The organism is Kribbella orskensis (assembly GCF_004342085.1).
GTDB lineage: Bacteria > Actinomycetota > Actinomycetes > Propionibacteriales > Kribbellaceae > Kribbella > Kribbella orskensis.
In genome coordinates, this window is the sequence record NZ_SLWM01000017.1 from 1 (window position 1) to 114625 (window position 114625).

Here is a 114625-nt window from a genome sequence, read left to right on the forward strand (position 1 = left end):
CCCAGGGTGCAGGCCCCGGCCCCAGGGCCCCAACACCCACAGCCCCACCAACACCCCTGACCTCCGCCAGCCAAAACCATTCCCCAACAGGCTCTTACAAGCTGCCAGTCGTCGGACAGACCGCCAGGGGCGCCTGCCGAACTGGCGAAACACCGCCCGGGAGCTGTCGGTCATACCGGCGCTCGCGGCTGGCGTGCCCAGGTGCGGCTTGCACAGCCGTTCAGGGGTTGACGCCGGAGCAGCAGGGTTGCCCGCCCAGAATCTCGGTGGGCTACCCCGGCTCTCGGGGGTTGACCCCCGAGAGGGCGGCGGATTCGGGCGCGGGGGTTGACCGGAACGCGGAGACCAGTACGCCGATACGCCGAGCGCAGGGGACACGGCGTACCGGCGTACTGGTTGCTCTGCGGGGTCAGCCGCGGGCTACGCCGTCCTGGCGGGCGGCATCGGCGACGGCGGCGGCGACGGCCGGGGCGACCCGGGGGTCGAACGGCGAGGGGATCACGTAGTCCGGGCGGAGGTCGTCGTCGGAGATGAGCGCGGCGAGGGCTTCGGCGGCGGCGAGCTTCATGCCTTCGGTGATGCGGGAGGCGTTCACGTCGAAGGCGCCGCGGAAGATCCCCGGGAACGCGAGCACGTTGTTGATCTGGTTCGGGAAGTCGGAGCGACCGGTGGCGACCACCGCGGCGTGCCGGTGGGCGATGTCCGGGTGGACCTCCGGGTTCGGGTTCGCCAGCGCGAAGATCATCGCCCCGGGCGCCATCCGCGCGACGGCCTCCTCGGGCACTGTGCCGCCGGAGACGCCGAGGAACACGTCGGCGCCATCGAGCGCGTCCACCAGCCGGCCGGACAGACCGCCGGTGTTGGTGTCCTTGGCCAGCGACAACTTCACCGGGTTCAGATCGGCCCGATCCTCCGACAGAACACCCTTGCTGTCGACAACGGCCAGGTCGCCGACGCCTGCCTGCAGGAGGATCCGCGCACACGCCACCCCGGCGGCACCCGCGCCCGAGATGACCACCCGGATGTCCTCGATGGACTTGTCGGTGAGCCGGAGGGCGTTGCGCAGAGCCGCCAGTACGACGACCGCCGTACCGTGCTGGTCGTCGTGGAAGACCGGGATGTCGAGGCGTTCCTTCAGCTTGCGCTCGATCTCGAAGCAGCGCGGCGCCGAGATGTCCTCCAGGTTGATGCCGCCGAAGGTCGGGGCCAGCCGGACGACGGTCTCGACGAACTCGTCCACATCGGTGCAGTCCAGCGCGATCGGCACCGAGTCGACGCCGCCGAACTCCTTGAAGAGAAGGGCTTTGCCCTCCATCACCGGCAACGACGCGGCCGGCCCGATGTCGCCGAGTCCGAGTACCGCGGTGCCGTCGGTGACGACGGCGACCACGTTGGACTTCCAGGTGTACTTGCGGACCAGCGACGGGTTCTCGGCGATCGCGGTACAGACCCGGGCGACGCCGGGGGTGTAGGCCATCGACAACTCGTCGGCGTTGGTGACGTGCACGGCCGAGGTGACCTCGATCTTGCCACCGACGTGCAGGTCGAACACCGGATCACCGGCGTACGGGTCGGAGGCGGAGTCGGACGGGAAGGCTTCGGCAACCATGGTGACCCTTCGATGAACAGCGGAGCGGAGACAAAGGCAGAGCGGCCCACCACGAAGGGTGGGCAAGCGGTTACAGGGAAGTGGGGGCTGGGGCGGTTCGATCGGGTGCGTCGAGCACCGCCATTGCCACTCGGGGGTCACCCGTGGCTACGAGTAAACCACAGGCGGCACTGGTCTGCTCTGTGAGCACCCCCACAAGGTCTTCACAGGGCCCGCGGATGCGGCGGGACGGTGACGATCGAGTCTCGGCGACCGTTACCAGCCGACAGGCACCTGCCTGCTGTGTCAGGATGCGGTCATTCCGGGCCGGTAACGTCTGGACCGGAGTTCCAGTACAAGTGTCGAGGAGTCCTAGCGATGAACATCGTCCCCACCCTCCGCAAGAGTAAGGTCATGGCCGCCGCCGCGTCGGTCGCCGTGTTCGCTCTCGTCCTTTCCGCGTGCGGCAGCGACGAACCGAGCAGTGGCGGAGGAGGCGAGGACAAGGCCGCGGCGGCCGGCATCACGCTGGTCAAGTCCGGCAAGCTCACCGTCTGCACGCACCTGCCGTACAAGCCGTTCCAGTACAAGGACGGCAACAAGGTCGTCGGCTTCGACGTGGACCTGCTCGACCTGCTCGCCAAGGACCTCGGCCTGGAGCAGGAGGTCGTCAACATCGAGTGGGCCCAGGTCACCTCGGGCGCCGCCTTCCAGGCGAAGAAGTGCGACATGGGCATGGGCGCGATGACGATCACGCCGGCCAGGCAGGCCGCGATCAGCATCACCGCGCCGTACATGGACGCCACCCAGGTGCTGCTGGTGAAGAAGGACGCCCCCTACAAGTCGCTGGAGGACCTGAAGGGCAAGAAGGTCGGGGTCCAGGCCGACACCACCGGTAAGGACTTCGCCGACGAGCAGGCCAAGAAGATCGGCTTCACGGTCGTCGTCTTCAACGACCTCGCACTGCAGGAGAACAACGTCAAGTCGGGTCGCGTCGACGCCGGCATCAACGACAACGGCGTGCTCTACGACTTCGTCAAGGAGAACCCGGACACCGCCGTCGCGGCCGAGTTCAACACCGGCGAGCAGTACGGCTTCGGCGCGCTCAAGGACGGCAGCGGCCCGAAGCTGGTGGAGAAGTTCAACACGCTGCTCACCTCGGCCCAGTCCGACGGCAAGTACAACGAGATCTACAAGAAGTGGTTCGGGGTTGAGCCTAAGAAGTGAGCGCACCGATCGACACCGTTGAGCGGAAGGGGCTGAGCCCGCGGCAGCGGGCTCAGCGCTCCCGCTGGATCCAGTACGCGATCCTGATCGCACTAGTCCTGGTGGCGGCCTTCACGGCCGACTGGTCCCAGATCGTCAGCGTCTTCTTCAAGCCGCAGTACATCAAGGCGGCATTCGAGGACGGTCTGCTCCAAGCCCTGGTCAAGACGCTGGAGTACACCGCCGGCGCCTTCGTAATCGGCCTGCTCGGCGGCACCCTGCTGGCGCTGATGCGGCTGTCCAGCGTCGGCCCGTACCGCTGGATCGCGACCGCCTACATCGAGTTCTTCCGGGGCCTGCCGGCCATCGTGGTGTTCATCGCGTTCAGCCTGCTGCCGCTCGCGTTCGAGGGTCTGACGATCCCGCTCGACCCGTACGGCGTGGTCTGGCTCGCGCTGGGCATCGTCGCCGCGGCGTACATGGCCGAGGTGATCCGGGCCGGCATCCAGGCGGTCCCGAAGGGGCAGATCGAGGCGGCCCGCTCGCTCGGCATGCCGTTCGGCCTGGCGACCCGGAAGATCGTGCTGCCACAGGCGTTCCGGATCGTGCTGCCGCCGTTGACGAACGACCTGATCCTGCTGGTGAAGGACTCGTCGCTGGTGTTCATCATCGGCACCAGCGCCGAGGCGTACGAGCTGACCGGGTTCGGCCGGGACCTGGCGAACACCTACGCCAACCTGACCCCGCTGGTCACCGCCGGCTTCTGCTACCTGATCATCACCCTGCCGCTGGGCATCCTGGTCCGCCGGCTCGAGGCGAAGGCTGCGAGGGCGCGCTGATGGCACTGGTGGAGATCAAGAACCTGCACAAGTCGTTCGGTACCAACCACGTCCTGCGCGGTATCGACTTCACCGTCGAGCAGCGCGAGGTGGTCTGCGTGATCGGGCCGTCCGGCTCGGGTAAGTCCACGCTGCTGCGCTGCGTCAATCTGCTGGAGGTCCCGGAGGAGGGCCAGGTGATCGTCCGCGGCGAGGACATCACCGACCGGGACTGTCACCTGGACGCCGCCCGCTCCCAGATCGGCATGGTGTTCCAGCAGTTCAACCTGTTCCCGCACCTCAACGTGCTGGCCAACTGCACGGTCGCCCAGACGACGGTGCTGAAGCGCAGCTCGGCCGAGGCCGAGAAGATCGCCCGGGCCAATCTGGACCGGGTCGGCCTGAACGACAAGGTGCTCGCCTACCCGATGCAGTTGTCCGGCGGACAGCAGCAGCGGGTCGCGATCGCCCGGGCGCTGTCGATGGACCCGCAGCTGATGCTGTTCGACGAGCCGACCTCGGCGCTCGACCCCGAACTCGTCGGCGATGTCCTGACGGTGATGCGCAAGCTCGCCCTGGACGGGATGACGATGCTCGTGGTCACCCACGAGATGGCCTTCGCCCGCGAGGTCGCGGACCGGGTCGTCTTCATGGACGCCGGCGTCATCGTCGAGCAGGGCCCGCCGGCCGAGGTGATCGGCAACCCGCAGCACAACCGCACCCGCAACTTCCTCGCCCGGGTGCTCAACCCGACCCACGTCGAACCGACGTAGGACGGGCGATTCCTCGAATCCGGGGCCGGTTCCGCTGGGCGGGACCGGCCCCAGCCGTTGTGACTGTGCAGAGAACGGCCGCACGGTGGAAGATGTAGGCGGTGGGCCGACCACAGCCCAGGAGATCAGCCCGCCAGGGAGGCACAGCACTGTGAGCAGCACCGGACGACCCGCCGAGGTTCACCTCAGCATTCCCGCGGACAGCGCCTACATCGCGGTCCCGCGGTCGGTGGTCGGCAATCTCGCGGCCCGCAACGACTTCACCGTGGACGCGATCGACGATCTGCGGATCGCGGTGGACGAGGCTTGCGCGCTGCTGCTCCCGCAGGCCGCCGACGGCGTGCTCGAACTGGTCTTCGCGATCGACCCGCCGCAGCTGACCGTCCGTACGTCGGCCGTCGTGCCGAACGGGTGGAAGCCGGACACCACGTCCTTCGGCTGGACCGTACTGACCGCACTGGTGGAGTCCGTCGTGGCCGAGACCGTCGACGGGCGGCTCACGATCACCGTGTCGGCGTCCGCCACCGCCTCGGAGAAGGCGTGACCGACGAACGACCCCTGGCCGAGCCCCAGGAACCTGACCTACGCACCCGCACTGCCAGCCTCTTCCAAGCCATGGCGTCCGCGACCCCTGGCGACCCCGCGCACATCCTGGCCCGCGACGGCCTGGTCTCGCTGCACATGCCGCTGGTGGAACACCTGGCCCGCCGCTTCCGCAACCGCGGCGAGCCGTACGACGATCTCGTCCAGGTCGCCACGATCGGCCTGATCAAGGCGGTCGACCGGTTCGACTCCGACCGCGGGGTGGAGTTCTCCACCTACGCGACCCCGACGATCCTCGGTGAGATCAAGCGGTACTTCCGGGACAAGGGCTGGGCGATCCGGGTCCCCCGCCGGCTGCAGGAGCTCCGGCTCTCGCTGACCGCGGCGACCGCGGAGCTGACCCAGGAGCGCGGCCGGGCCCCCACCGTCGCCGAGCTGTCCGACCGGCTGGGGCTGTCCCCCGACCTGGTGATCGAGGGCCTGGAGTCCGCGAACGCCTACAACACGCTGTCCCTGGACGCCCCGGACCAGAACGAGGCGGACGCCACGACCGTGCTGGACGGGCTCGGCGGCGAGGACGAGGCACTGGAGAGCGTGGAGTACCGCGAGTCGCTCAAACCGCTGCTGGCCCAGCTGGACACCCGGGAGAAGCGCATCCTGACGCTGCGGTTCTTCCGCGGCATGACGCAGTCCCAGATCGCAGAGGAGATCGGCATCTCCCAGATGCACGTCTCCCGCCTGCTCGCCCGCACCCTCACCGAACTCCGCACCGGCCTCCTCAAGGAGTGACACCGGCTGGAGCGGCCCTCAGGGCCCGGAGCTAGAGGACTGGACGGTCCTTGGTCGGATTGTCGGCCAAGGCCTCCATCGACACCTTCTGGAAGATCCCGACCAGTACCGCGACTGCCGCGATGGCCAGAATCACGGAAACGGGCTTGGTCGATCCACCCCAGAAGCTGACCGCCATCAGCAGTTGGATGAGCTGGGCGAACACGGCCGGCCCACGGCTCCAGGTGGACGTCCGGAACAGCCCACGAGCCACCAGCAGCAGCGCCCCGCCGTACAGCAGCAGGAAGGCGGCGGTGGTCAGCCCGAGAGTGAGCCTGTCGTCGCTGATCGTTATAGCTTCGACAATTCCGAGAACGGCGACCACGAGCCCTTCCCCAGCGACCACAGCCGAGGCTAGCTTGAGCGGGCGCGGAGCGGTGGACGGCGTGGATTCGGTCGGCACAACCGCAAGCCTAGTAGTAACCCGTCCAGGTCTGGTCGGCTCCTTCTTCCCCTGTGGTGAGGGCCATCGGCAGTGGACGGTGGGCGCGTGGGGACGACGACCTCTGCCCCCGGCACCCATCAGGGTCGGAGAACTTCAGCCCCACAGGGATTCGAGGTTTTGCGTAACCTCAGGGCCGTTCGATCGGTTACTTGCAGTGAACGGGTGATTGCTGGAAGCTCAGCTCGTCCGTATTGCGGACGCGGTGAACCGCTGTGCACCGGTTCGTAGTGTTAAGGAAGTGTTGTGATCGGATCGACAAGTCCAGAACCCTTGTTTCGTCAACCCGAGATTGGGAACATGGAGGCGTTCGTGAAAACGTTCACAACGCTTCGCACCACCCCCGTGCGAGTACAGGCGCGCTGATTGGGCACAGACCACCATCAGCGCAGACAAACTACTGAGAGAGATGGGATCCGCCATGGATTGGCGCCACCGGGCCGTTTGCCTCGATGAGGACCCGGAACTGTTCTTCCCCATCGGTAACACCGGGCCAGCGATCATGCAGATCGAGGAGGCCAAGCAGGTGTGCCGTCGCTGCGACGTGCGTGAGCAGTGCCTTGCCTGGGCGCTGGAAGCCGGCCAGGACCACGGTGTCTGGGGTGGCCTGAGCGAGGACGAGCGACGCGCTCTCAAGCGCCGCAACGCCCGCGCTCGCATCCGTACCGCCTGAGCAGACCACGACGCAGGCCCCGCGGGATCCGCGGGGCCTTTCGATTGCCAGTTCGACCCGGGCAGCGCGTTGTATCTGAAGAACTGTGGACAAGGACCCACGGCTGTTCAGGGATAACGACCCGGCTCACTCCTTCACCGGAACGTCGAGCACCACCGTCGTTCCGGGCCCGTCGTGGCGTGGGTGGAACTCCAGCACCCCGTCGAGCTCACCGATCACCAGGGTGCGCACGATCGACAGGCCGAGGTTGCCGGACGTCTCGGAGTCGAAGGTCTCCGGAAGCCCCTTGCCGTCATCGGTGACCACCACCCGCAACCGCCCGACCGAGCGTTGGGCGGCCAGTTCGATCCTGCCCGACGCGTCTCCACCCGCCCGGGTGCTGAACGCGTGCTCGACGGAGTTCTGCATCAGCTCGGTCAGCACCATCGCGAGCGGGGTCGCCACCTCGGAGTCCAGTACGCCGAAGCTGCCGGTCCGGCGGATCTCCACCTGGGTGGACACCGTCGACACGTCGGCCACCATCGCCGCCACCCGGTCCGCCACGTCGTCGAAGTCCACATGCTCGTCGAAGGACTCGGACAGGGTCTCATGCACGATGGCGATCGACCCGACCCGGCGGACGGCCTCGGCCAGCGCGGCCTGGGCTTCCGGCACGGTGATCCGTCGGCCCTGCATCCGGAGTAACGCGGCGACGGTCTGCAAGTTGTTCTTGACGCGATGATGAATCTCCCGGATGGTCGCCTCCTTGGTGACCAGTTCCCGCTCCCGGCTCCGCAGCTCCGTCACGTCGCGGAGCAGGATCAGCGCGCCGACGTGTTCGCCGTCGGCCCGCAGCGGGATCGCCCGCAGGAACAAGGTGGCCTCGGGATTCTCGATCTCGAGCTCCTTGGCCGCCCGGCCGGTGAGCACCGAGGCGAGCACGTCGTCCACCTTGCGGCCGCTGTGGATCAGCTCGGCGGTGATCTCCTTCAGCCGGCTGCCGACCAGGTCGGTGACGAGTCCCATCCGGCGGTACGCGGACAATGCGTTCGGGCTGGCGAACGTCACCATGCCGTGCCGATCGACCCGGATGCAGCCGTCCCCCACCCGGGGAGTCGTCGACAGCAGGCGTTCCCCGCCGTACGGGAAGATGCCGTCGGTGATCATCCGGGCCAGGTCGGTGGCGCTCTGCAGGTAGGCGATCTCCAGTCGGGACGGGGTCCGGACCCCCAGCAGGTTGGTGTTCCTCGCGATCACGGCGATCACCCGGGTGCCCCGGCGTACCGGGATCGTCTCGACCCGGACCGGGACGTCGTCGCGCCACTCGGGGTCGCCCTCGCGGCAGATCCGGCCGCCGTCGTACGCCTGGTCCAGCAGCGGCCTGCGGTCGCGCGGGATGAAGCTGCCGACGATGTCGTCCAGGTACGCCGTGGGTCCCGTGGTCGGGCGCATCTGCGCTCCGGCCCAGAAGCCGAGCCCCTCGATGTCGGGCAACCAGAGCACCAGGTCGGCGAAGGACAGGTCGGCCAGCATCTGCCAGTCGGAGACCAGCAGTTGCAGCCGGTCCAGGTCCGCCTGGTCCAGCGTCGTGTGGTTCCGCGCCACATCGGTCAAGGACGGCACGAGGTCGAGCCTAGGGCACGCGACGAGCCCGGGCCGGGCAGCAGGCTCGACAGATCTCGCGGATGGGTGTTGATTGAGCAGGTCCAAGTGAAAGGATGCATCGGTGGAGTCGACGTACTGGCAGGACGTGATGGCCGCGGACTACGCGGTACCGCGCGACCGTGCGCTGACCGACCTCACCGAGGAGCTTGTCCGTGGCCTGGCCAGTACGAACCCGCAGGTGCGGGACGCGCTGGCCTATCCGACGCTCGCCACCTGGCTCGAGCGCGGGATCTACGACGACCTGCTGCCCGGTTTCGGTGACGGTCTCTGCGCCGGACTCGCCTACGGGCTCGGGGAGGACGGCACCGATACGGTGTTCCGCCGCTCCTTCACCGCGCTCACGCTCGCGGAGGTGATCCACCGCGACAACGCCGAGTTCCTGGTGCACGACGAGGTGGTGATGCGCTGGGGCGACCGGCTGGCCACCTGGCTGCTGCGCGAACGCGACCTGCGGGGCTACGTCGCGGACTGCGGCTGGGCCCATGCCGTGGCGCACGGGGCGGACGCGATCGGCGCGCTGGCCCGCTCCCGTCACTGTGATGCCGGCGTACTGCGGGCGCTGCTGGACGTCCTCGCCGACCGGATCGTGAAGGACACGCAGTACCGCTGGGTGCACGAGGAGCACGACCGGGTCGCGCACGCGGTGATGACGGTCCTGCACCGCAACATGCTGACCAGCGACGAGCTCGAGCGCTGGCTGAAGCCGGTCGCGGCGACCGCGGCGCAGCAGCCGCTGATGCACGAGACGCTGCCCGAGTGGCCGACCCCGTCGGTCTTCAACGCCCGCGGTGTCCTGCACGTGCTGCTGAGCCAGCTCGCGATCGGGGTGAAGGGCTTCCCGATCCCCGGCGACGACGAGCTGTTCGGCCGGCCGATCGAGGCTCGCGCCGACATGCTGCTGATGCTCACCGAGGCCGTCCGGTCCTCCCAGCCGTACATCTACCGCCCGGCGGCCAACCAGACCTAGAGCTAGCTGTGGGTCACTCGCTCCTGGGCACGGCAACACTGGCGACCGCGGCCCGGTGGTCGCTGCCCTCGATCTCGTACGTCTTGAAGTTGCCCGGGGTGATCCCGTCCGTGACGAGCACATGGTCGATCTGGGTCCGGAACAACGCCGGGCGATCCGCTGGCCAGGTCCCCTGCAGACCGGCTCCCGCCGACGGCGCCACGCTCTTGCAGTCGGCCCTGAGCGCGCTCCGGAAGTCTGCATGGTCGATGGTCGCGTTGAAGTCGCCGGCCACGATCGTCGGCTGACCCGCTGCACACCAACGCTTCACCACCTGCAGGTCCTGCTTCCAGGTGGTCACCTCGGACGGCAGCGGCGGGTAGCCGTGGTACGCGATCAGCCGCAGGTTGCCGAGACTGCCGCCGGTGACGATCACGTGGCCGAACTGGGTGGTCGTCTGCGCGGTGTCCGTCGTACCGGGCTGCTGCGCGCTGACCCTGCTGGGGTCGAGCGTCTCGGACCGGAACTCGACCTCGCCGAGCGAGTCCGACACCAGCACGCTGGTCGCGCTCTCCACCGCCGAGTTCGCCTGCTGGGTGTAGCCGCGGTAGTGCAGGCCCTGCAGGTGTGACTCGATCTCCTGCCGTACGTCGGCCTGTGCCTCGGGCAACGACACCAGGTCGGGCTGCCGGAGCCGGATGATCTTGGCGACCTCACCGGCATCCGCTCCCCCGCCGAGCACGTTCGCCACCATGATCGTCAGCTCCCGGGTCCCCGGCGGTGGCGGCTCCGGGTCGGAGAGGTACCTCGGCGCTGTCAGCGCGCCACCGGTGACGGCGAGCAGGATGGTCAGCACAGCGGCGATCCGCCAGTTCCAGCGGAACAGCATGCCCATCCCCACCAGCAGAACGAGCACCAGCGCCTGCGGCCGGAACGCGACCAGCTGGGTGAAGGGGGTCACCTCGTCCAGCCCGTAGAGCTCGGGATAGAGCGGCAGGGCAACCACCAGCAGGAACAGAACGGACAGGACGACTCGCCGTACTTGCCATGCTCCTGCTGCGTCCATGGCCCACCCTGAATCTAGTTCGACGGAGGTCTAGTCGCTGTGCGTGGCTGAACGGTAGCGTTCGCCGTTGCGCCTGTGTCCCGAGGAGGTTGCTGTGTCCAAGCTGTCCGCGGTCAAGCCCGCGTACTGGATAGCCGGCGTTCTGCTGGCGTTGTCGATTGTCGTACCACTTCTAGTCTCCACCTACGCCAAGGACGAACCCCGATTGTGGGGGTTTCCCTTCTTCTACTGGTACCAGCTGCTCTGGGTGTTCATCTCCGCTGCGACGGTGAGCATCTGCTACCGGCTGGTGATGGGCGTGGAACGGAAACGCCGGGCGGCCCAGGGGCTCGACGGCGCGGCAGGCAAGGAGGGTGACCTGTGAACGACGTCGACTGGGTTCAGCTGATCATCGTCATCGTCATCTTCGCCGCGGTCACGGTGATGGGCTTCATGGCTGCCCGCTGGCGCCGCACCGGTGAGCTCGACAGCCTCGACGAGTGGGGTCTGGGCGGCCGGGGCTTCGGCACCTTCATCACCTGGTTCCTGCTGGGTGGCGACCTCTACACGGCGTACACGTTCGTCGCGGTGCCGGCGGCGATGTACGCGACCGGCGCGATCAGCGGCTTCTTCGCGGTGCCGTACACGATCGTGGTCTACCCGATCATCTTCATCTTCATGTCCCGGCTCTGGTCGGTCTCGCACCGCAACGGCTACGTGACCCCGGCGGACTTCGTCGGCGGCCGCTACGGCAGCCGCGGCCTCTCGCTGGCGGTCGCGGTGACCGGCATCCTGGCGACGATGCCGTACATCGCGCTGCAGCTGGTCGGCATGCAGGCCGTCTTCGAGACGATGGGCCTCGGTGGCGACAACACCCTGGCCAAGGACCTGCCGCTGCTGATCGCGTTCGCCGTACTGGCGGCGTACACGTACTCGTCCGGTCTGCGCGCGCCGGCCATGATCGCCTTCGTCAAGGACGGGCTGATCTACCTCGTCATCGCGGCCGCGATCCTCTACCTGCCGGGCCAGCTCGGCGGCTGGGACAGCATCTTCGACGCCGCGAAGACGAAGATGGAGACGACCAACCCGGCCACCGGGAAGCCCACCGGGTCGTTCATCCCGGGCGAGGCGGGCTACTCGGCGTACTGGACGCTGGCGCTCGGTTCCGCGCTGGCGCTGTTCATGTACCCGCACTCCGTCACCGCCGTGCTCTCGACGAAGAACCGCAACGTCGTACGGCGGAACGCCGCGATCCTGCCGGCGTACTCGTTGCTGCTCGGGTTGCTCGCGCTGCTCGGCTTCATGGCGATCAAGGCGAACGTCAACGTGAAGGGCCTGGACGGACTGGCGAACCCGCAGCTGGCGATCCCCCGGCTGTTCGACCAGGAGTTCCCGGCCTGGTTCGCCGGCATCGCCTTCGCCGCGATCGCGGTGGGCGCGCTGGTCCCGGCCGCGATCATGTCGATCGCCGCGGCGAACCTGTTCACCCGCAACATCTACCGCGACTTCCTGAAGAAGGACGCCACCCCGGCACAGGAGGCCAAGGTCTCGAAGCTCGCGTCGCTGCTGGTGAAGTTCGGCGCGCTCATCTTCGTGCTCGGGATGGACAAGACGATCTCGCTCAACCTGCAACTGCTGGGCGGCATCTGGATCCTGCAGACGTTCCCGGCGATCGTGGTCGGTCTGTTCACCCGGTGGTTCCACCGCTGGGCGCTGCTGGCCGGCTGGGCGGTGGCGATGGTGTTCGGCACGATCTCGGCGTACAACGTGATCAACCCGGCGACCAAGAAGCACTTCGGTGGGTCGCTGGCGAACATCCCGTTCACCGAGACCCAGGTCTACATCGGCCTGACCGCGTTCGGGATCAACCTGATCGTGACGATCGTGCTGACGCTGATCCTGCGAGCGCTCAACGTGCCCTCTGGTGAGGACGCGACGCACTCGACGGACTACCTGGCCGACGCGGGCGATCCGGGCGTCAAGGACCTCCCCGAGCTCCTCGACGAGGATGGTGCGGCTCCGGCCAGGTCCTGACCGCACGGCTTCTCGCGGCCCCTCTCTCCGGTACGCCGGGGAGAGGGGCCGCGGTGCTTTGTCGACCCACCGTTACGGATTGCGGTTATGTCGACACGCTGGGAGGTTTCGGGATTCGGGGGATGCGGCGATCGGCGCGGCAGAATCGCCAAGATGTTGCTGGTCTTCCTCATCATGCTGCTCGCCGCGGTCGCGGCGCTGCTGACTGGTGGCCGCTTCACCCGCCTGGCCGACAACACCCTCACCGGAGTCCACTGGCTCGCCGCGGCCGCCACAGGGCAGCTCCTCGGCTCTGTGACGGGCGGAATCGCCTACCCCGTCGGGCTGATCGGGTCAGCCGTCTGCATCGGCGTCTTCCTCCGGCTCAATGTGTTCCGTCCCGGTGTCGCGCTGCTGGCCGTGGGCTTCGGAGCCAACGCTCTGGTCGCCGCCCTGAACGGCGCGATGCCCGTCTCCGTGGCAGCCCTGGAACGGGCCGGCCTCGACCGCTTCGTGGAAGACCCGCGCCACGAGCTGTCCGGAGTACAGACCCTGCTTCCCTGGCTGGGAGACGTAGTACCGGTCGCGCTGCCGGGAAACGGTCAGGCGGTCAGCCCGGGCGATGTACTGATCGCCGCCGGCGCCGGCCTCCTCCTCTACGCGGGCATGGGCGGCACCGGCCGGGCCCCGGTGGAAGAACCACCCACCTGGTCCGCCCTAGAAGCGAAAACCGCGCCCGACAACGCGCCGCAGTGACTCGACCACCACAGGGTCGTACTCCGCCCCGATCCCCAGCCCGATGCTCTCCATCGCCTTCGCCGCGCTCTGCCCACTACCTTCACCAGCGAGCTGCTCATACGCCAGCGCAATATTGACGATCCCGCTCTCGACCGGGATGTCGGAGTTGTTGGCCCGCCCCTGCCGGTACGGATCGTTCGAGTGCCGCACGATCTCCGCGACGTGGTCCAGCACTCCGGACCGCTCGATGATCGAGGCCCCTATCTCGGCCGCCTGCTGCCGCTCCTCCCGGTTCCGCAACAAGGAAGCCCCACCAGGACTGGGGTCCGCCAACGCCAACTGTCCGACCCCGGACAGCAAGGCTGCATACTCCAACGCCTCCATCCGCGCCGGCGTCAGTCCCAGATCGTTGCCGATGGCAATGGCCAGCTGAGCCGTCCGCGCGTTCTGACCCGGACTGCTGAACCCGGCGATCTCCGTACTGCGGGCCATCGACCGCACGGTGGCCCGGTAGGTCCGCTGCGCCGACGCGAACCGGCGGAACGCGAACTGCGTCAGCAACAACGGCACAATGATCAGCGGCGGCGCCCACAGGCCAACCAGAGAGGTGCAAGAGGCCAGCAGCACCCCGCTGATACCCATGCCCAGCCCGATCCGTGCCAGCACCACCAGCTCATCGCGCAGTGCGGCCGGAAATGGCCTGTTGAAAGCCTCGGTCGCCTGCCCCGCGCCGACCAGCGCGTCGCTGATCCCGGCGGTGAGCACAGCCAGGAACATCGCGGCGGTGAGCGGTAGCGCGTGGGACCAGGTGCCGTCCCACTGCATGTCGTTTGGAATCACCGCGGAGAAGGCGGCTGTGGCGGCGGCCACCGACAGAACGCGGCGGGCCGAGATCACCACCTCCCAGCGAAGTCCCGCCACCACGCGAGGAACGAGGCCGGCGATGGTGGCAATGGTGACAACGGCAACCACCTGCGCGACATCGGGCGGTACGCCGACCTCGGGTCCCCGCAGCATCGCGTAGCCGAGCGCGGCGCTGGTGGCGATCGGAGCACGGTTGCGACTCCGGTCCACCCTGAACTGAACCATCTCGCCGACGGAGATCAGGACGCCGAATGTGATCGCGAAAGACCAGCCGGTGAGGCCGCGCTCGATCGTCAGGATCAGTGCGGCCAGGCCGAGGGTGGCCGCGGCGAGAACGATGGCAACACCGCTACCCGAGACCCTGACCTGGTAGCTTTGGCTGGTTGCGTTCATCAAGCGATCGGACCCGCCGCTGAACCAGAGGCGCCGCCACCACTGCCGAGGCTCAGGTCGTCGTGATCGACGTTGGCCTGCACGTTGCCGTCCGGTGCCGGCTGATCGACGGCGGCCTTCCAGCCCTTGGCCCGGATCACCTGCACGAACGCGTCGACCAGCTCGGGATCGAAGTGGGTGTGGCGGTCCTGGACCAGGATCGCCAGGGTCTCCTCCACCTCCCGTGCGGGCCGGTACGAACGGGTCGAGGTCAGACAGTCGAAGGCGTCGACAATGCCGATGATGCGGGCGAAGTACGGGATGTTCTTGCCGGCCAGACCGGCCGGATAGCCACTGCCGTCGTACTTCTCGTGGTGGTGCAGCACCGCCGACTTCACTTCCTCGAGGAAGGGGATGTTGCCGATCAGCTCGACGCCTCGTGCGGGGTGCAGCCGGATCGCGTCCATCTCGGCGTCGTCCAGGCGCCCCGGCTTGCGGATGATGCTGGTCGGCACCCCCACCTTGCCGACGTCGTGCAGCAGGCCGGCATGCTCGAGCGCGCTCTGCCGCTCATCGCTGAGCTGGAGCTGGCGCCCCAGTATTCCGACTCCTTCACTGACCCGCTCGGAATGACCGCGGGTGTAAAGGTCCTTGGTCTCGATCACCTGGATGAAAGCTCGCATGGTCGCGGCCTGCGCAGTCTTCTCCGCCTCATACTGCGACAGTGCCCACCGGGCGAGGACCAGCGGGCCGAGGATCAGCACACCCGCGAAGATGTTCAGGCCGCCGAGCCACACCACAGCCATCGACAGGCCCAGCAGACCGTAGCCCAGGACCGGGATCGCGGTGGTGCGCACCACGTGCCGGAAGAACTCCCCGACACCGCCCGGCCCGCGTTCGAGGATGAGGACCATCGATACGAGCAGTGCGTTGACCATCTGCAGCACGATGCTGGCCGCGGTGGTCGCGATGAGCGCGTCGGGTACCCGGTCGAAGACCTCTTTCCCCACCGGGCCGTCCAGGGCCGCATAGGCGACCGCAGCACCGGCAGCGGACAGGACGCGCTGGGCGCTGTTGAAGATGAGTTTGATCTTGGGCGCCGGCGCCTGAATCAGGGAGGCGACTGCCGCGACGATGACGGCCGCCGCGGGGCCCGCGATCACGTACACGGCGACAAGGACCACCGAGACGAGTTCGATCTGTCGCTGGGTGTGGACCGAGCGCAACGAACTCGCGATGAGAGCAACCAGACACAGCCCCGCCACCACGAGACCGTTCTGGACCTCAAACAGGGCGAACACCAACGTGGCGATGGCAAGGGCTGCTGTCAACGCGACAACAAGCCATAGTGCCCTGGCACGTGGGCGCCACGTCATGTCATGCCCCTCCATGCCAGAAGGATCACCAGTCCCAGACGTCACCGAACATAGTACGTCACCTCCGATCAGCGGTCGCGGTCTTGTGTCCGCCATGGTGCGGGCACAGGGGGGCAGACAGCACATCGCTGACTAGAACTAATTTTGCTCATCAGGACTGCGCCGAAACACTGTAAGCCAGACCGTGACTCGCCGCACGATGCTCATGCCCGCGTTCTGGTATGAGAGACTGTGACTCTTTGCAGTTGTTACAAGGAGGCTTTCAAATGGGCAAGACCGGCCGCAAGCGTCGCGCACGCAAGAAGAAGGGCGCGAACCACGGCAAGCGCCCCAACGCCTGAGTCAGGCGGCTACGTACAGCGAGGACCCCGGGTAAAAAACCGGGGTCCTTGCAATTTGGTCACATGTCACAACAAGGCCAATAATCCCACTGGTTCGTATACCCAGTGCAGCAGACTGAGTACTCACCGCTAATCTGTCGAAACGCAATTCGTCAGCGACCAAACACGGATCGACATGAATTGTTCCGCCGGTCTCATCCCCCGCGGTCCGGCCTTCCAGAGATCCCGCCTGTGGACGACCGCCGCCCGGACCGGGCCTTCGTCCGTACAGTTAGCCGGTGGGATGGGGTCCCTGGCTACTGGATCCATCGTCGAGCAGGCAGGACCGGAGGTGAGTCGATGTCGGTGTCGTTCGGTGAGTTGCTGCGCAGCCACCGACGCTCGGCCGGTCTGACCCAAGCCGGGCTGGCTGAACTGGCGAACCTCAGCGAGCAGGCCATCAGCCTCCTCGAGCGCGGCACCCGACGCCGGCCACGGACCGAAACGATTGAGGCACTGGCCGACGCGCTCGGCCTCGATGATCAGGCGGTCAGCCTGTTCACCCGTGCCGCGCAGGCCGGCCGCAAGACTCTGGAGCGAGCATCGGGCGCATCGATCCCGGCGCCCGGCTCCGGCGTCATACGCCAACTTCCGCCCGCGTTGTCCGACTTCACCGGTCGTAGCCGGGAAGTCGACCTTCTCGTCCGGACGCTGACCGTCGTCGACGAGCGGCCGGGGACGGTTCAGATGGTCGCGGTGACAGGGATGGGCGGGGTCGGCAAGACGTCGCTGGCGGTGTACGCCGCCCACCTCGCCGCCGACAACTTCCCGGACGGCCAGATCTACCTGGATCTCCGGGGCTACGGCCCGGGTGCTCCACTCAGCCCCGGTGAGGCGCTCATCCAGTTGCTGCGATCGCTGGGCGTCGACGACAGGACTGTTCCTGAAGGCACCAACGAGGCCGCGGCCGTCTACCGGTCACACCTGGCCGGCCGGCGGCTCCTGATCCTGCTCGACAACGCCAACAGGGCGGGGCAGGTCATCCCGCTGCTTCCAGGCGCGCCGGGCTCGGCGGTCATCGCCACCAGTCGTCGTGCGCTGACGACGCTGCCCGGCTTCCGGCAGGTCAGTCTCTCGCCACTTTCCGACGCGGATTCTGTTGAACTGCTGTCGAAGATCGCCGGGGATGCGCGGGTCGCAGCCGAAGGTGCCGCGGCCCGTACCATCGCCGAACTGACCGGCCGGCTGCCACTCGCCGTCCGCCTCATCGGTGCGCGGCTCGCGGCCCGTCCGACCTGGCCGATCGAGCACATGGTGGGCCAGCTGCAGGACGAACACCGGCGACTCGACGAGTTCGGCACCGGAGAATCCGGAGTCCGCGCGAACATCGCCGGCTCGGTCGAGTTTCTGGCCGGCAGCGATGAGGACCTGGACATCCGGGCCGCGGCGGCACTGGTGCTGCTCGGCCTGCCGAACGGATCCGACCTGACCACGATCACAGCCGCCCAGCTGCTCGACAGCTCCGAAGCCGCCGCCGAGCCAGTGCTGGAGAGGCTCGTCGACCTCAACCTGCTCGAGTCCGTTGCTCCAGGCCGTTACCGGCTCCACGACCTGATCCGAGCCTATGCGCGCGAACGCGCGAGTCAACACCTCTCCGAGGGCGCGAGGGAGGACGCGTTGGCGCGGGTGCTGAAGCTCTACACCGGCGTGGCCTGGCGATGTCAGGAGCTGACCCACCCCGACAGCCGAAGGCTCGCGATGGCAGGCAGGCCGAGCCGCTCCCTGCCGGCGCTACCCGAGGCCTCGATTGCTCTGACCTGGCTGGACAACGAGCGATCCAACCTTCTCGGTGCGTTCCACCAGGCGCGCCAGTCAGCAGGGCTGCGCGGATATGTTCCGGAGCTCGCCCTGGCCCTCTTCGGCTACTTCATCGTCAACCTGCGCTGGTCCGAGATGCGCGCGATCGACCAAGTGGGCCGAGAGGTGGCGGCCGAGCTCGGCTATCAACGGCTCGCCGCATGGCTCGAGCATGATCTGGCGATTCCCGACGTCGAGCGGGGCGACCTCGGGCCGTCGCAGGCTCACTTGCTGCGAAGCCTGGAACTCTTCCAGGCCATCTCGGATCTGGCCGGCCAGGCACGCTGCTGCTCCTCCCTGAGCCACATCACGGAGCTGATGGGGCGACTCGACGAGGCTGTCGAATGGGGCGAGCGAGCTCTCGTCCTCAGTCTGCGGATCGGCGATCAGAGCGTCGAGGGAATCAGCTACATGGCGCTGGGGACTCTGCACGTGCGCCGGGGCGAGCATGAAATGGCCCAGCAGAGGTTCGATCTGAGCATCGCGCTGGCCGAGAAGGCAGGGAACCTCCGCTCGCTGTCGAGGCGATACCAGTACGTCGGCCAGGCCTACCTGGGCGGTGGCCTGAACGCCCTCGCGGAGCAGGCCCTTCTCAAGAGCCTCGAGGTCTTGGTCGAACTCGACGACCAGAACGCGGCAGCGGAGACGTTGCAACACCTCGCAACCAACCACCTGGCCGTCGGGGACCACACGGCCGCAACCGAACGCGCCGAAGCCGGCCTGCAGTTGGCACGCGCCAATGGCAACAAACTGCGCGAGGGCCGCCTGCTGATCGTGCTAGGCAAGATCAGTGCCGCCAAGGACGACCTGCCAGCGGCTCGTTCGCTCTGGCGGCAGGCCGCGGATGTACTTCGTCCTCTGTCCCCCAATGACGAAGCCGCCGCCCTCCAACTCCTTGCCGACCACGAGGACGGACGGCGGTACGACCCCTCGGCCTCCGCGGAGAACTGAGGTCAGTCGGTGGTAGTGATTTCGGCTCGGACCTGGTGGCCACCGGCCACTACGCAGAGCAAGCCGGTGATCTGGCCCGTGCCTATGGCAACTACCAGCGCGCGGGCATCATCCCCGAGTGAACCAGGCAAGGCCAAAACCGATGCCCCATGACGCACAGGGAACGGCGCGCCCTGAGACGAAGTCCGCCCCAGAACGCACCAGACCACCGGGTCGATCTGTCGGTTAGCGACGGCGAGGTTCGCCGTCCCACGTGCCCCGATTTTCTCGGAACCAGCACCAGCTCCGATCGCATTCCCAGCCCTCGGGCTTCGCCCGGTAGCCGGGCGGCTCGGTGGGCGACAGCGTGACGCGTTCCTTCATGGCGGACTCCCCTTGCTACGGATAGCACCGGATGTGGAGTTAGTGCAGGTCACCTTGCTCCGGATTGCTTTGGTCCCAACGAGCGGCCGCCACAACCAGTCTGGGGTGATACCTGCCGACCACTATGTGAGTCCGGCAAGGTCAGCACCAGCGACAACTAGTACAACTACCCATACAACGGTCTGTTGAGGGAGAGTCCACATCCCTCGTGGAGCAGACCAGCGCGGAAGCCACCCCGCTCGGCGGAGTTGGGCTGGATCAAGATCACGCACGTCCACCAGGCCCCTCAGAATCGCGCGGAACGCAGTACAGCGTCCTTTGGCGCACGGAGGTCTAGCCTCGGGTTCTTCCTGACATCAGTCCGGCGGCAACGGTCCGGCGCCCGCTCGGAGGCTGGGTGGGTCCTAGTCGGTGGTGGTTATTTCGGCTCGGACCTGGGTGATGCGGAGGAGGATCTTCTGGCGGAGGGCCTCGGGGGCGTGTTCGTCGCCGCAGGAGCGGTGGACGAGCTTCTTCACGCAGCGCTCCAGGTCGTACTGGTCGAGGCAGGGGGCGCACTCTTCCAGGTGCTGACGGATCTCGTCATTGCTGGCGTCTTCGAGCTCGTTGTCGATGAAGACGTAAACACGCTGCAGGATCTCACTGCAGTCCACGTCGTGGTGCTCGCCGCAGCTCACGACTCCTCCTCCTCAGCGGTCGCCGCGGACTCGGTCGCGGCTGTCTTGTCCTCGTCCGAGGCGGGGATCAGGCCCCGCTCGCGGGCGTAGTCGGCCAGCAGCTCGCGCAGCTGACGCCGGCCACGGTGCAATCGGGACATCACGGTACCCACCGGCGTCCCCATGATCTCCGCGATCTCCTTGTAGGCAAATCCCTCGACGTCGGCCAGGTAGACGGCCAGCCGGAAGTCGTCCGGGATCGACTGCAGAGCCGACTTCACGTCGGAGTCCGGCAGGTGCTCGAGAGCCACTGCCTCCGCCGACTTCAGTCCACCGGGAGTGTGCGACTCGGCGGCGGTGAGCTGCCAGTCCTCGATCTCCTCGGTGGGCGACTGCGTGGGCTGACGCTGCCGCTTGCGGTACCCATTGATGAAGGTGTTCGTCAGGATCCGGTACAGCCACGCCTTCAGGTTGGTGCCGGGCGTGAACTGGTGGAAGGAGCTGTACGCCTTAGCGAACGTGTCCTGGACGAGGTCCTCGGCGTCGGACGGGTTGCGCGTCATCCGCATGGCCGCGGCGTACATCTGGTCAAGGAAAGGCAGGGCCTCGCGCTCGAAGCGCTCGGTCCGCTGCTCGGGTGTCTCGGTGGTCGTCGGAGTCGGCATCGTGATCGAGAATACCGGTGTCTTCCCAGTAGTCCGCGCGGGAGCCACACTCGTTGCCGTCATGTTCATCACAACAAGCTGCCGAGCGGGGTCATTCCCCGTCCCGCGAGCTCATCCGGTCTAGCTCGGTTGGACCGGTTCAGCCGGACACTTCCCGGGTCACCCACTCGAAAACTGCCTCGACCAGCAGCTCGAAGCTCTCGTCCTGGGTGAGCTCCGCCCGCTTCGGCACCTTGAACGAGTGGTCGGCATCCGGGACGACTGCCATCTCCGTGAGCGGCGGGAACTCCTCGGGCAATCCGAACGGGTCTTTCTCCCCCTGCACGACCAGCGTCGGCAGCCGCGCCGCCTGGAGTTCGTCGACCCGCGTCTTTTCCGGCTTGCCCGGCGGATGCAGCGGGAACGACAGAGCCAGTACGCCGGACGCTCCCAGGCCGGCGGCGGTCCGGCAGGCCACCCGGGCTCCGGCGCTCCGTCCTCCCAGCACCAAGGGGGTCCTGATCCGGAGCTGGCCGATGATCGCGATCCAGGCCTCGTCGAGAATCTTCGGCGCCGGCGCGAGCTTCTTCCCGGCGCGGCGCCAGGGCTGCTCGATCAGGAACACGTTGACGTCCTGCTTCGGCAGCCGCGCGGCCAGCGCGGCCAGGTCGCCGGCCTCGATCCCACCCCCGGCCCCGTGACCGAGCGCGAGCGTCGCCACCGGTCGCCGGGCCCGGTATGCCACGATCCGGGCCTCACCGTGCGGCGTCGCCACTATCCGTTCATCGGTCACGGGCCCCATCCTGTCATTCCGGGGCTACCGATCACGTCGCCACGACCACGTGTCCGGCCCTCAGAAGAGGGTGATCTCCTCCGGCTCGTCCGGCTTGTCGATCGGATCGACACCGTCGGGCGGCAACGGGTCCACCAAGTGGGGGCCGTTGTTCTTCACCGAGTTCACTGCTTTGGAGACGGCGTAGGCCTCCAGCCGGCCTGGCGCGGCGGGCACCAGCAGGTCGAGCAGTTCGTCCGGATCCGAGCTGAGGGGATCCAGCCACGCGTTGTAGCGCTCCGGCTCCACTAGTAGTGGCATCCGGTCGTGGATCCGGCCCAGGTCGTCGGTCGCGGTGGTGGTCAGCACGGTGCAGGTCCACAGCCAGGCCTCGTCCAGCTCCGGGTCGGCTACTGCCTTGTTGCGCCAGATCTCGTACAGCCCGGCCATGGCCAGCACTCCGCCGTCGGCCGGACGGATGAAGTACGGCTGCTTCACGGGCTTGCCGTTGACCTTCTGCTCCGACGCGTACCACTCGTAGTACCCGTCGGCCGGCAGGATGCAGCGCCGTACGGCGAAGGCCTTCTTGAAGGCCGGCTTCTCGGCGACGGTCTCCATCCGCGCGTTGATCAGGCGGCTGCCGATCGAGACGTCCTTCGCCCAGGACGGCACCAGGCCCCACTTCACCGTGGTGAGCTTGCGCACCACCTCGTCCGGCTGGTCCCGGTTCTTCCGCTCGACGACGGCGATCACCTCGTCGGTGGGCGCGACGTTGTAGTTGTCCGGCAGCTCCTGCACGGACTCCTTCACGTTGCCCGCCTCGATCTCGAATTCGACCACCAGATCGGCCGGATCCCGGCTGGACGCATATCTGCCACACATAGCTCGCAGCCTAGTCATCGCCGCCGGCAAACTCCCGTACTGCGAGCCCGCCCGGTGGGTCCGCGAGCAAGAGCCAAGGAGAAGGACAGCGACGGCGGATCGCCTACCCCGTGATAGGCGATCCGCCGCCGGTTCGGTGCGCCCGGTCGTCCCCCTGTCGGCGACCGGACGCAGGTCCTCAGGCGGGTCGTGCCAGTTCGTCCAGCACGCGGCCGGCCCACTGCTCGGAGGCCGGCAGGCCCTCGATCCAGATCCGGGCCAGCTGTGGTTCATCGGTGTCCAGGCGCCACTGGGTGATCAGGGCTCGGACCGTCTCGACCTGCTCCGGCAGATTCGGCTCGCGATCGACGAGCGCCGCCGCGCGGTGCGAGCCGACGCGCCCCAGTACGTCACCGCCGCAGAAGACGATGCGCAGGCACTCCGCGACGTCGATGAGCCGGAGCTCACGGTCCACGGCCGACGTACCCGCCGGATTGAGCGGTTCGACCACCACCAGTGCGTGGGTCGCCGGCACGGAAGTTCCACTGAGTTCTGCCTCCCGGTAGATCTCGCCGAGCCGGGACCGCAGGTGTGCCAGGCTGGACAGCCCGGTCAGCGGGTCCTCGCAGGACAGCGAGTGCAGATAGATGAGTGACGCCTCGGCCCAGCTGGAACTGAGTGCGCGTACCGCCGCGAAAGCCGGCTCGCCCCCGGCGATCGAGCGGTACAACGCACCCAGCCCATCAAGTGCCTCGAGCAACGAGACTCCGTCGTCCGCCAAACGGCGGCCGACCTCGTCACTCGCAGGCACGACATCGGCACCGTCACGCAGGGCCTCGGCGATCGCGAGATAGGCACTGCGGCCGGTACCAGCTGTGCCGTGCGGCTCCCTCCTTCCGCGCGGTTGTTCAGGTGACGACGCTTCCGGCCGGTCCCGGGCGAGCGACCCCGCCAGGTTCAGGGACCGGATGGGGCGCGGGTCGAGCCGTCGGCGGATGTCCGCGAACAGCGACATGTGCCCTCCCCAGGTGGTCCCTTCGTCTCCCGACCGGGTGGCCGGAAGCGTCGTTCTGGGAGAGAGACAGCGCCGTGATGCGTTCATGACGCGGATTTCAGGAACTTTTTTCGCGTAACCTCGGCACCGTCGCCGTCGTCATGAAAGGTGCGCGGAAGCGTCCCTCATGGAAACCTTGATCCCGGCAACCAAGTGACAGACGGTGACGAAGTGGTGACAGACGCAGGGGGCAGCGCGATGGAGACGCCGGAAGGACCGAGCGACGCCGAGCTGATCGCGCGCGTCCGCAACGGCGACCTCGAGGCGTACGGCGAACTCTTCGGCCGTCACCACCACGCCGCCGAGCGGATGGCGCGCCAGCTCGTCCCGCCGAACGACGCCGACGACCTGGCCGGCGATGCCTTCGCCAAGGTGCTCGACGCCCTGCGCAACGGCGGCGGCCCGGACATCTCCTTCCGGGCGTATCTGCTCACAACCGTCCGCCGGGTCCACGTCGACCGGATCCGCGCGGGCAAGAAGGTCCAGACGACGGACGACATCGCGGCGTACGAGCGGGAGCCGGAGACCTTCGACGACCCGACGGTGACGGGATTCGAGAGCGGTGCCGCGGCCAAGGCGTTCGCCTCGCTGCCGGAGCGCTGGCAGGCCGTTCTCTGGCACACCGAGGTGGAAGGCGAGAAGCCCGCGGCCATCGCGCCGCTGCTCGGCCTGACCGCCAACGGCGTCTCTGCGCTTGCCTACCGCGCCCGTGAGGGTCTGCGACAGGCCTACCTGCAGCAGCACCTGGCCGATGTCGCCGGGGACCGCTGCCGCTGGACCACCGAGCGTCTGGGTGCCTACGTCCGCGGCGGCCTCACCAAGCGCGAGAACCGCAACGTCCGGGAGCACCTGGACGACTGCGCCAAGTGCACCGCGGTCTACCTGGAGCTCGTCGAGATCAACAGCGCGCTGCCGGCGCTGCTCGCCCCAGCCCTGCTCGGTACTGCGGGCCTGGGCTACCTGGCCGCCGCCTCCGGCGCCAAGGTCGGCTTCGTCGGCTTCGTGGCCACCGGCTGGAGGAAGGCCACCGAGAACAGCACCCGTACTGCGGTCGGCGCCGGCACCGTCGTCGTGACGGTGGCCGCCGTGCTCGCAGCCATCGCGCTGACCGGCAACGAGACTCCCCCGGCGGCGATCGACAAGCCACCGGCCCAACAGCCGACCCAGCCTCCGGCGAACCCGCCCACGGCCAAACCACCGACAGCCAAGCCGCCAACCGTGAAGCCACCGGTGGTTCCGCCGACGCAGCCGCAGCCTGAGACGACCGAGCTGGCTGAGCCGACGACCGCTCTTTCGACCACCGCACCCACGAGCGAGCCGCCGACGCCTACTCCGACACCGGTTGAGCCGACGACGCCGATCTTCGACGAGGGGCTGCTGACGATCAGCGCGCCGCAGGGAGGTGGAGCACCCGGGGGTGCAGCGCCCTTCGGTGCCCGGGTCGCGACAGCGGAGGCCTCGGAGTCCGCGGCGGCTGCGCAGTGGCTGCTCACCATCAAGGTCCCGGCGAACAACACGAAGCCGGTGACCATGGGGATCAGGTACGGCAATGCCCTGGGTTGGCCGGTCAGCGGCGACCCGGCGGGATGGACCTGCGTCCGCGCGGCCGACGGCAAGAGTGGCAGGTGCACGGCGGAGAACCCGAGCACGCCGGCCACGATGCCGCTCAGCTTCACGGACCCGACCGGCGGATCGGTGGCGGACCGCACGTTCACCGTCTCGGCCAAGGCGGGCCGGCTCTACGACGACGACTCAGAGACCCAGACGGCACCGCCGCGCACGGACGAGAACCTGCTGAAGATCGGCGTCCGCAAGACCGACCAGGACGTGTACTACCGCACCCTCACGGTTGCCCCCGGCACCGATCGGACCGCGGTCACGCTGAAGATCCAGTACGGCGCGGCGCTGGCCTGGCCGGTCAAGGGCACCCCGGCCGGGTGGAAGTGCACCCCGTCGGCGAAGACCTGTGCTGCGCTCAACCCGGCGCGACCGGCTCCCCTGTACGCCGAGTTCGCCGTACCGGATGGGTCTTCCGCGGCGCGCACGTACTCGGTGAGCGCGACGGCCGGGCTGGTCAGCGACACGGACTCCGAGACCTTGGCGGGGATCCGGGCGGACGAGTCCCTGCTGCAGATCCTCACGCCGGACCCGAAGCACGACCCGAACCTGTTCGTCTACAACCGCTTCCTGAAGATCAGCGGAACCACCGGCCCGGTCACCCTGGAGATCTCCTGGGGCCGCAACCTGAGCCTGCTCTCGTCCCTCCATCGAGGCTGGACCTGCTCCCGCTCAACCGACAGCCGCCGAGCCACCTGCACCACCGACCACTACACAAGGCCCCTGAACACCGAATGGGCCTCCTGGCCAGGCAGCGGCCCGTCCAACACAATCACCGTAAAAGCCACCACCCCCTCCCGCCACGACACCGACACCGCCCCCATCCCACCCACCCCCTCCCGCCGCTGACCAACCGGCTCCGCCTCGGCGCCGTACAAGGAAAGGGTTTTGCCTGAGCTGCGGTGGACCCCTACGCTGGGACCTGTTCGCGGTGATGGAACCGAGTAGCGCCGTTCACCCGTGCAAGAGAGAGTCGCCGGCAGCTGGGAAGGCGACGCACGGATCGGTCGTGAAGACACTCCTGAGCGAATGAGACGCAAGAGGCCGGACCACTAAGGTCCGGTGAAGGTGTGGTGGCACCGCGAGATTCCCCTTCGCCCACACCTCCGGGGTTCGAGATGACCAACGGAGGTGAAACAGCGATGCGCATTCTCAACCACGAGATCCCCTCAGCAGTAGGCCAGACCGTCACGGTGGCCGGCTGGATCCATCGAAGACGACGGCTGGCAGCCGTCAGCTTCCTGGTACTGCGGGACCGCTCCGGCCTGAGCCAGATCGTCGTCAAGACGCCGGAAACCCAGGCCCAGCTGGACGAACTCGGCGAGGAGACCGTCGTCCAGGTGACCGGTACGGTCGCCGCCAACCCACAGGCACCGGGTGGAGCCGAGATCGTCGACCCGGTGATCGAGCCGCTCACCGAGCCGGCCGAGACGCCGCCGATCGAGCTGTGGCGCCCGACCGTCGGAGCCGGCCTGCCGGTCGTGCTCGACAACGCCCCGGTCGCCCTGCGCCACCCGGCGATCCGGGCCGGCTGGGAGGTCGGCGCGGCCGCCCTGCACGGTTACCGCAGGACGCTCGACAGCCTCGGGTTCACGGAGATCCAGACGCCGAAGATCGTCGGTACCGCGACCGAGTCCGGCGCGAACGTGTTCGCCCTGGACTACTTCGGCGGACCGGCGTACCTGGCGCAGTCGCCGCAGTTCTACAAGCAGACGATGGTCGGCGTGTTCGAACGCGTCTACGAGGTCGGCCCGGTCTTCCGGGCGGAGCCGCACGACACGGTGCGGCACCTGGCCGAGTACGTCTCGCTCGACGCGGAGTTCGGCTTCATCCAGGACCACCGCGACGTGCTCGCAGTACTGCGGGACGTCATCGCCGGCATGCTCGCGGCGGTCGGCGAGCGGGCTCCGACGGCGCTGGAGCGACTGGGTGTGGAGCTGCCCGAGATCCCCAGCGAGGTGCCGATCCTGCACTTCAGCGAGGCGCTCAAGCTGGCAGGGGCGGACCCGGACGAGCCGGACCTGTCCCCCGCCGACGAGCGGGCGATCGGCGAGTGGGCGCTGCGCGAGCACGGCAGCGCGTTCGTGGCGGTCGAGGGATACCCGATGGTGAAGCGGCCGTTCTACACGCATCCGCAGCCGTCGGACCCGCGCTGGTCCAACTCGTTCGACCTGCTGTTCCGCGGCGTCGAACTGGTCACGGGCGGGCAGCGGCTGCACCGGTACAGCGAGTACGTGGCGGCGCTCGAGGCTCGCGGTGAGTCCGCAGAAGCCCCGGCGTACAGCTCGTACCTGCAGGCGTTCAAGCACGGGATGCCGCCGCACGGCGGCTTCGCGATCGGCCTCGAACGCTTCGTGGCCCGGCTCACCGGAGCCGAGAACGTCCGCGAGGTCACGCTGTTCCCGCGCGACCTCCACCGCCTCACGCCGTAGTACTGGCCGCGGTTCTTGTTCCTCCTCGGCGTCAACGCCGAGGAGGAACAAGTCGACAGCCGTCCGGCAACTCGCCGGTCCAGCATGGATGATGTGGGGATGCTGAGTGAGGTGGAGCGGGCTGTTCTGGCCGCGGTTGACGACAGCTTGGTCGTGGACGAGTTGCGCGAGTTGGTGCAGATCCAGAGCGTGGACGGTACCGCGGGTGAGAGTGCGGCACAGGTTTGGTGTGCTGAGCGCTTGCGGGGGCTGGGGATGGAGGTGGATCACTGGGAGATCGATCTGCCGACCGTCACCGCTGACGCCGACTTCCCGGGGATGGAGGTCGAGCGGACCGAGGCGTGGGGCTGCGTCGGCGTCCTGGGCGGCGACGCCACCCCAGGACTGGTGCTCAACGGCCACGTGGACGTCGTGCCGCCCGGCGACCTGGCGCTCTGGCCGGACGGGAATCCGTACTCGGCGCGAATGAGCGACGGGATCATGTGGGGACGCGGGACGTGCGACATGAAGGGTGGCGTGGCCGCGATCCTCGGCGCGGTGGCCGCGATCGTTTCCGCGGGCATCACCTTGCGGAAGCCGCTCGCCGTGCACACGGTGGTCGGCGAGGAGGACGGTGGCGCCGGGGCGTTCGCGACCTTGCAGAGGGGTCATGCCGGCGAGGCGTGCCTGATCGCCGAGCCGACGGCCGGCGGCGTCATCCCCGCCAACGCCGGCTCGCTCACCTTCCGGCTGGAGATCCCCGGACTCGCGACGCACGGCTCGACCAGGACCCGCGGTGTCAGCGCGATCGAGAAGTTCGAGCTCATCAACCGGGCACTGGCGGACCTCGAGGCCGAGCGCAACCGCGACCCCCATCCCCTGCTGAAGCACCTCGACCTGGCGAACCCACTGTCCGTCGGCATGATCCACGCAGGCGACTGGGCCAGCACTGTCCCCGACCTCCTGATCGCCGAGGGCCGGTACGGCGTACGTCTGGGCGAGCCGGTCACCGCCGCCCGGCAGCACTTCGAGCGGACGATCGCCGACGCGTGCGCCAAGGACGACTGGCTGCGCGATCACCCGGTCAAGGTCACCTGGCCCGGCGGGGTGTTCGCATCCGGCCTGCTCCCTGAGGGCGATCCCCTGCTCGAGGACACCCTGCAGGCGGCCACCGACGCCGGGGCGAGCGCAGTACCCGAGGTGAAGGGCGGGCCGTACGGTTCGGACCTGCGCCTGTACGCCGCTGCTGGGGTCCCCACGTTGCAGTACGGCCCGGGTGACGTCCGGTACGCGCACGCCACCGACGAGCACGTCGTCCTCGCCGAGGTCCTCCACTGCGCCCGCGCCTACGCCCTCCTCGCCGTACGCCGCTGCGCGTGAGCGGGGCTCCCCTAGACCCCGGTGGTAGAAAGTGCGCATGAATCCGCTGCGTGGGCGTTCGGCCGAGCTCGGCCGGCTCCTGGACGCTCTACGCGCAGCGGAGCACGGCGAAGCCTCCCTGACCGTGGTGACCGGTGAGCCCGGCATCGGCAAGTCCGCCCTCCTACGGGCTGCCAGTGAGCAAGCCGAGCGCCACGGCATCCTCCTGGCCACAGCAGCAGCTCACCAGACCGACAACATCAGTCCTCTGTCCTCCCTGGCTCCAGCCCTCCGCGCCGGTCCCAACCCGCTGATCAGCACCGACCACTTCCTGGAACTGGCCGCCCTCAACGGCCAGCCCCTCTGGCTCGCCGAGCGCCTCGCAGACCTCATCGGCCGCCGCCTGGACGGTGAAGCGGCACTGATCGTCCTGGACGACGCCCAGTGGTCCGACCCCCTCACCGGCTTCGTACTACGCATCGTCATCGCCCGGCTGGCAAGCGCGAAGGTGATGTGGTTGCTCGCCACCCGTCCCGTCCCCGGCGGAGTGACCGACCAGCTCATCGACGCCGTCCAGGACCAGGTCCCGGTCCACGCGCTCCAACTGGCTCCCCTCAGCACTGAGGCCGTCCTGGAGTTGGCCGCCGACCGTCTCGACGGCCCACTCGACCCAGCGCTCTCGGTACGCCTCGGCGGAGTCCAGGGCGTCCCCTTCCTCGCCGAGCAACTAGTGGCAGGCCTCTACCTCTCGGACCTCCCCGACGGCCTCGTCGAAGGCGTCCGCCGCAGAACAGCCAGTACCACGGACCTGTGCCAGGCACTCCTCAGAACAGCTGCGGTCTTCGGCAGCGAGTTCCGCCTGGAGGATGTCGCCGAGCTCATGGGCGAGCCGATCGCCAGGCTGTCCCCTCCTCTGGACGAGGCGATCCGCGCCGGTCTTCTGGCTGACGGCGGTTCCACCCTCACGTTCCGGCACGAGCTGCTCCGGTCGGCAGTACTGGCCGATGTGCCACCGTCTGCTCAGCGGGCGCTCCACAGGGCGATTGCCGACCAGCTACTCGCCAGCGGGCGTGGTCCGGCCGCCGCCGCACCCCACATCCTCGCCGTGGCCGCCCCTGGTGATGCCACAGCGATCAGCACGCTCCGACAGGCGGCTAGGGAGCTCCTGGCGACCATGTCCATCACTGCGGTCTCGGTGATCCAGCAGGCCTTCGAGTTGACCCCAGTCGACAGCCCATTGCGTGGGGACGTCGGCGAGGACGTGGTGACGATGCTGCTCGTCGCTCGCCGCTTCGACGACGCCCAGGCCTTCGCCGAAGACCTGCTCGGCGGGACCGCCCTCTACCGATGTCCGGTCACCCCAGACCTCAGGGCCTCGATCCTGCTACGGCTGGCCCCAGAGCAATGGGCGACCGGCCGGCTCGACCCGAAGGACCTGAACGTCGAGGGCGCAACGTCCCACTTGGCCGAGCGGCTCGCGGCGTACCGGGTGCTGGCCGGAGTACAGGAGCCGTTCGAGACGGAGGATCCCGTCGCCAACGGAGTCCAACTGCTCGCCGCCGGGGAGCGTGCGCGGGCGGAGGGCCGGTACGGCGACGCCAGTGATCTCTACGCGAAGGCGAGAGCCGCGACCCTCGACGAGGTCGGCAGCCACCCGGCCATCTGGATCGAGCTGGCCGAGTTGTTCTGCCTGGCTCGGACGGATCGGCTCGAGGAGGCACGCACCCGGCTGCAGGGGTTGCTGAGCGTGGGCGACTCCTGGGTTGCGCCACAGCTCTCGGTACTCCGAGCCCAGCTCGAACTCGCCGCGGGCAATCTGCCCGCAGCCGCCGAGGCCGCCACGACGGGTCTTCGGTGGATGGCGGAGATCCACGACCACTCCTCGGAACCGATCGCCCGGCAGGTGCTCGCTCTGGTGGCGCTGCAGAAGGGCCACCTGTCGGAAGCCCGCGAACAGGCGGCCGGCGACGAGCAGATCAGGGCGCTCCTGGCGATCGCGGACGGCGATCCGGCCGCCGCCACCCGCCTTCTGGATACTCCGCGGGACTTCCCCGAACGGCACGAACAGCTCATCCATGCGGCCACCGCCACCAAGGATCCCCGGATCGCCCAGAATGCAGCGGCGCTTCTCGCCGACCAGGCGGCCGCCACTCCTTCGACGCACTTCCGGGCGGCGGCTCAGTTGGTTGCCGCTCACAACGATGCCGATCGCCCACGCCTCTCGCAGGCTGTCGAGCTGCTGCGCGAAGCCCCCAGGCCGTTGCTGCTGGCAAAGGCGGAGGAGCTTTACGGTCTGGCCGAGCTCGAGGATGGCGACCGGGCCACTGCGGTCGCCGCCCTGGAGCACGCGCTCGACTCCTTCACCGAGCTCGGCGCCACCGCGCAGGCGAGCCGGGTCCAGGCTGTGCTGCAGGCGGCCGGAGTACGGCGACGTCGGTGGGCCGCCGTACAAGCCCGGCCCGAGACCGGGTGGGAAGCGCTCACGCCGATGGAGCGCCGGGTCGCTCTCCTGGTCGCGGAGGGGCACACGAACCGCTCGGCCGCCGAGGAGCTGGTCGTGTCGGCGAGCACGGTCGGCACGCATCTGCGGGCCGCCTTCGGCAAGCTCGGGGTCAACTCCCGCGTCCAGCTCACCCGTCTCGTGCTCGAACGGTTCGCGTCTCCCCCGAACGCATGAGTTTTGGGTGCACCTGCCCGGCCGGCGGGCCCCGGGACGGGTGACAAGTTCCGCTGTTCGGTCGATCTGCGTACACACCCTTTCGAGGTTCTCTTGCGGTGTTGGAAAAACGGCACCACCAAGAGAACCGAGGAAGAACGATGAGTGAGACAACCCTGACCGTCGTACTGGTCCATGGCGCGTTCGCCGACGCGTCGAGCTGGTCCGGCGTGATCTCGGAGCTGAAGAGCCGCGGCATCCCGGCCATCGCGGTCGCGAACGAACTGCGCGGACCGGGCCTCGACGGCGCCCGGGTCGCCGCCCAGGTGCGGGAGATCGACGGCCCGGTCGTCCTGGTCGGCCACTCGTACGGCGGCGCGGTGATCACCGCCGCGGCCAACGCGGCCGACAACGTCACCGGCCTGGTCTACGTGGCGGCCTTCGCTCCCGACGAGGGCGAGAGCCTGCAGGATCTGCTCGGCAGCTTCCCGGCGAACGACTTCGCCTCCGGCCTGGCCCCGCACGTGCTGCCTACCGCCGACGGTGGCGAAGAGGTGTTCCTGGGCCTCAAGCTCGACCTCTTCCACCAGCTGTTCGCCGCTGACGTGACCGCCGAGGAGGCACAGATCATGGGCCGAACGCAGCGCCCGATCGCGGCGGTCGCCTTCGAGGAGAAGTCCGGTCCTGCCAGCTGGAAGCGGATCCCGTCGTACACCCTGGTCGCGACCGGCGACGAGGCGATCCACCCTGACGGGCAGCGCAAGATGGCCGCCCGCGCGAACGCCACCACGATCGAGGTCGACGGCTCCCACGCGGTCGCCGTCTCCCAGCCGAAGGCCGTCGCCGCCTTCATCGCGAGCGCGGTCGAGGGCGGTGCGGCCCGATGAGCGCCCGTCGACCCACCCGTCGGCACCTCCTTGCCGCGGCCGCCGGCATTGTCCTGCTGGCTGCAGGCACGACCACTGCGACTGCGGCTGTCCAGAACTACGACCACCCGAAGCCGACCGTCGTCCTGGTCCACGGCGCCTTCGCCGACGGCTCCAGCTGGTCCGAGGTGACCGGCCGCCTGCAGCGTGACGGGTACAAGGTCGTCGTCCCGGCCGTCCCGCTCCGGGGCATCGCCAGCGACGCGTCGTACCTGTCCGGCGTACTGGCCGGGATCAGCGGTGCGAAGGTGCTGGTCGGTCACTCGTACGGCGGTGCGGAGATCACCCAGCTCGCGGACACCACGGGTGTGCAGGCACTCGTCTACGTCAACGCCTTCATCCCGCAGGCCGGCGAGACGCTCGGCGCGCTGAACTCCCAGTTCCCGGGCAGCCAGATCGGGCCGGATACGACCGACGTCATCGCGTATGCCGGCGGTGCCGACCTGGCGATGAAGCCGGGCTCGTTCCCCGGGGTGTTCGCCGCGGATCTGCCCGCCAAGGAGGCTGCCTCGCTGGCCGCCTCGCAGCGACCGGTCGCCGCCGCGGTGTTCGGCGAGCCGATCGCCAAGTCCGCGCCGGCCTCGATCCCGAAGTACGCGCTGGTCAGCACCGGCGACAAGGCGATCCCGCCGGCGGCCGAGCGATTCATGGCCGAGCGCGCCGGGGCGACCGTCGTCGAGGTCAATGCCTCGCACCTGGCGATGCTCTCCGAGCCGGGCACGGTCACCACCCTGATCGAGAGGGCCGCCAGCCGCTGAAGCTCAGCGACTGAGAACCACCTGACGCCGCGCAGTCCCGTACCTCGGGCTGCGCGGCGTGGTGCTGTTCGGAGGATCACGCCGCACTCCGGAATAATTACTGCGTGACAGATAGTTGTGTTTCGCATGCGTATTGACATCTGGTCCGATGTGGTCTGCCCCTGGTGCTACATCGGCAAGCGACGTCTCGAGCAGGCGCTGGCGGAGTCCGGCGACCAGGCCGAGATCACCTGGCACAGCTTCCAGCTCGACCCGTCATCCACCAACGACGACCCGCGGGACCTCGCCGAGCGCCTGGGTACGAAGTACGGGCGTGGCCGTGAGTGGGCAGTGCAGGCAAACGAGCACGTGACGTCGGTGGCCGCGGAGGCCGGCCTGGAGTTCAACCTGCAGGACGCGAAGGCGGCCAACACCGTCGACGCTCACCGGTTGATCCACCTGGCTCGCGAGCTGGCGGAGTCCGGCGAGAAGGATCTTCACGGGCTGCTGAAGGAGCGGCTGTTGAAAGCGTACTTCACCGACGGGCTCCCGGTCGGCGACCACACCACCCTCACCCGCCTCGCGGTCGAGGTCGGCCTCCCCGAGGACCGCGTCACCGAGGTGCTCGCCGGTACGACGTACGAGGCCGAGGTGGCCGCGGACCAGGCGCAGGCCCTCGCGTACGGCGCGAACGGGGTGCCGTTCTTCGTGATCGACGAGAAGTACGGCGTCAGCGGCGCCCAGCCGGTCGAGGTCTTCCAGGAGGCCCTCCGCCGGGCCAACGCCGACCGGAAGCGGGTGACCCTGATCACCGCTCCCGGCGCCACGGACTCCTCCGACGCCGCCTGCGGCCCGGACGGCTGCCCGATCTGACCCGCCTGACCGCCCACCGGGCCGTAGTGTTCCCGGCGGGCGGTTCGGGGGTGGGTACAAGACACACGGGGCACCTGGTGACCCCAAGGCATTGCCGGACCAGGTATGAAGGAGACATGACTGTCGTGCGCGCACTGGCCAGGCCGTTGCTGTCCGCCATCTTCGTCGTCCAGGGCGCCCAGGCGATCCGGGACCCGGAGTCGCACGTGGCGAAGGCGAAACCCGTCGCGGACCGCTTGGTGCCGATGATGAAGAAGGTCGCTCCGGCACAGGTGGGAGACCGCATCCCCGAGAGCACGGTGAACCTGGTACGCCTGAATGGCGCCGCCCAGGTTCTCGGCGGTCTCGCGCTGGCGAGCGGCAAGGGCCGCCGCGTCGGCGCGGTACTGCTGGCGGGTTCGCTGGTGCCGACCACGCTCGCCGGGCACTCGTTCTGGCAGGAGTCCGACAAGCCCGCGCGGGCGGCGCAGCGGATCCAGTTCCTGAAGAACCTCGGCCTGATGGGCGGCCTGCTGCTCGCCGCCGTCGACACCGAGGGCCAGCCCGGCCTCGCCTGGCGGGCGACTCACGGCGCGAAGGTGGCGAAGCGGGAGACCAAGCGCGGCGCGAGGCTGGCGAAGCGCGAGACCAAGCAGCTCGCCAGGTTCGCCCGCCGAGAGGCCAAGCTGGCGGCCCGCACCGCGAAGGCCGAGCTCCCCTTCAGCTGACCGGTGCTGTGGGCGTTCCCGCTAGGCTCAGGGCAGAAGTTCGCCCGACGAGCCGAGGAGTGGGATGGGAACGCAGCAGGGCTGGCCGGCACCGCGAGCCGAGGGACCGGTCACCGGCCGGGTCACCGTGCCCGGGTCGAAGTCGATCAGTAACCGTGCGCTCATCCTCGCCGCGATCGCGGACGGCCCGTCGACGCTGACCGGCCTGCTCGCCGCCCGTGACACCTCGCTGATGCGGTCCGCCCTGGTCTCCCTCGGCGTCGGCATCACCGAGAAGGACGGCCTGGTCATCGTCACCCCCGGCTCTCTCAAGGGCCCGGCGAGCGTCGACTGTGGACTCGCCGGCACCGTGATGCGGTTCGTGCCCCCGGTCGCCGCGCTGGCCGACGGCGAGGTCGCCTTCGACGGCGATCCGTACGCCCGCGAGCGCCCGATGGACGTGATCCTCGGCGCTCTGCGCACCCTCGGAGTACAGATCGAGGACCAGGGCACCGGACGGATGCCGTACTCCGTGAGCGGGTCCGGCGCGGTCCGCGGAGGAACGGTGACCCTGGACGCGTCCGGGTCGAGCCAGTTCGTGTCGGCCCTGCTGCTCGCCGCAGCGCGGTACGACGAGGGCGTCGACATCCGCCACGACGGCAAGCCGGTCCCCTCCCAGCCGCACCTCGACATGTCGGTCGGGATGCTCCGCGAGCGGGGCGTCCAGGTGGACGACAGCGAGCCGGACCGGTGGGTCGTTGCCCCCGGCCCCATCCGGGCCCTGGACACCGCGATCGAGCCGGACCTGTCCAACGCGGCCCCGTTCCTGGCCGCCGCGGTGATCTCCGGCGGCTCGGTCACCGTGACCGGCTGGCCGGCCGAGACCACCCAGCCGGGTGATCACCTCCGCGAGATCTTCACCCGGTTCGGCGCGGAGGTGTCCCTGTCCGCCGACGGGCTGACCGTGCGAGGGACCGGGCGGATCCAGGGGGTCGACCTGGACCTGAGCCAGGTGGGTGAGCTCTCGCCGGTCATCGCCGCGGTCGCCGCCCTCGCCGACGGCCCGTCGTACCTGCGCGGCATCGCGCATCTGCGCAACCACGAGACCGACCGGCTGGCCGCGCTCGAGACGGAGATCAACGCGCTCGGCGGCGACGTCACGCAGACCGCCGACGGGCTGGAGATCCGGCCGAAACCCTTGCACAGCGGGCTTTTCGGCACGTACCACGACCACCGGATGGCGCACGCCGCCGCGGTACTCGGGCTCGCGGTGGACGGCGTCGAGATCGAGAACATCGGCACCACGGCGAAGACGATGCCGGAGTTCCCCGACCTCTGGACGGCGCTGGTCGGCTGATGTCGCGGTACGACGAGGAAGCGAAGTACGACCGGCCGAAGCGCCGGACCCGGCCGCGGACGAAGGACCGGCCGGCGTACGACGACGCCGTCACCGGGTTCGTGATCACCCGGGACCGTGGGCGCTACACCTGCTGGGTCGGCGAGTCGGATCGCGTCGTGACGGCGATGAAGGCCCGGCAGCTCGGCCGCAAGGGTGTCATCGTCGGCGACCTGGTCAAGCTCGACGGCGACGCCACCGGGGACGAGGGGACGCTGGCCCGGATCGTCGAGGTACTGCCCCGCAAGACTCTGCTGCGCCGGTCCGCCGATGACGACGACCCGATCGAGCGGCCGCTGGTGGCGAACGCGGACCAGCTCGTGATCGTGGTCGCGGTGGCGAACCCGGAACCGCGGACCCGGCTGATCGACCGCTTCCTGGTCGCCGCGTACGACGCCGGCATGCGGCCCTTGCTGTGTCTGACGAAGACAGATCTCGCGGATCCGGATCCACTGCTGTCGATCTACCGGCCGCTGGGGGTGGAGTCCGTCGCCACCCAGCGCGACGGGGATCTCAGCGAACTGGCCGAGCAACTCCGGGACCGGACCAGCGTGATGGTCGGGCATTCCGGCGTCGGCAAGTCGACGCTGGTGAACGCGCTGGTGCCGGGCACGAACCGGGCGATCGGCGTGGTGAACGACAACACCGGCCGCGGTCGCCACACCTCGGTCAGCGCGTTGCTGCTGCGGTTGCCCGACGGCGGGTGGATCGTCGACACGCCGGGGATCCGGTCGTTCGGGCTGGCGCATGTCCAACCGGATCAGCTGATCAACGCCTTCGGTGACCTGGCGGACGAGACGCGCGACTGCCCGCGCGGCTGCACCCACTCCGAGAGCGAGCCGAACTGCGCCCTCGACGTAGCGGTCGCCGAGGGCCGGGTCGACGCCGAACGCGTCGCCTCCTTCCGGCGCCTCCTGGCCAGCCGCGAAGGCCGCGACCTGGAAACCACCTGATCCCGGGCGCCCCAGCAGATTGACCAGTTGCCCAGGGCCCGGACTTCCGGGGCTTACTTCTTCGGGAGCTGGCCGTTCCAGACCGCCCTGGCGCCGGCGTCACCGGTGCGGATGGTCTGCCAGATGACCAGGACGCTGATCACGACCAGCGCCGCACTGACGACGAGCTCCAGCGGCCTGCTCCTGGTTGCCTTGGCCCCCTTACCGCTGGCCAGCGAGGACGGACCTCCGAGCACCAGGAACGCCACGATCGCGACCACCGCGAAGATCAGGCAGTACCAGAACAACAGCCTGCCGCGGTTCTCGTGCAGCTGGACGATCGGCTGCAGCTCGGGGATCGCCGCCACGAACGCCTCGCCGCTTTGGCGGGCGACATACGCGAGCACCAGCGAGCCCAGCCCCAGCAACAGCGTCGGCCAGCGCAACAACCACCGCCACTTGGGCACCACCGCGAAGACGATCGCGGTCAGCGCGCTCACCGGTAGCACCACCACTGCCGCGTGGATGACCAGCACGTGCAGCGGCAGGTCTCCGAAGCGCTCGAACATGAGGCCTCCTGCAGTCGTCGTTGTCTGACACTAACTGCACGTTCAACCACGACCGATGGTTCAACCGCGCCCGAGACCGACCCGCAACCTTCACCACTTCTACACCACCCGCACCTCGTCTACACCACCCGAACCCCGGCAGTTCCAGACACGGTCCCGCGGACGCCCGTCACTCACCAACCTCGCACACAGGCCGTCCCCAGCGGCGATCCACGCCGGACGCCTCGAGCATCCGGCGGGGCGGTGGGTGGTGGCGGTGCGTGGTCCCGGCTCCTCAGTGGGCGGGCGGCAGGTTAGCCTTCCGGCATGCCCTCGCATACCGACGACTTGCGGCTCGCGCACATCCTTGCCGACGACGCCGACTCCACCACCATGGACCGCTACAAGGCGCTCGACCTCCACGTCGCGACCAAGCCGGACCTCACCCCGGTGAGCGAGTCCGACCGCAAGGTCGAGGACGTGATGCGCAAGACGCTGGCCCGGGCCCGGCCGCGGGACGCGTTCGTCGGCGAGGAGGAGGGCACCACCGGCTGGGGCATCCGCCGCTGGGTGGTCGACCCGATCGACGGCACCAAGAACTACATCCGCGGCGTCCCGGTCTGGGCCACCCTGATCAGCCTGATGATCGAGGACCAGGTCGTCGTCGGCGTCGTCTCCGCCCCCGCGCTCGGCCGCCGCTGGTGGGCGTCGTTCGGTGACGGCGCGTGGACCGGCCGCGCCCTGATGTCCGCCCAGCCGTGCCGGGTCAGCGACGTCTCCGACATCGGTGACGCCTCGCTGTCCTACTCGTCGCTCAAGGGCTGGGAGAAGCTCGGAAAGAAGGACCAGTTCGCCGGCCTGATGGATTCAGCCTGGCGCACCCGCGCGTACGGCGACTTCTGGTCCTACATGCTCGTCGCCGAAGGAGCCGTCGACATCGCCGCCGAGCCCGAGCTCAACCTGTACGACATGGCCGCCCTCGCCATCATCGTCGACGAAGCCGGCGGCAAGTTCACCTCGCTCGACGGAACCCCCGGCCCCAACGGCCCCAACGCCGTAGCCACGAACGGGCGGCTCCACGACGAGGTACTCGAGCGGCTCAGGTAGGGCGGCGAACCTCCACGCCATCAAACGCACGCTCTTCCCCGCGCGTCACGCCTGGGCCATCCCACCGCGGAGGTCGATTGATGGCGTGGAGGTTCGCCCTACAGCGGAGGTTCCTTACCCATGTGCGCCTCCACCGCCACCTCGAAGTCCCGGCGAGCGGCGGGGAGCGAGTTGTACCAGCCGGCGGAGAGTTGGAGTAGCTGCCAGAGTTCGTGGAGCTCGTTCGGGGTTGTGGCGTAGGGGAACTCGACCTGCTGGAAGGGTGGCATGCGGAGGGCGAAGTGGCCGATTGCCAGCAGTTCGGCGGATTCGCCGTAGAGGCGGACCTGGCCACGGCCTCCCTTGCGCCCCAGTGCCACCACGAAGTCCTGGACGTCGATCGTGGTGACATCCCGGTAGCCCTCGAAGCGCATGGGATCGCTCGGGGCGTCGTACACGAACAGCGCGAGGATGAAGACCGGGTACGTCGGCAGGGACCGGTACGCCGCGACCGCGAGGGACTCGTCGGCGGCGACGGCTCGCGCGAGTTCGGCGCCCTCGGCGTCGGACATGCCCGCGAGCTTCACCAGCATCGTCGGCTCGTCCTCGACCGCGAGCACGAACGGTGTCATCGGCGCGATGGACGGCGCGATGTGCTCGTCGCAGGCGGTGTAGGTCCGCACGGTCATCCGCTCGGCCACCACCTGAATCTCCGGCGTCACCTCGACCCGCGGCAGTTCGATCGTGCCGAGATCGAAGTCACCGGTCGCATCCACGCCGATGGGCTCGGCGCTCAGGGTTTCGGCGCTCAGGGGTTCGGCGCTCAGGGGTTCGGCATCGGGTTTGGCGTTGCGGCGTTTCCTCGAGAACAGTCCCATCCCTCGATCCAACCCCATCGGGGTGAACGGAGTCGCCAGGTTGCACCTTCAGGACACCGCCCTTCCAAGGTGCGGCGAGCGGCGGAACGCAGTACCGACAGGTCGGGTGACCTAAGGAACCCCTGATCGCCTAAAGTGACCACTGGCCCACACCCGATCGGAAGGACTGTCGCGATGGTCGACGGAGGCGCTCAGGGCAGTGGAGACATCGCGGTTCCCGGGGTGGACACCAGCAAGCCGAGCATCGCCCGGACCTACGACTACCTGCTCGGCGGCAAGGACAACTACGCCGTCGACCGTGCGCTCGGCGACAAGTTCATCAACGACCTGCCCGGATCCCGGGCGATCGCCTTCGACAACCGCGGCGCCCTCACCCGGGCGGTCCGCGAGATCGTGACGAACACGCCGGTCCGCCAGTTCGTCGACCTCGGCAGCGGCCTGCCGACCGCGGACAACGTGCACCAGGTCGCCCAGCGGTACGCGATCGGCTCGAAGGTCGTCTACGTCGACAACGACCCGGTCGTCCTCGCCCACGGCCGCGCGCTGCTCGCCGAGAACGAGAACACCAGCGTCTTCCAGGCCGACCTCCGCGATCCCGAGGCGATCTACGAGGGCAAGGAGACCCGCGCCCTGATCGACTTCGACCAGCCGGTCGCGGTCATCCTCAGCGCGGTGCTGCACCACCTCAACGACGACGAGGACCCGGCCGCGATCGTCCGCTTCTGGCACGACCGGATCCCCTCCGGCAGCTACGTCTTCATCAGCCACTTCCGCAGCGAGAACGACCCCCGCAGCGCCCAAATGCAGGAACTCCTCCAAGGCTCCCTCGGCCGCGGCCGCTGGCGCACCGACGAAGAGATCCTCGCCCTCTTCGGCGACGGCTTCGACGTCCTCCCCCCAGGCCTGGTCCCCGCCGCAGAATGGCGCCCCACCGAACCAGTCGACGATCTGACCGACTGGGAACGCCTGATCGCGGCGGCGCTGGCCGTTAAACCCTGAGCCCGTACTCCGACGCCGCGATCCCCAGGCGACCCGCACCATTCTCACCGGAGCCGCGACCCCGGCTTGACATCGTGGCGGATGAGCGCGATCACGGTGTCGACGGTGCGGTCGAGGTGGCTGCGGCCGTCGGCCAGCTGGGCTGTGGGGCTGATGTAGCTGCGCGGCCCGACGTGGGTGGCCGGGTCGAGCCTGTGCACGGTGACCTTCCCGGCGCGTAGCGCCCGGTTCCATCCGGTACGGCGGAACAGCCGCCAGCGCTGGGGGAAGATCCAGGTGCCGACCCGCTCGATCCGGTCGCTCGCACTGGTGAGCTGATACAGGTGCTGCGCGTGAGTGAGGTCGTTGGCGCCGTTATGGAATGCACCGAGCAGGATCAGCAGGAGCGGAGCGCGTAGCTGGGTGTGCAGTTCGTCGACCGCACCAGTCGCGACCTGGGCACCACCGCTGTAGCTGAGCAGCACAACGGGGATGCCGCTGCCGGGCCGGTAGCCGGCGAGCCGGAGCTGCGTGGCGATCTGGTTGCCGACGGCCCGGTTGTAGAGGGGCCGGTACCGGCTGTCTGCGGCGACGAAGGTCTGCATGACGTTGTGCAGGAAGAGCAGCAGCCCGGCGCGACGGCGCAGCCATGCCCACACAGGTCGATCAGCGAGCGGGTCGGCCAGCGGCGAGTAGGGCTGCACCTGGCCTAGTACCCGGAGCTCCGGAGCTCCGGCGATCAGGGCCTTGACCAGCAAACCGCCGTCCCGGGTGTCACGGGCGCGGCGTTTGCCGATGCCGTCGAGATAGACCAGGTAGGCAGCCGGAGGTCTGTCAGCGGCCGCACCCCGGGCATAGGGCACACCTTCGGGGAGCTCAGTGGTAACGGCCCGCCATCCGACGCTGTAGACGAGTACTTCGTAGCGGGCCAGCAGAGCTTCGACGACGAGAGCCAACCCGAGGCCGATGATCCAGGGCAGGAGGTTGTTCATGCGATCGGCTCCGGCACTCTGATGGTCAGGATCGTCGCGACCAGGCGCCGTACGAGCTCGACCGAGACGGCCAGCCCAACTCCGGCGACAGCTACGCAACCGGCGGCGACTCCCCAACCCAGCCCGGTGGCCGCCGCCAGCGGGCCGGCCAGACCGGCCCCGACTCCCACCAGGAGCAGGAGGTGGAGCAGGGGCCCGAGCCGCGGAAACGCGAGGATGCCAGCGAGCAACAGTGGAGCTATCAGGCTGGGTGTCCAGACCAAATCGGATGCGTCGGGCGCCGCAGTCGGTAGCAGTCCGGCGAGGGTCGACGCGGTCAGCGGCCACAGCGCGATCACAGCGCTCTCGATGAGAGCGCCGGCCAGCAGCAATCCGACCACAAGAGTCCGCGATATGCCGGGCCGGCGCGCTACCAGGGGCAGGACGCGTCCGGCAGCCTCTGACAGTCCGGCGAACAGCAACAGCACGACGACGGGCGACATCGGTCAGCCCCGCGAGGGATCGCTGGGAGTCGACCGGCCAACCGAGCCGCGCGCCGGCAGGTAGCGCTCGAGTTCGTCGGCGGCGCGTTGGAAGCCACCCGCCTCGCGTTGGGCGAGTTTCAGGGTGGTCGCGGCTTCCCGGAACTTGCAGTCGGCGAGCAGGCGCCGCGCGAGGGCATGCACTGTGCCCTCGGCAACTTCCTGGGTGCGGATGGACAGGCCGGCTCCGAGTTCGACGACGCGCGCGGCCACCATCGGCTGGTCGGCGCTCTCTCTCACCACGGCCGTCACTGGATCGGTTCCCTAACTAGGACCGGGCGGCCACCCGATCTGTGACACCGCGGGAGCGTCACGGATCGGGTGGCCGCCCGGTCCTAGTGGTGACCGCGAAGAGAGCCTCATCACAAAAGTCAACGCCGGTTGATTTTTAGCCGAGGCGAGATCTACCGTCTAAGTCAACGGGCATTGACAAATGGCTGCCCGGGGCCACTCGACGATTCGCCATCTCACCTGCCACGGAGGAGAAGAGGTCATGACCCAGTTGCGTACCCGGCCGGCAGAGAGCGCCATCCGCGGACGCGCTTCCCGTGCCGGACTCCGCCGGTTCGTCGAGAAGTTCGCCGACGAGCATCCGCCGTTGTCGCTCGATGCCGCCGACCTGACGATCCACGACCCCGACCAGGTTCGCCGCCGGTACGGCGGGGTGTTCAACTACCTGACGCGGGTCGAGCTCGAAGTCGAGCGGAACGTGCTCGAGTTGCGCGCTCTGATGCCCGACGCCACCGAGACCGACCGGTTCTTCTACCAGGATGTGTGGTCGCCTCAGGAACTCCAGCACGGCATCCTTCTCGACGCGGTCCAACAGGGCTTCGGGATGACGCCGGGGCCGACTGACCTGGCCGGGGTGAGCGCCAGAATCCGGCTGGTCGGGGTGCTGTCGCATCTGCCCGGCATGCTCGGGGTTGTCCGGCTGCTGTACTACCTGACCGGCGCGGCCACCGAGCGGTCGGCGGTGATCGCGTACTCGCGCCTGGTCGACGGACTGCGCAGGATGGGCGAGCGGGCGATCGCGGAGACGGTCATCGCACCGATCAAGCGCCAGGAGCCGGGGCATTTCGCGTTCTACCGGATGTCGGCCGAGTCGCTGGTACGGGAAGAAGGGCTGAGCGACTGGCAACTCCAGCTCGCCCGGATCCTGCGCCGCAGGTCGTTCGAGCTCGTCGGCGTGAACAATCGCCGGCAACGAGCAGACTTCGGCGACGTCGCCCGTGCCCTCGACTTCGACCGGGACCTCCTGGACGTCGCCCGGCAGGTGAGCCTGGTGGAACGCGAACTCCTCTGGGCCCAGCACCAGGGGATGAAGATCCCGAAGTACATCCTGGCCGCACTCGAGAACGCAATCGTGACTAGCCGGGCTCGAGCGTGTTGAGGCGGCCGGTCAGGTAACGCTGCACCGTCGGCGCCATGTCCGCGACCAGACCGTCCGCGTCGCGATCGGCCATGTCGGGCAGCCGCAGAACATAGCGGGTGAGGGCGAGCCCCAGCAACTGGCTGGTGACCAGGCTGGCCCGCCGTGCAGCCTCCGACTCTGGTACGACGGCCGCCACCATCCCGCGGACCTGACGAAGGAAGACCTCTTGGAGGCGCGCCGCCGCCGTCTCGTAGGTCACGGCGGATCGAAGCAGGATCGGGAGCGCGTCGTACTTCGCCTTGCCCTCCCACAGGCCGAGGAAGTGCCGCAGCAGCACCTCGCCGCGACTGTCGGCGTCGACGGCCCGAAGGTCGGGCAGCTGCAGGTCGATCTCGACCACGGTCGCGAACAGCGTTTCCTTGTTGGTGAAGTACCGCAACACCATCGCCGGATCGATCTGTGCCTGCGCGGCGATGGCGCGGATGCTCGCACGGTCGTACGAGTGCTGCGCGAACTGCTCGCGCGCAGCCGCGAGGATCGCCAGCCGGGTGCGATCGGACTTCTTCAGACGGGCTTCGACCGGCACGACTTGTCCTCGGACAGAAGACCGCGAGGTGGGTGCAGTGCGCACTGGGGGGCAGCGAGGCCCTGGGCGATCATCAAGGTCGCATCCTCCCGAGCGGCGAGTCCGATGGAACGGTCGGCGGGTTGTGCGCGGCGACGGCACGAGCATAACGGAAAAGTCAACGCGAGTTGATATCGGCCCACCCGGGGCCAAGACCGCCTCCCCCTTGGAGGATGTCGTGTCAGCGTGAGCCTCTATTCCATGCTCCGCGCAACCAGTTCGGCCAGGTCCAGCAGACGGCTGGTGTAGCCCCATTCGTTGTCGTACCAGCCGAAGACCTTGACGATGTTGCCGTTCGCCTGGGTGAGCGGTGCGTCGAAGATGCAGGACGCAGGGTCGCCGATGATGTCGTGCGACACGATCGGATCCTCGTTGTACCGCAGCAGCCCTTTCAGATGGCTCGAAGCCGCGTCGGCGAAGGCCTGGTTGACCTGCTCCACGGTGACAGGTCTGGCCAGCTCGACGACCAGGTCCGTGAGCGAACCACACTCGACCGGGACCCGCACCGCGACACCGTCGATCTTGCCGGCCAATTCCGGGATCACCAGGCCGACCGCCCTGGCCGCGCCCGTGCTCGTCGGGATCAGGTTCACCGCGCCCGACCGTCCACGGCGCAGGTCCTTGTGCGGCGAGTCCAGGAGCACCTGGTCGTTGGTATAGCTGTGGATCGTGGTCATCAGGCCACGCTCGATCCCGAACGCCCGGTGCAGCACGGACACCATCGGCGCGACGCAGTTCGTCGTACAGGAGGCGTTCGAGACGATTTGATGCTCGGCCGGGTCATAGGTCCCTTCGTTCACCCCGAGCACGAGGGTCGCGTCGACGCCCTTGCCGGGCGCGGACAGCAGCACCTTGCGGGCCCCGCCGGCCAGGTGAGCGGCGGCAGCCTCCCGGGTGGCGAAGCGGCCCGTCGACTCGATCACGAGACCGACGCCGGCAGCCCGCCAGTCGAGAGCGGCGGGGTCGCGCTGAGCCGTCACCCGGATCGTTGTGCCACCGACCGCGATGCCGTCATCTGTGTGACTCACTCGCTCCCGCAACGACCCGTACGTCGAGTCGTACTGCAACAGGTTCGCCAGCGTGGCGGTGTCAGTGATGTCGTTGATCGACACCACCTCGATCGTCTCGGTCCCCCGCTCGAGCGCACCCCGCAGGAAGTTCCGCCCGATCCGTCCGAACCCGTTGATCCCTACTCTCACAGTCATCTTTTCTCTCCTCAGCAGCGAATTGGGCATGGGCGCCCGGGCGTACTACTCCGTTCGTGTCCAGCGCGGCGAGACCTGTTCCCACTCGCGCCCCCAGTCCTGCGCGCGGCGGCGATCCAGTAGCAGCCGCGCCAGCCGGAACAAGCCCCACAGAAACGGCCAAGCGAGCATCAGCATGGTGACTCCGGCCACGACGCCAACAGCAGCGCTGTCGGCGGACTCCCGGGGAGCGCGGACCATCGCTCCGGTCCGGTCGAGCCAGATCGTCAGTTCAGTGCCCGCCTCAGTACCGATCAGGATATCGGCAGACCCCTCTCGCGGGGATCCCGAAGCGTCGAACCACTGGACCCGAGCCCCCGTGGCGATCTGTCCCAGGGTTGAGGGGGTGGCTCTTGCAGTGTCCTCGAGTGTTCGGGCCTGGACCGGTTGTAACTCAGCCCGTCGCCGGGCTGCCGTGTCTTCGGCGCGATTGCGGATCGTCGTACCGAAAGCCACCGCCGCGGGAATCACCAGCTGAGCTGCCACCAGTGCGCAGAGGAGGACCGCGGACTCGAGCCGGTCCGCCCTTCGACGCAACGGATTGCGCCCGAGTCCGAGACGACGGAGCTGCATCAGAACCCACAACTCGCCCCGGCGTTGGGGAGTGGTGCTCATCAGTGCCTCCTCGGTCGACGACGGACGTCCTGCTGCCTGACGTCGCTCTCCAAACAAAGACCGGGTACGCGCCTGGTTTGTGACCGCGCACTTGCCTTCAGAACCTTGATCCCGGCGAAGTCCTCGGTGGTCGCAGCTCGGCGCCACGGCCCGGAGAACGGGCGGCGGAGGAGCGGAGTACTAGTTGGTGGTGTGGCGTTGGAGGAGCCAGACGGAGGGGACGGCGAGGGTTGCCAGGACTATCAGGAGGTGGACGGTGGCGGCCGTAGAGTTCGACCGCTTTGATGCTGAGGACTGCCGCGAGGTAGCCGACGGCCAGTTGGCCGATCGGGCTGGCGATGAAGGAGCCGAGCATGTCGTACGACGCGACGCGGGAGATTTGGTCCAGCGGGATGTGCTGACCGAGCGCGGTCTCCCAGCCGATGCCGAACAACTCGAAGCCGAGGCCGACCAGGAACGCCGCCGCGGCGGTCGTCAGCGTGTGCGGCACCAGCGCCAGGCAGACGAACATCGGTGCCGACACGAGCATGCCGGCCATGCCCAGGCGGAGCGGGTGGCGCGGCTTGACCCGGATCATCAAGATGCCCCCGGCAATCAATCCGGCGCCGAAGCCGGCACTGACCACGCCCAGCCGACCCGGCCGAAGGTGTCGTCCGCGATCACCGCACCGTCACGAACGCGGCGGCGATCCCGTTCACCGCCTCGATCGCGGCCAGCTGCCAGATCCGCGCGTGCCCGGACAGGATCAGGCCGGCGGCGAGCGCCTGGGTCAGGCCGCTGACGGTGTTCGCGACCACCAGCACCAGGCGGCGCGGCAGCCGGTCGGCGATCACACCGCCGATCAGCAGGAACACCACGTTCGGGATGCTCCGGGCGGCCAGCACGATGCCGACCGCGGTCGCCTCGTCCGACACGTCCAGGACGGCGAACACCAGCGCGATCGGGACGATCGAGGAGCCAGCAGCGAGACGAAGCGGGCGCTGACGAAGATTCGGACGTCGCGGTGACGCAGTACTGCGAGGTCGTCGCGCCAGGTCAACCCGTCACCGGACGTGACGGGACCGAGCCGTGGCTGCAGCGGGCGGGGCGGGCAACGGTCACCATCCGCATTCTGCCAGACCTGCCGTTCACGGCCGGATCTCGCTACATTTGGGTATTGGGCTCCGTCGAACAGCAGGAGGCTCCGTGAAGATCAACGACGTATTGCGCGGTAAAGGCAACCAGGTCGTCACCATCTCCCCAGAAGCCACCGTCACCGAACTCCTCGCGCTGCTCGCCGAGCACAACGTCGGTGCGGTGGTGGTGAGTCCGGACGGTAGGTCCCTGGCGGGCATCGTCTCCGAGCGCGACGTGGTGCGGCTGATGCACGGTACTCCGGACGCGGGCGAGGTCCGGGTCAGCGCGATCATGACCTCCGAGGTGCACACCTGCGGTCCGGACGATCACATCGACAACCTGATGCGGCTGATGACGGACCGCCGGATCCGGCACGTCCCGGTCGTCGTCGACGGTTCCCTGACCGGCATCGTCAGCATCGGCGACGTGGTCAAGACCCGGATCGGCGAGCTGGAGTTCGAGCGCGAGCAACTCTCCAACTACATCTCAGGTTGACCTCACCGCCTTCCATCGGTACGGCGACAACTCGGCCGCGGCCGGGTCGTCCGGCCTGCCGTGCTCCCGGCCGGGACTACATTGCCAGGTATGGAGCCGACACCACCGCCGACCGGACCGGTCGGACCGCCCGGGCCACAAGACCCTGGCTACACCGAACCTCCGAAAGGCAGTGGCCCGCCCTACCCGCCTGCTGACCCGAACCAGCCCGCCCAGAGCTACCCGCCGCCGGGCCAGGGCTACCCGCCGCCCCAGGGCTACCCACAGCCCGGCCAGGGCGGCTACGGGCAGGCGGGGCCGCCCGGGCCGGGTGGGTATCCCCCGGGGCAAGGCGGCTATCCGCCTGGGCCAGGCGGGTACGGGCAAGGTGGATACCCACCGGGGCAGGGCTTCCAGCCGTACCCGGGCGGCAACCAGCCGGGTCAGCGGCGCGGTACCAGCACGTTGGCGATCCTGACCTTCATCTTCGGGTTGTTCGCGTTCGTGCCGGTCGCGATCGTGCTCGGCATCATCGCGCTGACGAAGATCGCCAAGACCGGCGACAAGGGCAAGGGCCTCGCGATCGCCGGTATGGCGCTCGCCGGCCTCTGGGTGGCGGGCTTCATCGCCGCGGCTGCCCTGATCAGTCCGTCCGAGCCGGACCGGGACGCCTCCGGACAGGTCACCACCACGCAGAACGTGTCGTCGAGCAAGCTGCGCGTCGGCGACTGCGTGACGGAGATCAAGGAGGGCGAGGTCCGCGACATCAAGGTGCAGCCCTGCAACCAGCCGAACGGCGGCAAGGTGTACGCGGTGTTCGACCTGCCCGCCGGCAAGTGGCCCGGGCTCGCCCAGGTCCAGGCGGCGGCAGAGAAGGGCTGCACCGACCGGTTCAAGGCGCTCAAGCAGCCGGCCAACCAGCCGTCGGACATCTGGTACCTGCACCCCACCGAGGACAGCTGGAGCCTCGGCGACCACGGCACCACCTGCCTGGTCGCCCCCAAGTAGCACCAAGCGCCGCGGCCCGCAGTACTACGGGTCGCGGCGCCGGCGTACTACGAAGCGCGGGGTGCTGCCCGGTCCGGCAAACAGCTGACCGGATCGGACCGGCTCAGGTCCAGCTCCGGGGTCAGGCTCAGGCCCGGCTGAAGGCGAACAGGGTGCCCGCGAACAGGTCCCCGAACCTGACCAGAAGGTAGTCAGCCGTCAGCTCAGCTCGGTGATGTCGCCCATCCCCAGCCCGGTGAGCTGGTCGCGGACGTCCTTGGCCTCCCCCACGACGACCACCAGCAGCCCGTTGGTTCCGACGTACCGGCGGTAGGCCTCGGTGGCCGTCTCGGCGGTGGTCGCGGCGATCTGGGCGAGGTAGGTGTCCGCGAAGTCGAGCGGAACACCCGCGGCGATGTTGCTGCCGACCTGCTGGGCGATGGAGTCCGCCTGCTCGTACCGCAAGGGCGCGGTACGGATCAGGCTGTCCTGGGCTTCCCGGACCTCGCGCTCGGTGAGGCCGTCGCGGGCCTCGCGCAGGATCCGCAGCGCGTCGGTGATCGCCGCGCCGGTCACCTCGGTACGGACCGAGCCGCCGAGGCTGAAGGTGCCACCCTTGCGCGGCGCGGTGAAGCTGGTCCGGGTGCCGTAGGTGTAGCCCTTCTCCTCGCGCAGGACGGTGTCGACGCGGGAGGTGATGGTGCCGCCGACGACGTGGTTCGCGACCGCTGCCGCTCCCCAGATGTCCTCGCGGCGATCCGGTCCCGGGCAGCCGATCAGCAACTGGCTCTGCACCGAACCCGGCCGGTCCACCAGCACGAGCCGGTCTCCGGTGATGAACAGTGGCTCGGGAGTCTCGATCGCCGAGCCTGCCTCGGACGTCCACGAGCCGAACGCGTCGTCGATGATGCCGGCCACGTCGACGCCGGTGGCGTCACCCGCGAACAGGATCTGCGCTCGCGCCGGACCGATGTTCTCCCGGTAGAACCGGGCCACCTCGACGTTGGTGAGCGGCCGGATGGTGTCCGGAGTACCGGCGGTCGGGCGGGAGCGGCGGGTCTGCGCGTCGAACAGGTGTGCGGCGAACGCCTCGCGTGCCCGGTACCCCGCGTTGGCGCGCTCCTGGTTGATCTCGCCCAGCCGGATCGTCACGTGCCGCCCGACGTCGGCCCGGTTGAAGGCCGGCCGGGTGATCGCCTCGGCGAGCAGCTTCACGGCCGGCGCCAGCTGGGACACCGGCACAGAGATCTCCACGTGCAGCGCGTCCGAGCTGACATCCACCCCGTACGCCGCGCCGTGGCGCTCCAGGGCGGCGGCGAACTCGTTGGCGGACTTCAGCTCGGTGCCCTCGTCGAGCGTGCGCGACATGATCGTCGCGACCCCCTCGAGCTCACGCGGCTCCGCCACCAGCGGCATGGCGATCGTGACCCGCACGGTGGCGACGTACTGCCCCGGCCGGTCGAACACGTGGACCGGCGTCCCAACCGCGGTCGCCGTACTGGTCGCTGCCGGGAATTTCCACGGCCGCGGCGGCGCGACAGCGGGCGGTGTGGTCAAGGCCTGGCTCGTCATTCCTGCTCCCCTGCTTCCCCGGCACTCGCCGGCACTGCGGCGGTCTCCGGTGCTTCGGCGCTCGCCTGGTCTCCCGCGGTCTCCTGGCCTGCGGTCTCCGGGCGGCGGTAGGTCACCTGGGCGCGGCCGCCGGCGCGGATCCACTGCTGCGCGACTGCCTGGACCTGCTCGGTGGTGACCGCGCGGATCTGGTCGATCCGGGTGTTGATCCGGTTCGCGTCGCCGAACAGCAACGCGTGGTGCGAGATCTCGTCGGCGCGTCCCGCGCAGGTGGCCAACTGCTCCAGCCAGTCACGCTCGGCCTGCGCCTGCACGGTGAGCAGCTCGTCGGCGGTGATCCCGCCCTCGGCGAGCTTCTCGACCTCCTCGACCAGCGCGCCCTCGACCTGCTGCAGGTCGATGCCGTCCGACGCGATGCCGGTCAGCGTGCCGAACGAGACACCGCCGATCAACGGCAGCGCACCACCCGACACCGACTGCGCGATCTGCTCGTCGCGGACCAGGCGGCGGTTCAGCCGGCCGCTCTGACCGCCGGCGAGCACGTCGAGCGCGAGCCCCGCCGCGTCCAGCTCGGGCGAGCCGTCCACCGGCAGCCGGAACATCATCGTGATCAGGTCCGACGGGACGTCCTCGACCACGTCGTCGCGGAACACTCCCTCCAGCGGACCGACCGTCCCGTCCGGAGCGGCCGGCGGCTCCGGGATCGCCGGCAGCTGACCGAAGTACCGCTTGGCCGCGTCGAACGCGTCCTCCTCGGACACGTCGCCCACGATCGTCAGGACCGCGTTGTTCGGCCCGTAGTGCCGGCGGAAGAACGCCTGCACGTCCTCCAGACTCGCGGCGTTCAGATCCTCCATCGAGCCGATCGTCATGTGCGCGTACGGGTGGCCGTCGGGGAAGGCGAGCCGGACGAGCCGCTCGTACGAGTCACCGTACGGCCGGTTGTCGTAGCTCTGCCGCTTCTCCTCCTTCACCACGTCGCGCTGGTTGTCGAGGTTCTCCTGGTTCACCGCGTCGAGCAGGTAACCCATCCGGTCGGCCTCGAGCCACAACGCCAGATCGAGCCCGCCGCTGGGCAGCGACTCGAAGTAGTTGGTGCGGTCGAAGAAGGTGCTCGCGTTGAGGCTGGCGCCGGCGTTCTCCAGCAGGCTGAAGTGCTGCCCGGACTCGACGTTGCGCGATCCCTGGAACATCAGATGCTCGAAGAGGTGCGCGAACCCGGTCAGACCCGGCGGCTCGTGGCGCGACCCCACGTCGTACCAGAGATTCACAGCGACGATCGGCACAGCCCGGTCAGAGCTGACGACAACGCGCAACCCGTTGTCCAACGTCTGCTCGGCAAGGGGGTAAGTCAGCGGCATGTCGCCACCCTACGTGCTCCCCCGCCCCCACCCACGATCGTTCGCCACCAGCGCACACCACCCCGGTACTACGCCGCCAACTCCCTCCGCGACATCAGGCGGTGGAGCTGGAGTGGTCAGGCGATGGTCTCCGTGACGACCCAGCGGTGCGGTTCTTCAAGGCGGGGCGCACTGTCTGGCAATTTCCGACGATGGGTGAGTGGCGTACGGAGCGACAGCGAGTACTGCATCCCTTCTGCGCCTCGACCGCCTCGGCACGCGTGGAGGTTGGCGTCGCGAGCGACCACGTCCTGTCGTTCGGTACAGCCCGAGCCGCAGCGTCGCGGTGGATGTCTCGTCAGACGAGCCGGGCCGCGCGGCCCCGGGGTGGGTGGGAGCGGGCGACTGAGCTGCTGCCTGGGCCCCTGGTGGCCGAGGCCTCGTGCCTGCGTGTCCTGTACGCAGAGTGCCGCGCTGGCTTGGAGCCAGCGCGGCACAAAACCACCTGCAGTTGTGGAGCGGCGACGGAGGAGCCGCGTGGGGCGGAGTACTAGCCCTTGATGGCGCCGCCCAGGGCGAAGGCCCCGCCGAGCTTGCGGCTCAGGAGGAGGTAGAGGACGAGGACGGGGAAGGTGTAGATGAGGGAGTAGGCGGCGAGTTGGCCGTAGTTGGGTTCGCCGTACTGGCCGAAGAAGGTGAAGATGCTGACTGAGGCGGGGAGGCGCTCAGGGGAGAGCAGGAGCATGAAGGGGACGAAGAAGTTTCCCCACATGCCGATGAAGGTGAAGATCAGCACGACCGCGATCCCGGGCCACATCAGCGGGAGGACGATGCGGTAGAGGGCCTGCATGCTGCCGGCACCGTCGACCCAGGCTGCTTCCTCGAGCGAGATCGGTACGCCGTCCATGAACGTCTTGGTCAGCCAGATCGCGAACGGGAGCGAGGCTGTCGCCATGAACATGATCGTGCCACCGAGGGTGTCGATCAGGTTCAGCTGGACGAACAGCCCGTACACCGGCACCATCACCGCGGTGATCGGCAGGCCGGTGCAGAACAGCACGGTCAGCAGGAACGGCCGGTTGAACTTCGTCTTGAACCGCGACAGCGGGTAGGCCGCGAGCACCGCGCAGATCATCGTGAGCAGCGCGGCGCCGCCACACAGCACGATGCCGTTGAAGACCGGCCGGTACGTCGTGTCGGTGTTCAGCACGGCGCGGAAGTTCTCGAAGGTCGGGCTGGTCGGGAGTTCGACCCGCAGTCCCGCCGTCCGGTTGATCGACGCGAACAGCACCCACAGCAGCGGCAGGACGAACAGCACCCCGATCGCCAGCAGGATGAGGTTCGCGGTCAGCTTGCTGACACGGTCGCGGGCGATCATGCGGCCTCCGAGTTCAGTCCACGTAGGTAGATGAGCGAGAACACCGCGCCGATCGCCAGCATCACCAGCGCGATCGCGGTGCCGTAGCCGATCTGCGAGAAGCTGAACGCCTGTTCGTACATGTAGAGCGGCAGCGTCTGGCTCTTGGTCCCGGGACCACCGCGAGTCATCGCGTAGATCAGGCCGAAGACGCTCAGCGTCTGCAGCGTGATCAGCATCAGGTTGGTCATGATCGCGCGGGAGATCATCGGCAGCGTCACCCAGAGCAGCCGCCGCCCGCCGGAGGCGCCGTCCATCTCGGCGGACTCCTCGATCTCCTTCGGTACCTCGCTCAGCGCCGCGGAGTACACCAGCATCGAGAACGCCGTACCGCGCCAGATGTTCGCCAACGAGACGGCGATGATCGGTGCCGCGTACAACCAGTCCTGGCCGGGTAGCCCGACCTTGTGCAGGATCACGTTCAGGGTGCCGTCGTCGTTGAAGAACGCGCTGAGCAGGTACGCCGCGACCACCTCGGGCAGCACCCAGGCGCCGATCACCGCGGTACCGACGAAGTTGCGCACCAGCTTCGTCGACCGGCGCATCAGCAGGGAGAGCCCGAGCCCCAGGGTGTTCTGGCCGATGATCGCCGAGACCAGCGTGAAGACCAGGGTGAGCCAGATCGAGTTGGTGAAGGCCGAACTGCCGAAGGCCTTGCGGAAGTTGTCCAGCCCGACGAACTTCACGTTCGCCGCGCCGGTGCCGGTCAGCGCCATGTTCGTGAACGCGGCGTAGATGCAGTACAGGATCGGGCCGGCCAGGAAGACCAGCATCAGCCCGATGGCCGGTGCCAACGGCAACATCTTGACGGTCTTCGCGAAGCGCGGCGGACCGCTCCGTCCGGCTTTCTCGCCGGACGAAACGGACACCGCGGTAGCAGACGTCGTCACAGGGGAATCCCTTCGAAGGCTCTGCTTACTGGCTCTGGCTCTCTGTGGTCGTCTTGTCCTTGCCGACGATGCCTTCGACCGCCTCGTCGTAGTTCTTCGCGGCTTCCTCCGGCGACGACTGACCGGTCATCACGGCCTCCATCGCGGTGATGATCTCGTTGGAGACCTTCGGGTACTCCGGCAGCGCGGGCCGGTAGACGGTCACGCCGACCAGGTCGGTGAAGAACTGGGTGCTCTTCGCGGACGACTTGTAGCCGGCGTCGGCGGCGACGTCCTTGCGGACCGCGATCTGCGCGCCGTCGGTGGCGTACTTGGTCGCGTTCTTCTGCGTCTGCAGGGTCTTGATGAAGTTCCACGCGGCGTCCGGCGCCTTCGACTTGGCCGGGATCGCCCAGGTCCAGCCGCCGGAGAGGCTGACCTTGCCCTTGCCCTCGCCGCCCTGGGTCGGCATTGCGGTCTGGCCGAGGACCTCGGTCCACTGCGGCCACGGCTTGGCGCCGGTCTTCTGCCAGTTGTTGTAGAGCCAGGAGCCGTCGAGCGCGATCGCCAGCTTGCTGTTCGGCAGCAGGTCGCTGCCGACCTTGTTGCCCCAGTTCGGGTCGAGCGACTGCTTCGGCTGCGGGGCCAGGCCCTCGCTGAAGACGGTCTTGACGAGGTTCAGGGAGTCCTTGAAGCCCTGGCTGCCGACCACCCACTTGGACTGGTCGAAGTTGTAGAGGGTGTCCTTGGTGCCGTAGAGCAGCATCTCGAAGCCCTGCATGGCGGACGCCTCACCCATCGGCTTGCCGGAGTAGACGTTCAGCGGGATCACGCCAGGCACCTTGGACTTGATCGTCCGGGCGGTGGTGAGCACGTCGTCCCAGGTCTTCGGCTGCCAGTCGGCCGGCAGCCCGGCCTTGGCGAACAGCTGCTTGTTGTACCAGAGCGCCCGCGTGTCGGTGCCGTCCGGTACGCCGTACGTCTTGCCGTCCTGGCCCTTCGCGGCACCCTTCGCGGTGTCCTCGAACTGGGACCAGTCCGACCAGCCCTTGATGTAGTCGTCCAGCGGCTTCAGATACCCCGCGGTGATGTCGGAGTTGATCAGGAAGGTGTCCTCGTAGACGATGTCCGGCGCCGTGTTCGGCGACCGCATCATCAGCTGGAGCTTGGTGTAGTAGTCGTTCTCACTCGCCACGATCGGCAGGATCTCGACCTTCGAGCCGGGGTTGGCGGCCTCGTACTCGGCCTTCGCGCCGGTGAGGAAGTTCTTCATCACCGTGCCGGGCCCCCATTGCTGGTAGGCGATCTTGATGTTCGCCGGACCGGCGCTCTGTGAGCTGCCCGCCTCCGGTGTCTTGGTCGTCGATCCCTGGCTGCAGGCCGAGACCCCCAGCAGGAGCGCGCCGACGGCGAGTACACCCGCCCGCTTGAAACCGTTCTTCATGGCCATTACATCCACCTTCGGGCAATCGTTGTCATCCCGGTCCGACAGCCCGATCTAGCGGGCTTTCCCGTGACGGTAGGAGTCCCAGACCAGTGAAGTCAATGGTTGACAGACAACGTTGTCCCCGTTCAGGCGCTGCTGCGCGGTGACCGGCTCGTAACGATCCGGTCACCGCGCAGTCATCTGTCAGACGGTAACGGGTGACGCCTCGTGACGAGCAGGTACGACGCGCCGGGTGCGGCTGCGCATCGCGCCGAGGCCGCAGAGCACCAGTCCGGCGACGAACCAGCAGGTGAGGACCAGGAACGGCCCGGCGGACCCGGCCCCGTCGAAGAAGCTCACGGAGCGCAACGCAGTACCGGCTGCTCCGGGCGGCAGAAGCTGCCCGAGCGCACCCCAACCGCTGGGAAGCATCTCCGGAGCGCTGGTGAGACCCGAAAGCGGATTTCCGAGCAGCATCATCGTCGCGGCGCCCACGGCCAGACCCACTCGGCCGAACAGCCACTCGAGGCCCAGCAGGGTGAGGCTGATCGCTCCGATCGAGAGCGCGATCACACTCGCGTTGACCCAGTAGGTCCCCTCGAGCGAGCCCAGCCAGTACTGCAGCACGGCGGTCAGCGCCAGTCCCCCGGTGACCGCGAACGTGACCGCTCCGGCCATCCGGCGGCTTCCACCCTTGACCAATTGGGTCAGCGCCGCGGCGGCGATGATGCCGCCGAGCACGAGCGGCAACGCCCCGGCCGCCAGCCCGGCACCCCGCGGATCATCCTGCGGCAGCGGTACGACGTCGGTCACCTTGGGCGCGGCCTCCTGGTTCTGAGCGGCCAACCGCGACGACAGCTGGGTGAGGATCTGCGCGACAGCGGGCCCACCGGCCGAGGCGGTGAGCACCTCGGGGTTCTGCGGGTCGAGCACGATCGCGCCGTACACGTCGCGGTTCTCGATCGCCTTGACGGCGGCAGCGCGATCCTGCACGGCGGTCACCTCGAACCCACCGGGCATCGCCTGCTCCAGCCCGCCCTGCACCTGCGCGACCGCCAGCTGGGGTCCCGACACGGCGATCGGCAGGTCGCGCGGTTCCGAGCGCGCGGCCGGCCAGGCGAACGCGATCAACAGCACCGTGAGCAGCGCGGTGAGCAGGGTGACGACGGCCACCACCGGGGGCCGGCGGCTCTCCTCGGCGACGGTTGGGTCAGACATCTCGGTCAGCTCCTCAAACAAAAGGAATGAACGTTCTTTATTAGTTCGAGCCTGACGGCGTTCAGCTGACTTGTCAAGAACGGACATTCGTTTTATGTTTCAGTCATGCCCAAGGTCTCCGACGAGCACCGGCTCGCGCGCCGTCAGCAGATCGTCGCTGCGGCCCGGACCTGCGTCGCCGAGCAGGGGTTCCACAAGACGACGATGGCCGACGTGATCCGCGCGTCCGGCCTGTCCGCGGGCGCCGTCTACGGCTACTTCAAGAGCAAGGACGAGATCGTCGCGGCGATCGCCGACGACGCGCTGAGCTCGGTGGACCGGCTGTTCGAGGAGATCCTGGCCCGGGAGGAGCCGTTGACCCCGCTCGCCGCCCTCGAGGCGGCAGTCGAGCACGTCGCCTTCGTCGCCGGTCAAGCGGGTGGCGACGTGACGAAGGTCGGGATCCAGGCCTGGGCGGAGGCGCTGCACAACGACGCGATCAAGGCGATCGCCAGCGAGAAGTACCGGATGCTCCGCGGCCACTTCGTCGAGGTCGCCCGGCGCGCGCAGGCCGACGGCACGGTCGACCCGGACACCGACCCGGAGTACATCGCCCAGGTCCTCTTCGGGCTGATCCCCGGCTTCATCCTGCAGCGGCTGATCCTCGGAGACGTGACTCCGCAGACCTACACCGCCGGCCTTGCCGCCCTCCTCCCCCGTTGATCCCCATCATCAACCGGAGCGGGAACACCAGAGCGGCGACAGAGGACCTTTGATGAGCAACAAGCGGCAACTGGATCGTGCGGGCCTCGACGAACTGCTGGCGGAAGCCGGCGTAGGTCCCGCAGCCTCCTCCGAAGAGCTGACCGAAGGAACCTTCAACACGGTCTACCGGATCGGCCGACCCGACGGAGACCTGATCCTCAAGCTCTCCCCCGACCCGGACGCGCCGGGGCTCACCTACGAGCAGGACCTGATCCACACCGAGGCCGAGTTCTACCGCGCGGCGCTCGGCAAGGCCCCAGTCCCCGAGGTCGTGCACGAGGGCGAGGACTACCTGCTGATGACCGCCCTCCCCGGTACGACGTTGCAGAGCGCGGGGGCCGGCGCCGGAGTACGGGGTGAGCTCGGCGGGATCGTGGCGAGCCTGCACGAGGTGACTGGGACCGGCTTCGGCTATCCGCAGAAGGGCCTCGTGCAGCGGTGGAGCGAGGCCTTCCTGTCGATGGTGGACGACGTTCTCGGTGACGCCGAGCGGTACGCCGTACGGCTGCCACGCCCGGCCGAGCAGATCTGGCAGGCGGCCCTCGACCGCAAGGACCTGCTGGACGACGTACGGACGCCGCGGTTGATCCACTTCGATCTGTGGGACGGCAACGTTCTCGTCGAGGACGGGCGGATCACCGGACTCGTCGACGGTGAGCGGGCGTTCTGGGGCGACCCGGTGGCCGAGTTCGTCTCGCTGTCGCTGCTCAGCGGCCTCGACGACGAGTTGCTGGCCGGCTACGGCGCGGATGTCGACCGAGAGAAGCTCTCGCTGTACCGCGTCTACCTCTACCTGATCATGCTCGTCGAGGGGACGCCCCGCGGTTACACCGGCGCTCGGCACGAGGGCCTGGTGAAGCTGGTCGAGAGCCACCTGCTGACCGAACTCGGCGCCCTCGAACAGGGGAGTTAGCACTACCCCGATCGGCTGCCCAGCTCCCTGGGGAGGCTGCTCGCGCGTCCGTAGCGTCGTGCTCGTCAGTCGGAGCACACAAGGGGTTGGCCATGAGGCGCAAGCAGCAAACCATCAGCAGGACAGGCGATTCGGTCGTCCTGCACGACTTACGCCGGATCTACGGCCGGGGTAACAACGCCGTCGTCGCGCTCGACGGGATCAGCATCGGCTTCGCCCGCGGCACCTTCACCGCGGTGATGGGACCCTCGGGTTCCGGCAAGAGCACCTTCCTGCACTGCGCCGCGGGGCTGGACCGGCCGACCTCCGGCACGGTGACGATCGACGACCAGCCGCTCGCCGGGCTCAACGAGAAGCAGTTGACCGAGCTCCGCCGCGAGCGGATCGGCTTCGTCTTCCAGTCGTTCAACCTGCTGCCGGCCCTCACGGTCTGGCAGAACGTCACGCTGCCGCAGGAGCTCGACGGCCGCCGTCCGAACCGCGCCGCCGTCCGCGACGTGCTGGAACGCGTCGGCCTCGGCGACAAGCAGAAGAGTCGTCCGGGCGAACTGTCCGGCGGACAGCAGCAGCGCGTCGCGATCGCCCGCGCGTTGGTCGCCCGGCCCGCGGTGATCTTCGCCGACGAGCCGACCGGCGCACTGGACACCCAGACCGCGGCCGACGTCCTCGAACTGCTCCGCGAACCCGTTCGCAGTCAGGGACAGACCGTGGTGATGGTGACGCACGACCCGGTCGCCGCGTCGTACGCCGACCAGGTGGTCTTCCTCGCCGACGGCGTTCTCGCGGGCAGCCTGATCGCGCCGACGGCCGAGCAGGTCGCCGACCGGATGACCCACCTCGGCGCCCGCGCCGCGTCCGTCGCATCGATGGCCAGGGCGGCCGGCCGATGATCCGCCTCGCTCTGCGCACCCTGCGCTACCGCAAGGGCGGTTTCATCGCGACCTTCGTCGCGGTCGTGTTCGGCACCGCGATCGTGCTGGCCTGCGGCGGCCTGATGGAGACCGGCATCCGGTCGAACGTTCCGCCGGAGCGGCTGGCCGGAGCTCCGATCGTTGTCTCTGGCAAACAAAGCCACCTGCGTCCAGGCGCCGAGGACGCCACTCCGCTGGTCGAGCAGGTCGGTGTCCCCGCGACTGTGGTGGACAAGATCCGCGGGCTCGACGGCGTCACCGACGTGATCGGCGACCTCACCTTCCCCGCGCCGGTGCTGCGGGGTCCGTCGCCGATGCCGTCCGAGGGTCACAACTGGGACTCCGCCCGGCTCGCGCCCTACACCCTGCAGTCCGGTACTGCGCCCCGCGCGGGCGAGGTGGTTCTCGATGCCACCACCGCCGGGCAGCTCGGTGCGCGGGTCGGCGGCAACGTCCAACTCCTTGCCCAAGGCAAGCCAACTTCCTTCAGGGTCAGCGGAATCGCCGCTGGGCCGGCGGGTAACACGTTCTTTTCCACCACCGACGCGACCCGCATCGCCGAGCGTCCGGGGCAGTACTCCGCGCTCGGAGTACTGGTTGCTCCGGGCACCGACCTGAAGACGCTCCGGAAGAACATCGAGAAGGCCGACGGCAGCGTCTCCGCCCTGTCCGGGATCGATCGCGGCCTGGTCGAGCACCCGGACGCCTCTCAGGCCAAGGAGACTCTGATCGCGGTCGCCGGCTCGTTCGGTGGGATCGCGGCGATGACGATGATGTTCGTGGTCGCCTCGACGCTGGCGCTGTCCGCCCAGCACCGGCAACGCGAGTTCGCGCTGCTGCGCGGGATCGGGACCACGCCGGGCCAGGTGCGCCGGATGATCCTGGGCGAGGCGATGGTGGTCTCGCTGCCCGCAGTACTGGTGGGTTGCGTGCCTGGTGTGCTGCTCGGGCGGTTCCTGTTCGACCGGCTGGCCGCGAACGGCGTGGCCAGCCCCGTCGTCACCTTCTATCAAGGGCTGATCCCCTTCGCGGCGGGCGCCGGGGCCGCAGTACTGGCTGCTGTCGGCGCGGCGCTGATCGCCGGACGCCGGTCGGCCAAGATCCGCCCGGTCGAGGCGCTGGTCGAGGCTTCGCTGCAACGGAAGTGGTTCAGCTGGGTGCGGTTGCTCTTCGGTCTGCTGTTCCTGGCCGGTGGACTCGCCCTGGTGATCGTCACCGGCGCGGTGATGAGCGGGCCGTTGGCGGGTGCCACTGCGGGACCTGCGGTGCTGTGCTGGGCCGTCGGCGTCGCCCTGCTCGGTCCGGTCGCCACGAAAGCCGTCCTCGCCGTACTGCGCTGGCCGCTGTACGCGGTGAGCCGGGTGAACGGACGGCTCGCGATCCTCAACGTGACGGCACGATCCGTCGCGATGTCGGCCGCGGTGATGCCGGTCATGCTGGCGGTCGGAATCGCCACCGCGAACATCTACATGCAGACCACACAGGTGGATGCGGCCTCGAAGGCGTTCACCAAGGACCTCCGGGCCGACGCGGTACTCGCCTCCACCGGAGCCGGGCTGTCGCCTTCGCTACTGACCGAGGTGCAGGGTCTGCCGGGCGTGGCGAGCGCGTCCGCCTATGTCACCAGCGTCGGCGTGATCGACGAGCCACGGAACGCACCCTTCGACGAGGAGGGCGCCCCGCTGCAAGGCATCAGCGCCCAAGGGCCCGACGGTACTGCGCCGGTGCGGCTGACCTCGGGTTCTCTGGCCGGCCTGACCGGCTCGACCGTGGCCTTGCCGGATCGCGTCGCTTTGAAGATCGATCGAGGAGTCGGTACGTCGATCAAGATGACGCTGGGCGACGGTGCCTCCGTGGACCTGCGGGTGGTCGCGACGTTCGCGGCTGAGCGTGGCTACGAGAGTGTCGTGCTGCCGGCCGAACTCGTCGCCGCGCACACCACCGACAAGCTGGCGAAGCAGATCCTGATCCGGACCGAGCCGGGTGCTGACGTGAACGCCTCGCTGGCCAAGCTGGCAGCGGCGAATCCGGGTGTGCAGGTGGCCGACCGGGACGCGCTGATCGAGGGGAACAACCAGGATCTGCAGACGCAGGCGTGGGTGAACTACCTGCTGGTCGGAATGCTGATCGCGTACACCGCGGTCTCGGTCGTCAACACGATGGTGTCGGCCACGGTCCGGCGGCGCCGCGAGTTCGGTCTGCAGCGGCTCACCGGATCCACCCGCGGCCAGGTCCTCCGCATGCTGACCACTGAAGGTGTCCTGGTCGCCCTGGCCGGCATCACCCTCGGCACCCTGGTAGCCCTTGCCAGCCTGCTCCCCTTCGCCGCTGCGGTCTCGTCCTCGGCGTTCCCGAGCGGCCCGATCTGGATCTACCTGGTCATCATCGCCACGGCCTTCTTCCTGACCCTCTTCTCCACCCTCCTCCCAGCCACCACCACCCTTCGCACCCGGCCCGCCGAAGCCGCCGCTCGAACGGACTAACCACCCCACCCCCAGCGCGGGCCGGCACCCCCGGCCCGCGCTCTCCCCTGTCCGGACGTGCTCTTGCAGCTGACCTCCTTCTCGGCGTACCGCGTCGGCGTACCGGCTGTCAGAGGTCGAGGTCGCGGTAGAGGCTGCGGTAGTAGTCGGCGACGCGGACGAGGTACTTGCCACGGTCGCCACGGCAGGGATCCGACGGAGGCGCGGCCTTGATCTCAGCGAGGCTGCAGTCGAGCTGGACCCGGTGTTCGTAGTGGTCGACGTACTGCACGGTCCCGACCGGCAGCGCGATCCGCTGCGCCACCACCCAGGCACTGGTATCGACGATCAGCGCCTGCAGCCCGGCGAACGCCAGGAACCCGTCCACCTCGCCGACCTCGCTCTCAGTGGCGAGAACCGAATAGCCGATCAGCCTCGTCGGCTCGCCGCAACCAACACCCAGCCGGAACTCCCAAGGCTCGAACGGACTCCTCGTCCCGGCCTCGGTTCTCGCGGCGTCATGCATCATCCGGTCGATGGTGCGGCGGATCCCGGACGCCGTGACCGTCGCATTCTTCAGCCGCAGTACGAGCCGCTCGGCGACCAGGTTCAGTTGCATGTTGTACTGCTCGGCGTACCACCCCAGCAGCGCGACCGCGGCGTCCGCGCTCATGCCGTAGGCGAGCATCAGTGCACCCTTCGCCTGCTCGATCGCCGCCCGGTTCTCCAACTCAGCCTGCACGAGCTCGGTCCCCACCGGCAGCGCCTGCGATGGCTGGGCGTCGGTGAGGTCGATCGCGTACCCCTCGACTCTGCTCACCGTCTCCGCGGCGTCACGCGCGGTGGTGCCGATCACCACGATGTTCCGGCTCCGCCCGGACGTGTCGACGATGCGGTGCGGGAAACAGAACGGCTCGCCCTCGCTCAGCACCTTCTCCAGCACTTCCCGCGGAGGGATCAGATCATCCGGATGCTTGAACGCCAGCAGCATCTCGGTAGTGACCCGGGATCCGGCCGGCAGCCCGTGCATGGCGCAGGTCGCCGGCGACAGCCACCAGGTGTCCTCTGCCACCAGATAGCTGAAGGTTCCAACCTGTTCGGCCCCAGTGATCACGCCTCCGGCAAGGGAGGGTGTGCCGGGTTCGATACCGGACATCCCTCAGGCTTACCCCACCCACTCGCCCGAGGGAACCGTCGACCGTTCCCCAACCCCCCAACCGTCCGCTCAGCGTTCGCCCACCACCACCACGCCCGACTCCGCCCGCGCTACTGGGCTGGGGTGGGTTCTGCTACTGGCTGGAGGGCGATGGTTGTTGCCTGGACCAGGCCGGCGTTGTTGCGGATCCAGGCCGAGACCGGCAGTTGCAGATCCTCGAAGTCACGCTCCTCCAGCGCCACGGGCGGCGTCGGCACACTCGCACCGAGCTCCGCGAGCACCGGGCGCAGGTGAAGATCCGCCAGCAACTTGTGGCTCGGCGCGGCCGACACCGTCACCGGCACCACGACCGACCCCGCCAGCGCCTGCGGCGGCAGCACATCCAGGAAGCTCTTGAGCAACCCGGTGTAGCTGCCCTTGTACACAGGCGTCGCGAGCACCAGCACCGACGCGGACGACGCCAGCTCGATCGCGCTGTCCAACGCCTCCCGGTTCTCCTCGGAGGCGGCTTCCCCCTGGAAGATCGCCGGCGCGAACGTGACCAGATCCACCAACTCGTCGATCCGGTACGGCGTACCGAGCTCGGAGGCGAGTAGTTCCGCGACGGCGGCGGCCGCGGCGGCGGTCCGCGACGCCGCCTTGGGGTTTCCGACCACGGTGACGACGGACTGCGGCCAGACGGGCGGGTCCGGCACGATCCGTGGCTCGAAGGCGACTGAGGGCATCGGGACGCATCTCCCAGGATTGGACAGTGAGGTCTCGAGCCTAACCAAAGTCGAGCGGACTACTGGACATTCTCAGATGGTGAACGCCTGGCCCTGAGCTTGACCACGATGAACCACACCACCGCCAGCACAGCCGCCGCAAGCACGACCCACTGCAGTATCCCGACGTAGGACTCGACCACGTTCCACTTCTCGCCCAGCAGGTAGCCGGCGATGATCAGCGCCGAGTTCCACACCAGGCTGCCGATCGCGGTCAGCGCCAGGAAGAGCGACAACCGCATCCGCTCCACCCCGGCCGGCACCGAGATGAGGCTGCGCACCACCGGCACCACTCGGCCGATCAGCACCGCCTTCGCGCCGTGGCGGGCGAACCACGCCTCGGCCTTGTCGACGTCCTCCAGTTTCATCAGTGGGATGCGCGCTGCGAGCGCCCTGGTCCGGTCGCGGCCGAGGACCGCGCCCACGCCGTACAGGGCGAGCGCTCCGACCACCGAACCGAGGGTGGTGAAAAGGATGACGCTGACGAGCCCGAGGTCGCCGCGGCTGGCGGCGAAACCGGCGAGCGGCAGGATCACCTCGCTGGGCAGCGGCGGGAACAGGTTCTCCAGCGCCACCGCGAGGCCGGCGCCCGGGGCTCCCAGCCTGTCCATCAGGTCGACAGCCCAGCCGGCCACTCCACCGGTCGGTTCCTGCGTCGCTTGTGCCAGCGCGGTCATCATCACCTGGTTCGTCGAGATCATGGCGTCGACGCTAGGTCTGCGAACACCGCTCGCACCCTGCGGTCGACCGTAAGATTTCCTCGGCTTTTCCACAGTACAGAACTGTGGAAGACCACAGTCCGCTCTCCTTCGGTGCCCACTAACCTTGCCGACATGCGAGAACGGGGGAGCACCGCTGCGGCAGAGCCTGAACACCTTGGCGGGTGTCGCGCTCGGTTCCGTACTGGCGATCGCCGAGCTCGCCTTCCTGCTGGTGGCCGGTCTCGGTCTGCTCCCCATCGTTGCCGCGCCTCGCTCACGGGACCGCGTCGTCGGCTTCGTCCATCGTTGCTCGCGGCAACTCACCGCCCTCGGGCAACGCCGGCTGGCCCGCTTCCACCAGGTCCGCGACCTCGGTCCGTACTCCGACCGCAGCGCCTTCCGCTATGTCGCCAGGCACTGGCCGGCCGGCATTCTCGGCGGACTCGTGGTGCTGCTGCTCCTGTTCGGCCTGATCGTGGCCGGCTCGATGCTCACCGCCTGGATCTTCGGCGGCGAGTGGGCCTTCATCGAGGAGGACGGCAACCGGGTCAGCTCCGCGACCGTGCTGGTGGCCGCGTTGCCCGGCGCACTGCTGCTCTACCTCAACGTGATGGGCATCGTCGGCGTCGCCGGCCTGGACGAGCGGCTGGCCCGCCGGCACCTCACCCCGTCCGCCGAGGAGGTGCTCTCCCGCCGAGTCTCCGAACTGACCCTGAGCCGCGCCGAAGTGGTTCAGGTGGTCAACGACGAGCGTCGCCGGATCGAGCGGGACCTGCACGACGGGGTTCAGCAGCGACTGGTTGCTCTTGGCCTGCTGCTCAGCCGGGCCCGCCGTACCGACGACCCCGAGCGTGCCGCCGCGCTGGTCCGACAGGCGCACGAGGAGTCCGAGCAGGCGCTCGACGATCTCCGTCAGGTCGCCTGGCGGGTCTACCCGACCGTGCTGGACCAATACGGTCTGCGCGACGTCATCGCCGTACTGGCCGAGCGGTCCAGCATCCCGGTCACCTTGCAGTACGACCTGCCGACCCGGCCACCGACGATGATCGAGACGGTCGCGTACTTCGTTGTCTCCGAGGCGGTCACCAACGCCGCGAAACACTCCAACGCCAACCAGATCGCCATCACCCTCACGCCAACCTCCGAAGCGCCCCCTTCCTCCGGAACCGCCGCGGCGCCGATCGACGTACCGGGTGTGGTGGTCACGGTGACGGACGACGGACGAGGTGGAGCGGACCCGACCGGTCGCGGACTCAGCGGCCTGGCGAGTCGAGTCGCGGCGGGCGACGGAACATTCAGCGTCCACAGCCCGATCGACGGGCCCACCACCATCCGGGCGGAACTGCCGTGCGGGTGATCCAGAACCAGAGAGCGGAGCTGCTGTGCGGGTGATCCTGGCCGAGGACTCGACCCTTTTGCGCGTGGGCCTTGCCCGGCTGCTTGTCGAGGAGAACCACGAGGTGCTCGCGGCGGTCGGCGATGGCGATTCCCTGGTGCAAGCTGTCGAAGCCGCCGCCGAAGCGAACCTGCCCGACGTCATCGTGGTCGACGTACGGATGCCGCCGACGCACACCGACGAAGGCATCCGCGCCGCGTTGACGATCCGTTCCCGCTGGCCGTCGGTGGGCGTTCTCGTGTTGTCGCAGTACGTCGAGAAGGCGTACGCGACCGAGCTGATCACCTCGGAGCAGGACGGCGTCGGCTATCTGCTGAAGGACCGGGTGATGCGGGTCGAGGAGTTCCTCGCCGCGCTGGAACGCGTCGGCGCCGGCGGTGTCGCCTTCGACCCGGACATGGTCCGCCAACTGCTCGCGCGCACCACTCACACCGACCCACTGAGCCAGCTCACCAAGCGGGAGCAGGAGGTCCTCGCCGCGATGGCCGAAGGTCACACCAACCCGAGCATCGCCGAGCAACTCTTCATCTCGCAGAGTGCCGTCGAGAAACACATCAACTCGATCTTCGACAAGTTCGCCCTCAACCACGTCACCGGCTACAGCCGCCGCGTCCTGGCCATCCTCCGCTACCTCGGCACCTGAGTCCCAATCCCTGAGGAAGGCCCGGGGTCAGGAGGAGGTGGGGTGGAGGGTGGGCAGGCCGGGGCCGGAGAGCCGGGGGTGGGCTGGGGTGGGGCGGTTGGACAGGAGGAGGAGCAGGGCGGAGATGGGGCCGCGAGTCTCGGGGCCTTGGCCGGCGATCCAGGCGATGTCGGTGGCGACCAGGCGAACCCCGGCCAGGCGTTTGCGGGCTTTGAAGGGGAAGGACTTCGTCCAGATCCGGTCTGCCGCGGCTCGGGCTGCCTCGGGTGGCATCTCGCGGCGGCGGCCGAGGGGGATGGCAATGTCCTGGCCGTGGATCAGTACGTCGAGCAGGGGATCCGCCGGCGTCGTACCGAGTGGGTGGCGGCGCGATCCGGCGTACTGGTGGTACTGCGCGATGATCTGCTCGGGTGAGTGCGTCGCGGCCGCGCGCTGGCCTTCCTCGAGGATGAGCCGGTTGAAGTCCCCTCGGTACCGGATCAGGCCGGCCACCACGGGCCAGGCCCGGGCTTGGGGCGAGGAGATCACGTGCGCGGCGACCGCCTGGACGGTCCACCCCGAGCACAGGGAGGGCGTCGTCCACTCGGTGGCGCTCAGCCCCGACAGGAATTCGGCGAGACTCGCGCGCTCGGAGTCGACGTACCGCCAGATCTGCTCAACTTCCATCATGGCCCCCGGATATCCGTGACGATCTAGTAAGCCTCTCTAACTATATTAGACAGCTTCTCTGACTACCGGTCAAGATGGGGAGGTGCCGGACGACCTGAATCTCGGATTGCTGCTCTTCATCCCGTACCGCGCGCTGGAGAACCGGGTGTTCGATGCTCTCGCGGCGGCCGGGTTCGACGACTTCACCCCCGCCCAGGCGCGGATCTTCCAGCGGATCGGCCAGGACGGCACCCGGCTGACCGAACTCGCCGAACAGGCCCGGGTGACCAAACAGACAGCCGGTTTCCTCGTCGATCAACTCGAGCGCTCCGGCTACGTCCGCCGCGTCCCGGACCCGACTGACGCCCGGGCCCGCCTGGTCCAGATCGCTGAGCGAGGACATCGGACGATGCCCGTCGCCGACGCGGTCGTCGCCGAGGTCGAAGCCGAATGGACCGCCCACCTCGGGGCCGCCCAAGCCGCCCAGCTCCGCAAAGCCCTGATCTCCTTGCGAGAGATCACAGACCCGTACGCCTAGTCGCACCAGCAGGTGAACAGGATGGGTCGCGAGGAGCCCAGGCGGTTATATTCCTGGTATGGCAACTACGTTCGAGGTGCTCGCCGAGCCGCGGCGGCGGGAGATCCTCGACCTGCTGCGCGGAGGTGAGCGGCCGGTCGGGGAACTGGTCGAGCAACTCGCGCTCAGTCAGCCGGCCGTGTCCAAGCACCTGAAGGTACTGCGCGACGCCGGGCTGGTCGACGTACGCCAGGACGCCCAGCGCCGTTGGTATCGCCTCCGGCCGGCGCCTCTCGTCGAGATCGACGCCTGGCTGGAGCCGTACCGCGATCTATGGCGCGACCGCCTGGATGCGCTCGAATCCCACCTCGACCGGATGAGCGACGACCAGTGACTCCTGAAGAACAGCGCGCCCGCCGATGGTGGGTACGGGGCCGCCGGGTCGGCTCGGTGCAGCGAGCCGGCAAGTTCGTCGAGGACGTCGGCTTCGCGCTGCTCTTCCCGGCACCGCGGCCGATCGGCCCGTCCTTGTGGGAGGCCGTCGCCGGGGAGGATGACGAGCCGTTCGGCACCGGCATGGGCGAGAACGAGCAGAAGGTCTGGGGCTGGAAGGACGAACTCCCCCGCCGCGGACTGGCCTGGTACGGCGCCTACCTCGGCGGGCGTGGCTCATTCCTCTCCCCCGCACTCCTAGCCGTCCTCTATCCAGGAGCGGGCGAACTCGACGACCACGAGGAACTGGAGTTGTCGCCGGCAGCGCACGAGATCGCCGAGGCACTGGCGGTAGAGCGGCTCTCGAGTGCTGCCCTGCGCTCCCTGCTCGGCGACCGCAACAGGTACCAGCGGGCGATCACTGAACTGCAGCGCAACCTGCTCGTCACCACGGCAGGCGTCGAGGAGTCCAGCAACGGGTGGCCGGCTGCGCTCCTGACGCTGACCTGCGAGCAGTTCGACGTCGGCGGCCGCCGCGATCACAGCCAGGCGGCCGCGCGGTACCTCGACACGATGCTCGACACCTCCCCGGCCGAACTGGCCCGGGCCTTCCGCTGGTCCACACCCAAGGCCCGCGAGCTCCTCGACGAACTGGTCGGCACCGACCGCGCGACCACCGACGGTCGCCGCTACCAACCGCGCACCGCCTGACGCGCCGGGCCGGAGTGCGGAGCCAGGCGCGTCAGGGAATCAACGGACCGTCAACGGAGTCAGCGGATCTCGGCGAGGTCGAAGACGTTGCCTTCCGGGTCGGCGAGGGTGACCCAGTGCGCGCCGTACTCGTCGTACTCGCCGACCCGCTTGGCGCCCAGCCCGACGATCCGGTCCACCTCGGCGGCCCAGTCGGCGGTCGCGAGGTCGAGGTGCAGCCGGTTCTTGCCGGCCCGCTCCTCCGGCACCTGGATGAACATCAGCGCCGGTCCGCCGCCCGCCTTGTTCACGGTGGCGAAGAACTCGTTGCCGTCAGCATCGACCTGCTGGGACATCACCTGGGCCCAGAAGCCGGCCAGCGCGGCGGCGTCGGCGCAGTCGAAGGTGACGTGCTCGAGGGTGATGGGCATGGGGAATCAACCTTTCAGAGTGGGAATCCGCTGGATCGGCCAGCAGATCTCGGTACGGAAGTCGTCGGGCCTGGCGTTGTCGCCCGGGCCCACGACGTACAGCTCGCGGATCGGCCCGGGCGCGATCTCGCAGTACTCCGCGACGTGGCTGCCGAGGGCGCCATAGGTGCGGTCGAAGTCGGTGAACGGCCCTTCGTGCACGGTCACCGCGAAGAAGGAGGCCGGCAGGTCGATCAGTCCGACCCGCTCGATCGCCGGGGAGTCCGGCGCCACCGGCAGGAACCCGACCACCTCGCCGACATCCTCGGTGAAGAACTCGTCGCTGTACGTCGCTCCCGCGGTGGCCGTGATCCCGTGCGTGCCGGCGATCTCGCCGAGCAGGCCGAAGGTGGTCTCGCACCACTCGTCGATCCGCGTTCTCTCCACCCGATCGGACAGGGAGTACGCGCGGAAGGCGGGCACGAACCGGTACTCGACGGTGAAGTCCGAGATCGGCAGTGTGAGCATCGACCGGAGCGAGGCGACCACCTCGCGGGTGCGGACGAGTTCCTGTTCCATCTGGTCCAGATGCTGCCGCAGCGCCTGGTCCCGGGACGCGACGTCCGGCGCCTCGACCACCGAGCGGACCTGGGCCAGCGGCATCTGCAGATCCCGGAGCCGGCGGATCAGCTGCGCGGTCGGGACCTGGGTGGTCTCGTATCGCCGGTACCCGGAGGACGGGTCGATCCGGGCCGGCGCGAGCAGGCCGATCTCGTGATAGTGGTGCAGCGTTTTCACGCTCAGATGCGTGAGCCGGGAGAACTCACCGATGGTCACCGACGCGGTCATGACCAAAGCCTCCACCCTCCGGCCACCGGAGGGTCAAACCCCACCCCCCGAAAACCCGCGGCCGGCAGCACGAACACCCGCGCCCGGCCGCCGTTCGCGGTACCAGGGGTACAAACGGATCGACCGCCACCGGGGGCGCGGTGACGGTCGATCCGGAGGTGTCCCCGTGCGGACACCCGGTCAGTGGGTGGTCAGGCGTTCCACTTCTGGTTCGCGGCGCCCGTGCAGGACCAGATCTGCAGCGGTGTGCCGTTCGCGGAGTTGTTGCCGGTGACATCGAGACACTTGTTCGCCTGTGGATTCACCAGATCCCGTCCACTCGTATAGGTCCATTGCTGGGCAGCGGTGCCGTTGCACGAATACAGCTGCACCTTGGCGCCGTCGGCGGTCGAACCGGCGCTGACGTCGAGGCATTTGCCGAGCGCGCGGACGGTACCGTCACCGGGCCGTGTCCACTGCTGCGCCGCAGTACCGTTGCAGTCGTACAGGTCGACCACGGTGCCGTCGGCGGTGTTCGCTCCGGCGACGTCGACGCACTTGCCGGCCAGACCGGTGATCTGGCCACTGCCGCCCCCGCCACCACCGCTCTGGGTGCCGGACCAGGTGAAGGTCGCCGAGGTCTTGGTGGGCAGCGGCGTGTAGACGAAGGACTGGTTACCCCAGTTCACCCGCACGGACTGCGAACCACCGGTGGTGTTGTAGGCGATCAGTGCCTTCGACCCGTCCGGGTTCTTCCAGGCCACGTTCTTCACCGAGTTGTTCGCGTCGGACTGGATCCGCGCCGCACCCGGCTTCACGAACTTGGTCAGGTGTCCCATCGTGTAGTACTCGACGGTCTTGTCGACCTGGCCGGCCCGGGCCCCACCGCGCTGGATGGTGACGAGGCCGGTGCACACGTTGCACCCGGCACCGACGTACGGAAGCATGTCCTGGTCCTGGCCGAGGCTCCACTTGACCCAGGACTTGCTCCAGTTCCGGGTGTAGTCGATCAGGTTGTTCATGTCCTCGGTCTGCTGGTTCGCGATCCAGGTGCCGCCGGAGTGCTCGGTCATGTAGTGGTTCACGGCCGGGTACTGGTTGTGCACCGTCGTCTGCAGGTTCACGTCACCGCCGTACCCGTGCCACGCGATACCGCCGAACAGCGGGTCGTTGCGCAGCCCGGCATCCGCGAGCGGAACGGAGCCGAGGTCGTTGTAGTTGCCCCAGTTGTAGTCGAGGATCAGCACCTTCGTGGTGATGCCGGCCGCCCGGAAGGCCGGGATCAGGTGGTTCTTGGTGAAGTTCAGCAGCCCGGCGCCGTTCCAGTTCATCGACGCGTAGCCGGTGTCGTCCGTACCGCAGCAGGTCGGCTCGTTCTGCACCGACACGTAGTCGATCTTCAGCCCCTGCGCCGCGTTCTGCTGGACGTACTTCACGAAGTACTGCGCGTAGAGCGGGTAGTACTCCGCCTTGAGCCAGCCGCGGTTGGTGAACTTGTTGTTGTCCTTCATCCAGGCCGGAGCGCTCCACGGCGCGCCCTTGACCTTGAGCGCCGGATTCAACTGCTTCGCCTGCTTGGTCAGCGGGACCACGTCCGCCAGGTCATGGTTGATGCTGAAATCGTTCAGGTCGCAGCAGGTGTCGTCGTAGGAGTAGTTGAACCGGGCCAGGTCCGAGGCCCCCATCGGGTTGCGGGTGAAGGCCAGACCGATGCCGTTCACCGGGTCGAACAGGTCCTTCATCACCTGGTTGCGGGTCGCCGCGGTGATCGTGTTGCTGCTGTTCAGCAGCCAGGCGGCGCTGTCGGTGAAGGAGGCGCCACCACCCTCGAACGTCTGGTACGTCGTGTTCTCGTTGACGTTGACGGTCTGGTTCGCGCTGCCGCCGGCCGGGCCGAAGTTGACCGGGGCCTGCTGCTGCAGCCCGCGCGTCACGTTCCGGCCGCCGGCGTCGTTCGTGGTGGTCAGCCAGACGTTCACCTGCTCATCCGCGGCGTGCGCGGGCTGCGAGGTGCCGATGCTCAGACCGGTCGCGGTCACGCACAGGGTAGCGAGCCCTGCCAGGGCAGGAATAAGGCGTCGGCGGCGAGTGCCGCGGCGTGAGGTCCCGTTCGGGGGCATGGCGGAATCTCCCTTTTGCTCAAGGGCTTTCACAGGGCGGATGGGACCCCCGGGTGTCGGCGTCTGCCCGCGCCGCAACTGGTGGTCACCATGAGGTAACCATCGGTACAGGGCGGTGTCAACGCCATAACGAGACTTTTTTCACGACTTATATTTATGCCTGGTCTTGACGTGGGAGCGTTCTCACACCAAGCTGCGTGCCAGCGATTCCCTGTCTCGTTCCAGTCCCGCCCCCGCCCCCACGGCCGGACTATCGACCGTCCGGCCGAACGAGAAATGAGGCACGCATGAGGTTCCAGCGTCCCCGATTCCGAACCACCGCCCTGCTCGCGGCCGGCGCCGCACTGCTCGGCACCGCTCTGCTCCAATCCTCCGCCACCGCCGGTACGACGGCCCTCGGTACTGCGGCCCCCGAATCCGCTCGCGCGGGTGTTCCGATGGCCGCCGCGGCGGTGGGTCCGACCATCTGGGAGGACAACTTCGACGGCCCGTCCGGGCAGGCGCCGGACTCCAGCAAGTGGCGCTACGACATCGGTGGCTCCGGCTGGGGCAACGACGAGCGGCAGTACTACACCAACAGCACCCGCAACGCCGCCAAGGACGGCGCCGGAAACCTGGTGATCACGGCGCGCCAGGAGAGCGGCGGCTTCACCTGCCACTACGGCCCCTGCCAGTACACGTCGGCCCGGCTGCTCACCGCCCAGACCTTCACCCAGACGTACGGACGCTTCGAGGCGCGGATCAAGATCCCCGGGACCCAAGGGGTCTGGCCCGCCTTCTGGATGCTCGGCGGCGGCAACTGGCCGAACGACGGCGAGATCGACATCATGGAGAACATCGGCAGGGAGCCGAACATCGTGCACGGCACCATCCACGGCCCGGGCTACTCCGGCGCCGGCGGGATCGGCGCGGCGTACAACTCGCCCAACGGACAGCCGTTCAGGAACGGGTTCCACACCTACACGGTCGACTGGGAGCCGAACTCGATCACCTGGTACGTCGACGGAGTCCAGTACCAGCGGCGTACTCCGGCCGATCTCGGCGGCAGGACCTGGGTCTACAACCACCCGTTCTTCATGATCATGAACGTGGCGGTGGGCGGCTACTGGCCGGGCTACCCCGACGGCAGCACGCAGATGCCGCAGACGATGACGGTCGACTACGTCCGGGTCAGCAGCCTCAGCGGAGGCGGCGGCGGTGGCGGCCAGATCACGGCGCTCGGCAAGTGCATGGATGTCGCCGCCGCGAACTCGGCCGACGGTACGCCGGTCCAGCTGTACGACTGCAACGGCTCCGGCGCCCAGCAGTGGACCCGTCCGGGTGACGGCACGATCCGTGCCCTCGGCAAGTGCCTGGACGTCGCCGGAGGCGGAACCGCCGACGGCACCAAGCTCCAGATAGCCACCTGCAGCGGCAACCCGGCCCAGCAATGGACCTACACGGGCGCCCACGACCTGGTGAACCCACAGGCGAACAAGTGCCTCGACGTCCCGTCCGGCAACCCCGCCAACGGCAACCGCCTACAGATCTGGACCTGCAACGGCACCCCTGCCCAGAAGTGGACCATCTAGCCCTCCCAGCACCCCAACCCGCTCGCGCTCCTCTCGGGGGTCAACCCCCGAGAGGAGGGGTTGCCCCTTCAGAGGGAGGGAGGGAGGGTCAGGGGGTGCGGTGGGTTTGGATCAGGTTGGTGTAGGTCTTGCCGCTGGTCTTCATCACTCGGGTACCGGTGGGGTAGTCGACGTACGCGAGGCCGAAGCGGGGGGCGTAACCGTAGGCCCACTCGAAGTTGTCCATCAGGGACCAGGCGAAGTAGCCGGCCAGCGGGGCGCCCTGTTCGACGGCGCGGACGCAGGCGGCCAGGTGGCCTTCCAGGTAGGCGGTCCGGTTCGGGTCTTCGACGATGAAGGACGCGTCGGGTGAGTCGACCCACGCGGAGCCGTTCTCGGTGATGTAGATCTTCTCGGCGCCGTACTCCTTGGCCAGCCGGAGGATCAGCTCCTCGAGACCGGCCGGGTGGACCTCCCAGTCGAGCATCGTGTGCTCGGGGTTCGGGCCCTCGACCTGGCTGAATCCCAGCACAGGAACGGATTCGTCGGCCTTGATGAGCTGGCGGAAGTAGTAGTTCAGCCCGACGAAGTCCGTCGGCGCCGCGATGATCTCGGCGTCACCCGGCTGCTCGGGGAGCTCCACGCCGTACACCTCGGTCATGTCCGCCGGGAAGCCGCGACCGAACAGCGGGTCGAGCCACCAGCGGTTGATGTGCCCGTCGGCGATCTGCGATGCGCGGATGTCGGCGGCGCTGGCGCTAGCCGGCTCGCATGGGCTGAGGTTCACGACGAGCCCGACCGACGGTGGTTCCGGCGCGGACTCGCGCAGCGCGGCGACCCCGAGACCGTGTGCCAGCATCAGGTTGTACGACGCGCGCACCGCGATCGCGGGATCTTTGATGCCCGGCGCCATCCGCCCTTCCCAGTGGCCGATCCAGGCCGAGCACAACGGCTCGTTCAGAGTCACCCAGTCGCGGACCCGGTCGCCGAGCTTCGCGCCGACGACTCCCGCGTACTCCGCGAACCGGTACGCCGTGTCGCGGTTCTCCCAGCCGCCGAGATCCTGCAGCGTCTGCGGCAGATCCCAGTGGTACAAGGTGACGAAGGGTTTGATGCCCTCGGCAAGCAGATCGTCGACCATCCGGTCGTAGTAGTTCCAGGCCGGGCGGGTTCACGGCGCCGGAGCCGGTGGGGATCACCCGCGGCCAGGCGATCGAGAAGCGGTACGCGTCCACCCCGAGCTGCTTCAGCAGGGCGAGATCCTCCGGCCAGCGGCGGTACGAGTCGCACGCGACGTCACCCGTGTCGCCGTTGTCGATCGCGCCGGGCACCCGGCAGAACGTGTCCCAGATCGACGGCAACCGGCCGTCGGCGTCGATCGCGCCTTCGATCTGGTACGCCGAGGTGGCGGTACCCCAGACGAAGTCCTGCCGGAGCGGGGAGAGCTCGACCATCGGTGACCCCCAAGGGGTAGAGGTAGGTTTTTTCAAAGGATAGTTGAAGTCCTGAACCCGCAGAAGCAGACGGCCGCGTTCCGGAACGAAGCGGCCGTCTTGAGCGGTGGCGTCAGCGGGTTCGGGCTACCAGGCCTGGTTCGCGCGGGGTGGCGCCGCCTTCGCGGAGAAGGCGGAGCACCGGCAGGGTGGCGGCGCCCATCGCCACGGCGTCCCGGCCGAGCTCACACAGCTCGATCGAGACCTGAGCGTACGGCTGACGGAGCGCGTGCTTGCCGACGGCCTCGCGGAGTTGCAGGAGGTATCGCTCCCCCAGCAACAGCCCGGACCAGCCGCCGAGCACGATCCGCTCCGGGTTGAAGAGGTTCACCAGGTTGGCGAAACCCGCGCCGAGGTACCCGATGGTGTCCTCGACCACCTTGGCCGCGACCTCCGACGTACCGACCGAGTCGAGCAGGCCGATGAAGGCTGCCTCCTCGTCGCCACCCGGTGCGGGCTGTCCGCCGTTGGCGAGCTGGAACCGCTCGAGCACGCCCTCGGCACCGACGTACGCCTCGAGGCATCCTTCGGCGCCACACCTGCACTTGCGACCGCCGTACACGATCGTCGTGTGGCCCCACTCGCCGGCGCTGCTGCGGGTGCCGCGGTAGCTGGATCCACCGGTGACAAGGGCCGCGCCGACGCCGGAGCCGACCAGCGCCACCACGGCATCGGTCGCACCGCGGCCGGCGCCGAACCACATCTCGGCCTGGCCGAGGGTGTTCGCACCGTTGTCGACCTGGATCGGGATGTCGGTCCCGGCGGCGAGCATCGCACCCACCGGTACGGCGTCCCAGCCGAGCGTCTGCGCGTGGACGATCGCATCCGCGGGCCCCTCGACAACACCTGCGACGGCGACACCCATGCCGAGGACCTGTCCCGGCGAGATCCCGACCTCGCCTATCACAGCGTTGAGGCCTTGCAGCACGTACTTCACGGCCAGCTCGGGAGCAGGCTTCGCCGTCTCGATCGGGTAGACCGCCGTCGCGAGCACCTTCATCGCGAGGTCGAAAAGCTCAACGCGGACGCGGGTCTCTCCCACCTCCGCACCGACGACGTACCCGAAGGTCGGGGCGACGCGCAGCAGCACGCGCGGCCGGCCGCCGTCGGACTCGACCGACCCGGCTTCCTCGACGACACCCTCATCCAGCAGTTCGCCGACCAGGTTGCTCACGCTCGCGGCGCTCAAGGAGGTCTGGTGGCCCAGTTCGTAGCGGCTGAGCGGCCCGTCGCGGTAGATGCTGGTCAGGATCACGGAGCGGTTGGACCGGCGCATGTCGCGCACTGTGGTCCGACGTACATCCATCTCGTGTGACCCCGCCCTTGAAAGTGCCGCCGACAGCTCGTGCGGACCGCTGAAATCGATCCCGCATCTCGAAGTCCATCATGCACCAGGACCGGACTGGAAGGGCTGGAGCACACCAGCGCGGCGGACTTCCTACAAATCGTGAACTTAGGTCTGTTTCGTTATCTCACCGTGATTGACGTGACCTGACTCACTCCGCTTCACTCTACGGAACCGCTTCCGAAACCGGTTCCGAACCTCCCGTTCACACACCGGCAACAGAAGTCCCGCCCACGCCCCGACCGCCCGAGGGGAGCTGAAGTGTCGATCACCATCGCCGACGTCGCGGCCCGAGCCGGAGTCAGCAAGACCACCGTCTCGCGAGTCCTCAACGGCAAGGGCGAGCTCGACCTGCGCACCGCCGAGCGGGTCCGCCAGGTGATCGCGGAGCTCGGCTACGTGCCCAGCGCCCGCGCCGTCGGCCTCGCTCGTGGCCGGACGCGGATCGTCGGGATGCTGGTCCCCTCGCTCACCTGGCCCTGGATGGGCGAGGTGCTGCAGGGCGCGGTGGACGTGGTCGAGTCCGAGGGCTACGGCCTGCTGCTGTTCACCTGCAACCGGGGTGAGGAATCCATGCAGCAGTTCGCCTCCCAGGTCTCGGCCCAGTCCTTCGACGGCCTGCTGGTGATCGAGCCGGAAGGCACGCTCGCCTACATCGAGCAACTGCACGCCCGCGGATTGCCCGTCGTACTGATCGACGACCGGGCCAAGCAGCCCCTGTTCCCGTCCGTCGCCACCACCAACCGGGCCGGCGGCGCGGCCGCGGCCCAGCACCTGCTGGAGCTCGGCCGGCACCGGCCGCTGGTGATCACCGGCGTGGGCTGGTTCGGCTGCACCCACGAACGCCTGGACGGTTTCCGCGACACTTATGCGGCGGCCGGCATCGAGCTGGACCCACGGCTCGTCTTCGAAGGCGACTTCACCCACGACTGCGGCCGCCGAGGCGTCCAGCAGGCACTCGACGCAGGCCTGAAGTTCGACTCGATCTTCGCGCACAACGACCTGTCCGCCGGCGGTGCCATCCAGGCCGTCCGCGAGACCGGCCGGAACGTGCCGAACGACGTGTCGGTGGTCGGCTTCGACGACATCCCCTACGCCCAGCACACCGAACCGCCGTTGACCACGGTGCATCAGCCGATGCGCCAGATGGGTCAGGCCGCGGCCCGGATGCTGATGGGCTACTTCGGCGGCCGGCCGCTGCCCGAGGAACCCAAAGTGCTGCCCACAACGCTGATCGTCCGCAGCTCAACCGCCCCCGCGCCCGCCCGCCCAGCTCAGCACACCTAGGACCCCGGCGGCGGGGTAGCTGCCCTGCCCCGCCGCTCGGACAAGAAACACCGATACCGATCTGTTAGCGCCGCCGATATTCCCATGAGAGCGCTTTCACGGCACGATGCGAAGGCCCCCCAGGCTCCACCCGACAGTCATCCGACAGTCATCCGCCAACCAGTTGGACGAAACACAGGAGGAACGATGCGAGCTCGACGCTCAGTCGCGCTAGCCCTCACGGGCCTGCTCGCGGCAGTCACACTTGCTGCCTGCAGCAACGGGGATGGAAACAACGAAACCGCCGGCTCCGCCAGTACCACCACGGTGCTGAACGTGGGCATGCCGAACGGCCCGCAGACGGAGAACCACAACCCGTTCCTCAGCTCGTCGTCGGGCGCGTCGCTGGGTTACCGCTGGATGATCTACGAACCGCTGGTGATGATCAACGGCATCAAGCCCGCCGAGGCCGGCAAGCCGTGGCTGGCCACCGAGTGGAAGTGGGCCGACAACTTCACCAAGCTCTCGCTCACCATCCGCGACGGCGTCAAGTTCACCGACGGTACGCCGATGACCGCCGACGACGTCGCGTACTCGTTCCAGCTCCGCAAGGACAACGAGGGCCTGAACGGTGACGCGATCCCGTACGGCACCATCACCGCGTCCGGCAACAAGGTGGACCTGACGTTCACCCGGTCGCAGTTCGTGAACCAGAACAAGGTGCTCACCGTCTTCGTGGTGCCGAAGGCCCAGTGGTCCGCGCTCAAGGACCCGACCCAGGACACCATCAAGAACCCGATCGGCACCGGCCCGTACAAGCTGAAGTCGTTCACCCCGCAGACCACCACGCTCGAACTGCGCGACTCGTACTGGCAGGAGCTTCCGAAGGTCAAGGAGCTGCGGTACACGTCGTACAACGACAACAACGCGCAGACCACCGCGCTGGCCAACGGCGCCTCGGAGTGGAGCTTCGTCTTCGTCCCGAACGTCAAGGCCGTGTACCAGGACAAGGACCCGGCGCACCACAAGCTCTGGTTCCCGGCGAACCTCGGTATCCACGGCCTGTGGATCAACACCACCAAGAAGCCCTTCGACAACCCCGCCCTGCGGCGTGCGATGGACAAGGTGATCAGCCGCGACGACATCTTCATGCAGGGTGAGGCCGGCTACTTCTACCCGAAGGTCGAGTCCGTCACCGGCATCCCGACCCCGGCCGGTGAGTCCTTCATCGCTCCGGAGTTCAAGGACAAGAAGCACTCGGTGGACGTGGATGGGGCCAAGGCCGAGCTCGCCTCCGCCGGCTTCAAGCTCGAGGGCGACGTGCTGAAGGACCCGTCCGGCAAGCCGGTCACGATCACGCTGACCGACCCGGCCGGCTGGTCCGACTACATCACCGACCTCGAGATCATCAAGGACAACCTGTCCACGATCGGGATCAAGGCCACCGTCGACAAGGCGAACCAGGACGCCTGGTTCAAGGCGATCGACGAGGGCAACTTCGACGCCGCGATGCACTGGACCAACGGTGGCTCGACGCCGTACGACATCTACCAGAACATCATGGACGGCAAGATCCTGAAGCCCGTCGGCACCGGCAAGGTCAGCGGTAACTACGGCCGGTTCAGCAACGCCGAGGCGACCAAGGCGCTGGACGAGTACGCCAACGCCACCGACGACTCGGCCCGCACCGCCGCGCTGAACACGCTGCAGAAGATCATGGTCGACCAGATGCCCATCATCCCGACCTCGGCGTCCAACGTCGGCGGCCTCTACAGCACCAAGAACTGGGAGGGCTGGCCGGACGAGCAGAACCAGTACGCTCCGGCCCAGCCGACGCAGCAGAACGCACTCCAGATCGTCCTGAACCTGAAGCCCGCAGGCGCCTAGCCAGATGGGCCGGGACTGCGTGCGTTGTCTCCGCCGTCCAGGCAGGAGACGACGTGCGGAGGCCCGGCGCATGTGGCTTCAGGAATCTCCGCGGCCGGGACTCCACCACCTGGGAGTCCCGGCCGCGGTGCCGCGATCAAGCTAGGAGTTCCGAACGTCATGACGGCGACCCAGACAGACCCGATGACCACCGGTGACGTGGTACTCGAGGCCGAGGGCCTCACCAAACACTTCCCCGTACGGCGGGGCCTGCGCGACCTGTTCACCAAGGAGCGCAAAGCGGTGCACGCGGTGGACGACATCCGGCTGACGCTCCGCCGGGGCCGGGTCACCGCGCTCGTCGGCGAGTCCGGCTCGGGCAAGTCCACCGTCGCGCGGTTGCTGGCGCAGCTGTACTCCCGCACCGACGGCGACATCCGGCTGCACGGCAAGTCGGTCACCGTGCACGGCGGCCGCAAGTTCCGCGCGTACTGCCGCCAGGTGCAGATGATCTTCCAGGACCCGTTCGCCTCGCTGAACCCGGTCCACACGGTGCGCTACCACCTGACCCGGTCGCTCAAGATCCACGGCCGCGCGGGCAAGACGTCCGCCGAGCTGGAACAGAACCTCAACGACCTGCTGCAGCGCGTGCAGCTCACCCCGCCCGAGCGCTACCTGGACAAGTTCCCGCACGAGCTGTCCGGCGGCCAGCGCCAACGGGTGTCGATCGCCCGCGCGCTCGGCGCCGACCCCGAGGCGCTGCTCGCCGACGAGCCGGTGTCGATGCTGGACGTGTCGATCCGCCTCGGCGTGCTGAACCTGCTGCGGGACCTGAAGGAACGGCTCGACCTCGCCATCCTCTACATCACCCACGACATCGCGTCCGCGCGCTACTTCGCCGACGAGACGATGGTGATGTACGCCGGCCGAATGGTCGAGGGCGGCGACTCCGAGACGGTCACCCAGACCCCCGCCCACCCGTACACCCGGCTGCTGATCGAGAGCGCGCCCGATCCCGACCGCCTGGACCGCGTCGGTGATCCGAAGAACGCGCCCGAGGACGAGGCGGGTGGTGAGCCGCCGAGCCTGATCGCGCCGCCGGCCGGCTGCCGGTTCCACCCGCGCTGCGTGCACGCGATGCCGAAGTGCTCCACCGACCTGCCACCGCGCTTCGAGCTCCCGGTGGTCGACTCCGGTACCGCGCACTGGGCGGCCTGCTGGCTCTACGAGGAAGGAGCGGCGAAGTGAAGTTCCTGCTGCAGCGGATCGTGTTCTACCTGTTCACCGCGTGGGCCGCGATCACGATCAACTTCTTCATCCCGCGGATGATCCCGGGTGACCCGGTCACCTCGCTGATCAACAAGTTCCAGGGCCAGATGAGCACCGAGGCGATCAACTCGCTCTACGTGCTCTTCGGCCTGGACAAGAACGCCAGCCTGTGGAGCCAGTACGTCGACTACTGGGGCCAGATCTTCCACGGCGACCTCGGGTTGTCGTTCACCTTCTTCCCCACGCCGGTCTCGGAGATCCTCAAGCAGAGCCTGCCGTGGACGATCGCGCTGGTCGGCATCACCACCTTCGCCAGCTTCATGATCGGTACGTCGCTCGGCGTGCTCGCGGGCTGGCGGCGTGGTTCGTGGCTGGACGGGTTGTTGCCGGTGACAACGTTCCTGTCGTCCATCCCGTACTTCTGGCTCGGGCTGCTCGCCATCACGCTGTTCGCCGGCCCCGACAGCTTCTTCCCGTCCTCGGGCGGTTACGAGCCCGGGCTGGTGCCGTCCTGGGACCGCGAGTTCATCGCCAGCGCGATCCAGCACAGCCTGCTGCCGGCGATCACCATCCTGATCTCCTCGGTCAGCGGCTGGATCCTCAGCATGCGGAACATGATGGTCACCGTGGCGTCGGAGGACTACATCACCGTCGCGCACGCCAAGGGCCTGAGCGACCGGCGGGTGATGGTCAGCTACGCCGCCCGCAACGCGCTGCTGCCGAACGTGTCCGGGTTCGCCCTGTCGCTCGGCTTCATCGTCGGCGGCACCCTGCTGGTGGAGATCGTCTTCTCCTACCCCGGCATCGGCTACAACCTGTTCCAGGCCGTCGGCTCCAAGGACTACCCGCTGATGCAGGGGGTCTTCCTGGTCATCACGATGTCGGTCCTGGTCGCCAACCTGGTGGCGGATGTCGCGTATCTGCTGCTCGATCCCCGCACCCGCAAGGAGGGCTGACCGATGTCCGCACCAGCCACCACCATCGTCGCGGCCACGCCCGAGGGACCCGTCGACGCGGCCGCCGCGGCCAGGCGCCGGCGGCTACGGTTCGTCGCCAACCCGAAGGCCGCCACCGGCCTCGTCGTGCTCGGCTTCTTCTGCCTGATCGCGATCATCGGCCCGTGGATCGCGCCGTTCGATCCGTCCGCCCGCAGCAGCGACCTGATCCAGGGTCCGTCGGGCAAGCACTGGTTCGGCACCACCCACCTGGGTCAGGACATCTTCAGCCAGGTCCTGGTCGGCACCCGCGGGGTGATGTTCGTCGGGCTGCTGGCCGGCGTGATCGCGACCGCGCTGTCGGTCCTGATCGGGGTCAGCTCCGGCTTCCTCGGCGGTGCTGCCGACGAAAGTCTGTCCGCGCTGTCGAACGTCTTCCTGGTGATCCCGGCGCTGCCCCTGATCATCATCGTGGCCTCCACCATCCCCGGCGCCGGTGACCTGATGGTTGCCCTCGTCATCGGCCTGACGTCGTGGGCCTGGGGAGCACGGATACTGCGGGCCCAGACACTGTCGCTGCGCCGGCGGGACTACGTCGAGGCCGCCCGGGCCACCGGTGAGAGCACCTGGCGGATCATCACCGTCGAGATCCTGCCGAACCTGACCGCGATCATCGCGTCGGGCTTCGTCGGCACGGTGATCTTCGCGGTGATGTCCGAGATCACCCTGGCCTTCATCGGGATCTCGACCATCTCCGAGTGGAACTGGGGCACCATCCTCTTCTGGGCGCAGAGCCAGCAGGCCCTCGCCCAGGGCGCCTGGTGGTGGTTCGTGCCGGCCGGGCTGGCGATCGCGTTCCTCGGCACCGCGCTGTCACTGATCAACTTCGGCATCGACGAGTTCGTCAGCCCGCGGCTGCGCAGCAGCGGACACACCAAGGTGAAGACCTCGGACGGCCACACGGTCAAGATGAGGGTCGGCTTCACCCCGGTGCTGAACACCACCGGCAAGGACGCCCCGGTCACCCCGGTCGTGCGCAAGGCCTCCGAGAAAGCGAAGGGTGCCGCCTGATGCAGACTTCAAATCGAGTGAAGGCTCCTGTCCTCGAGATCAAGAACTTCAACGTGGACTACGGCCTCGGCGACGTGGCGGTCCAGGCGGTCCGGGACGTCACGCTGACCCTGCACCGCGGTGAGGTGCTCGGGCTGGCCGGCGAGTCCGGCAGCGGCAAGTCGACCCTCGCGTACGGCGTCACCCGCCTGCTCCCGCCGCCCGGCGTGATCAGTGGAGGAAGCGTCGTCTACCACCCGCCGACCGGCGATCCGTACGACGTGATGGGGCTGACCAACGCCGAACTGCGCGCGTTCCGCTGGGCCGAGACCTCGATCGTGTTCCAGGGGGCGATGAACTCGCTGAACCCGGTGCACAAGGTCTCCACCCAGATGCTCGACGTGATCCGCGCGCACGAGCCGCAGCTGGGCCCGGAGGCGCGGGTCGCCCGGGCCAAGGAGATGCTCAAGCTGGTCGGTATCTCGGCCGACCGGATGGACGCCTACCCGCACCAACTGTCCGGCGGTATGCGCCAGCGGGTGATGATCGGGATGGCGCTCGTGCTCGAGCCGCAGGTCGTGATCATGGACGAGCCGACCACCGCGCTCGACGTGGTGATGCAGCGCCAGATCCTGGCGCAACTGGTCGAACTGCGCGAGCGGCTCGGGTTCTCGGTGCTGTTCATCACCCACGACTTGTCACTGCTCGTCGAATTCTCCGACCGGATCGCGATCATGTATGGCGGTCGCATCGTCGAGGAGGCCCGGTCGGCGGACCTCTACAAGGACTCCCTGCACCCATACAGCGAGGGGCTGCTCAAGTCCTTCCCCGCCCTCCGTGGCCCGCGCCGGGACCTGTCCGGGATCCCCGGGTCGCCGCCCGACCTGCGCGGCATGCCCAGCGGCTGCGCCTTCCATCCGCGCTGCCCGCATGCTTTCGACCGCTGCTCCACGGAGATTCCCGTCCTCGGTGTCCCCGAGGCCAGGAACGACCCGGACCGCTCGGTGGCCTGCTGGCTGCCCGGTCGCGTCCCGGTCGCCTGACCCTCGTCCGCGCCTCCCCGCCCCTCTGTAGGACCGTCCCGAAGGGAGCCAGTACGGCGTATGCCCACCGGCGCGCCGTACGTTCACCATGAACACAACAGCTGTCCCCACCACCTCAACTGTCGCGTTCACCGCACCGGCGGCCGAGCAGGAGCTGATCGCCGGCCTGCCGTCGGACTTCCGCTGGGGCGTCGCCACCTCCGCCTACCAGATCGAGGGAGCCGTCGACGTCGACGGCCGGACCCCGTCGATCTGGGACACGTTCTGCCGGGTGCGCGGCGCGATCGACAACGGCGACACCGGAGATGTCGCCTGCGAGCACTACACCCGGATGCCCGCGGACGTTGCCCTGATCAAGGACCTCAGCATGGACACGTACCGGTTCTCGGTGTCCTGGCCGCGGGTCCAGCCGCACGGCAAGGGCCCGGCCAGCCCGGCCGGCCTCGCCTTCTACGACCGGCTGGTCGACGAACTCCTTGCCCAGAGCATCGACCCGTGGGTGACGCTCTACCACTGGGACCTGCCGCAGGAGCTCGAGGACGCCGGTGGCTGGCCGGTGCGCGATACGGCGTACCGGTTCGCTGACTACTCGATGCTGGTGTTCGACGCGCTGAGCGACCGGGTGAACACCTGGACCACGCTGAACGAGCCGTGGTGCTCGGCGATGCTCGGTTACGCGTATGGCGTCCACGCGCCGGGGCGGAAGGAGTACCCCGCAGCCGTCGCCGCGGTTCACCACCTGCTGCTCGGGCACGGCCTGGCCACCGAGCGGATGCGCGAGGCGGCTCCGCGCGCGATCGACATCGGGATCACCCTGAACGCGGCGACGGCGTACCCGGCCAGCGACGCCCAGCCCGACCTCGAGGCGGCACGGCGTGCGGACGGGATGGGCGCACGGCTCTACCTGGACCCACTGGCGCACGGGCGCTACCCGGCCGACGTGATCGCCGACCTCGCGGCCGAGGGTGTCGAGATCCCTGTGCAGCAAGGGGATCTGGCGACGATCTCCGCACCGATCGACGTACTCGGGGTCAACTACTACTTCAGCCAGAAGTTCACCGGGTTCGACGAGAACGGTCGCACGGTCGGCGACAACGGGCTCCCGATCAGCCGGACCCTGCCGCTCGACAAACCGCGCACGGCGATGGACTGGGAGATCGTGCCGGAGGGCTTAACCGACCTGCTGGTCCGGATCAGCCGCGACTATCCCGGCCTCCCGATGGTCGTCACCGAGAACGGCGCCGCCTTCGACGACACCCCCGACGCGTCTGGCTATGTGGTCGACGACGGGCGCACGGCCTACTTCTCGTCCCACCTCGCCGCCGTAGCCACCGCGATCAACCAGGGCGCCGACATCCGCGGCTACCTCGCCTGGTCCCTCCTCGACAACTTCGAATGGGCCTACGGCTACGAGAAGCGCTTCGGCATCGTCCGAGTCGACTACGACACCCAAACCCGCACCCCGAAACAAAGCGCCCTGTACCTCCGGGACCTCATCCAACAACTCCGCACTAACTGACTCTGGATGAAGGCGAGGCGGTCGGCCGCTGAACGGACTGCCCATGCCGCCTGAATGCCGAAGCGTCGCGGTCCACCGGTGATCGGTGTACCGACCGACAGGAAGTAGTTGGTGGTGGCAGGACTTGTGACGCTGAGGTAGGCGGTGGGCGCGCCTCGCTCGCGGGGTATTTCCTATCGCTCGGTCCGCCGCCGCGGATGAGCTTCAGCCGGCGGGCAACCTCCAGCCAGCACCGCCGCAAGGGCCCGACTTGGGGTAGTTTCCGCGCTACCACTGTCTACGAGGGAGTGCGGGGCATGGGCGAGTACGTACAACTGGGGGCCGTGAAGACCTGGTACGCCGAGCATGGCGAGGGCGAGCCGCTGGTGTTGATGCACGGCGGTCTGCTGGACGCGCGGTTCTTCGCCGGGAACCTGCCCGCGCTGGCCGAGCACTTCCACGTGTACACGCCGGAGCGCCGCGGCCACGGGCACACGCCGGACGTCGAGGGGCCGATCAGCTACCAGCTGATGGCCGACGACACGATCGCGTTCCTGGAAGCCGTCGTCGGTGAGCCGGCCGATGTCGTCGGGCACAGCGACGGTGCCATGGTCGCGATGCTGGTGGCGATGCAGCGGCCCGAACTGGTGAAGCGGCTGGTCCTGATCAGCGGCGGCTTCAACAAGTCCGGCGAGGCGGATCCCGAGATGGGGTGGGACATCCCGATGATGACGCAGTTCCTCGGCCCGGCGTACGGCGAGGTCTCGCCCGACGGCGAGGACCACTTCCCGGTGATGGCGGCCAAGATCGGTGAGATGTTCGCCAAGGAGCCCGACCTGCGGGCGTCCGAGCTGTCCGCGATCACGGCCCGGACCCTGATCATGTACGCCGACGACGACATCGTGACGCTGGCGCACTCGGTCGATATGTACGACAGCATCCCGAACTCGGAGTTGGCCGTCGTCCCCGGCACCTCGCACTTCCTCACCCAGGAGAAGCCCGGGCTCGTGAATCAGATCGTCGTCGACTTTCTGATCCACGAGCCCGTTCCGACGATGGCGCCGATTCGCCGCGCGCCGGCTAGCTGACCTGAATCATCTGGGTGAGGGGTGCTGTGGGTGATGACACGCAAGCTCACGCGGTCAGGTAGTGCAGGGCCAGGACGGTGCAGAGGCCTAGGGCGCAGGCGATGGTGAGGTTGCGGGTGTGGTAGGCGACTGCGGTGATGATGGCGGCGGCTGCCAGGAGAGCGGTGGCTTGGGTAGGCGAGGCACCGCGGAGCAAGGTCACTAGTTCTACGGCCACGATGGACGCCAGTACGGCGGGCGCGAGGTGGTCGAGGGCGGTCTGGAAGCGGGTCGGTAGGCGCTCGGCGGGTAGCAGGGTGATGAAGGCGATGCGGAAGACCCAGGAGACTGCGCCGAGGATGAGCATCGCCAGTAGTGCGGTCATCGTCGCACTGCCGATCCAGCTATGACGCCTGCGATCGCCCCGCCGACGATGCCGAGTTCCGGGCGGACGAGGCCGATGATGGCAGCCACCAGTCCTCCCGTGACTGCGGCCACGACGGCCGGGCGGTTCGTCAGGCGGGGCGCCAGCATGCCCAGGAACATGGCGGTGCCGACGAATACGAGGTGAGGCAACTCCGGCAGCGCGGGGCCGGCGAGGATGCCGACGGCAATCGACGATGACCAGAGCACCAGGATGAGGAAGCCGAGCCAGCCCCAGTACCGCCGGAACGTGCGCGCGTCGAGATCGGGACGGGCGTTCGACAGCAGGTACGTCTGGTCGATGACGAAGTGCGGGGCCAGCCAGCGGAACCAGGTCGGCTGGTCCCTGAACCGCCGCGACATCGACGCGCCGTACAGCAGCAAGCGCGAGTTCACGATGGCGGCCGACGCGACGACGACTGCGAACGCGGCGCCTTGATGGACCAGCGTCACCGCGGTGAGTTGCGCGCTTCCGCCGTACACCACACCGGCACCGACCAGACCCGGCAAGGTGCCGAAGCCGAGCGCGGAGATCGTCACGCCCAGCGTCATGCCGAACGCGGCCAGGCCCGGTGCGACCGAAGCAACGTCGCGCAGGGCCAACGCATGGCACGGCGCTGTCTTGCCGAGAAGAGACCTCATGACGCAACCGTCCTGCTGATCGCGTACGACGGCTTGGCGGCCAGGCGGTGGAAATGTGGAGAAACGTGGCGACTGGTCCTCCACCCCGCCTCCACCTCGTCTCCAAGCTTCCGGCGGCGATCCCGCCGCAGAGTCGTCGTGACGAAATGGGGCGGGAAATGAGCAGGTACGACGTTGTGGTGGTGGGCGCACGGTGTGCCGGAGCCGCGACCGCGATGTTGCTGGCCGAGCTGGGCCACGACGTCGTGATGGTGGACAAAGCGCGACTGCCGAGCGACACGCTGTCGACGCACGCGATCGCACGAGGCGGTGTCGTCCAGCTCGCGCGGTGGGGACTGCTCGACCGGATCGGCGCGCCGCCGGTCAGGAAGGTGGTCTTCGACATCGAGGGCAACGCGATAACCCGCCCGATCAAGGACCGTGCGGGTGTCGACTCCCTGATCGCCCCGAGACGCCACCTGCTCGACGGTGTCCTAGCTGACGCTGCACAGCAATCCGGCGCCGGCCTTGTCACGGGTCTGAAGGCGACCGGCGTACTGCGGTCCAGCGAAGGTCGGGTCACCGGCATCACGGCCCACACCTCGAGTGGCGACCGCCTGGAACTGCCCGCGCGGTTCGTGGTCGGTGCGGACGGACGCCAGTCGCGGATGGCCGGGTTCATGGGTGCCGAGACGCTGGAGCACTTCACCCCGACCTGCTCGACCTACTACACCTATGTGGCCGGTCTCGGATCGGACAGCTTCGAGTTCCATGTCGCGCCCGGTGCCTACGCCGGGGTCTTCCCGACCCACGACGACCTGGCCTGCGTCTGGCTGATCCAGCCGACCGATGCGCTGGATCCGGTGCGTACGGCGGGTTCCGCGCGCATCCCGGCGTTCCTCCAGGCGCTCGAACAGCTGGTGCCAGGCCTCGGGCGTCGCGTGCGCGCCGGCCGGGTGACCGCGCCGGTCCGCGGTGCTGTCGAGCTGCCGAACTACCTTCGCCGACCGTATGGCCCGGGGTGGGCGCTGGTTGGTGACGCCGGCTACCACCGCGACCCGATCACCGGACATGGCATCACCGACGCGTTCCGTGATGCGGAGTTGCTGGCGACCGCCCTCGATCTCAGCCTGCGCGACCCCAAGGTCGAGCGGGCCGCCATGGCGTCGTACCAGGACGTCCGGGACGCGATGCTGCGCGAGGTCTTCGACCTGACCCGCGCCCTGACCGCCTTCCCACCGATGGACCGCTTCGTCGAGCTGCAGATCCAGCTCAGCGTGGCACTCGACCGCGAGGCCGAACAACTGGCCGGATTCCCCGGCCGCAACGACCTGATCGCTTGTTGAAGGGAACAGAACCATGACCACTACCACGACCGACAACCGCCGCAACGGCGTCGACACCGCGACACTCTTCGCGACGCTCGACGCGGTCAAGGCACAGCCCGAGATCGCCCGGTTCCAGTTCCGCGCCACCAACAGGTGGATCAGCGGCACGCACAACCGCGGCGTGATCAACGGGTACTACGGGGCTGGGCAGGAGAACACCCGCCCGGCGGACTTCACCTTCGACGCCGACCACCCGCCGGTGCTGGTTGGCGGCGACAACGGTCCGACGCCGGCTGAGCACCTGCTGCATGCCTTGGCCGCCTGCCTCACCAGTGGTCTGGCCAACATCGCCGCCGCCCGCGGGATCCACCTCGAGGAGGTCTCGTCGACAGTCGAGGGCGACATCAACCTCCTCGGCATCCTCGGGCTCGACCCGGAGGTTCGCAACGGGTACGAGGGGATCCGCGTCGTCTTCCACGTCAAGGGCGACGCCGACGCCGAGAAGCTGGCGGGCCTGGTCGAGCAGTCCCGCCGGCGCTCAGCGGTGTACGACGTGATCACGCACGGCGTGCCGGTGACGATCGACGTCGCGACCGCCTGATCACCCCCCACAGGCCGGTCTGCCCTTCCCCGGGGCAGGCCGGCCTTCATTGCGCGGCGACCGCCAGGAAGGCCTCGAAGCCGTCAAGAGGTTCAGTCACGACGCCCGAACCGGCGATCAGATCGCACACCGCCGAGGAGAGCCACAACGATCCCGGCGTCGCCAGATCGGCCAGCGTGATCGCGAGCTGAACGCCGTGCGCGTCGAGCTTGGTCTCGTCACGCGGTACCTCCGCGATCGCGACTCCAAGCTTGTCGCCGCGGCGCAGCTGGGCGAGTCCGGCGCGCACCGCGGTCGCGGGACCATCGAACAGCACCACTTCACGATCCCCGGGACCCGAGCACAGGCGACCACCGGCCGCGACCAGCCCGGACGCCAGATCACCGGCCCGCGGTCCAGCCGGCGCGGCCGCGGCAGCCAGCGCGAGCGGGCGGTCTGCCGCATCGGGCAGGTCTCGCACGAACCGCTCGATCGCGTCGACGATCTGGTCAGGATTCCCCGAGACGAAGTGGTCGTCACCATCGAGCAGTTCCAGCCGGGCGCCCGGAATGCGCTCGGCGATGAACTGCGCACCCCCGACATCGACGAGCGCATCGCCGACCCGGTGCAGCACGAGCGTCGGAACCCGTACCGCCGGCAACGCGTCCCGCACATCCACCAGCGAGTTCATGTCCATCAGCGCTCGGACGGTCGACGGCGTCGCGGCCGCTCGCATGCGCTGCGCCCACCACCGCTGCATCGGCCCGTCGGCCGACGGGCAGCGCATCCGCATGTCGGCCTCCCAGTCCCAGCCGTTGACGAGCCGGTCCGTGTAGGCCTCGCGTTCCTGCTGTTTCTGCGCCCACGGGTAGTCCTCGGACCAGACCCGCTTGGCGTACGTGCCGTACAGCACCAACCCCGCGACCCGCTCGGGATGAGCCGCCGCGCACAGGATCGCCATCGGCCCACCTTCCGAGTACCCGACGAGTACCGCCCGGCGGGAGCCGACGGCGTCCATGACGGCCAGTACGTCGTGCATCCGCGTCTCGACATCCGCCAGACCGGACGGCCGGTCCGACATCCCGGTGCCCCGCTTGTCGAACCGGATCAGGCGACCGTACGACGCCAACCGGTGCAGGAAATGCGCGTGCCGTGGATCCGCCCAGTCCAGCTCGAGGTGCGACACGAACCCTGAGATCAGCACGATGTCGAGCTCACCGCCGCCGGTCACCTGGTAGGCGATGTGGAGTCCGTCGCTGACGGTGTACCGGATCGGCTCGATCGACCGCTGCTCGGCCCGTGCCTCGACCGGCGCGACGAACCGGTAGCCCCGGCCGTGCAGTGTCCGGATCATCCGCTGACTGTGACCGTCGTCGCCGAGGGCCCGCCGGACCTGCTTGATCCGGCTGGTGACGGCCGTCTCGCTGACGAAACGGCCGCCCCAGACCCCGTCCATCAGTTCCTCTTTCGGAACCACTCGATCACGGTGCGATACGAGATAGGCCAGCACATCGAAGGCCTGCGGCTCCAACGGCACCGCAACCCCACCCCGCCGCACCTCGAACAAGACCGGGTCGAACTCCACATCCCCACCGAACCCAAGCGCCACACCTCGACTATGCGCCCTCGATCCTCAGGAGGCGAGCGGGGTACTCCGGCTGCTGGGGCGGCGCCGGCGGTCAGAGCCGGGGCCGTCAGGGCGAGGGCCGTAAGGACTGCGAGCGCTCTGGGGCGGATCAAACTCCGCGCAAGTGTCCCTTCAGTAGCTGTAGCAAGCACTTTCCGACACAAGGAGGCACGGATGTCACTACCGAACGGCGAGTCGGCGAATTCGGTAGGAATTTGTCACGGGGAGCACTGTGCCCAAAGAGTTGAAGATCTGATCAAATAGGCGAAGTGGTGGTCGGTGTTCCCGCGAAGTCACCGACCACCACCTCAAGCCCAATCCCCGCCGCAGAGCGGCTTCGGCTGCAGGGACCTTGAACACCAAGCGAGGACCCTGAATCGGACCCCACATGACCTGTCCCAGGTGCCCACCAGGTGTCCCAGCCCCCCACCACAACACCGCCACCGGCGGCCACAGCCCCCAGAAGGTGTCCGCGGTCCCCACCACCGCACGCCGCCGGGCCCCAGACCCGCCAATCGGCGGCCCAATGACGGGTTGTTCGGCCACTGGCGCCGAACAAGCCGCCAGCCGGCGACCAACCCGCCAGCGGACCCGGACACGAGCCACAAGTCGCCGAACAACCCGCCAGGCGGCCAACAACCCGGCAGCGGTCGAACCCGCTTCATGTTCAAGGTCCCGACTACTGAACGAGCGGTTGGGCAGCTGTCCGGCGACCACCCGAATACATCCGAGGGGCAGACCGGATCACGGTCTGCCCTCGGCGACTGACTGGTTCAAGCCAAGTCGGAACCTCGCCGGCGCATCAACACGATGCGCCGTTGGAGAGCCGCCAGTGCGTCAGCAGGTGGCCGTCGGTGCGGCCCAGTCGGCGCGGTCGTTGTATCCGCCGTCACCAGCGTCGCCGACCATCAGGTCGAGCACCCGGACGCCGGTCAGATCCACGTCGACCTGCTTCGGGTTGTCCCGGTCGACGGTGCCGCTGTCGTACAGAACCTTGCCGTCGCCGACTACCTGGAAGGTCGACGTACCGCCCTCCGGACCGACGTTGCGGACGGCGTCGTCGATGCCGACGGTCGCGGTCAGCCGGCTGCACTGCTGGCCGAGGTAGTACCGGACCTGCGACGGCGAGGCAACGCCGATTCCGGTCGGGTAGGTCTGCCCGACCAGGCTGATCGGCGACCCACCGCCGACCGCCTCGTCGATGGTCGGCGACATCCAGCCACTGGTCGCGGTGATCCACTGGTGGTGCGACAGGGGCGCGGTACCGTCCGGGGGCGCCGGTGCCACGATCACCGGCGAGACCGTTGTCTGACGCAACCGCCCGTGCCCGATCACGTCGTACGACGTGGTCGCGGTGAGCGCGGCGTTTCCAGCGGCGGTGTCGGCCGGGAGCTTGACCTTGAAGGCGAGGGTGGTCTTCAGCCCACCGGCGAGGAGCTGCGGCGCCTTGCCGATCGGGGTCACCGTCCAGCCCGCCGGTGCGGTCAGCGTGACGGCCGGCTCGAACACCGGGAGCAGGCCGTCGTTGCGGACGGCAACCTCGGCGCGGAGCTCGTCGCCACCGGCAACCACCGGAGCGGTGCCTTCGGGCAGCACCTGACTGCCGACCTGGGTGACCTGCGGGATACCTGCGGTCACGTGCGGGATCCCCGGCAGACCACTAGCGGGCTCGACCCGGAACAGCGCCGTACCGTGCGCGGGGACAGCCGCACTGATGGTGCCCGCGCTCTCGGTGACGGAGTTCGTCCACGCGTTCTTCAGGGTGAAGCGGGCGCCGCTCAGGCCAACGGCCGATGCCGTGGTGGTGAGGGTCTTCGCGCTCTCACCCCGATTGAGCAGGACCACGGCACGGCCGCCGTCGGCGAGCCGCTTGACCCACGTCTCCGTAGTACCGGCCGCTCCCACGCGGACGGCCTGGACGGCGGCGCGGTCCTGATTGATCGCGATCACGTCCGGGTCGGTCAGCATGCCGACGGTGGCAGCGCTCAGTTTGCGGATGTCACTGCCGACGACCAGCGGCGCGGCGGCCACGGACCACAGCGTCAACTGGGTACGGAACTCCTCGTCGGACATGCCCAACTCGGGAGCCAGGTAGTCCGGGTCGCTGAAGGCACCGGGCTTGACGACCTCCGGATGCCGGGCGTTCGCGTCGTAGTTGCGCAGTACGTCCTTGAACTTGATGTCGCCCTGGAAACCGACGTCGGTGTACGTGCGCCACGACTGCGCGATCCCAGGCGCGTAGGACCAGGAGTTGATCGACTGCTGCGATTCCGGGTAGTTGCCCCAGTCGGGCGAGGTGACCGGGTTGCAGAGGTTGAAGATCATCGGCCGGTGGCTCGCGTTGTTCCGCAGCGCCTGGGCGAACTCGGTGAACACCGTCTTCGGGTCGAGGTCCGCCGCGATCCCGCAGAGGTAGTCGACCTTGACGGCGTCGAAGCCCCAGGCGGCGAACTGGTCGGCGTCGCGCTGGTAGTAGCCGCCGCTGCCGAGCCCGCACCTGCCCGGGATGTAAGGACCGGCATCGGTGTAGATGCCCGCCTTCAGTCCCTTGCTGTGGATGTAGTCGACGAGCGGCTGCAAGCCGTTCGGGAACTTGGCGGGGTTCGGCACCAGGTCACCGGCCGCGCTTCGGGACTGGTCGGCCTGCCAGCCGCCGTCCAGCCAAACGATGCCGTAGCCGGCCTTCGCCAGGCCACGGCTGACCAGCGAGTCGGCGACCGAGCGGATCGTGTCCTCGGTGAAGTCGCCGCCGAGACCGTAGTACGTGTTCCAGCCCATGTACGGCGTGGGGCTGACCACCTGGGCGGGCGAGGTCGGAGTGGCGGAAGCGGGAGCCGCGGTGGTCCCGAGCGAAGCGGTCACCAGGACCGCCGCGAGCAGACCGCCGAGCAGGGCGGATAGTCGTTTCACGTCGTCTTCCTTTGCTGCCGGTGATGGACGGATCAGGCGTCGAGGGCCTCGACGACCAGGCAGTTCGAATCGGTCGTGCCGTCCCAGCGGACGCCGACCTGCAGCAGGTAGCTGCCCGGGTGGACCTCATCCCCCACCCGGTACTTCTTCGCGGGATCCAGCCGGACCAGCGGGATCCTGCGGGGTCTCGTCGGCAAGGTGCCGCGAATATTCGCGTCGCCGGTGTTCCAGAGGAACACGACCGACCGATCGGCCCCGACGTACTGCGCGCCGACGACCGGCCCGACGCTCAGCCAGTGGAGCTTGCCTTCAGCAACGGTCTGGCGGATCTCGCGGTACTGCGCGACGTGGCCGGCCGCGACCTCCAGCTGCTTGTCACTCCACCGCGACAGGTCCGCGCCGATCCCGAGGCCGCCCGCCATCGCGACGTGGAAGCGGAAGTCGAGCGAGCGTTCACGCCCGTCATGGGTGCCTTCGGCATCCGTCACCCACGAGCTCATCAGGTGCGGCGAGTAGCCGGTCAGGAAACCGCGCTGGATCTTCAGGCGGTCCAGCGGCGCGGTGTTGTCGCTCGGCCAGAGCGTGTCGACCCGCGCGGCCATGCCGAGGTCGACGCGGGCTCCACCGCCGGCACAACCTTCGACGAAGACGTCAGGGTGGTCCACCCGGAGTCGATCGAGGATCTTGTAGAGATTGGCGACGACCTGACCGTCGAGATCCCGCCGCTGATCACCCGCGTCCAGCCTGGCCCGGTTGGCGTCCCACTTGAGATAGCTGATCTCGTACGACGACAGCAGCCGGTCGAGCGTCTCCCAGATCCAGCCGGCGACGTCGTCGCGGCTCAGATCCAGCAGCAACTGGTTGCGGATCAGCAGGGGTTCGCGGCCGTCGGTGCGGAGGATCCACTCGGGGTGCTTGGCGGCCAGCTCGGAGCCGGGGCTGATCGCCTCGGGCTCTACCCACAGACCGAAGCCCAGGCCGAGGTCCTTCAGGTCGGCGATGAAGGTGTCGAGTCCGTCAGGAAAGGCCGACGAGTCGACCTCCCAGTCCCCCAGACCGGCGGTGTCATCGGTGCGACCTGTGAACCAGCCGTCGTCGACCACGAACGTCTCCACGCCGGCCCGGACCGCGCGCCGGGCGAGCTCGAGCTGGTGGTCCGCCCGGACGTCGAACTCCGTCGCAAACCAGGAGTTGTAGAGGACCTTCCGCTCCACGCCGAGCCGCACCCCCGCCAGCGATCGCTGATAGGCGTGGAAGACGCGAGCCAGTCCGTCGGGCCCTTCGGTGCTGCACGCGCCGACGGCCACCGGGGAGACCCAGGACGCCCCAGGGGGAAGGGCGAGGCCAAGGGTGGACGGACCCCGGCCTGCTTGGACCCGGGTCTGCCCGGTGGTGTCGACGTCCGCGCTCAGCTGCCACGAACCGGACCACGCGAGCTGTACACCCCACGTGGTACCGGTCGGATCCGCAGCGTCCGCAACGGACAGGAACGGTGAGTAGGAGTGCCCGGTGATGCCTTGCCGGCTGTCGATGGTGAAGCGCCCGCGACGCAGGTCCAGCTCACCCCGCTGGAACTCGCTGTTCCATTCACCCCAGAGGTAGCGGACGACCGCGCCGCTGGTGGTCGGAATGACAAAGCCCGCTGAGTCGTGCTGGTGCAACGTCAGGTGATCAGACCCGTCGTTGTGCACCGAGACCCACCGCTCGACCACGTCGAGATCAGCAGGCATGCGGTAATGCAGCACAACCCGAAGCCCCCGCAACCCATCCGTGAACGTCAACCCCAGCGAGTCGCCTTCTCCGGTGGCGCCGGTGAAGATCGGGCGGAGTTCGTCCGAGCCGTCGGGGCCTGACACCACCAGCTCTGTGGGGTTGGTGTAGCGGATGCCTCGTACCGCGTACTCGAGGGGCTGCACGTCGGCTCGGGGGAGAAAGTGTTCGGTGCCGACGAGGGCGATCGTGGAGGGGCCGTCAGCCACCGCGTGCGGGCCCCAGGCGGCGAGCGATGCCCACAGGCCGTGCTCGGGGACCTCTACCACGTAGGAGGTGGTTGCCCCGTGCAACGTCCAGCGGTTCACTTGACGGCTCCGATCGCCAGACCCGAGACGAAGTGCTTCTGGAACTTCAGGAATACCGCCAGCGTCGGGATCGCCGCGATCACCGTGCCGGCCGCGATCACGTTCCAGGACGACACGAACAGTCCTTGCAGACCGAGCAACGCAGGTGTCACCGGCATCTTCTCGCCGGACCTGATCACCGTGATCGACCAGAGCAGATCGTTGAAGATCCAGGTGAACGACAGCGCTCCGAGCGCGGCCATCGCGGGACGGGTGAGCGGGAGGATGACGCTGGCGTAGATCTTCCCGGGCCCGGCGCCGTCGATCGTGGCGGCCTCCTGGATCTCCTTCGGCAGATCCCGCATGAACCCGTGCAGCACGAACGTGTAGAACCCTAGCCCGAACCCGACGTGCACCGCGATCAGCGCGTACAACGTGTCGTAGTACCCCGTCAGCTCCACGAAGCGCGAGATCGGGATCAGCAGGATCTGCGGCGGTAGCAGGTTGCCCATCAGCATCAGCAGCAGCACCGTCCGCCGGAACGGGATGCTGTACCGCGCCAGCCCGTACGCCGCCATCGAGGCCAACCCCAGGCTCAGGATCACCGCCGGGATCGTCACCACCAGCGAGTTGATCAGCGCCCGGAACTCGTCCGCGTCCTCCCATGCCGACTGGTACGTCGAGAAGGTGAACGAGTGCGGCAGAGACCCCAGGCCGTTGGTGGCGACGTCGTCGAAGCTGCGGAACGAGATCACCACCACCCACAGGATCGGCGCGATCCACACGAACGAGATGAGCCCCATCGCCACGTGGTAGCCAGAGGTCTTGAGGCGGTTCACTTGAGGTGTCGCGGGAAAGCCCCGTCCATCAGGACGGGGACGAACCGCGACTCCCTCCCTTCGGGGATCGGGGACTGTCGGTCCCGGATGATTGGGTAGATGGCATGACTCGGTTCCGGATGTACCCGACTCCCGCGCAGCAAGCCGCGTTGCTGCAGCAGTGCGGTCATGCCCGGTACGTGTGGAACCTCGCGCTTGAGCAGTGGTCGATGTGGACCCGCAACAAAGGCCCGACGCCCGGGTACGTCGAGCAGGCACGGCAACTGACCGAGGCACGGGGTGCGGTCGGCTGGCTGCGGGCAGGCTCGCAGACAGTCCAGCAGCAAGCCCTGCGGGATTTCGACCAGGCGATCAAGAACTTCCATGCTGGCACCCACCGCAGGCCGACGTGGCGCAAGGCAGGGGTCAACGAGGGTTTCCGCATCGTCGGCGCCCAGGCGTCCCGCGTGATGAAGCTGAGCCGGAAGTGGGCGCGGGTGCTGGTGCCCAAGATCGGCTGGGTGCGGTTCCGGCAGTCCCGTGCCATTCCCGACGCGAAGTCGTACCGCATCACCTATGACGGGGCGGGTCGGTGGCATATCGCGTTCGCCGCGATCCCGCCGCCGATCCCCGCACCCGGGACGGGTGAGGTCGTGGGGGTGGACCGCGGCGTCACCGTCGCGGCCGCGCTGTCCACCGGAGAACTCCTGACCTGCCCCGGCCCGTCCGAGACCGAACAGGTTCGGCTCAAGCACCTGCAACGCCGCCTCGCCCGCTGCCGCCGCGGCTCCAAGCGCCGCCAGCGGGTCAAGGCCGCGATCGCCAAGCTGCACGCCCGCGCCCGCGACCGCCGCAAGGACTGGGTCGAGAAGACCAGCACCGACCTCGCGCGGCGGTTCGACGTCATCCGTGTGGAAGACCTGCGGGTCACCCAGATGACCAAACGCCCCCGACCCAAACCCGACCCCGGACGGCCAGGGTCGTACCTGCCGAATCGCCGCCGCGCCAAGGCCGGACTGAACCGTGGCATCCTGGCCAACGGCTGGGGCCTGCTCGTCCAGCGCCTGGAGCACAAGGCAGCGGGACGCGTCGAGAGAATCAATCCTGCGTACACGTCGCAGACCTGCAGCGACTGTGGGCACTGCGCACCAGAGAACCGCGAGAGCCAAGCGGTGTTCCGGTGCACAGCCTGCGGACATCAGGCGAACGCGGACGTGAACGCGGCAGTCAACATCGCGGCCGGACGGGCCGCCAGCGCACGCCGAGAGACGCCTGTACGGGCCTCGCCGAAGCGTGAACCTCAACACGCTACCTCCAGGTAGTGGTTGGAATCCCCGACTCTTCAGGGGCGGGGCGGACGTCAAGTCTCCTCCCGGAAGGCGCGGATCAGGTAGCCGAGGATGACGGCGAGGGCGAGGACGAAGATCACCACGGCGATCGCGGACGCGTAGCCCAGCTGGGTGGACTGGAACGCGGTCGAGTACATGTAGGTGCTGAGCAGCTCGGACGAGTGGTACGGGCCGCCCCTGGTCATCGACCAGACGATGTCGAACGACCTCAGCGAGTCGATCACGATCACCGACAACACCACCGCGTTCACGCCCTTCAACTGCGGGATCGTGACGTACCGGGTGCGCTGCCAGGCGGAGGCGCCGTCCATCCGCGCCGCCTCGTAGAGCGCCGGGTCGACCGCCTTCAGGCCGGCCAGGTAGAGCACCATCACATAGCCGATCTGCCGCCACAACGCGGGCAGTATCACGGCGTACAGAGCGGTGTCGGGATCCGCGAGCCAGGGCCTGATGAAGTCGCCCAGCCCGACGCCCCGCAGTACGGAGTCGACCAGGCCGTCGGGCTGGTAGAAGACGCGCCAGATGAGCGCGGTGACCACCAGCGAGAAGACGACCGGGGTGAACAACGCGGCGCGGTAGATGCCGACGCCGCGGCGCTCCTTCTGCAGCAGCAGGGCCATCCCGAAGCCGCCGGCGACGCTGAGCCCACCGAACAGCACCAGCCAGATCGCGGTGTTCTTCAGCGCGGTCCGGAAGATCGGGTCCGACACCATGTCGCGGAAGTTGCCGAAGCCGACGAACTCGGGAGCGGACAGGCCGTCCCAGTTCGTCAGCGACAGCCAGAACCCTTGCAGAGCGGGCCAGAACACCCAAACAGCCTCGATCGCGAACGGAATGAAGACGAACGCGAGGATCAGTGGGGAGACCCGCCAGGGACGCTTCTCCGTCCTGGCCCGGGTCCTGGTCTGGATCGCTGTTGCGGTCACGCTTTGAAGACCTTCTCCGCCGCCGCCTGCCAGTCCTTCAGGATCTTGTCGATCTGGTCGGGCTTGTCCAGGAACTTGGTCAGCGCGGCGTCGGCGGTCGGCTGCAGCGCGTCGCTGGAGTCACGGTTGAAGAACTGGGTCAGCTCCTTCGCGCTCTCGATCATCGCCTTGCCCTTCCGCACCAGCGGGGTGTCGGCGGACTTGCCGTCCGGGTTCGCGGGGATCGCCGTACCGGAGGAGCTCTGCACGTAGATCTGCTGCGCCTCGGGCGTCGCGAGCCAGGTGAGGAACTTCTTCACGCCCTCGGGGTCCTTGGCCTTCTTCGAGGCGAAGTAGCCGTCGGTCGGGGCCTCCTCGGCCACCGGTACGGCCGGGTCGATGATCGGGAACTGGAAGAAGTCGATGTCGTCGAGCGCGTCCTTGGGGGCCGAGTCGGCGAAGAAGGTGCCGATCAGGAACATCCCGGTCTTGCCCGCCAGCAACGCGGAAGTCGCCTCCTGGAAGGGGAACGACTTGCCCTTCGGGTCGAAGTACGGCAGCGCCTCCTGCCACTTGGTGAAGACGGCCTTCACCTTCGGGTCGTCGAAGCGGCCCTCGCCGGCCAGCAACTGGCGGTGGAACGGCGCGCCGTTGATCCGGATGTTCAGGTAGTCGAACCAGGCCGAAGCCACCCAAGGGGTGTCGCCGAGACCGATGCCGATCGGCGGGATGCCTTTGCCCTGGATGGTCTTGCAGACCTGAAGGAACTCCTCCCAGGTCTTCGGCGGGGTGACGCCCCACTTGGCGAAGTTCGACTTGCGGTAGAACATGCCCCACCAGTAGTAGCTGGTCGGCACGAAGATCTTCTCGCCGTTGCTGCTGGTGGACAGCGTCTGCATCGACTGCGGGTAGTTCTTCATGCTGTCCCAGACGCTGGAAACGTCCAGCAGCAGGTCCTTCTTGGCGTACGAGTCCGCCACCGAGCCGGCGTACCAGGTGTAGACGTCCGGCGGGTTGGCCGAGGTCAGGTACGTCGGAAGCTGGGTGCGGAAGATCTCCGACGCGACGGTGTTCAGCTTCACCGTGGCGGCGCCGGACTTGTTGTAGGTCTCGACCAGCTTCTCCATCGCGGCCTTCGCCTGCTCCGAGGAGAGGTTCGACTGCAACGAGAGTGGCCCGGTCGAGCCGGTGCTGCTGCCCGACCCGGGTGAGGGTGTCGAGGTGGCACACCCCGGCACCAGGGCCGCGGCCCCGAGCACTCCGAGCCCTTTGAGGAACGTCCGCCGATCAGCTGCCAGACCCGTCATGCCCTACTCCTGAGAATCTCGGCACCGACGGTGACCCGCCGTGCCAGTCGAGTGAGTGGTTCGTTCTGCGGAGGATCTTGCAGCCGCTGGTTCGGCGTGTCAATATTAATTCGTAAATTACGAGCAAATCGCTTGACGTGGCAGGGTGCTCACGATCAACTGGGTTCTCGTTCATCGTTGGAGACCGTGCGGAGGCTCTGGTGCGTCTGGCTGATCGCGTCATCGTGGTGTCCGGTGCCGCCACAGGTATCGGTGCCGCCTGCGTCCAGCGAGCGCTCGACGAGGGTGCCTCGGTTGTGCAGGTCGACCTGCAGCCGTGCAAGGAGGCCCCGGGCCGGGCGATCGCAGTACAGGGCGATGTCTCGTCCGCAGACACCTGGGACGAGGTGTTGTCGCGAGGGCGTGACGAGCTCGGGCCGATCGACGGACTCGTCAGCAACGCTTTCACCGTCGACGTGCAGCCGGCCCACGAGCTGACCCAGGCCTCCTGGCAACGCCAGCTCGACGTGAACCTGACCGCGGCCTTCCTCGGCTTCAAGACCCTGTACGCCGACCTGTCGGCGCGCGGCGGATCCGCGGTACTGGTGTCGTCGGTGCATGCGCTGGCCGGGATCCCCGGGCATCCCGCATACGCGGCGACCAAGGGGGCACTGGTTGCACTCGGCCGGCAGCTCGCGGTCGAGTACGGCGGGTCGATCCGGGTGAACACTGTGCTTCCGGGCCCGGTCGACACGGCCGCGTGGGACCGGGTCACCGCCGAGGGCAAGGCTCAGAGCGCACGGGCCACTGCGATCGGGCGGCTCGGGCGGCCCGACGAAGTGGCCGCAGTGGTGACCTTCCTGCTGTCGGAGGAAGCTTCGTTCGTGACGGCCGCCAGCCTGGTGGTCGATGGTGGCTGGTCAGCGGTGAAGGACTCGGCATGACGGTGATGTGCGCGACGGGGATGGGCTCCATAGTGAGGGGACGGGCGGCGTGACGGGGATTCAGCGCGGGGTGTCTCGGGGATTGCACGGGCAGATCGTGGAGGTGATGGCGCAACGCATCCTGTCGGGGCAGATCCCCGAGGGGTCGACGATCAACGTGCCCGATCTGCAGGCGGATCTCGGGGTCAGCCTGACCGCGGTGCGCGAGGCGCTGAAGGTGCTGACCGCCAAGGGGCTCGTCGACGCCCGGCAGAAGCGCGGCACGTTCGTCCGGCCGCGGTCCGACTGGAACCTGCTGGACGCGGACATGATTCGCTGGCACTTCGACGACGACGTCCGGCCCGAGCTGCTCGAGGAGTTGCACGAGGTGCGCGGCATCGTCGAACCGGCCGCCGCCCGGCTGGCCGCAGTACGGGCCTCTGACGCGCAGGTGCTCGCACTGGATGAAGCCTTGGCGGCAATGTCGTCGGCCGCCGACGACCTGGCCGCGGTCGAGGCGGATCTCGCCTTCCACAAGGCATTGCTCGCTGCCACCGGCAACGAGTTGCTCACCAAGATGGAGGTCATCATGGAGACCGGCCTGGCCGATCGCGACCGGCTGGTGCACCGGGTGAAGCCCTCCGACGATCCGGTACCGAGCCACGCGCGGGTGGTCGAGGCCGTCCGGGCGCACGATCCCGAGGGAGCCGAACTCGCGATGCGCGAACTGCTGGCGAAGGCCGCCGAGGACCTGTCGGCCGTGCGCGACTCGTCCGGCCGGGTCTCTTCCGACGGCGAGCCGACCGTGCGCAAGTCCTCCGGCCGGGGTCGCAAGTGAAGATCGAGCGGATCGAGACCTTCCTGGTTCCCCCGCGCTGGCTGTTCTGCAGGATCGAGACGAGCGACGGTGTCGTCGGCTGGGGCGAGCCTGTCGTCGAGGGCCGCGCGGAGGTGGTACGGACGGCGATCGAGGTGCTCTCGGAGTACCTGATCGGCCAGGACCCGCTGCAGATCGAGCGGCACTGGCAGATCCTGTCGAAGGGTGGCTTCTACCGCGGTGGTCCGGTGCTGAGCAGCGCCGTCGCGGGGCTCGACCACGCGCTGTGGGACATCGCCGGCAAGGTGTACGGCGCTCCGGTCGCGTCGTTGCTCGGCGGCCGGGTGCGGGATCGGGTGCGGGTCTACGCGTGGGTCGGCGGGGATGAGCCGGCCGAGATCGCGGACCAGGTCGCGGCACAGCTCGAGGCCGGGATGACCGCCGTGAAGATGAACGCGAGCGGCCGGATCCAGCCCTCGCCATCGCTTGCCGAGATCAACGAGATCGTCTCGCGTCTTGCCGCTGCTCGTTCTGTGCTTGGTGAGTCCCGGGATGTGGCGATCGATCTGCACGGCCGGGTGGGGGTTGCCGCGGCCCGGCGGATTCTGCACAGCGTCGAGGAGTTGCACCCGCTGTTCGTCGAGGAGCCGGTGCTGCCGGAACATCTGCATCACCTGCCTGAGGTGATCAGCAGTTCTACCGTGCCCGTTGCCTTGGGCGAGCGGTTGTACAACCGGTCGGAGTTCGTTCCCGCGTTGGACGCCGGCGTTGCTGTGGTTCAACCCGACGTGTCGCATGCCGGTGGGATCTCGGAGTTGCGGCGGATCGCAGTACTGGCTGAGACGCATGGGGCGTTGCTTGCTCCGCATTGTCCGCTGGGACCGATCTCACTGGCCGCCAGCTTGCAGGTGTCCTTCGCGACGCCGAACTTCCTGATCCAGGAGCAGAGTCGCGGGCTTCATTACAACGGCGAGAGCGACCTGATCTCGTACGTGACGGACCCGACGCCTTTCACCTGGGTGAACGGGCACGCCGAGTGGAATCCCCTTCCTGGATTGGGGATCACAGTCGACGAGGACGCCGTACGCGCGGCCGACCAGAAGGGGCACAGCTGGCGCAACCCGGTCTGGACCCACGACGATGGGTCGTTCGCCGAATGGTGATGAACCTGCCAGAGAACGAGGTCGTGCTGGACCTCGAGGACGGCGGCCGGTGGACGTCGTTGCGGATGGCCGGCCGGGAGTGGTTGTGGCAAGGCCCTGGTCTGGTCTCGGGATCTCGCGAGGGCATGACCACGTACGTCGATGTCGGCGGCCTCGACGAGTGCTTCCCCACCGTGCGGGGAACGCCCGACCACGGCGGTCTGTGGAACCAGCCGTGGTCGCCCGTGGAGGATGACGAGGACTGGGACGCTGTTCAGTACGAGGATGCTGTGCTGCTTCGCCGCTTCAACGGCGGGGACGTGCCGGACAGTACGGAGACCCACACGATCTGGGCGGACTATCGGCTGATCGCCCCGGCCGGCTTTCGCTTCGTCTGGGCAGCTCACGCCCTGCTCGAGTGCTCAGCCGGCGCTTTCCTGGACGTCCCGGACGGCACGACTTGTCGCCTGTACCCGGAGGCCGCTTCGCTGCTGGACTGGCCTGTGGGAGCTCCCTGGGTTGAGGCGAGCTGGCCTTCGCCTGCCGGGATTGACTTGGCCACTTATGGGCCCTCCGACGGGACCGCCGTCGGGGCTGTGCTGGTCGACTGCCCAACTGCTTCTGTGGTGGACGGCGCTCTCGAGCTCACCTGGTCGTTGAGTTGCCCTGGGCAACCGGTGTCCACTGCGCTGTGGCGGAACCTCGGCGGGTTTCCGGCCGACTCGTCGTACCGGAGTCTGGGTGTGGAACCGATGCTGGGGCGGGTGTTCGATCTAGCCGAGGCGGGACCTGGTGATGCGGCGGTGGTGCCGGAGTCGGGTGAACTGACCTGGCGGCTCGTGGTCTCCGCCAGAACAGTTTGAGCTGATGCCCCGATTGCCTCGCGCCCTCGGCCAGAACCCCGTCCGTCCTATCTCATCGGTCGAGCACCTCCGCGAGGTCGTCCGCGCGCGGTGCAATACGGTGAACCCGTCTCTGAAGGAGTGCACATGGACCTGCTTGCCGACCTCAGCCAGCGCAAGGTGCTCGCGATCATCCGCGCCGACGGACCGGACCGCGCCTTGGAGTGCATCCGCACGCTGGTGACCGCAGGAATCACCATTCTCGAGGTGTCCCTGACGACGCCCGGTGGCGCGGAGGCGATCGCGAAGGCCCGCTCGGAGTTCGACCCATCGGTACTCATCGGCGCCGGGACCGTCGTCGGTGCGGCCCAGGCCGACGAGGTCGCCGCGGCGGGAGCCGGCTTCGTCGTCACCCCGGCCATCACCCGCGGCGCCCACCGCAGCGTCGAGCTCGGCCTCCCGCTGCTGTGCGGCGCGCTCACCCCGACCGAGGTCATCGGCGCACTCGACCTCGGCGCGCTGGCGGTCAAGATCTTCCCGGCCAAGTTGTACGGCCCCGGCTACTTCCGCGAACTCCGCGCTCCCCTGCCGAACGCCCCGCTGATCGCCGTCGGCGGAGTCGACGCCAGCTCGACCCCCGAGTACCTCGCCGCCGGCGCCTTCGCCGTCGGTATCGGCTCTCCCCTTCTCGGCGACGCCGGCACCGGAGGCTCGCAATCCGCCCTCGCCACCCGCGCGGCCGAATTCCTCACGGCGGTTGCCGATGCCTGACGTTCTCACCTTCGGCGAGGCGATGGTCTCGATCCGCACCAGGGCACCCATGCGGCTGGGCGGTGAGGCGCACTTGTCGGTGGCCGGCTCGGAGAGCAACGTGGCTATCGGCCTGGCCCGACTCGGCCACCACCCCGCCTGGATTGGTGCTGTTGGCAACGACGAGCCCGGTCGCCTGATCCAGCGGACCCTCCGCGCGGAAGGCGTCGACACCAGCTATCTCCGCTTCTCCGACGACTCCTTCACCGGCTTCATCGCCTTCGACCAGCCGGCCCACGACATCACCCGAGTCAGCTACCACCGCCGCGGCTCGGCCGCCTCCACCCTGACCGCCGACGAATGCGTCGCCGCGATCACGGCAACTCCTGGCCAGGCGGCTCCGCGGCTGCTGCACGTCACCGGGATCTCGCCGGCCATCTCGGAGTCAGCTCGCGCGGCGACGCTGGCCGCAGTACAGGCTGGTGCTAAGGCGGAGCTCGGGGTGTCTCTGGACGTCAACTACCGCGCTCGGCTGTGGTCTCGCGTGGAAGCGGCCGCCGCTCTGCGTGAGCTACTTCCCCACGTGACAACAGTTTTTGCCTCGGACGACGAGCTCGGCATCCTCACCGACGCCAGCGAGCCGATCGCCGATCTACTCTCGCGCGGCATCGCGGAGGTCGTCGTGACCGCCGGCGGCAAGGGCGCCTGGTCGCACTCCATCGACGGCGTCATCCACCGCCCAGCACTCCCCGTCACCGTGGTCGATTCCATCGGAGCAGGCGACGCGTTCGTCTCCGGCTACCTCTCCGCCACCCTCGACAACCTGGCCACCGAAGCCCGCCTGGACCGCGCCACCTCCTCCGGCGCCTTCTGCGTTGGAGCCCACGGCGACTGGGAATCCCTCCCCACCCGCGAGGACCTGACCCTCCTCACCCACACCCACGGCACCGCCCTCCGCTGACCTCCGTCCGCGAAGGCGACTCAGCAGCTCTGGCCTGGGGCCGACGCCTCGACGCCGCCGCCACTCTGCTGTCCTGAGCCCAGACCGGCCCTCAGGACGTCGGACCGCAGGAGGTCTGTCTACAGCAGGTCGCCCTGGGCGGCGACCTCGGATTCTGGGTCGATGGGCAGCACGATCTTGAAGCGGGTGTCGCCTGGCTTCGAGTCCACCCGGAGGTCGCCGTGGTGCTTCTTGACCACGATGCGCCAGGAGATGTCGAGGCCCAGGCCGGTGCCTTCGCCGATCGGCTTGGTGGTGAAGAACGGCTCGAAGATCCGGTTGCGGATCTCGTCGGGGATGCCCGGTCCGGTGTCGCCGATCTCGACCACGGCATAGGCGCCGTCGCGCTTGGTGCGCAGCGTCAGGGTGCCGGAGCCGCTCATCGCGCTGACCGCGTTGTCGATGATGTTGGTCCAGACCTGGTTCAGCTCAGCCGCGTACGCCGGGATCGGGGGCAGCTCGGGATCGAAGTCCTTCACCACTGTGATGCCGTCCAGCTTGCTCGACATCATCACCAGGGTCGACTTCAGCAGCTCGCGCAGATCCACCACCTGGAAGGGCGCCCGGTCGATCTGCGAGTACTGCTTGGCCGCGCCGACCAGGGTGGAGATCCGGGTCACCGAGTCGTCGATCTCGTTCATCAGCGACTCGGTGTCGATCGTGTACATCAGCCAGCGGATCGCGCCCTCCAGGTACTCCGGTCCGACGGCGGTCAGCACCTCCTCCATCCAGGGCACGTCCAGGCCGACCGCGGCCAGCACCGGCGCGACGTCCCAGCTGTTGCGCACGTCGTGGTCTTCCAGCCAGTCGGTCAGCGAGTCCTCGGCGTCGCTGAGCTCCATCGGGGAGAGCTCCCGCGCCTTCGCCACCCGCTCGACCGCGTCCTCCTGGATCGCGACGAGCTGGTGCAGCTTCGTCGTGTCAAGGGTGCCGTCGGCAAGCATCGCCAGCTTGGAGCGCATCCCGGCGACCCGTTGGCGCAGGGTCGCGGCGGCGCGTACGGCGGCAGCGGCAGGGTTGTTGAGCTCGTGCGTGAGACCGGCCGACAAGGAACCAAGCGCGAGCAACCGCTCGCGCTGCCCCATCGTCTCGTTGGTCCGGCGCATCCCCTGCGCGAAGCCCTCGATCAGGTGCACCGCCATGGGGAACCAGGTGTTCATCATCGTCGCCATCGTGGCGGCATCGATGACGAAGAACTCCGACGGCTCGAGCACGTACATCGACGCCGTGTAGGCCTTGCGGTCGTCGGCGCCGAAGAATGCGTTGAACGCACCGGCGTACACGCCGCGCTGGGCGGTCCGGTTGATCTCCACCTCTTCGCCCTGGAGCAGCTTGCACATCCGGATCGAGCCCGAGGTCATGATGTAGCAGCAGCTGGCCTCGTCGCCCTCCCTGAACACCCGGCCCTCGTCGACCTTGATGACGTAGCCCTCGCGGGACAGCCAGTCGAGCTGGTCGTCGTTCAGGTGCTCGAACAGGAACAGGGTGCGCAGCTCGTCGCGACTCATCCGGAGGGTGTCATCGGTCGTCGTCATCAGAGCATCTCCAGGTATCGGTGCACCAAGGTCACTGCCATCGCTCCGTCGCCTACCGCGGAGGCGACCCGCTTCACCGACTCGGCCCGGACGTCGCCGGCCGCGAAGACTCCCGGCATGCTCGTCTCCAGGTGGTACGGATCGCGGTCCAGACTCCAGCCCGGCGGCCGGCCACGCAGGTCCGGCCCGGTCAGGACGAAGCCCCGGTCGTCGCGCAGCAGGTCACCCGGCAGCCAGTCGGTCCGCGGTGCCGCTCCGATGAACACGAACATCCACTCCGTGTCCACCTCCCGGCTCTCGCCCGTCGCGCTGTTGGTCAGCGTCACCCGTTCCAGGTGGTCGGACCCCTTGCAGGAGACCACCTGGGTGCAGGTGTGCACCTCGATGTTGTCGATGCCGTCGATCTGATCGATCAGGTACGACGACATGGTCGCCTCGAGTGAGGGACCTCTTACCAGCATATGCACGCGCTTCGCGTGTTTCGAGAAATAGACCGCGGCCTGCCCGGCGGAGTTCGCGCCGCCGATGATGTAGACCTCCTGGCCGGCGCAGCTCGGGCCCTCGGTGGTCGCCGAGCCGTAGTAGATCCCGCGGCCGCAGAGGTCGTCCACGCCGGGAGCATCCAGGGTTCGGTAGGAGACGCCGGTCGCCAGGATCACCGAGTGCGCGGAGATCTCGCTGCCGTCGGAGAACTCCAGCCGTCGGGCCGACCCGATCGTCTCCAGCCCGACCACCTGCCGGGCCGTGAGCAACTCGGCCCCGAATCGGATCGCCTGCCGCCGAGCGCGATCGGTCAGCTGAGCCCCCGACACGCCGTCGGGGAATCCGAGGTAGTTCTCGATCCGGCTCGACTGGCCGGCTTGGCCACCGGTCGCGACGGACTCCACCAGTACCGTGCGGAGCCCCTCGCTCGCGCCGTACACGGCGGCGCCGAGACCCGCTGGTCCTCCACCGACGACGACCAGGTCGTAGAACTCCTCGGCGGGATGGGTGGACAGCCCGACCTTGTCGGCGAGGTCGGCCTCGCTCGGGCGGATCAGCACGGTGCCGTCCGGGGTGATCACCACGGGCAGGATCGCGCCGTCCACTCCGGCCGCCTCGAGCAGGCGCTTGCTCTCATCGTCGTCGACGCCCATCCAGCGGTAGGGCACGGCATTGCGGGCCAGGAAGTCCCGGGCCTCGAACGACGGCGCTGACCAGCGGTGACCGATCACCCGGGTCTCGTCGGTGGGCAGCTCCGGGGTAGACCGCCAGAGCTCCAGCATCGAGTCGACCACCGGGTAGAGCTTCTCCTCCGGCGGGTTCCACGGCTTCAGCAGGTAGTGGTCGAGGTCGACCACATTGATCGCCTGGATGGCCGCATCGGTGTCCGCGTACGCCGTGAGGAGGACCCGGCGGGCGAGCGGGAACAGGTCCATCGCGGCCTCGAGGAAGTCGATCCCGGACATCCCAGGCATCCGGTAGTCCGCCAGCAGCAGGGCCACCGGCTCACCCCGGAGCTTGAGCTCGCGGAGGGCCTCGATGGCCTGGTCCGGCGCTTCCGCCCGGACGATCCGGTTCTCCTCGCCGTACCGGCGGCGCAGGTCGCGGGCGATCGAGCGGGAGACCCCCGGGTCGTCGTCCACGGTCAGGATCACCGGGCGGGCAGATGACGTAGGCATGCTCCTTTCATACCAGCGCGGGGCGAATTCCGGAGCACGTTAATCCGCAGGCGTAAGCGAACTCCCCGGCAACCGGACATCACGGCAGCGCCGCGAGGTACGGCGCGTGGCTGTTCTCGAACTCCCAGTTGTAGTACCGGACCCAGTTGATCGACCACGTCATCAGTCCCCGGAACGACGGGGAGGCGCCGCGCTCACGAACCCTCGTCGGCTTGGCTCCCGGCGTGACCACCGCGGACGAGGAAGAGTCAGGAGATTCATATCGTTCGAAGCCGTCCGTAGCAACCTGGTTGCAGGTTGTTGCAATGAGGGCTTGGCGGGGTGGCAGGTTTTCGCCAGCGGCTAGTTGAAGCCAAAACGGTGAACAAGCGGTTACTTGTGCGGGACGCTCTGATGCGTCCGGGCTCGGGGGCGGGCGACCGGGGCGACAGCCGCGGTCAGGACACGAGGGACGCACATCCGCCCGTCCCTCCAGCACTGGAGGAATCGCGTGAATCATCTGTCCTTGCGTCGGAGGACCGCGTTGATCGCGGCCGCCGTCCTCAGCACCGCCGCCTTCGCGGCACCGGCCGGGAACGCGGCACAGCTCGCGCCTTCACCGGGCTCTCCGCCACCTGACGACCTCAGCTCCTCGCTGCGGCTGCCCAAGTTCGCGCCCGGCAAGTACGTCGTGACGCTGGCCGACCAGCCGCTCGCCACTTACCAGGGTGGCATCGCCGGGCTGAAGGCCACCAAGCCCGCCAAGGGCCGCAAGGTCAACACCTCCAGCCCCGACTCGAAGGCCTACCGCACGTTCCTCGACGGCCGCCACAACCAGGTCGCATCGAAGGTCGGCGCCACGGCGACCCGGCACTACTCGACCGCGATCAACGCGTTCGCAGCGAACCTGACGAGCGCCCAGGTCGGCCAGCTGAGCAAGACGCCGGGTGTCGTCGCGGTGACGCCGGACCAGTTGCACAAGGCGCTGGACGACAAGAAGCCCGCGGACTTCCTCAAGCTGTCCGGCGAGTCCGGTGTCTGGTCCGCCCTGGGCGGCAACGCCGAAGCCGGCAAGGGCGTCGTCGTCGGCGTCGTGGACACCGGCATCTGGCCGGAGAGCGCGTCGCTGTCGGGCCCGCAGCTCGGGACGAAGCCGACCGCAGCGGACCCCTACCAGCCGTACCGCTCCGGCGACACCATCGTCATGCACAAGGCCGACGGGGACGACTTCACCGGCGCCTGCCAGGCCGGCGAGGACTTCACCGCCGACCTGTGCAACACCAAGCTGATCAGCGCCAAGTTCTTCGGCGACGCGTGGCTCGGCGCGACCCCGCCGGAGGCCCGGGAAGACTGGGCCTCGCCGCGTGACGGTGGCGGGCACGGCACCCACACCGCGACGACCGCGGCCGGCAAGGCCGGGGTGGACGTCGCAGAGGGCGGCATCAACTTCGGCACCATCTCCGGCATCGCCCCGGCGGCCAAGATCGCCGTCTACAAGGCGCTGTGGACCGGTAAGAACGACGTCGGCTCCGGCGGCTACACCTCCGACATCCTGGCCGCGATCGACCAGGCCGTAGCGGACGGTGTCGACGTGATCAACTACTCCGTCGGCTCGATCTTCGAGTCCTCGCACACGGACCCGGTCCAGCTCGCCTTCCTGTCCGCTGCTTCGGCCGGCATCTTCGTCTCGGCCGCAGGCGGCAACTCGGGCCCCTACGAGTCCACGCTGGACAACACCTCCCCCTGGGTCACCACCGTCGCCGCGAGCACCGTCGCGCCGTACGAGTCGACTGTTGTCCTGGGCAACGGTGAGAAGTACGCCGGGCTCAGCACCAGCGTCGCCAGCGCGGTCAGCAGCAAGCCGCTGGTCACAGGCGCGGACGCCAGGACGGCCGCCAGCACCGAGTACGACGGCTCGCAGTGTCTGCCGAACACGCTCGACAGCGCCAAGGTGGCCGGCAAGGTGGTCGTCTGCGACCGCGGCACCGGAGCACGCGTCGACAAGTCCGCCGAGGTCAAGCGCGCGGGCGGCGTCGGCATGGTCCTGCTCAACCTCACCGACCAGGACATGGTGGCCGACTCGCACTCCGTCCCGACGGTGCACCTGAACACCCCGGGTTCCCTGTCCGTCAAGGCCTACGCCGGTACTGCGGGCGCCACTGCGGAACTGGTTCCGGGCAACCTGACGAGCAAGACCACGCCGTACCCGCAGATCGCGGACTTCTCCTCGCGTGGTCCGTCCCTGTCCAGCAACGGTGACCTGCTCAAGCCGGACCTGGCCGCACCGGGTGTGAACGTCCTGGCCGCGGTCGCGCCGCCCAGCAACGACGGCCACAGCTTCGCGTTCTACTCGGGCACCTCGATGGCGGCTCCGCACATCGCCGGTCTGGCCGCGCTCTACCTGAGCAAGCACCCCGACTGGACTCCGATGATGGTCAAGTCCGCTCTCATGACGACCACCAGCGACGTCAAGACCGCGACCGGTGCTGTCAACGACGACCCGTTCGCGCGTGGTGCGGGCGAGGTCCAGCCGTCGAAGATGCTCACTCCTGGGCTCGTCTACGACTCCGGTGACGCCGACTGGCTCGGCTACCTGGAAGGCAACGGCGTCAACACCGGCACCGGCGTACCGGCGATCGACCCGAGCAACTACAACACCCCGTCGATCGCGGTCGGCCAGTTGGTCGGTACGCAGACGATCACCCGCCGAGTGACCGCCGTGACCGCCGGTGTCTACCGGGCGACTGTGTCCGTGCCCGGGATGAAGGCTGTCGTCACGCCGCCGATCCTGAATCTCCAGGCGGGCCAGACGAAGTCCTTCACCGTCAAGCTCACCCTGGACACCGGTTTGTCCAACGTGAGCACCAGCGGCTGGCTGACCTGGCAGGGCGCCAACACGTCGGTCCGCAGTCCGATCGTGGTCAAGCCGACCTCCGTCGTCGCGCCGACCGCGGTCTCGGGTTCCGGGGCGAGCGGCAGCGCCTCCTTCGAGGTCACCGCGGGCAAGGCCGGCGTACCGATCCGGGCGGTCGGCGTCGTCTCGGCGCCGCTGGTTCCGGGCGATGTCCCCGCTGGTTCGGCGGATGCTGATCTGCCGAACTACCCCGTCACCGTGACTGCCTCGACGAAGGCCGTCCAGTGGAACATCAAGACGGTGGACCCGGCGGGCAGCATCTGGCTCGTGCTCTACAAGGTGGTCAACGGTCAGATGCAGGCGCTGTCCTTCGTGGGCGACGGCTCGAACCAGGCCTCCGCGACCTTGGCCGCGCCCGAACCCGGCGTCTGGGGTGTCCTCGCGATCACCCTCTCGAACCCGCCGGGCGCCGACACCACGCAGTACACGATGCAGACCAACGTGGTGACCGGTGGCAGCGGGCTGACGGTGACGCCGTCGGTCACACCCACGGCGGGCAAGCCCTTCCAGGTCACGGCCTCGTGGTCCGGACTGCCGACGAGCCAGCGCTCCACCGGCTTCGTCGAGTTCCCGAACCGGGCCGGCACTGTAGTGACGATCAACTAGCAGATCAACAAGCACCGCGGAGCTGAACCGCCCTTGGGGCAAGGGCGGTTCAGATCCAGCGGCGGCGGGCAGCCTGCACGCCGGCCTGGAACCGGGTCTGCGCGCCGAGGGATTCCATCAGCGCGCGGACCCGGCGCTGGGTGGTCCGGGGACTGATCCGGAGATGCCGGCTGATCTTGTCGTCGGTGGCTCCGCCTGCGAGCAGGAGCAGGATGTCGCGGTCGGCGGGCCGCAAACTCGTGAAGTCGCCGCTGAACGGCAGGGCCGGCATCGGGATCGAGAGCGCCCACAGCATCTCGAAGGTCGCAATCAATCCGTCGAGCAAACCCGATGACCGGATCAGCAGGTGGTAGTCGCCGACGGCCCGCTTGGTCAGCCCGATCAAGGCGGTGTCGTCATCACCGACCGCCATCTTCATCGGCACCTGGGCGAGGACGCGGCTAACCTCCCCCGCCGACTGCAACTCCGGCAGTACCCCCATGATGTCCTGGCTCTCGAAGACCTCGGTGCCGTAGATCGCCCGGTAGCAGACCCCGGCCCGCAGCCGATCCAGCTCCAACTGCTGCTGGTTCGACGGCGGAGTCACGTACGGCGGCCGATCGAGCACCCGTACTTCGCGCTTCGCCTCCTCCTGCAGCCGCTCGTACGTCCGGAGCAGGGTCGGGCCGTCCTCGATCAGCTCGACCTGGTTCCCGGTCAGCACCGCCTTGCCGCGGGACCCACGCAGCTCATCCGCCACGCTGCGCAATCTCGACAACTGCGCGTCGAGCTCGTCCAGCGGATCCGCGAGAGTCTCTTCGTCCTCCACTACGCGTTCATCCTGCGTCGCCTGGTCGTCGTACACCGCCGGCCTCTTCGTCCGCTCGCCATCGCCCACAGAGTGTCAGAGTAGACCGCCTCACGGTGACCTGACACCGTTGTCTCAGTGGGCATGCAGCCCGATCGCTCCCTACGGCCCACAGCTGAGGCACGGCCAGACCCGCCCGCACCGGACACACAACCCGTCCGCGCCGGCCGCCGGAATCCACAGGGCTCCCTGCGCCGGGACCTGTCGCACGGTGTTTCCGGCGGCAGCAGGATCTGGAGCAGTGCGGACGGTCGGGGTTGGGCTTGGGGCCGTGGTTGGGGCCGTGGTTGGCGTTGAGGTTGGGAGCCAGCGGATCGTGGTGTCGCCGGCCCGGCCGTGAGCAGCCAGCACTGCGGCGACACCACCACTCCACACCGACACCGCCGGCCACTGCCCCAGCCACCGCAGCGTCACCGCCCCGTCCGCCCACTCGACCCCCTCAGCCACCGCCTCCCCAGCGCCGTCTCCTGCTGGACCTCTGACGCCCGGAGCAGGGCGGAGCAGCTGGAAGAGTCTCGACTCCCGCTGCGGCGTGGTCTGCTGGTTCACCTCTGCAGGCTGATCGGTGCGGGGGCGTGGTCACCAGGTGTGAGCTGTGGGCTGTTCGGACCGCCCACAGGCCGCCACAAGTGCTTGTGGGCTTGCGATGCCGGGCCGGACGCCGCTGCGTCGTGTTCTGTCGGTAGGCCCTTGTAGCGTTCCCGGTACGCACCGCAACCACCAGGCGTGACCAGTGGGCCGGCCAGCCCGGCCCGCAGCTCGAGCGGGGGAGGATCCTGTGGCTGAGGCAGCGTTCGGCGTGCAGTTGAGGCGGTCCCGGCAGGCGGCCGCTCTGAGCTTGCGGCAACTTGCGACCCGGGTGGGCTACGACCACAGCTACCTGTCCCAGGTGGAGCGAGGGCAGCGGCCGGGGTCGGCCCACTTGGCCCGGCTCTGCGACCGTGAGCTGGGAACAGGCGACACCTTGGCGACCGCCTACACACTGGCCCGCCCACTCCCCCAGCCGGCCGGTCCACCGTCGCCTGCCCTGCTCAAGACGCCGACGGCCGGAGTCGACGTGCTGGAGACCGTACGGCGCGGCCTGGCCGACTCGGTGGGCAAGGTGCTCCAGGCCGACGAGTGGAGCGCGGTGACCAGGGACCACGCGCGGGACTTCCCGGTGACTCCGCTGGCCGAGCTCCTCCCCGAGCTCACCGGGGACCTCCAGCTCCTCCGGGCCGAAGCAGCGGAGAGGTCAGCTGAGGACGGGTGGACCACCTCGGAGCTCGCGGTCCCGGCTGCCGAGCTGAGTGTGCTGATCGCGCTGACCCTGACGGGAATCGGCCGGCTCCAGGCGGCGGGGAGATGGTGGCGGACCGCCCGCGCCGCGGCTGACAGCTCCGCCGAGCCGCGAGTGACGAGCCTGGCGCGCGGATGGGAGGCGATCAGCGGATTGTCCGAGCGCCGCCCGCTCACAGACCTCCTGGAGCTGGCCGGGGACGCGCTGACTCTCGCCGACCGCCCCAGCTGCACCGCCCGTGCGCTAGCGGCCCGCGCCCAGATCCTGGCGCAGCTCGACCGGCCAGAGGATGCCCGGCGAGCCCTGCAGAACCTCCTGGCGGTGGCGGACGATTGGCCGGTCAGGTCTGGCGGAGCCACCTCGCTGTTCGACTGGTCGGAGTACAAGACGTCCTGGGTGGAGGGTCTCGTGCAGGCGGCGCTTGGCGAGACGGACCCGGCCTATCTGGCGCTGGACCGCGCGCTGGCGTTGTGCCCGGCCGGGAGTTTGCG

The 114625-nt window shown here is 68.4% G+C and carries 105 protein-coding genes and 1 pseudogene (1 of these 106 cut by a window edge); 56 read left to right on the top strand and 50 right to left on the bottom strand.

The window, feature by feature from the left end:
- Nucleotides 1-409: 409 nt before the first annotated feature.
- Complete coding sequence (locus EV644_RS32130; protein WP_132193063.1) at nucleotides 410-1609, bottom strand: NAD(P)-dependent malic enzyme; 1200 nt, start codon at nucleotides 1607-1609, stop codon at nucleotides 410-412.
- A 357-nt stretch (nucleotides 1610-1966) separates the two neighbouring features.
- Here EV644_RS32130 and EV644_RS32135 point away from each other — a divergent pair, with 357 nt between their 5' ends.
- The 5 genes from EV644_RS32135 (at nucleotide 1967) to EV644_RS32155 (ending at nucleotide 5717) form a co-directional block, all read left to right on the top strand.
- On the top strand, nucleotides 1967-2815 hold the full coding sequence (locus EV644_RS32135; RefSeq protein WP_132193065.1) for an ABC transporter substrate-binding protein: 849 nt from the start codon (nucleotides 1967-1969) through the stop codon (nucleotides 2813-2815).
- The gene (locus EV644_RS32140) at nucleotides 2812-3633 is read left to right on the top strand and encodes an amino acid ABC transporter permease (protein ID WP_199240116.1); all 822 of its coding nucleotides are present in this window, start codon (nucleotides 2812-2814) and stop codon (nucleotides 3631-3633) included. Before EV644_RS32135 ends, EV644_RS32140 begins: the two co-directional genes overlap by 4 nt.
- On the top strand, nucleotides 3633-4385 hold the full coding sequence (locus tag EV644_RS32145) for an amino acid ABC transporter ATP-binding protein (RefSeq protein ID WP_132193067.1): 753 nt from the start codon (nucleotides 3633-3635) through the stop codon (nucleotides 4383-4385). Before EV644_RS32140 ends, EV644_RS32145 begins: the two co-directional genes overlap by 1 nt.
- A gap of 151 nt (nucleotides 4386-4536) precedes the next feature.
- Nucleotides 4537-4929 (top strand): ATP-binding protein, encoded by a 393-nt coding sequence (locus tag EV644_RS32150; protein WP_132193069.1) that lies wholly within the window; start codon nucleotides 4537-4539, stop codon nucleotides 4927-4929.
- Complete coding sequence (locus tag EV644_RS32155) at nucleotides 4926-5717, top strand: RNA polymerase sigma factor SigF (RefSeq protein WP_132193071.1); 792 nt, start codon at nucleotides 4926-4928, stop codon at nucleotides 5715-5717. Before EV644_RS32150 ends, EV644_RS32155 begins: the two co-directional genes overlap by 4 nt.
- Before the next feature lie 31 nt (nucleotides 5718-5748).
- On the opposite strand, the gene EV644_RS32160 is transcribed toward EV644_RS32155, so the two are convergent.
- The gene (locus tag EV644_RS32160; RefSeq protein WP_132193073.1) at nucleotides 5749-6159 is read right to left on the bottom strand and encodes a hypothetical protein; all 411 of its coding nucleotides are present in this window, start codon (nucleotides 6157-6159) and stop codon (nucleotides 5749-5751) included.
- 460 nt (nucleotides 6160-6619) lie between these two features.
- Here EV644_RS32160 and EV644_RS32165 point away from each other — a divergent pair, with 460 nt between their 5' ends.
- Nucleotides 6620-6871, top strand: a complete 252-nt coding sequence (locus EV644_RS32165; protein WP_012922773.1) for a WhiB family transcriptional regulator — start codon at nucleotides 6620-6622, stop codon at nucleotides 6869-6871.
- A 126-nt stretch (nucleotides 6872-6997) separates the two neighbouring features.
- On the opposite strand, the gene EV644_RS32170 is transcribed toward EV644_RS32165, so the two are convergent.
- The gene (locus tag EV644_RS32170; protein WP_132193075.1) at nucleotides 6998-8473 is read right to left on the bottom strand and encodes a sensor histidine kinase; all 1476 of its coding nucleotides are present in this window, start codon (nucleotides 8471-8473) and stop codon (nucleotides 6998-7000) included.
- Between the two features lie 103 nt (nucleotides 8474-8576).
- Here EV644_RS32170 and EV644_RS32175 point away from each other — a divergent pair, with 103 nt between their 5' ends.
- Nucleotides 8577-9482, top strand: a complete 906-nt coding sequence (locus EV644_RS32175) for a DUF2785 domain-containing protein (RefSeq protein ID WP_132193077.1) — start codon at nucleotides 8577-8579, stop codon at nucleotides 9480-9482.
- A 13-nt stretch (nucleotides 9483-9495) separates the two neighbouring features.
- Here EV644_RS32175 and EV644_RS32180 read toward each other — a convergent pair whose 3' ends face one another.
- Nucleotides 9496-10527 (bottom strand): endonuclease/exonuclease/phosphatase family protein, encoded by a 1032-nt coding sequence (locus tag EV644_RS32180; RefSeq protein ID WP_132193079.1) that lies wholly within the window; start codon nucleotides 10525-10527, stop codon nucleotides 9496-9498.
- 94 nt (nucleotides 10528-10621) lie between these two features.
- On the opposite strand from EV644_RS32180, the gene EV644_RS32185 reads away from it, so the two are divergent.
- The 3 genes from EV644_RS32185 to EV644_RS32195 all read left to right on the top strand — a co-directional run bounded on the left by EV644_RS32185 (nucleotide 10622) and on the right by EV644_RS32195 (nucleotide 13275).
- A complete protein-coding gene (locus EV644_RS32185; RefSeq protein WP_132193081.1) occupies nucleotides 10622-10891 on the top strand; it encodes a DUF3311 domain-containing protein in 270 nt (89 codons plus the stop codon).
- Entirely contained in the window at nucleotides 10888-12540 is a 1653-nt protein-coding gene (gene mctP, locus EV644_RS32190) for a monocarboxylate uptake permease MctP (protein WP_132193083.1), read from the top strand. The genes EV644_RS32185 and mctP overlap by 4 nt, the downstream gene beginning before the upstream one ends.
- Nucleotides 12541-12693: 153 nt before the next feature.
- The gene (locus EV644_RS32195) at nucleotides 12694-13275 is read left to right on the top strand and encodes a DUF5317 family protein (RefSeq protein WP_158292980.1); all 582 of its coding nucleotides are present in this window, start codon (nucleotides 12694-12696) and stop codon (nucleotides 13273-13275) included.
- Here EV644_RS32195 and EV644_RS32200 read toward each other — a convergent pair.
- Complete coding sequence (locus tag EV644_RS32200; RefSeq protein ID WP_132193085.1) at nucleotides 13237-14514, bottom strand: HD-GYP domain-containing protein; 1278 nt, start codon at nucleotides 14512-14514, stop codon at nucleotides 13237-13239. The genes EV644_RS32195 and EV644_RS32200 overlap by 39 nt on opposite strands.
- Nucleotides 14514-15965 (bottom strand): HD-GYP domain-containing protein, encoded by a 1452-nt coding sequence (locus EV644_RS32205; protein WP_241999069.1) that lies wholly within the window; start codon nucleotides 15963-15965, stop codon nucleotides 14514-14516. Before EV644_RS32205 ends, EV644_RS32200 begins: the two co-directional genes overlap by 1 nt.
- A 170-nt stretch (nucleotides 15966-16135) precedes the next feature.
- Between EV644_RS32205 and EV644_RS48210 the strand changes: the two genes are divergently transcribed.
- Nucleotides 16136-16210 carry a 50S ribosomal protein bL37 gene (locus EV644_RS48210; RefSeq protein WP_369759046.1) on the top strand — a complete coding sequence of 25 codons (75 nt, stop codon included), beginning with the start codon at nucleotides 16136-16138 and terminating at the stop codon, nucleotides 16208-16210.
- Nucleotides 16211-16549: 339 nt separating this feature from the next.
- Nucleotides 16550-18997 carry a helix-turn-helix domain-containing protein gene (locus EV644_RS32210; protein ID WP_132193087.1) on the top strand — a complete coding sequence of 816 codons (2448 nt, stop codon included), beginning with the start codon at nucleotides 16550-16552 and terminating at the stop codon, nucleotides 18995-18997.
- A 767-nt stretch (nucleotides 18998-19764) separates the two neighbouring features.
- Here the strand turns inward: EV644_RS32210 and rsrA are convergent.
- From rsrA to EV644_RS32235, 5 genes are all read right to left on the bottom strand, one after another.
- Nucleotides 19765-20037 carry a mycothiol system anti-sigma-R factor gene (gene rsrA, locus EV644_RS32215; protein WP_132193089.1) on the bottom strand — a complete coding sequence of 91 codons (273 nt, stop codon included), beginning with the start codon at nucleotides 20035-20037 and terminating at the stop codon, nucleotides 19765-19767.
- Nucleotides 20034-20681 (bottom strand): sigma-70 family RNA polymerase sigma factor, encoded by a 648-nt coding sequence (locus EV644_RS32220; protein ID WP_132193091.1) that lies wholly within the window; start codon nucleotides 20679-20681, stop codon nucleotides 20034-20036. Before EV644_RS32220 ends, rsrA begins: the two co-directional genes overlap by 4 nt.
- Before the next feature lie 139 nt (nucleotides 20682-20820).
- Nucleotides 20821-21462, bottom strand: a complete 642-nt coding sequence (locus EV644_RS32225) for an alpha/beta hydrolase family protein (RefSeq protein WP_132193093.1) — start codon at nucleotides 21460-21462, stop codon at nucleotides 20821-20823.
- A 51-nt stretch (nucleotides 21463-21513) separates the two neighbouring features.
- Complete coding sequence (locus EV644_RS32230) at nucleotides 21514-22314, bottom strand: SOS response-associated peptidase (RefSeq protein ID WP_132193095.1); 801 nt, start codon at nucleotides 22312-22314, stop codon at nucleotides 21514-21516.
- 178 nt (nucleotides 22315-22492) lie between these two features.
- Nucleotides 22493-23308, bottom strand: a complete 816-nt coding sequence (locus EV644_RS32235; RefSeq protein WP_132193097.1) for a hypothetical protein — start codon at nucleotides 23306-23308, stop codon at nucleotides 22493-22495.
- A 213-nt stretch (nucleotides 23309-23521) separates the two neighbouring features.
- On the opposite strand from EV644_RS32235, the gene EV644_RS32240 reads away from it, so the two are divergent.
- The 10 genes from EV644_RS32240 to rsgA all read left to right on the top strand — a co-directional run bounded on the left by EV644_RS32240 (nucleotide 23522) and on the right by rsgA (nucleotide 36961).
- Entirely contained in the window at nucleotides 23522-25813 is a 2292-nt protein-coding gene (locus tag EV644_RS32240; protein WP_132193099.1) for a sigma-70 family RNA polymerase sigma factor, read from the top strand.
- Between the two features lie 293 nt (nucleotides 25814-26106).
- Nucleotides 26107-27396, top strand: a complete 1290-nt coding sequence (gene aspS / locus EV644_RS32245) for an aspartate--tRNA(Asn) ligase (protein WP_132193101.1) — start codon at nucleotides 26107-26109, stop codon at nucleotides 27394-27396.
- Nucleotides 27397-27495: 99 nt separating this feature from the next.
- Nucleotides 27496-28755, top strand: coding sequence for an ArgE/DapE family deacylase (locus EV644_RS32250; RefSeq protein WP_132193103.1), 1260 nt, complete (start codon nucleotides 27496-27498; stop codon nucleotides 28753-28755).
- Between the two features lie 37 nt (nucleotides 28756-28792).
- Nucleotides 28793-31411 (top strand): ATP-binding protein, encoded by a 2619-nt coding sequence (locus EV644_RS32255; RefSeq protein WP_132193105.1) that lies wholly within the window; start codon nucleotides 28793-28795, stop codon nucleotides 31409-31411.
- A gap of 140 nt (nucleotides 31412-31551) precedes the next feature.
- On the top strand, nucleotides 31552-32277 hold the full coding sequence (locus tag EV644_RS32260; RefSeq protein ID WP_132193107.1) for an alpha/beta hydrolase: 726 nt from the start codon (nucleotides 31552-31554) through the stop codon (nucleotides 32275-32277).
- Nucleotides 32274-33074 carry an alpha/beta fold hydrolase gene (locus tag EV644_RS32265; RefSeq protein WP_132193109.1) on the top strand — a complete coding sequence of 267 codons (801 nt, stop codon included), beginning with the start codon at nucleotides 32274-32276 and terminating at the stop codon, nucleotides 33072-33074. The genes EV644_RS32260 and EV644_RS32265 overlap by 4 nt, the downstream gene beginning before the upstream one ends.
- A 126-nt stretch (nucleotides 33075-33200) precedes the next feature.
- Nucleotides 33201-33926 carry a DsbA family oxidoreductase gene (locus tag EV644_RS32270; RefSeq protein ID WP_132193111.1) on the top strand — a complete coding sequence of 242 codons (726 nt, stop codon included), beginning with the start codon at nucleotides 33201-33203 and terminating at the stop codon, nucleotides 33924-33926.
- Nucleotides 33927-34042: 116 nt separating this feature from the next.
- The gene (locus EV644_RS32275) at nucleotides 34043-34633 is read left to right on the top strand and encodes a DoxX family protein (RefSeq protein WP_132193113.1); all 591 of its coding nucleotides are present in this window, start codon (nucleotides 34043-34045) and stop codon (nucleotides 34631-34633) included.
- A gap of 64 nt (nucleotides 34634-34697) precedes the next feature.
- Nucleotides 34698-35969 carry a 3-phosphoshikimate 1-carboxyvinyltransferase gene (aroA, locus tag EV644_RS32280; protein ID WP_132193115.1) on the top strand — a complete coding sequence of 424 codons (1272 nt, stop codon included), beginning with the start codon at nucleotides 34698-34700 and terminating at the stop codon, nucleotides 35967-35969.
- Nucleotides 35969-36961: a ribosome small subunit-dependent GTPase A gene (gene rsgA, locus EV644_RS32285; RefSeq protein ID WP_132193117.1), complete on the top strand. Its 993-nt coding sequence runs from the start codon at nucleotides 35969-35971 to the stop codon at nucleotides 36959-36961. Before aroA ends, rsgA begins: the two co-directional genes overlap by 1 nt.
- 53 nt (nucleotides 36962-37014) lie before the next feature.
- Here rsgA and EV644_RS32290 read toward each other — a convergent pair whose 3' ends face one another.
- Nucleotides 37015-37509: a DUF2231 domain-containing protein gene (locus EV644_RS32290; protein ID WP_132193119.1), complete on the bottom strand. Its 495-nt coding sequence runs from the start codon at nucleotides 37507-37509 to the stop codon at nucleotides 37015-37017.
- 306 nt (nucleotides 37510-37815) lie between these two features.
- Between EV644_RS32290 and hisN the strand changes: the two genes are divergently transcribed.
- Nucleotides 37816-38595 carry a histidinol-phosphatase gene (hisN, locus tag EV644_RS32295; RefSeq protein ID WP_132193121.1) on the top strand — a complete coding sequence of 260 codons (780 nt, stop codon included), beginning with the start codon at nucleotides 37816-37818 and terminating at the stop codon, nucleotides 38593-38595.
- A 98-nt stretch (nucleotides 38596-38693) separates the two neighbouring features.
- Here the strand turns inward: hisN and EV644_RS32300 are convergent, their stop codons facing one another.
- On the bottom strand, nucleotides 38694-39452 hold the full coding sequence (locus EV644_RS32300) for a hypothetical protein (protein ID WP_132193123.1): 759 nt from the start codon (nucleotides 39450-39452) through the stop codon (nucleotides 38694-38696).
- Between the two features lie 174 nt (nucleotides 39453-39626).
- On the opposite strand from EV644_RS32300, the gene EV644_RS32305 reads away from it, so the two are divergent.
- Nucleotides 39627-40451: an SAM-dependent methyltransferase gene (locus EV644_RS32305; RefSeq protein ID WP_132193125.1), complete on the top strand. Its 825-nt coding sequence runs from the start codon at nucleotides 39627-39629 to the stop codon at nucleotides 40449-40451.
- Nucleotides 40452-40495: 44 nt separating this feature from the next.
- Here EV644_RS32305 and EV644_RS32310 read toward each other — a convergent pair whose 3' ends face one another.
- The 3 genes from EV644_RS32310 to EV644_RS32320 are packed head-to-tail and all read right to left on the bottom strand — an operon-like array spanning nucleotide 40496 to nucleotide 42186.
- Complete coding sequence (locus tag EV644_RS32310; RefSeq protein ID WP_132193127.1) at nucleotides 40496-41422, bottom strand: hypothetical protein; 927 nt, start codon at nucleotides 41420-41422, stop codon at nucleotides 40496-40498.
- On the bottom strand, nucleotides 41419-41904 hold the full coding sequence (locus tag EV644_RS32315; protein WP_132193129.1) for a hypothetical protein: 486 nt from the start codon (nucleotides 41902-41904) through the stop codon (nucleotides 41419-41421). The genes EV644_RS32310 and EV644_RS32315 overlap by 4 nt, the downstream gene beginning before the upstream one ends.
- Nucleotides 41905-41907: 3 nt before the next feature.
- Complete coding sequence (locus EV644_RS32320) at nucleotides 41908-42186, bottom strand: hypothetical protein (RefSeq protein WP_132193131.1); 279 nt, start codon at nucleotides 42184-42186, stop codon at nucleotides 41908-41910.
- Nucleotides 42187-42436: 250 nt separating this feature from the next.
- Here EV644_RS32320 and EV644_RS32325 point away from each other — a divergent pair, with 250 nt between their 5' ends.
- A complete protein-coding gene (locus tag EV644_RS32325; protein ID WP_132193133.1) occupies nucleotides 42437-43333 on the top strand; it encodes a GTP-binding protein LepA in 897 nt (298 codons plus the stop codon).
- Here the strand turns inward: EV644_RS32325 and EV644_RS32330 are convergent.
- From EV644_RS32330 to EV644_RS46725, 5 genes are all read right to left on the bottom strand, one after another.
- Nucleotides 43311-43901, bottom strand: a complete 591-nt coding sequence (locus EV644_RS32330) for a TetR/AcrR family transcriptional regulator (protein WP_241999072.1) — start codon at nucleotides 43899-43901, stop codon at nucleotides 43311-43313. The genes EV644_RS32325 and EV644_RS32330 overlap by 23 nt on opposite strands.
- 233 nt (nucleotides 43902-44134) lie before the next feature.
- Nucleotides 44135-45145, bottom strand: a complete 1011-nt coding sequence (gene gap, locus EV644_RS32335; protein WP_132193137.1) for a type I glyceraldehyde-3-phosphate dehydrogenase — start codon at nucleotides 45143-45145, stop codon at nucleotides 44135-44137.
- 45 nt (nucleotides 45146-45190) lie between these two features.
- Nucleotides 45191-45799, bottom strand: a complete 609-nt coding sequence (locus tag EV644_RS32340; protein ID WP_132193139.1) for an Rv1733c family protein — start codon at nucleotides 45797-45799, stop codon at nucleotides 45191-45193.
- A gap of 97 nt (nucleotides 45800-45896) precedes the next feature.
- Nucleotides 45897-46376, bottom strand: coding sequence for an MFS transporter (locus EV644_RS46720; protein ID WP_241999074.1), 480 nt, complete (start codon nucleotides 46374-46376; stop codon nucleotides 45897-45899).
- A gap of 82 nt (nucleotides 46377-46458) precedes the next feature.
- Nucleotides 46459-46731 (bottom strand): MFS transporter, encoded by a 273-nt coding sequence (locus EV644_RS46725; protein WP_241999076.1) that lies wholly within the window; start codon nucleotides 46729-46731, stop codon nucleotides 46459-46461.
- Between the two features lie 253 nt (nucleotides 46732-46984).
- Here EV644_RS46725 and EV644_RS32350 point away from each other — a divergent pair, with 253 nt between their 5' ends.
- The gene (locus EV644_RS32350; protein ID WP_132193141.1) at nucleotides 46985-47410 is read left to right on the top strand and encodes a CBS domain-containing protein; all 426 of its coding nucleotides are present in this window, start codon (nucleotides 46985-46987) and stop codon (nucleotides 47408-47410) included.
- A 90-nt stretch (nucleotides 47411-47500) separates the two neighbouring features.
- Entirely contained in the window at nucleotides 47501-48397 is an 897-nt protein-coding gene (locus EV644_RS32355) for a DUF4190 domain-containing protein (protein WP_132193143.1), read from the top strand.
- Nucleotides 48398-48595: 198 nt separating this feature from the next.
- Here EV644_RS32355 and EV644_RS32360 read toward each other — a convergent pair whose 3' ends face one another.
- From EV644_RS32360 to EV644_RS32385, 6 genes are all read right to left on the bottom strand, one after another.
- Nucleotides 48596-49948, bottom strand: a complete 1353-nt coding sequence (locus tag EV644_RS32360) for a M16 family metallopeptidase (protein ID WP_132193145.1) — start codon at nucleotides 49946-49948, stop codon at nucleotides 48596-48598.
- On the bottom strand, nucleotides 49945-51309 hold the full coding sequence (locus EV644_RS32365) for a M16 family metallopeptidase (protein ID WP_132193147.1): 1365 nt from the start codon (nucleotides 51307-51309) through the stop codon (nucleotides 49945-49947). Before EV644_RS32365 ends, EV644_RS32360 begins: the two co-directional genes overlap by 4 nt.
- Nucleotides 51310-51838: 529 nt before the next feature.
- Nucleotides 51839-52666: a carbohydrate ABC transporter permease gene (locus EV644_RS32370; RefSeq protein ID WP_132193149.1), complete on the bottom strand. Its 828-nt coding sequence runs from the start codon at nucleotides 52664-52666 to the stop codon at nucleotides 51839-51841.
- Nucleotides 52663-53595, bottom strand: a complete 933-nt coding sequence (locus tag EV644_RS32375) for a carbohydrate ABC transporter permease (RefSeq protein ID WP_241999078.1) — start codon at nucleotides 53593-53595, stop codon at nucleotides 52663-52665. Before EV644_RS32375 ends, EV644_RS32370 begins: the two co-directional genes overlap by 4 nt.
- Before the next feature lie 25 nt (nucleotides 53596-53620).
- Nucleotides 53621-55024, bottom strand: coding sequence for an extracellular solute-binding protein (locus EV644_RS32380; RefSeq protein WP_241999080.1), 1404 nt, complete (start codon nucleotides 55022-55024; stop codon nucleotides 53621-53623).
- Nucleotides 55025-55204: 180 nt separating this feature from the next.
- Nucleotides 55205-56218, bottom strand: a complete 1014-nt coding sequence (locus EV644_RS32385; protein WP_132193153.1) for an ABC transporter permease — start codon at nucleotides 56216-56218, stop codon at nucleotides 55205-55207.
- Nucleotides 56219-56323: 105 nt separating this feature from the next.
- Between EV644_RS32385 and EV644_RS32390 the strand changes: the two genes are divergently transcribed.
- From EV644_RS32390 to EV644_RS32405, 4 genes are all read left to right on the top strand, one after another.
- Nucleotides 56324-56920 (top strand): TetR/AcrR family transcriptional regulator, encoded by a 597-nt coding sequence (locus tag EV644_RS32390; protein WP_132193155.1) that lies wholly within the window; start codon nucleotides 56324-56326, stop codon nucleotides 56918-56920.
- 52 nt (nucleotides 56921-56972) lie between these two features.
- Complete coding sequence (locus EV644_RS32395; protein WP_132193157.1) at nucleotides 56973-57875, top strand: phosphotransferase family protein; 903 nt, start codon at nucleotides 56973-56975, stop codon at nucleotides 57873-57875.
- 92 nt (nucleotides 57876-57967) lie between these two features.
- Entirely contained in the window at nucleotides 57968-58765 is a 798-nt protein-coding gene (locus EV644_RS32400) for an ABC transporter ATP-binding protein (RefSeq protein ID WP_132193159.1), read from the top strand.
- Nucleotides 58762-61269, top strand: a complete 2508-nt coding sequence (locus tag EV644_RS32405; protein ID WP_199240117.1) for an ABC transporter permease — start codon at nucleotides 58762-58764, stop codon at nucleotides 61267-61269. Before EV644_RS32400 ends, EV644_RS32405 begins: the two co-directional genes overlap by 4 nt.
- A 109-nt stretch (nucleotides 61270-61378) precedes the next feature.
- On the opposite strand, the gene EV644_RS32410 is transcribed toward EV644_RS32405, so the two are convergent.
- The 3 genes from EV644_RS32410 to EV644_RS32420 form a co-directional block, all read right to left on the bottom strand.
- Complete coding sequence (locus EV644_RS32410) at nucleotides 61379-62404, bottom strand: ANTAR domain-containing protein (protein ID WP_132193161.1); 1026 nt, start codon at nucleotides 62402-62404, stop codon at nucleotides 61379-61381.
- A gap of 110 nt (nucleotides 62405-62514) precedes the next feature.
- Nucleotides 62515-63129 (bottom strand): NADPH-dependent FMN reductase, encoded by a 615-nt coding sequence (locus EV644_RS32415; protein ID WP_132193163.1) that lies wholly within the window; start codon nucleotides 63127-63129, stop codon nucleotides 62515-62517.
- A gap of 59 nt (nucleotides 63130-63188) precedes the next feature.
- A complete protein-coding gene (locus EV644_RS32420; RefSeq protein WP_132193165.1) occupies nucleotides 63189-63869 on the bottom strand; it encodes a DedA family protein in 681 nt (226 codons plus the stop codon).
- Nucleotides 63870-63993: 124 nt separating this feature from the next.
- On the opposite strand from EV644_RS32420, the gene EV644_RS32425 reads away from it, so the two are divergent.
- Entirely contained in the window at nucleotides 63994-65226 is a 1233-nt protein-coding gene (locus tag EV644_RS32425; RefSeq protein ID WP_241999082.1) for a sensor histidine kinase, read from the top strand.
- Between the two features lie 25 nt (nucleotides 65227-65251).
- A complete protein-coding gene (locus EV644_RS32430; RefSeq protein WP_132193167.1) occupies nucleotides 65252-65908 on the top strand; it encodes a response regulator transcription factor in 657 nt (218 codons plus the stop codon).
- 27 nt (nucleotides 65909-65935) lie between these two features.
- On the opposite strand, the gene EV644_RS32435 is transcribed toward EV644_RS32430, so the two are convergent.
- A complete protein-coding gene (locus tag EV644_RS32435; protein ID WP_241999083.1) occupies nucleotides 65936-66577 on the bottom strand; it encodes a maleylpyruvate isomerase family mycothiol-dependent enzyme in 642 nt (213 codons plus the stop codon).
- An 82-nt stretch (nucleotides 66578-66659) separates the two neighbouring features.
- Between EV644_RS32435 and EV644_RS32440 the strand changes: the two genes are divergently transcribed.
- The 3 genes from EV644_RS32440 to EV644_RS32450 are packed head-to-tail and all read left to right on the top strand — an operon-like array spanning nucleotide 66660 to nucleotide 68216.
- Nucleotides 66660-67094, top strand: coding sequence for a MarR family winged helix-turn-helix transcriptional regulator (locus EV644_RS32440; protein WP_132193169.1), 435 nt, complete (start codon nucleotides 66660-66662; stop codon nucleotides 67092-67094).
- 58 nt (nucleotides 67095-67152) lie between these two features.
- Nucleotides 67153-67467 (top strand): ArsR/SmtB family transcription factor, encoded by a 315-nt coding sequence (locus EV644_RS32445; protein ID WP_132193171.1) that lies wholly within the window; start codon nucleotides 67153-67155, stop codon nucleotides 67465-67467.
- The gene (locus EV644_RS32450) at nucleotides 67464-68216 is read left to right on the top strand and encodes an AlkZ-related protein (protein WP_132193173.1); all 753 of its coding nucleotides are present in this window, start codon (nucleotides 67464-67466) and stop codon (nucleotides 68214-68216) included. The genes EV644_RS32445 and EV644_RS32450 overlap by 4 nt, the downstream gene beginning before the upstream one ends.
- A 59-nt stretch (nucleotides 68217-68275) precedes the next feature.
- Here the strand turns inward: EV644_RS32450 and EV644_RS32455 are convergent, their stop codons facing one another.
- The 3 genes from EV644_RS32455 to EV644_RS32465 form a co-directional block, all read right to left on the bottom strand.
- Nucleotides 68276-68626: a VOC family protein gene (locus EV644_RS32455; RefSeq protein WP_132193175.1), complete on the bottom strand. Its 351-nt coding sequence runs from the start codon at nucleotides 68624-68626 to the stop codon at nucleotides 68276-68278.
- 6 nt (nucleotides 68627-68632) lie between these two features.
- Complete coding sequence (locus EV644_RS32460; protein ID WP_132193177.1) at nucleotides 68633-69454, bottom strand: MerR family transcriptional regulator; 822 nt, start codon at nucleotides 69452-69454, stop codon at nucleotides 68633-68635.
- Nucleotides 69455-69645: 191 nt separating this feature from the next.
- The gene (locus EV644_RS32465; protein ID WP_241999085.1) at nucleotides 69646-71472 is read right to left on the bottom strand and encodes a ricin-type beta-trefoil lectin domain protein; all 1827 of its coding nucleotides are present in this window, start codon (nucleotides 71470-71472) and stop codon (nucleotides 69646-69648) included.
- A gap of 368 nt (nucleotides 71473-71840) precedes the next feature.
- Between EV644_RS32465 and EV644_RS32470 the strand changes: the two genes are divergently transcribed.
- Nucleotides 71841-73124: a glycoside hydrolase family 16 protein gene (locus EV644_RS32470; RefSeq protein ID WP_132193181.1), complete on the top strand. Its 1284-nt coding sequence runs from the start codon at nucleotides 71841-71843 to the stop codon at nucleotides 73122-73124.
- 88 nt (nucleotides 73125-73212) lie between these two features.
- Here EV644_RS32470 and EV644_RS32475 read toward each other — a convergent pair whose 3' ends face one another.
- From EV644_RS32475 to EV644_RS32480, 3 genes and pseudogenes are all read right to left on the bottom strand, one after another.
- On the bottom strand, nucleotides 73213-74244 hold the full coding sequence (locus EV644_RS32475; protein ID WP_241999087.1) for a family 1 glycosylhydrolase: 1032 nt from the start codon (nucleotides 74242-74244) through the stop codon (nucleotides 73213-73215).
- Between the two features lie 73 nt (nucleotides 74245-74317).
- Nucleotides 74318-74557 (bottom strand): annotated as a pseudogene (locus EV644_RS46730) (family 1 glycosylhydrolase); the annotation flags it as partial.
- Nucleotides 74558-74669: 112 nt separating this feature from the next.
- Nucleotides 74670-75872 carry an ROK family transcriptional regulator gene (locus EV644_RS32480; protein ID WP_241999089.1) on the bottom strand — a complete coding sequence of 401 codons (1203 nt, stop codon included), beginning with the start codon at nucleotides 75870-75872 and terminating at the stop codon, nucleotides 74670-74672.
- A 330-nt stretch (nucleotides 75873-76202) separates the two neighbouring features.
- Here EV644_RS32480 and EV644_RS32485 point away from each other — a divergent pair, with 330 nt between their 5' ends.
- The 8 genes from EV644_RS32485 (at nucleotide 76203) to EV644_RS32520 (ending at nucleotide 85956) form a co-directional block, all read left to right on the top strand.
- On the top strand, nucleotides 76203-77228 hold the full coding sequence (locus EV644_RS32485) for a LacI family DNA-binding transcriptional regulator (RefSeq protein ID WP_132193185.1): 1026 nt from the start codon (nucleotides 76203-76205) through the stop codon (nucleotides 77226-77228).
- A gap of 186 nt (nucleotides 77229-77414) precedes the next feature.
- Nucleotides 77415-79094: an ABC transporter substrate-binding protein gene (locus tag EV644_RS32490; protein WP_132193187.1), complete on the top strand. Its 1680-nt coding sequence runs from the start codon at nucleotides 77415-77417 to the stop codon at nucleotides 79092-79094.
- Between the two features lie 159 nt (nucleotides 79095-79253).
- Nucleotides 79254-80321: an ABC transporter ATP-binding protein gene (locus EV644_RS32495; RefSeq protein ID WP_132193189.1), complete on the top strand. Its 1068-nt coding sequence runs from the start codon at nucleotides 79254-79256 to the stop codon at nucleotides 80319-80321.
- On the top strand, nucleotides 80318-81298 hold the full coding sequence (locus EV644_RS32500) for an ABC transporter permease (protein ID WP_132193191.1): 981 nt from the start codon (nucleotides 80318-80320) through the stop codon (nucleotides 81296-81298). Before EV644_RS32495 ends, EV644_RS32500 begins: the two co-directional genes overlap by 4 nt.
- Before the next feature lie 3 nt (nucleotides 81299-81301).
- Nucleotides 81302-82348, top strand: coding sequence for an ABC transporter permease (locus EV644_RS32505; protein ID WP_132193193.1), 1047 nt, complete (start codon nucleotides 81302-81304; stop codon nucleotides 82346-82348).
- Nucleotides 82348-83370 carry an ABC transporter ATP-binding protein gene (locus EV644_RS32510; RefSeq protein ID WP_132193195.1) on the top strand — a complete coding sequence of 341 codons (1023 nt, stop codon included), beginning with the start codon at nucleotides 82348-82350 and terminating at the stop codon, nucleotides 83368-83370. Before EV644_RS32505 ends, EV644_RS32510 begins: the two co-directional genes overlap by 1 nt.
- Nucleotides 83371-83458: 88 nt before the next feature.
- A complete protein-coding gene (locus tag EV644_RS32515) occupies nucleotides 83459-84889 on the top strand; it encodes a GH1 family beta-glucosidase (RefSeq protein WP_132193197.1) in 1431 nt (476 codons plus the stop codon).
- A 296-nt stretch (nucleotides 84890-85185) separates the two neighbouring features.
- Nucleotides 85186-85956, top strand: a complete 771-nt coding sequence (locus tag EV644_RS32520; RefSeq protein ID WP_132193199.1) for an alpha/beta fold hydrolase — start codon at nucleotides 85186-85188, stop codon at nucleotides 85954-85956.
- Between the two features lie 46 nt (nucleotides 85957-86002).
- Here the strand turns inward: EV644_RS32520 and EV644_RS32525 are convergent, their stop codons facing one another.
- Both EV644_RS32525 and EV644_RS32530 read right to left on the bottom strand, forming a co-directional pair.
- Complete coding sequence (locus EV644_RS32525) at nucleotides 86003-86320, bottom strand: AzlD domain-containing protein (RefSeq protein WP_132193201.1); 318 nt, start codon at nucleotides 86318-86320, stop codon at nucleotides 86003-86005.
- Nucleotides 86317-87000 (bottom strand): AzlC family ABC transporter permease, encoded by a 684-nt coding sequence (locus EV644_RS32530; RefSeq protein WP_132193203.1) that lies wholly within the window; start codon nucleotides 86998-87000, stop codon nucleotides 86317-86319. The genes EV644_RS32525 and EV644_RS32530 overlap by 4 nt, the downstream gene beginning before the upstream one ends.
- A 158-nt stretch (nucleotides 87001-87158) precedes the next feature.
- On the opposite strand from EV644_RS32530, the gene EV644_RS32535 reads away from it, so the two are divergent.
- Together EV644_RS32535 and EV644_RS32540 are read left to right on the top strand one after the other, a co-directional pair.
- Complete coding sequence (locus tag EV644_RS32535; RefSeq protein ID WP_158292982.1) at nucleotides 87159-88325, top strand: NAD(P)/FAD-dependent oxidoreductase; 1167 nt, start codon at nucleotides 87159-87161, stop codon at nucleotides 88323-88325.
- Between the two features lie 13 nt (nucleotides 88326-88338).
- Complete coding sequence (locus EV644_RS32540) at nucleotides 88339-88908, top strand: OsmC family protein (protein WP_132193207.1); 570 nt, start codon at nucleotides 88339-88341, stop codon at nucleotides 88906-88908.
- A gap of 46 nt (nucleotides 88909-88954) precedes the next feature.
- Here the strand turns inward: EV644_RS32540 and EV644_RS32545 are convergent, their stop codons facing one another.
- From EV644_RS32545 to EV644_RS32560, 4 genes are all read right to left on the bottom strand, one after another.
- The gene (locus tag EV644_RS32545; protein ID WP_132193209.1) at nucleotides 88955-90496 is read right to left on the bottom strand and encodes an alpha/beta hydrolase; all 1542 of its coding nucleotides are present in this window, start codon (nucleotides 90494-90496) and stop codon (nucleotides 88955-88957) included.
- Nucleotides 90497-91351: 855 nt separating this feature from the next.
- On the bottom strand, nucleotides 91352-93424 hold the full coding sequence (locus tag EV644_RS32550; RefSeq protein WP_132193211.1) for an NPCBM/NEW2 domain-containing protein: 2073 nt from the start codon (nucleotides 93422-93424) through the stop codon (nucleotides 91352-91354).
- 32 nt (nucleotides 93425-93456) lie between these two features.
- Nucleotides 93457-95502 carry an alpha-galactosidase gene (locus EV644_RS32555; RefSeq protein WP_132193213.1) on the bottom strand — a complete coding sequence of 682 codons (2046 nt, stop codon included), beginning with the start codon at nucleotides 95500-95502 and terminating at the stop codon, nucleotides 93457-93459.
- Entirely contained in the window at nucleotides 95499-96284 is a 786-nt protein-coding gene (locus tag EV644_RS32560; RefSeq protein ID WP_199240118.1) for a carbohydrate ABC transporter permease, read from the bottom strand. Before EV644_RS32560 ends, EV644_RS32555 begins: the two co-directional genes overlap by 4 nt.
- A 140-nt stretch (nucleotides 96285-96424) precedes the next feature.
- Here EV644_RS32560 and EV644_RS32565 point away from each other — a divergent pair, with 140 nt between their 5' ends.
- Nucleotides 96425-97621 carry an RNA-guided endonuclease InsQ/TnpB family protein gene (locus EV644_RS32565; protein WP_132193217.1) on the top strand — a complete coding sequence of 399 codons (1197 nt, stop codon included), beginning with the start codon at nucleotides 96425-96427 and terminating at the stop codon, nucleotides 97619-97621.
- A 38-nt stretch (nucleotides 97622-97659) separates the two neighbouring features.
- Here the strand turns inward: EV644_RS32565 and EV644_RS32570 are convergent, their stop codons facing one another.
- Nucleotides 97660-98574, bottom strand: coding sequence for a carbohydrate ABC transporter permease (locus EV644_RS32570; protein WP_241999091.1), 915 nt, complete (start codon nucleotides 98572-98574; stop codon nucleotides 97660-97662).
- The gene (locus EV644_RS32575; protein WP_132193219.1) at nucleotides 98571-99860 is read right to left on the bottom strand and encodes an ABC transporter substrate-binding protein; all 1290 of its coding nucleotides are present in this window, start codon (nucleotides 99858-99860) and stop codon (nucleotides 98571-98573) included. The genes EV644_RS32570 and EV644_RS32575 overlap by 4 nt, the downstream gene beginning before the upstream one ends.
- 200 nt (nucleotides 99861-100060) lie before the next feature.
- Between EV644_RS32575 and EV644_RS32580 the strand changes: the two genes are divergently transcribed.
- The 6 genes from EV644_RS32580 (at nucleotide 100061) to EV644_RS32605 (ending at nucleotide 105274) form a co-directional block, all read left to right on the top strand.
- On the top strand, nucleotides 100061-100783 hold the full coding sequence (locus tag EV644_RS32580) for an SDR family NAD(P)-dependent oxidoreductase (protein ID WP_132193221.1): 723 nt from the start codon (nucleotides 100061-100063) through the stop codon (nucleotides 100781-100783).
- Nucleotides 100784-100832: 49 nt separating this feature from the next.
- A complete protein-coding gene (locus tag EV644_RS32585) occupies nucleotides 100833-101600 on the top strand; it encodes a FadR/GntR family transcriptional regulator (RefSeq protein ID WP_241999093.1) in 768 nt (255 codons plus the stop codon).
- Entirely contained in the window at nucleotides 101597-102742 is a 1146-nt protein-coding gene (gene dgoD / locus EV644_RS32590) for a galactonate dehydratase (protein ID WP_132193223.1), read from the top strand. Before EV644_RS32585 ends, dgoD begins: the two co-directional genes overlap by 4 nt.
- A complete protein-coding gene (locus tag EV644_RS32595; RefSeq protein ID WP_132193225.1) occupies nucleotides 102742-103584 on the top strand; it encodes a hypothetical protein in 843 nt (280 codons plus the stop codon). Before dgoD ends, EV644_RS32595 begins: the two co-directional genes overlap by 1 nt.
- Before the next feature lie 126 nt (nucleotides 103585-103710).
- Complete coding sequence (locus EV644_RS32600; protein WP_132193227.1) at nucleotides 103711-104334, top strand: bifunctional 4-hydroxy-2-oxoglutarate aldolase/2-dehydro-3-deoxy-phosphogluconate aldolase; 624 nt, start codon at nucleotides 103711-103713, stop codon at nucleotides 104332-104334.
- The gene (locus tag EV644_RS32605; RefSeq protein ID WP_132193229.1) at nucleotides 104327-105274 is read left to right on the top strand and encodes a sugar kinase; all 948 of its coding nucleotides are present in this window, start codon (nucleotides 104327-104329) and stop codon (nucleotides 105272-105274) included. Before EV644_RS32600 ends, EV644_RS32605 begins: the two co-directional genes overlap by 8 nt.
- 119 nt (nucleotides 105275-105393) lie before the next feature.
- Here the strand turns inward: EV644_RS32605 and EV644_RS32610 are convergent, their stop codons facing one another.
- The 3 genes from EV644_RS32610 to EV644_RS44795 all read right to left on the bottom strand — a co-directional run bounded on the left by EV644_RS32610 (nucleotide 105394) and on the right by EV644_RS44795 (nucleotide 108741).
- Nucleotides 105394-106848 carry an ATP-binding protein gene (locus EV644_RS32610; RefSeq protein ID WP_132193231.1) on the bottom strand — a complete coding sequence of 485 codons (1455 nt, stop codon included), beginning with the start codon at nucleotides 106846-106848 and terminating at the stop codon, nucleotides 105394-105396.
- On the bottom strand, nucleotides 106848-108509 hold the full coding sequence (locus EV644_RS32615) for an NAD(P)/FAD-dependent oxidoreductase (RefSeq protein ID WP_132193233.1): 1662 nt from the start codon (nucleotides 108507-108509) through the stop codon (nucleotides 106848-106850). The genes EV644_RS32610 and EV644_RS32615 overlap by 1 nt, the downstream gene beginning before the upstream one ends.
- A 79-nt stretch (nucleotides 108510-108588) precedes the next feature.
- Complete coding sequence (locus EV644_RS44795) at nucleotides 108589-108741, bottom strand: hypothetical protein (protein ID WP_158292983.1); 153 nt, start codon at nucleotides 108739-108741, stop codon at nucleotides 108589-108591.
- A gap of 273 nt (nucleotides 108742-109014) precedes the next feature.
- On the opposite strand from EV644_RS44795, the gene EV644_RS32620 reads away from it, so the two are divergent.
- A complete protein-coding gene (locus tag EV644_RS32620) occupies nucleotides 109015-112008 on the top strand; it encodes a S8 family peptidase (RefSeq protein WP_199240119.1) in 2994 nt (997 codons plus the stop codon).
- Nucleotides 112009-112057: 49 nt separating this feature from the next.
- Here EV644_RS32620 and EV644_RS32625 read toward each other — a convergent pair whose 3' ends face one another.
- Together EV644_RS32625 and EV644_RS48295 are read right to left on the bottom strand one after the other, a co-directional pair.
- Nucleotides 112058-112885 (bottom strand): helix-turn-helix transcriptional regulator, encoded by an 828-nt coding sequence (locus tag EV644_RS32625; protein ID WP_132193235.1) that lies wholly within the window; start codon nucleotides 112883-112885, stop codon nucleotides 112058-112060.
- A gap of 72 nt (nucleotides 112886-112957) precedes the next feature.
- Nucleotides 112958-113404, bottom strand: coding sequence for a hypothetical protein (locus tag EV644_RS48295; protein ID WP_500789602.1), 447 nt, complete (start codon nucleotides 113402-113404; stop codon nucleotides 112958-112960).
- A gap of 229 nt (nucleotides 113405-113633) precedes the next feature.
- Here EV644_RS48295 and EV644_RS32630 point away from each other — a divergent pair, with 229 nt between their 5' ends.
- A protein-coding gene (locus EV644_RS32630) for a helix-turn-helix domain-containing protein (RefSeq protein ID WP_132193237.1) crosses the window boundary here: on the top strand, nucleotides 113634-114625 show its 5' portion. 277 nt of this gene lie beyond the right edge of the window; the window shows 992 of its 1269 coding nt (coding positions 1-992); it begins with the start codon at nucleotides 113634-113636; the stop codon falls past the right edge of the window.

Excerpts from the sequence above, each read along its gene's own strand:
- EV644_RS32130 (WP_132193063.1), bottom strand. The coding sequence starts at position 1,609 with ATGGTTGCCGAAGCCTTCCCGTCCGACTCCGCCTCCGACCCGTACGCC.
- EV644_RS32135 (WP_132193065.1), top strand. The coding sequence starts at position 1,967 with ATGAACATCGTCCCCACCCTCCGCAAGAGTAAGGTCATGGCCGCCGCC.
- EV644_RS32145 (WP_132193067.1), top strand. The coding sequence starts at position 3,633 with ATGGCACTGGTGGAGATCAAGAACCTGCACAAGTCGTTCGGTACCAAC.
- EV644_RS32165 (WP_012922773.1), top strand. The coding sequence starts at position 6,620 with ATGGATTGGCGCCACCGGGCCGTTTGCCTCGATGAGGACCCGGAACTG.
- EV644_RS32180 (WP_132193079.1), bottom strand. The coding sequence starts at position 10,527 with ATGGACGCAGCAGGAGCATGGCAAGTACGGCGAGTCGTCCTGTCCGTT.
- EV644_RS32195 (WP_158292980.1), top strand. The coding sequence starts at position 12,694 with ATGTTGCTGGTCTTCCTCATCATGCTGCTCGCCGCGGTCGCGGCGCTG.
- EV644_RS32200 (WP_132193085.1), bottom strand. The coding sequence starts at position 14,514 with ATGAACGCAACCAGCCAAAGCTACCAGGTCAGGGTCTCGGGTAGCGGT.
- EV644_RS32205 (WP_241999069.1), bottom strand. The coding sequence starts at position 15,965 with ATGGCGGACACAAGACCGCGACCGCTGATCGGAGGTGACGTACTATGT.
- EV644_RS32210 (WP_132193087.1), top strand. The coding sequence starts at position 16,550 with ATGTCGGTGTCGTTCGGTGAGTTGCTGCGCAGCCACCGACGCTCGGCC.
- EV644_RS32220 (WP_132193091.1), bottom strand. The coding sequence starts at position 20,681 with ATGCCGACTCCGACGACCACCGAGACACCCGAGCAGCGGACCGAGCGC.
- EV644_RS32225 (WP_132193093.1), bottom strand. The coding sequence starts at position 21,462 with ATGGGGCCCGTGACCGATGAACGGATAGTGGCGACGCCGCACGGTGAG.
- EV644_RS32230 (WP_132193095.1), bottom strand. The coding sequence starts at position 22,314 with ATGTGTGGCAGATATGCGTCCAGCCGGGATCCGGCCGATCTGGTGGTC.
- EV644_RS32235 (WP_132193097.1), bottom strand. The coding sequence starts at position 23,308 with ATGTCGCTGTTCGCGGACATCCGCCGACGGCTCGACCCGCGCCCCATC.
- aspS (WP_132193101.1), top strand. The coding sequence starts at position 26,107 with ATGCGCATTCTCAACCACGAGATCCCCTCAGCAGTAGGCCAGACCGTC.
- EV644_RS32250 (WP_132193103.1), top strand. The coding sequence starts at position 27,496 with ATGCTGAGTGAGGTGGAGCGGGCTGTTCTGGCCGCGGTTGACGACAGC.
- EV644_RS32255 (WP_132193105.1), top strand. The coding sequence starts at position 28,793 with ATGAATCCGCTGCGTGGGCGTTCGGCCGAGCTCGGCCGGCTCCTGGAC.
- EV644_RS32260 (WP_132193107.1), top strand. The coding sequence starts at position 31,552 with ATGAGTGAGACAACCCTGACCGTCGTACTGGTCCATGGCGCGTTCGCC.
- EV644_RS32265 (WP_132193109.1), top strand. The coding sequence starts at position 32,274 with ATGAGCGCCCGTCGACCCACCCGTCGGCACCTCCTTGCCGCGGCCGCC.
- EV644_RS32270 (WP_132193111.1), top strand. The coding sequence starts at position 33,201 with ATGCGTATTGACATCTGGTCCGATGTGGTCTGCCCCTGGTGCTACATC.
- EV644_RS32275 (WP_132193113.1), top strand. The coding sequence starts at position 34,043 with ATGACTGTCGTGCGCGCACTGGCCAGGCCGTTGCTGTCCGCCATCTTC.
- aroA (WP_132193115.1), top strand. The coding sequence starts at position 34,698 with ATGGGAACGCAGCAGGGCTGGCCGGCACCGCGAGCCGAGGGACCGGTC.
- rsgA (WP_132193117.1), top strand. The coding sequence starts at position 35,969 with ATGTCGCGGTACGACGAGGAAGCGAAGTACGACCGGCCGAAGCGCCGG.
- EV644_RS32290 (WP_132193119.1), bottom strand. The coding sequence starts at position 37,509 with ATGTTCGAGCGCTTCGGAGACCTGCCGCTGCACGTGCTGGTCATCCAC.
- hisN (WP_132193121.1), top strand. The coding sequence starts at position 37,816 with ATGCCCTCGCATACCGACGACTTGCGGCTCGCGCACATCCTTGCCGAC.
- EV644_RS32300 (WP_132193123.1), bottom strand. The coding sequence starts at position 39,452 with ATGGGACTGTTCTCGAGGAAACGCCGCAACGCCAAACCCGATGCCGAA.
- EV644_RS32305 (WP_132193125.1), top strand. The coding sequence starts at position 39,627 with ATGGTCGACGGAGGCGCTCAGGGCAGTGGAGACATCGCGGTTCCCGGG.
- EV644_RS32310 (WP_132193127.1), bottom strand. The coding sequence starts at position 41,422 with ATGAACAACCTCCTGCCCTGGATCATCGGCCTCGGGTTGGCTCTCGTC.
- EV644_RS32315 (WP_132193129.1), bottom strand. The coding sequence starts at position 41,904 with ATGTCGCCCGTCGTCGTGCTGTTGCTGTTCGCCGGACTGTCAGAGGCT.
- EV644_RS32325 (WP_132193133.1), top strand. The coding sequence starts at position 42,437 with ATGACCCAGTTGCGTACCCGGCCGGCAGAGAGCGCCATCCGCGGACGC.
- gap (WP_132193137.1), bottom strand. The coding sequence starts at position 45,145 with ATGACTGTGAGAGTAGGGATCAACGGGTTCGGACGGATCGGGCGGAAC.
- EV644_RS32340 (WP_132193139.1), bottom strand. The coding sequence starts at position 45,799 with ATGAGCACCACTCCCCAACGCCGGGGCGAGTTGTGGGTTCTGATGCAG.
- EV644_RS46720 (WP_241999074.1), bottom strand. The coding sequence starts at position 46,376 with ATGATCCGGGTCAAGCCGCGCCACCCGCTCCGCCTGGGCATGGCCGGC.
- EV644_RS32355 (WP_132193143.1), top strand. The coding sequence starts at position 47,501 with ATGGAGCCGACACCACCGCCGACCGGACCGGTCGGACCGCCCGGGCCA.
- EV644_RS32360 (WP_132193145.1), bottom strand. The coding sequence starts at position 49,948 with ATGACGAGCCAGGCCTTGACCACACCGCCCGCTGTCGCGCCGCCGCGG.
- EV644_RS32365 (WP_132193147.1), bottom strand. The coding sequence starts at position 51,309 with ATGCCGCTGACTTACCCCCTTGCCGAGCAGACGTTGGACAACGGGTTG.
- EV644_RS32370 (WP_132193149.1), bottom strand. The coding sequence starts at position 52,666 with ATGATCGCCCGCGACCGTGTCAGCAAGCTGACCGCGAACCTCATCCTG.
- EV644_RS32380 (WP_241999080.1), bottom strand. The coding sequence starts at position 55,024 with ATGGCCATGAAGAACGGTTTCAAGCGGGCGGGTGTACTCGCCGTCGGC.
- EV644_RS32385 (WP_132193153.1), bottom strand. The coding sequence starts at position 56,218 with ATGTCTGACCCAACCGTCGCCGAGGAGAGCCGCCGGCCCCCGGTGGTG.
- EV644_RS32390 (WP_132193155.1), top strand. The coding sequence starts at position 56,324 with ATGCCCAAGGTCTCCGACGAGCACCGGCTCGCGCGCCGTCAGCAGATC.
- EV644_RS32395 (WP_132193157.1), top strand. The coding sequence starts at position 56,973 with ATGAGCAACAAGCGGCAACTGGATCGTGCGGGCCTCGACGAACTGCTG.
- EV644_RS32400 (WP_132193159.1), top strand. The coding sequence starts at position 57,968 with ATGAGGCGCAAGCAGCAAACCATCAGCAGGACAGGCGATTCGGTCGTC.
- EV644_RS32405 (WP_199240117.1), top strand. The coding sequence starts at position 58,762 with ATGATCCGCCTCGCTCTGCGCACCCTGCGCTACCGCAAGGGCGGTTTC.
- EV644_RS32410 (WP_132193161.1), bottom strand. The coding sequence starts at position 62,404 with ATGTCCGGTATCGAACCCGGCACACCCTCCCTTGCCGGAGGCGTGATC.
- EV644_RS32415 (WP_132193163.1), bottom strand. The coding sequence starts at position 63,129 with ATGCCCTCAGTCGCCTTCGAGCCACGGATCGTGCCGGACCCGCCCGTC.
- EV644_RS32420 (WP_132193165.1), bottom strand. The coding sequence starts at position 63,869 with ATGATCTCGACGAACCAGGTGATGATGACCGCGCTGGCACAAGCGACG.
- EV644_RS32435 (WP_241999083.1), bottom strand. The coding sequence starts at position 66,577 with ATGATGGAAGTTGAGCAGATCTGGCGGTACGTCGACTCCGAGCGCGCG.
- EV644_RS32445 (WP_132193171.1), top strand. The coding sequence starts at position 67,153 with ATGGCAACTACGTTCGAGGTGCTCGCCGAGCCGCGGCGGCGGGAGATC.
- EV644_RS32455 (WP_132193175.1), bottom strand. The coding sequence starts at position 68,626 with ATGCCCATCACCCTCGAGCACGTCACCTTCGACTGCGCCGACGCCGCC.
- EV644_RS32460 (WP_132193177.1), bottom strand. The coding sequence starts at position 69,454 with ATGACCGCGTCGGTGACCATCGGTGAGTTCTCCCGGCTCACGCATCTG.
- EV644_RS32470 (WP_132193181.1), top strand. The coding sequence starts at position 71,841 with ATGAGGTTCCAGCGTCCCCGATTCCGAACCACCGCCCTGCTCGCGGCC.
- EV644_RS32475 (WP_241999087.1), bottom strand. The coding sequence starts at position 74,244 with ATGGTCGACGATCTGCTTGCCGAGGGCATCAAACCCTTCGTCACCTTG.
- EV644_RS32480 (WP_241999089.1), bottom strand. The coding sequence starts at position 75,872 with ATGCGCCGGTCCAACCGCTCCGTGATCCTGACCAGCATCTACCGCGAC.
- EV644_RS32490 (WP_132193187.1), top strand. The coding sequence starts at position 77,415 with ATGCGAGCTCGACGCTCAGTCGCGCTAGCCCTCACGGGCCTGCTCGCG.
- EV644_RS32495 (WP_132193189.1), top strand. The coding sequence starts at position 79,254 with ATGACGGCGACCCAGACAGACCCGATGACCACCGGTGACGTGGTACTC.
- EV644_RS32505 (WP_132193193.1), top strand. The coding sequence starts at position 81,302 with ATGTCCGCACCAGCCACCACCATCGTCGCGGCCACGCCCGAGGGACCC.
- EV644_RS32510 (WP_132193195.1), top strand. The coding sequence starts at position 82,348 with ATGCAGACTTCAAATCGAGTGAAGGCTCCTGTCCTCGAGATCAAGAAC.
- EV644_RS32515 (WP_132193197.1), top strand. The coding sequence starts at position 83,459 with ATGAACACAACAGCTGTCCCCACCACCTCAACTGTCGCGTTCACCGCA.
- EV644_RS32520 (WP_132193199.1), top strand. The coding sequence starts at position 85,186 with ATGGGCGAGTACGTACAACTGGGGGCCGTGAAGACCTGGTACGCCGAG.
- EV644_RS32525 (WP_132193201.1), bottom strand. The coding sequence starts at position 86,320 with ATGACCGCACTACTGGCGATGCTCATCCTCGGCGCAGTCTCCTGGGTC.
- EV644_RS32530 (WP_132193203.1), bottom strand. The coding sequence starts at position 87,000 with ATGAGGTCTCTTCTCGGCAAGACAGCGCCGTGCCATGCGTTGGCCCTG.
- EV644_RS32535 (WP_158292982.1), top strand. The coding sequence starts at position 87,159 with ATGAGCAGGTACGACGTTGTGGTGGTGGGCGCACGGTGTGCCGGAGCC.
- EV644_RS32540 (WP_132193207.1), top strand. The coding sequence starts at position 88,339 with ATGACCACTACCACGACCGACAACCGCCGCAACGGCGTCGACACCGCG.
- EV644_RS32560 (WP_199240118.1), bottom strand. The coding sequence starts at position 96,284 with ATGGGGCTCATCTCGTTCGTGTGGATCGCGCCGATCCTGTGGGTGGTG.
- EV644_RS32565 (WP_132193217.1), top strand. The coding sequence starts at position 96,425 with ATGACTCGGTTCCGGATGTACCCGACTCCCGCGCAGCAAGCCGCGTTG.
- EV644_RS32575 (WP_132193219.1), bottom strand. The coding sequence starts at position 99,860 with ATGACGGGTCTGGCAGCTGATCGGCGGACGTTCCTCAAAGGGCTCGGA.
- EV644_RS32595 (WP_132193225.1), top strand. The coding sequence starts at position 102,742 with ATGAACCTGCCAGAGAACGAGGTCGTGCTGGACCTCGAGGACGGCGGC.
- EV644_RS32600 (WP_132193227.1), top strand. The coding sequence starts at position 103,711 with ATGGACCTGCTTGCCGACCTCAGCCAGCGCAAGGTGCTCGCGATCATC.
- EV644_RS32605 (WP_132193229.1), top strand. The coding sequence starts at position 104,327 with ATGCCTGACGTTCTCACCTTCGGCGAGGCGATGGTCTCGATCCGCACC.
- EV644_RS32610 (WP_132193231.1), bottom strand. The coding sequence starts at position 106,848 with ATGACGACGACCGATGACACCCTCCGGATGAGTCGCGACGAGCTGCGC.
- EV644_RS32615 (WP_132193233.1), bottom strand. The coding sequence starts at position 108,509 with ATGCCTACGTCATCTGCCCGCCCGGTGATCCTGACCGTGGACGACGAC.